We start from the raw sequence: 114182 nt of genomic DNA, 5'->3' as shown, positions 1-114182 counted from the left end.
GGCTGGTCGTTCCCTGTTTAGGACCGCTACTTAACAGGCACCACCGAACAAATGTGGGAGCGGGCTTGCTCGCGAATGCAGGGTGTCAGTCGGTACATGTGTAACTGACCCACCGCATTCGCGAGCAAGCCCGCTCCCACATTTTGATCTTCATTCGGCTCGAATCCAGTATTTGCTGATTGATCGTTTCCTATACCCAACCGCTTAAACTTGATCGTTCCCAAAAAGGGACCTATCGTTCCCTTTTTGGGACTCTTTGGCCGCCGCCATGCAAACCTTGCCGCTCAGCACTGCGCTCTTCACCGTCACCCAGCAAAAAGTGCTGGGCCTGCTTTTTGGCAAGCCCGATCAAAGTTTTTTCACCAACGAAATAGCCCGCTGGGCCCAAGTGGGCAAGGGCAGCCTCACCCGCGAACTTGAGCGGTTGCAGTTGGCGGGCATCTTGAGCATGACGCGCCAAGGCAACCAGACCCACTACCAAGCCAATCCCCAGTGCCCGATTTACTCGGAGTTGTTGGCCATCGTGCGCAAGACGCTGAGCCTGGACGAACCCTTGCGCAATGCATTGGCGCCTTTCGCCGAGCAACTGACGTGGGCGTTCATCTACGGCTCCATCGCCAAGGGCGAGGCGCACTCATCCAGTGACATAGATCTGATGCTGATAGGTGAAAGCCTCAACTACAGTGAAGTCATGGAGCAGCTCATGCCGCTGGAAGAGCAACTGGGCCGCACCATCAACCCGACGCTTTACACCCTCGAAGACTGGATCGGCAAATGGAATGCCGGGAACAGTTTTGTGCAGCGGGTCGTGCAGCAGGACAAGATCAATCTGATGGGGGGCAACCCCCTGGAATCCACGGATGGACAGCAAGCCAAACCTGGAGAACCTGCAACGTAGCGGTGGCTTGAAGGCAGAGCCGCCGGATCGCAAGGAGTGTGATGGACTGATGCGCTCGGCCCGGGACCGATTAAGGGATGCGGGCAACCCACTGTTGTCGTTCGCCAGTCGTTTCGACCTGGCATACAACGCTGCCCACGCCATCGCGCTCACGGCCTTGCGTTTGCAAGGCTATCGTTCTGACAAACGCTATTTGGTCTTTCAATGTCTGATTCACTCCGCCGACGCGAACAAGGTGCAGGTGAGGTTATTGGCGCTGTGTCATGAGCGCCGAAACCTGGCGGAGTACGAAGGGTATATGGATGAGGATGAGGCGCTGCTGGGGCAGTTGATGGATGGCGCGATAACACTGCTGAATAAAGTGGAAGACGTGTTGGCTGTCCATCAGTGGCAATGACGTGACTCTTCTGAACACCACCGAACAAATGTGGGAGCGGGCTTGCTCGCGAATGCAGGGTGTCAGTCGGTACATGTATAACTGACCCACCGCATTCGCGAGCAAGCCCGCTCCCACATTTTTAATCTTCAGTCGGCTCGAACTCAGCGTTTGCTGATTATCCGTTACTCCAGCCGTAACGATCTGCCGTTGGGCTTGATTGATGCCCCCCGGATTCACTCCTAAGGTAAGCCCACGACAGCAAACCCCGTGGAGCGACCATGACAACAACCATCACCCCCGACTCGCGCTGGACGCGGCGGCGCGACGAGAAGCAGCGGCGCCTCGGGTTGGTCAAAAAATACGCAGACGGGGCGGTGCTGCCCAGCGACAAGATCGTCGAGGCTCTCGAAGCGCTGATCCTGCCTGGCGACCGCGTGGTGCTGGAGGGCAACAACCAGAAGCAAGCCGATTTCCTCTCGCGTTCCCTGGCCAAGGCCGACCCGGCCAAGCTCCACGATTTGCATATGATCATGCCCAGCGTCGGCCGCTCCGAGCACCTCGACCTGTTTGAAAAGGGCATCGCGCGCAAGCTCGACTTCTCCTTCGCCGGCACCCAATCCCTGCGCATCAGCCAGTTGCTCGAAGACGGCCTGCTGGAAATCGGCGCGATCCACACGTATATCGAACTCTACGCACGGCTGGTGGTGGACCTGATCCCCAACGTCGTGCTCTCGGCCGGTTTCATGGCCGACCGCGCCGGCAATATCTACACCGGCGCCAGCACCGAAGACACCCCGGCGCTGATCGAACCCGCCGCGTTCAGTGATGGCATCGTCATCGTGCAGGTCAACCAGTTGGTGGACGACGTGACCGACTTGCCGCGCGTCGACATCCCCGCCAGCTGGGTGGATTTTGTGGTGGTGGCCGACAAGCCGTTCTACATAGAGCCGCTGTTCACCCGCGACCCGCGCCACATTAAGCCGGTGCATGTGCTGATGGCGATGATGGCGATCCGTGGCATCTACGAAAAACACAATGTGCAGTCGCTCAACCATGGCATCGGTTTCAACACGGCCGCCATCGAGCTGATCCTGCCCACCTACGGCGAGTCCCTCGGTCTTAAGGGCAAAATCTGCCGCAACTGGACCCTCAACCCACACCCAACCCTGATCCCCGCCATCGAAAGCGGCTGGGTCGAAAGCGTGCATTGCTTCGGCACCGAGTTGGGCATGGAAAACTACATCGCCGCACGGCCGGATGTGTTCTTCACCGGCCGCGACGGCTCGATGCGCTCCAACCGTATGTTCTGCCAACTGGCCGGCCAGTACGCGGTGGACCTGTTTATCGGCGCCACCCTGCAAGTGGACGGCGACGGGCATTCCTCCACCGTGACCCGTGGCCGCCTGGCGGGTTTTGGTGGCGCGCCGAACATGGGCCACGACCCGCGTGGTCGTCGCCATGGCACCCCGGCCTGGCTGGATATGCGCCACGACGACGCGCCGGAGGCTTTGCTCGAACGCGGCAAAAAACTCGTGGTGCAAATGGTCGAGACCTTCCAGGAAGGCGGCAAACCTACCTTCGTCGAAACCCTCGACGCGGTGGAAGTCGCGCGCAAAAGCGGCATGCCCCTGGCGCCGATCATGATCTACGGCGACGACGTCACCCACCTGCTCACCGAAGAAGGCATCGCCTACCTGTACAAGGCGCGCTCCCTGGAAGAGCGTCAGGCGATGATCGCCGCTGTCGCCGGCGTCACCGCTATCGGCATGCGCCACAACCCCAAGGACACCGCGCGCATGCGCCGCGAAGGCTTGATCGCGTTGCCCGAAGACCTCGGCATCCGCCGCACCGACGCCACCCGCGAACTGTTGGCCGCCAAGAGCGTGGCCGACCTGGTGGAATGGTCCGGTGGCTTGTACAACCCGCCCGCCAAGTTCAGGAGCTGGTAAATGCGCGCCCTCAAACTGCATGAACTGAGCCTCGCCGATCGCCTGGCGGACATGGCCGTCGACGCGCTGATCGATGAGGCGGACTTGTCGCCAAAACCCGCTTTGGTCGACCGCCGCGGCAATGGCGCCCATGCCGATTTACACCTGGGCCTGATGCACGCGTCGGCGCTGTCGCTGTGGCCGATGTTCAAGGCGATGGCTGAAGCCGCGCTTGAATTCGGTGAAGTCGGTTTGCCGCTGCGCGAAGCCCTCGGGCGGATTGGTCGCGAAGGTGAGCAAGCCATGCTCACCACCACCAACGGCGTGAACACCCATCGCGGCGCGATCTGGGCACTCGGTTTGCTTACCGCAGCGGCGGCTCTGGAACCACGCGCCATCACGCTGAATGCGGCCAGGCTGGCCTTGCTCAACGACCGCTACGCGCCCCACCCAATGAGCCATGGCGCCCAAGTCGCCCAGCGTTACGGCGCACGAGGTGCCCGTGAAGAAGCACAACTGGGCTTCCCTTCGGTTGTACAACGCGGCCTGCCGCAATTGCACAAAAGCCGTCAGCAAAATGTCGGCGAACAGAACGCCCGCCTGGACGCCTTGCTCGCAATCATGACCGACCTGGCCGATACCTGCGTGCTCTACCGCGCAGGCATCGAGGGCCGCAACGCCATGCAACACGGCGCCCAGGCTGTGCTGGACGCTGGCGGCAGTGCAACCCTCGCCGGCCGCCGCCAACTGCACGAACTCGACCAGCAATTACTGGCCCTGAATGCGTCCCCCGGCGGCGCCGCCGACCTGTTGGCCGCCTGCCTGTTTATCGACCGCCTCGACGGAGCGTTGTGATGGAAACCTTATCCTTTGAATTCCCCGCCGGGCAGCCGCCAACAGGCCGTGCGCTGGTGGGTTGCGTCGGCTCCGGTGACCTTGAAGTGCTGCTGGAACCGGGCACCCCGGGCACGCTGACTATTCAGGTGCAGACCTCGGTAAATGGCGCCGAACAACGCTGGCAGCATCTGTTTGAGCGGATCTTCCAGGAACGGACGCCCCCAGCCTTGAAGATTGATATCCACGATTTCGGCGCCACCCCCGGCGTGGTGCGCTTGCGCCTGGAGCAGGGTTTCGAGGAGGTCGGCCATGACTGAGTTGCTCAGCAAACACAGCTTTGTCGAACTCGGTGCACGGCAGCGGGCCAAGGCCTTGTTGGACACCGGCACTTACCGCGAGCTGATCGATCCGTTCCAGCGCGTGATGTCTCCGTGGCTCAGCCGCCAAGGCGTGGTGCCCCAGGCCGATGACGGTGTGGTGATCGCCAAGGGCAGCATTGCCGGATTGCCGGTGGTGGTTGCGGCTATCGAAGGCAACTTCCAGGGCGGCAGCCTCGGTGAGGTTGGCGGTGCGAAAATCGCTGGCGCCCTGGAACTGGCGGCTGAAGACAACCGCAAGGGCCTCCCGACCCGCGCCGTGCTGCTGCTGGAAACCGGCGGCGTACGCCTGCAGGAAGCCAACCTCGGGCTTGCTGCAATTGCCGATATCCACGCGGCGATTGTCGACTTGCGCCAGTACCAGCCGGTGATCGGCGTGGTGGCGGGCAGCGTCGGTTGCTTTGGCGGCATGTCCATTGCTGCCGGGTTGTGCAGCTACCTCGTCGTCACCCGTGAAGCACGCCTGGGCCTGAATGGCCCGCAGGTGATCGAGCAGGAAGCAGGCCTGGAAGAATACGACTCCCGCGACCGCCCCTTTATCTGGAGCCTGACCGGCGGCGAGCAACGCTTTAACAGCGGTTTGGCCGACCGTTATGTGGCGGACGATGTGGCGCAGATTCAACAGACCGTCACCGCGCTGCTGCAACAAGGCTTGCCTGCACAACAACGCAGCCGCCGTGCCGATTTCTACCTGACACGCCTGGCCGAACTGGACGCCGCGCCGCAAATCGACGCGGCCACGGTGCGCGACCTGTATCAAGGAGAACGCTCATGAGAGGGTTGCAGTGGTTCAACGCATTGAGCAACGGCGCCACGCCCGTGGAAGGTTTACCGGCCTCGCTGAAAGTCGCCGACGGCGTGTTGGGTGAATACGCGGTGCGTTTCATCGCCGTGGTCACCGATGCACAAAACCGCTTCCCGCGCGCGCGCAACGGCGAAGTCGGCCTGCTCGAAGGCTGGGGCCTGGCCAAGGCCGTGGACGACGCCATCGCCCGTGGCGACAAGCGCCCCATCATCGCCATCGTCGATGTGCCCAGCCAAGCTTACGGCCGTCGCGAAGAATCCCTCGGCATCCATCAAGCGCTGGCCGCCGCCGCCGACAGCTACGCCCGCGCCCGGCTGGCCGGGCACCCGGTGATTGCACTGCTGGTGGGTAAGGCCATGTCCGGCGCGTTCCTCGCCCACGGCTACCAGGCCAACCGCCTGATCGCCTTGCGTGACCCCGGCGTGATGGTGCACGCCATGGGCAAAGCCTCGGCGGCGCGGGTGACCCTGCGCAGCGTCGAAGAATTGGAAGCCCTGGCCGCCAGCGTGGCGCCGATGGCCTATGACATCGACAGTTATGCCAGCCTCGGTTTGCTCTGGGAGACCTTGTCGGTCAGCCAGATTGAACAGCCCACGGCGGACGATGTGGTGCGGGTCAGCGATTGCCTGCTGCACGCGATCCACGATATCGAAGGCCCTGATTTAAAAGGGCGGCTGGGCGCCACTAATCGCGCCGCCTCCAGCCACGTGCGCCAACTGCTGCGGGAGCAATGGTGAACGCCCACGATTTGCTCTGGGGCATGACCCCGGCGCATTTGCCCGCCGATGCGCCGGCGTGGGCGGTGGACGCCGTTGGCGCCGGCCATCCGGTGGTGGTGCGTCGCGCCATCGCTGAGCCGGGCTATGTGGCGGTCGGCGTGCGCGGGCAACGGCGCGAGCAGCGTTTTGCGACCGTGATGCCTCTCGCAGCCGTGCAACGGCGAGTGACGCCCCAAGCCCTGCGCGATGTGAGCTCGCCACGGGATTTACCGGCGTTGCGCGCACTTGATCAACTGCGGCCGTTGTTGGCACAGCAAGATTGGGGCGTGAGCGGCAGTGCCGGCTTTGAATTGGCAAGCGGTATCGAGGCGTTGCATGCCCTGAGCGATCTGGATTTGATTCTGCGCACGCCCCAGCCGCTTGATCGCAAGGACGCCCAAACGTTGCTGGCGCAATTGGACACGGCGCCGTGTGCCGTGGACCTGCAACTGCAAACCCCGTTTGGCGCCGTCGCCTTGCGCGAATGGGCCGGTGGTTCACGCCGTGTGCTGCTGAAAACCACCGGCGGCGCGCATCTGGTGATTGACCCGTGGCAGGCCGTGGCATGAGCAGCCTTCTGGTGTTTCCGGGGCAGGGCGCCCAACGCACGGGCATGCTCCAGGCGCTGCCGGCCGCCGTGCTGGAAGAAGCCAGTGACGCCTTGGGTGAAGACGTTCGCCTGCTCGACTCGGCGCAAGCCTTGGCGAACACGCGCGCCGTTCAGTTATGCCTGCTGATCACCGGTGTTGCCCATGCCCGCCAGTTGCACCACACACCCGACTACGTGGCGGGCCTGTCCATCGGCGCCTACCCTGCGGCGGTGATCGCAGGTGCCCTGGACTTCGCCGACGCGGTAAAACTGGTCAGCCTGCGCGGCGAACTGATGCAAAACGCTTATCCACAGGGCTACGGCATGACCGCGCTGATCGGCCCGGAGTTATCCACCGTCGAAACCTTGCTGGCCGATATCCACAGCGCAAAAACGCCGGTGTATTTGGCCAACATCAACGCCGATAACCAAACCGTCATCGCTGGCAGCGAGGCGGCGATGAAGCGGGTTGCCGAACGCATCAAAGGCAACGGCGTCGCCAAGCGCCTGGCGGTCAGCGTGCCGTCCCATTGCGCGCTGCTGGAAGAACCTGCCCAGGCACTGGCCCAAGCCTTCGTCACGCTCAAGGCCCCGCGCATTACCTACCTGAGCAGCACTCGCGCGCGGCCAATCCATAACCCGGAACAACTGCGCGACGACCTCGCCTTCAACATGTGCCGCGTCGTCGACTGGCGCGGCACCGTGCAAAGCGCCTACGAGCGCGGCGTGCGCCTGCAAATCGAACTGCCCCCGGGCGCCGTGCTCACCGGCCTGTCACGCCGTGTGTTTGAACAAGGCACGGTGATCGCCTGTGAAGGCGCACGCCTGGACACCTTGCAGGCCCTGCTGCAAGAGGAGGAGCGCCGCCACCGATAAAGCACCACCCAAGGCTTTCGAAGCACAAAAACAACAATTTCGATCGAGCACTTTGAGGACAACAATGATGATTATCTACGGTGTGGCATTGCTGGCGATCTGCACGCTCGCGGGCGTGATCATGGGTGACATGCTGGGCGTGTTGCTCGGCGTCAAATCCAACGTGGGCGGGGTGGGCATCGCGATGATCCTGCTGATCTGCGCGCGGTTGTGGATGCAAAAACGCGGCGGCATGACCAAGGATTGTGAGATGGGCGTCGGCTTCTGGGGTGCCATGTACATCCCCGTGGTTGTCGCGATGGCCGCGCAACAAAACGTCGTCACCGCCCTGCACGGCGGCCCGGTCGCGGTGCTCGCGGCGATTGGCTCTGTGGTCGTTTGTGGCTGCACCATCGCGCTGATCAGCCGCACCCACAAGGGCGAACCCTTGCCCGATGAAGATCCGCTGATTACGCCGACACCTGTCGTGGGAGGCCGCTGATATGTGGGCACTTATCGAAAAAGGCTTGGAGAATAACGGCCTGGTCACCGCCTTTGCGTTCGTCGGCGTGGTGATGTGGATTTCCGTGGTGCTGTCCAAGCGCCTGACCTTCGGGCGCATTCATGGCTCGGCGATTGCCATTGTTATCGGCCTTGTATTGGCCTGGGTGGGCGGCACGCTTACCGGCGGGCAAAAAGGCCTGGCCGACGTGGCGCTGTTCTCCGGTATCGGTTTGATGGGCGGCGCGATGCTGCGCGACTTTGCGATTGTCGCCACGGCCTTTGAAGTACAAGCCACTGAGGCGCGCAAAGCCGGGTTGATCGGTGTGATTGCCTTGCTGCTTGGCACGATCCTGCCGTTTATCGTCGGAGCAAGCATGGCGTGGGCGTTTGGGTATCGCGATGCGATCAGCATGACCACCATTGGCGCGGGTGCCGTGACTTACATCGTTGGGCCTGTGACCGGTGCGGCAATTGGCGCGACGTCGGATGTGATGGCGTTGTCGATTGCCACCGGCTTGATCAAGGCGATCCTGGTGATGGTCGGCACGCCCGTCGCGGCGCGTTGGATGGGCCTGGACAACCCGCGCTCGGCGATGGTGTTTGGTGGGTTGGCCGGGACGGTCAGCGGCGTGACCGCAGGCTTGGCGGCGACGGATCGGCGGTTGGTGCCGTATGGCGCGTTGACGGCCACGTTCCATACCGGGCTTGGGTGCTTGCTTGGGCCTTCGTTGCTCTACTTCATCGTGCGTGGGTTGGTCGGCTGATTTTGGTGGCTGTAAGGGCCTCATCGCGGGCAAGCCCGCTCCCACATTTTGCTCTGTGAATACATTCAAATGTGGGAGCTGGCTTGCCTGCGATGGCGGTCTCAAGCCTGCCGATTGGCATACATCCGGCACTCCGCCAACAAGGCCAGCAAGTTCGGGTCGCGCTCCTTGGCCTTCAGAAACATCACACCAATATGCTGCTGCATTCGATACCTGGGTTGCAGCGGTATGAGCTTCACACGGTTCTCATACACCGCCGCAATCCGCCCCGGCAGCAGTGCATAACCCACGCCTGAGCTGACCATGCTCAACAGGGTGAAGATGTCATTCACCTGCATGGCCACCTTCGGCTCAAATCCCGCCTGCTTGAACACTCGGTTGCCATCCTGATGCGTGGCGAAGCCTTGGGTGAGGGTGATGAACGTGGCGTCGCGCACGTCGGCGAGGTCGATTTCCTGCTCGCGGTCGAACGGTGAATCGGCCGGGGTGGCGAGGAAGATGTCATCGGAGAACAGTGCGATCTGCGCGCAGTCAGGGTCGTTGGCGTGTTCGTCGAGGGAGATGAGGATCGCGTCCACTTCCATGTTTTTAAGCTTGTAGAGCAGGTCGAAGTTGGAGCCCAGGATCAGGTCGATATTCAGTTCACTGCGGCGGATTTTCAGGCCCATGATCAACTGCGGCACGGTCTTGACCGTCAGCGAATACAGCGAGCCGAGCTTGAAGCGTTCGGCGGAGAAGCCGGCGGCTTCGCGGGTCAGGCGCACGCTGTCGACCACGTCGGCCACCAGTTTTTGCGCGCGCTCTTCCAGCACATAGGCGCTTTCCAGCGGGGTGAGGTTGCGCCCTTCGTGTTTGAACAGCGGGCAGCGCAGGGCGTTTTCCAGCGAGTGGATGGCGCGGTGCACGCTGACGTTGCTGGTTTGCAGCTCGGCGGCGGCGCGGGCCAGGTTGCCGGTGCGCATGAACGCCAGGAAGATTTCCAACTTCTTGAGGGTGAATTCTTCGTCGATCAGCATGGCCGTGGCTCGGGTTCGAATGCCGTCGATTGTGCCCCTAAAACCAGTCCGCTCCCAGCCATGAACTGCACAGTCCCAACACCACGCCGAGGATGATCAGCCAGATCGCGTTCAGCCGCGTGTAATACACCACGGCGGCGCTGGCCAGGGTCAGCACCAGGCTGGTCGCGTTGTTTTCCAGGCTGTTCATCAGGATGTAGGTGGAAGCGAGGATCAGGCCAATGGAGAGCGGTAGCAGGCTGCGTTTGACGCGCTGCACCCACGGCGTCCGGGTGTGCCGCTCCAGCCAGCCGGCGCCGACGTAGGTCAGCACCGAGCAAGGCACCAGTTTGGCGGTCAACGCCACCAGTGCGCCGGGCAGGCCCGCCGCCTGTTGGCCGATAAACACCAGGAACATGCCGTTTGGCCCCGGCAGTGCCTGGGAGAGGGCGAAGAACGCGACGAATTGCGCATCGGTGATCCAGCGCATATCAGTGACGGTATAGCGGTGGATATCACTGATGGCTACGGTATTGCCGCCAATCGACATCAGCGACCACAGCGCGCATTGAATCATCAGGTGCAGCAGGACGGTTTGCATCAGCCGGCCCCCGTGTTCGAGCGGATAAAGCTCAAGGCCAGGGAGCTGGGGATGCCAATCAGCAACACCATCCACAGCGGCAATACGAAGATCGCCATCAAGACGAAGGTCAACACAAAGGCGCTGTAGTTGGCGATCGTCCTGGGCATGGCCTTGAGCAGGCGCAGGGTGGTGCCGAGCATCAGGCCGGTGGCAATCGGCATGACGGCGCCGAAGATCTGCTGCACCACGTCATTGCTCCACCACTTGGCATAGGCGAAACCGGCGAGCACGGTGATCAACGAGGGGAACAGGTACAGCCCGCACACGGTCACAATTGCACCCGGCAAGCCATGCAGGCGCCGGCCGTAGATGATGCCGACGTTGGCGATATTGGGCCCGGGGAAGAATTGCCCGGTAGTCAGCAGCTCATTGAAGCCTTGCTCGCTGACCCAGCGGCGCTGGTCAACCATCATCTGCCGTGCCCAGGGCATTACGCCGCCAAAGCCGAACAGGCCGACCATGGCAAAGTTGTAAAACAACTGCCATAGGCTGGGATGAGGCGGCGCGGGTTCAAGCTCGGGCACGGGGATTACCGATAGGGTGCTTTTATGTGGGCGCTGGCTTGTCGGATCGCCGCATCGCTGCGACAGCGATGTGTCAGCCAATACTCAGTGGCTGACAGGTCCTCATCGCAGGCGAGCCAGCTCCCACAGGATGAAGCGAATCATCTATCGGCGGGTGCGTTTGGGCAAATGAAGAAAGGTTGTTACCTGCCAAGCCGCCCGGAGCGTCAGAGTGCATAGTGTAAAACCATGCGGTAACGGTTATTCGAGGTAAGTGACACATGTATCACGGGGAACGATTCAACGCGTGGAGCCATTTGGTCGGGGCGGTTGCAGCTTTTGTCGGCGCAGTATGGATGTTGGTGGTGGCGAGCCTGGACGGCAGCCCCTGGAAGATCGTCAGCGTAGCGATTTATGGCTTTACGTTGCTGGTGCTGTACAGCGCCTCTACCGTGTATCACAGCGTGCAGGGGCGACGAAAAGCGATCATGCAGAAGGTCGACCACTTTTCGATCTACCTGCTGATCGCCGGCAGTTACACGCCGTTCTGCCTGGTGACGCTACGCGGGCCGTGGGGTTGGACGCTGTTTGGGATCGTGTGGGGGCTGGCCGTGATCGGCATCCTGCAAGAGATCAAGCCACGCTCCGAGGCGCGGATTCTATCGATTGTGATCTACGCGGTGATGGGCTGGATCGTGCTGGTGGCCGTCAAGCCGTTGATGGCTGCGCTGGGCACGGCGGGGTTTGTCTGGCTGGCCTCGGGCGGGGTGTTGTACACCGTCGGCATCATCTTTTTTGCCCTGGAGGATCGCCTGCGCCATTCCCATGGGATCTGGCATTTGTTTGTGATCGGCGGCAGCCTGCTGCACTTCGTGGCGATCATGCACTACGTGCTGTAACCGGCGACGCGGTTAAAAAATGGGGGAGCGGGCTTGCTCGCGAAGGCAGTGTGGCAGTTGATAAATAGGCTAACTGATCCACCGCATTCGCGAGCAAGCCCGCTCCCACATTAGATTGGTAGTGTTTTCACAAGCGTTCGAGCAGTTCACGCGCGCGTTTGCCGAAGATCTGCAGCAGGTTCGCCAGCATATGCGGCGGCGGCTCGTCAGCACGGGTCAGGGCGTACAGGGTGATCGGCAGCGGCGGGGTGAGCGTGCGGATGCAGGTGGTGGCCGTTGAGGCGCCCAAGGCTGTGAACGGGTCGATTACCGTCAACCCGGCGCCTGACTCGACCATGGCGCGCGCCAGGGAGTAGGTTTGTACGGCGATCGTCACCCGAGGCGCTGGGTCGATGTTTTCCAGGTAGCTGTCGAGTTTTGCCGCCAACGGATCAGCACTGGACAGCCCAATCAGCGGCGCACCCGCGAGCGCTGCCAGCGGCAATGGCTTGCTCATCTCGGCGTCTGGCCAATAACCCTTGGAGGCCAATGCCACCAACACCCCATTGGCCAGCACTTGCGTGGTCAAACCGGGATGGCCGGAGAAGTTGAGCGTCAGCGCCAGGTCGATCTCGCGCATCAACAGCTTCTGAACCAATTCGCGGCTATGGTCGCTGGACAGCTCGCAGGCGATGGTCGGGTAGTCGCGCGTCCATTCCAGAATCGCTGGCGGCAGCAGCGACAAGGCCAACGCCGGAATGGCACCAATGCGCACGCTTTGCCCAGGCTCACGGCGCAAGCTCTTGGCCAGGCGTCACACACCTTGCAGGCTCTCGGTGACTTTCTCGACTTCGCTTTCCAGCGCCAGGGCTTCCGGGGTGGGCAGCAATTTGCCGCGCACCCGCAGAAACAGCGGGAAGCCCAGCTGCAACTCGGCGTGCTGCAGCACCTTGGTCACCGCCGGTTGCGAGACGTGCAGCAACTGCGCAGCGGCGCTGACAGAGCCGGTCTGGCGGATGGCCTGGAAAATTTCGATGTGACGCAAGCGCATGGCACGTCCATAACCTTTGTTTATAGGTGGCCCATCTTTATTCATTGTCGGTGGCCTGTCACCTGGCCCTACGCTTGAGCCCAAGTTAATTCAAGAGCGGGTGGCGGGAATGGCCAAGCGGGTTTGCATCATTGGCGGTGGCGTCATCGGGTTAGCGAGTGCTTACGCCCTGGTGCGTGCAGGCCATGAGGTGACGGTGATTGAAGCGCGCGACACCTTGGGCAGCGAGACCAGTTTCGCCAACGGTGGGCAACTGTCCTACCGCTATGTGGCGCCACTGGCCGACGCCGGCGTACCGCTGCAAGCCATTGGCTGGCTGTTGCGCAGTGACTCGCCGCTAACGCTGCGCCCCCGGCTCGACCCCCAGCAATGGCGCTGGATGGCGGCCTTTATCGGCGCCTGCCGTGGCTCGGTGAATAAACGCAATGCCGCCCACCTGCTGCGCCTGGCGTCCTTGAGCCAGACCACCCTGGAGCAATGGCGAGAAGCTGACCGCCTCGACGGCTTCGACTGGCGGCGCAACGGCAAACTGGTGACCTTTCGCAGCGCGGGCACCTTTGAGCATGCGCGCAGCAAGGTCACCGATACCTTGCAACAGCAAGTGTTGTCGGCCGCCGATTGCGCACGCCTGGACCCGGCGTTGGCGAGCGGTGGTTTTGTCGGTGGCATCTATACGCCCAGCGAAGAGGTTGCTGATTGCCATGCCTTTTGCCGGCGGCTCGCGGCGCGGCTTGAGGCCTCGGGACGCTGCACTTTTTTGCTCGGGAAGAAAGTCACTGGCCTGCGTCACGCCGACGGCGTGGTGCAGGCCGTCGTGCTGGGCGATGACGTGATGCCGGTCGAGCAGCTGGTGCTGGCGGCCGGGCATCGCAGTGCTGAATTGGCATTGCCTGGGTTGTCGCTGCCGCTTTACCCGCTAAAGGGCTACAGCCTGAGCGTGCCAATTGGCGCGCAGCATCAGGCGCCGAATGTGAGCATCACCGACTATGACCGCAAGATCGTCTACGCGCGCATCGGCCAGCAGCTGCGGGTGGCGGCCATGGTCGATATCGTCGGCTTTGATGCGCGCCTTGAGCCAAAGCGCCTGGCACTGATGAAGCGCCAGGCACTCGAGACGTTTCCCCGTGCTGGCGATTACACCCGCGCCGTCGAGTGGGCCGGTATGCGCCCCGCCACGCCGACCGGGGTGCCGCTGATCGGCGCCAGTGCGTACCGCAACCTGTGGCTGAACCTGGGCCACGGCGCGCTCGGTTTTACCCTGGCCTGCGGCAGCGGCCAACTGATCGCCGAGTTGATCGGCCAGCGGGTTCCTTCCATTGATATGCAGGGCCTGGCGCCCAGCGCCGCTTGAGGATAAAGCCATGACCATCAACCGAATCAACAGCAACGAACGCCTCTCGGGTGCCGTCACCTTCAAGGACCTGGTGTTCCTTTCGGGCCAGGTGCCGGGTGAAGGCCAGGAGGTAGCCACGCAAACCCGCGAGGTGTTGGCCAGGATCGATGCATTACTGGCGCAGGCGGGCAGCGACAAGGACCACCTGCTCAACGCAACGATTTACCTGAAAGACATCGGCGCCGGTTTTGCACCGATGAATCAAGTGTGGGCGGCGTGGCTGTCACCGGGCATGGCGCCGACGCGCACCACCGTGCAGGCGGAACTGGCGCGCCCGACTGTGCTGGTGGAAATCAGCGTGATTGCTGTACGTAAATAACCGCAAGACCAACGGAGAATAACAATGAAAAAAATCCTGTTGACCGGCTGCACCCTGGGGCTTTTGTTTGGCGCTCAGGTTCAGGCGAATGACGCGCCGCTGGACGGCACGTTGAGCAAGATCGCCAGTGCCAAGTCCATCACGTTGGGTTATCGCGATGCGTCGGTGCCGTTTTCCTACGTGGGCGATAACAGCGGCAAGCCCATGGGCTATTCGGTGGAGTTGGCGAACAAGATCGTTGAGCGCATCCAGCAGAAAACCGGGGTGGCGAACCTCAATGTGAAGTACAACCTGGTGACCTCCCAAACCCGTATCCCGTTGGTGCAGAACGGCACCGTGGACCTGGAATGCGGCTCCACCGGCGTCACCGCCGAGCGGCAGAAGCAGGTGGCGTTTTCCTACGGGTTTATCTATGTGAAAGGCCAGTTGCTGACCGCCAAGGACAGCGGCATCCAAGGCTTCGATGACCTCAAGGGCAAGAACGTGGTCACGACTGCGGGCACCACCAACGAGCGTTTTCTAAAGAGCTACAACGCCGAACACAAAGCCAACATGTTTGTGATCAGCGCCAAAGACCACGGTGAAGCGTTCAAGATGCTCGAGACCGGCCGTGCGGTGGCGTTCTACATGGATGACGCGCTGCTCTACGGCGAGCGTGCCAAGGCCAAGGACCCGCACCACTGGGCGGTGGTGGGTAAGGAGCAATCGCGGGAAATCTACAGCTGCATGGTGCGCAAGGACGACCCGCAGTTTCTCGCAGTGGTCAACGAAACACTCGGCGACCTGTACCGCTCGGGGGAAATCAACGGGATTTACCAGCGCTGGTTTGAACAGCCGATTCCACCCAAGGGCTTGAACCTGGAGTTTCCGATGACAGCCGAGTTAAAGGCGATTATTGCCAAGCCGGTCAGTGATCCGGTGGAGTAAGGCACTGGTACCCCGACCACTGTGGGAGCTGGCTTGCCTGCGATAGCGGTGTACCAGGCAACAGCGAGGTTGAATGTGCCGACGTCATCGCAGGCAAGCCAGCTCCCACATTCGATTGGGTTTGCAGGGCTGGGTTAGAAGTCGCCCCATAATTGCTGGGCCACGGCCAGTGCCACCACGGGCGCGGTCTCGGTGCGCAGCACGCGCGGGCCGAGGCGGGCGGCGTGGTAGCCGGCGCTTTGGGCGGCTTCGACTTCTGCGTCGGTCAACCCACCTTCAGGCCCGATCAGGAAGGCCAGGCTGGCAGGCCTGGCATGGCTGATCATCGGCTCGGCCACCGGGTGCAGCACCAGTTTCAACTCCGCCTCGGCCTGCTTTAACCAGTCCGCCAGCAGCAGCGGTGGGTGAATCACCGGCACCGTCGACCGCCCGCATTGCTCGCAGGCGCTGATCGCCACTTGGCGCCAGTGCAGCAGGCGTTTGTCGGCACGCTCGTCCTTGAGTCGTACTTCGCAGCGGTCGCTGAAAATCGGCGTGATTTCATTCACCCCCAGTTCGGTGGCTTTCTGAATCGCCCAATCCATGCGCTCGCCCCGGGACAGGCCCTGGCCGAGGTGGATGTGCAGCGGGGACTCGGTCTGGCCCGCGAAGCGTTCCGTGAGTTGCACGGTGACGCGTTTTTTACCGACCTCCAGCAACGTGCCCAGAAACTCATGGCCGGAGCCGTCGAAGAGTTGCACGGCATCACCATCGCCCATGCGCAACACGCGGCTGATGTAGTGCGCCTGGGCTTCGGGCAATTCGTGCTCGCCGAGGCTCAGCGGGGTGTCGGTAAAAAAGCGGGACAGTCTCATTTCTGTTCTCTGGAAAAATACAAAACCTGTGGGCGCCGGGCTTGCCCGCGATGACGGTAGCCCTGACACCCGATCAGTTGAGTGAATTCAATCAACCTGGATCTCGGAAGCCTGGGTGGAAGTCCTTTGGCACTGCCACGCTGACTTTACTGTTGGTCGCAATATCGATGCCTTCACTGGCCACTTCAGCCAAAAAGTCGATTTGCTCCGGCGTAATCACGTACGGCGGCAGGAAATACACCACGCTGCCCAGCGGCCGCAATAGAGCACCGCGTTCCAGGGCGTGTTCGAACACTTTCAACCCACGGCGCTCCTGCCACGGGTAGGCGGTTTTGGTGGCTTTGTCCTGGACCATCTCGATGGCCAGCACCATGCCGGTCTGGCGCACTTCCGACACATGCGGGTGGTCGACCAGGTGCGCGGTGGCCGTGGCCATGCGCTGGGCCAGGGCCTTGTTGTTTTCGATGACGTTGTCTTCTTCGAAAATATCCAGCGTCGCCAGGGCCGCCGCGCACGCCAGCGGGTTGCCGGTGTAGCTGTGGGAGTGCAGGAAGGCGCGCAGGGTCGGGTAGTCGTCGTAGAAAGCGTCGTAGACGTCGTCGGTGGTGACCACGGCCGCCAGCGGCAGGTAGCCGCCGGTGAGGGCCTTGGACAGGCACAGGAAGTCCGGGCGGATGCCGGCCTGTTCACAGGCGAACATGCTGCCGGTACGGCCGAAGCCGACGGCGATTTCGTCGTGGATCAAGTGCACGCCGTAGCGGTCGCAGGCTTCGCGCAACAGCTGGAGGTACACCGGGTGGTACATGCGCATGCCGCCGGCACCCTGGATCAGCGGCTCGACGATCACGGCGGCGACCGTGTCGTGGTGCTCGGCCAGGGTCTGTTCCATGGCCAGGAACATCGTGCGCGAGTGTTCCTCCCAGCTCATGCCTTCGGGGCGCAGGTAGCAATCCGGGCTCGGCACTTTGATCGTGTCCAGCAGCAGCGCCTTGTAGGTTTCGGTAAACAGCGGCACGTCGCCGACCGACATCGCAGCGATGGTTTCGCCGTGGTAGCTGTTGGTCAGGGTGACGAAGCGCTTTTTGTTCGGCAGGCCGCGGTTGAGCCAGTAGTGAAAGCTCATCTTCAGTGCGACTTCGATGCACGACGAGCCGTTATCGGCATAAAAGCAGCGGGTCAGGCCGTCGGGCGTCATCGCCACCAGGCGCTCGGACAGCTCAATCACCGGCTGGTGGCTGAAACCGGCGAGGATCACGTGTTCCAGCTGGTCCACCTGGTCCTTGATGCGCTGGTTGATACGCGGGTTGGCATGGCCGAACACATTGACCCACCAGGAGCTGACGGCGTCGAGGTAGCGCTTGCCTTCGAAGTCTTCCAGCCAGACGCCTTCACCGCGCTTGATCGGGATCAGCGGCAGTTGCTGGTGGTCTTTCATCTGGGTGCAGGGATGCCACAGCACCGCGAGGTCGCGTTGCATCCACTGGTTATTCAAGCCCATCGTCTATCTCCTCGAAGCGGACCTGCGGCCGGCGCAGGCGAAACAATCGCGCAAGCCTATGCAATGCCAGACGGTGTCACAACCCATTACGGATGAATTGGCAGTAAACGCGGGACGGACTGTCACGTTTCTTAGGAATAGTCCTTAATCCATTGTTAACGTACTGTGCATAACCTCTTGATCGTATTTCTCGATATTTCAAAGCGAAATTTTCCGCTTTAATTCGATAGGTAAATCGCTAGTCTTGGGCACAGCTCTTACGGGATTTGGGACATGCAACTACGTAACTCACCGGCCCGCTATGGCTGGGTCAGCATTGTTTTGCACTGGGGCGTGGCCCTGGTGGTGTTCGGTTTGTTCGCCCTGGGCCTGTGGATGGTCGGTCTCGACTATTACAGCACCTGGCGCAAAGACGCGCCTGACCTGCACAAGAGCATTGGCATTACGCTGTTCGCCATCATGCTGGTGCGCATTGTCTGGCGCCTGATCAGTCCGCCGCCGCCTCCACTGGCCAGCTATAGCCGCTTGACCCGTATCGGGGCTGCGTTTGGCCATGCTTTCCTTTATCTCGGGCTGTTTGCCGTGATGATTGCCGGTTACCTGATTTCCACCGCAGACGGTGTCGGTATCCCGGTGTTTGGCCTGTTTGAGATTCCTGTCGTGGTTTCCGGGCTACCGGACCAGGCAGACACCGCCGGTGTGGTGCATCTGTACCTCGCCTGGGTGTTGGTGGTCTTCGCCGGCTTGCACGGCGTGGCTGCGTTTAAACACCATTTTATCGATCGTGATGCGACCCTGACGCGAATGCTGGGGCGCAAAGCCTGATGTTCAACCTCGACTCACAAGGAATAGAAAGCATGTTGAAAAAGACGCTCGCCGCTCTGGCAATCGGTTCTGCTCTGATGTCCGCAGGTTCGGTGATGGCCGCTGATTATGTTGTCGACAAAGAAGGCCAGCACGCCTTCGTTGACTTCAAGATCAGCCACTTGGGCTATAGCTTCATCACCGGTACTTTCAAGGACCTGGACGGCAAGTTCAGCTTCGACGCTGCCAAGCCTGAAGACAGCAAGATCGAGTTCAACGTACGTACTGCCAGCGTGTTCACCAACCACGCCGAACGTGACAAGCACATCTCCAGCAAAGACTTCCTGGACGTTGGCAAGTTTGCCGATGCCAAGTTCGTCTCCACCAGTGTTAAAACCACCGGTAAAAATGCTGCAGGCCAAGTCACTGCCGACGTGACCGGCGACCTGACTTTCCACGGCGTGACCAAGCCGATCGTCGTCAAGGCCACCTTCCTGGGTGAAGGCAAAGATCCATGGGGCGGCTACCGTGCCGGCTTTGAAGGCACCACCAGCTTCAACCGCCAGGACTTCGGCAAGCAGATGGACCTGGGCCCAGCGTCCAACACTGTTGAGCTGTACGTGACGTTTGAAGGTGTGAAAGCGAAGTAATTATTTCGCTGTTTTAAATGCAAAGCGCCGACCTCCGGGTCGGCGTTTTGCTGTGCGTGGGTTACAGGCTGTCTTGATACGTCGCGACTTGGTCGTTGAGCCACGTGTGCAGGGCTAGCAGTTGCGCCGAACGTTTGGTCCCCATCGGCCAGACCAGGTAATAGCGTGAAGAATGCGCCGGTTCAATATCGGTGAGCTTGACCAGATCCCCGCGTTGAATCAGTGAATGGGCAATCGAACGTCGGGTCAATGCGACGCCATGCCCGAGCCTGACCGCTTCGAGCAACAAAGTTGAGTCGGTGAATTCCAGCGCAGCATGAGGGCGTTGCCCCTCCACGCCTGCGGCACCCAGCCAGGTCGGCCAGCTTTCACTGGCGTGCAGCAGTGGCTGCTCCAGGATGGCTTGCGGTGTATCGGGCAGTACGCCGTGGTTGAAGTCGCGCGCGGCGACCACCAGCAATGAGTCGGTCATCAGCGTTTCGCAATGCATATCGGGCCATTGGCCGTGGCCGAAGCGGATGGCGCAATCGATCAGGCCCTGCTCGAAGCTGGCGAACTCCATGGACGATTCCAGTTTCAGGCGCAGGCCGGGATGGGCGCTCATGAAATCGTGCAACCGTGGCAGTAACCAATGCATGGCGTAGGAGGGCAGCACCGACAGGGTCAGTAGCGGGTGCTTGTTTTTTGCCAGAAGCTTATCGGTGACCCCGGCTATTTCGCCCAGCGCCTGCCTGATCTGGTAGGCATAAACACGGCCTTCATCCGTCAGCACCAGGGAACGCCCGCTGCGCGCCACCAACGCGATGTCCAAATACTCTTCCAGTGAACGAATCTGGTGGCTGACGGCGCTGTGGGTGACGTGCAGCTCAATGGCCGCCAGGTTCACCTTGCCCAGCCGGGCGACCGCCTCGAAGGCACGCAACGCGGCGAGTGGAGGGAGCTTCAATAGGTGAATTCCTTTCACGGGAAAGCCCAATAATAGCCGCTATACGTGAAATGAGTGAGCTACCGATAATGGCGACAAGTTATTTATTTAAATAACGCCGTGCAGAAGAATCGGGAGTTGTTAGGCATGATTAATGAAATCCAAGCGTTTCTGAAAGACTACTTTAATGTGTTGCAAACTCAGGACTTGAATGCGTTCGATCAAGTGTTTCATCGAGGCTGCGTGTTGTATAGCGCGCAAAATTCGGCCGTGGTGGTTCGGCCTTTTGATGAGTACAGGGCGATGGTTCAGGGCCGTAAGTCGCCCCGGGAAGGCGGTTTTCCGCAACTTGACGAAGTGCTGATGATTGATGTGATGTCGGCAGAAATGGCCATCGTTAAAGTACGCTTGCGCCTGTTCAATAACGTGATGGTCGACTACTTGAATCTGATGAAAGTGGATGGCCGCTGGATGATCTTCGCCAAGCTGTTTCACAAGGCCGGTGAAGTGACGGATTAATGCGCTGACCGCCAGATACAAAAACGCCCCGAACAGTCGGGGCGTTTTTATTTACCGTCGAACACTCAGCGGTTGCGGGTCAGCAGCGCTGGTTTTTCACCACGAGGACGGCCTGGCAGTTGATCCAACTGCTCGGGTGTCGGGAAGCGATCAGCTTTCGACTCCTTGTGGATGATTTTCGGCGCCGGGCCACCGCGCGGGTTCTGCACGGCAGGTTCGGACGCGCGTGGCTGATCGTCACGGGCCGGGCGGCGGTTGTTGCTGCTGCGCGAGTCTTCGCGACGGGCTTGACCGTCACGCGGCGCGCCATTACGCGGGCCACTGCGCTTGGCAGGTGGGGTGCCAGTGGTGCCGCCGCTGCTGTTGCGTGGACCGTTCTGACGACCGCCCTGTGGCTGGCCGCCACGTGGAGCGCCTGCACCTGCACCTGCAGCCGGTGCCGGAGCACCCGGACGGCGGCCACGGCCTTGAGCCGGTTTGGCCTGAGGCACGTAGTCAACGCGGTTACCGAAGTTATCCACGTCATCGTCGAGGAATTCGTCCGGGGCACGATCAGCTGTGGCGCGTGGTGGTTGGCTCGGCTGGCGCTGTTCGCGGGCCGGGGTGCCTTCACGTGGCTTCTGCTCGCGGGCTGGGCGTTCGCCACGGCCATTGGTAGGCGCTTTTTCTTTGCCGCCCTTGTCTTTGCCCTTGTCGCGACGACCACCGCCACCACCGCCGCCGTTCGGGCCATCGCCCTTCGGACCGCGTGGGTTGCGTGGGTTACGCACGTCCGGACGCTCACGCGCTTCAGGCTTCTCGGCCTCCACGGTGCTGGAATCGAAGCCCATCAGGTCGCCGTCGGCGATTTTCTGCTTGGTCATGCGTTCGATGCTTTTCAGCAGTTTTTCTTCGTCCGGTGCGACCAGGGAAATGGCTTCACCCGAGCGACCGGCACGGCCGGTACGGCCGATACGGTGCACGTAGTCTTCGTCGACGTTTGGCAGCTCGAAGTTGACCACGTGTGGCAGTTGGTCGATATCCAGGCCGCGTGCGGCGATGTCGGTGGCGACCAGGATGCGCACTTCACCGGCCTTGAAGTCGGCCAGGGCTTTGGTGCGCGCGTTCTGGCTCTTGTTACCGTGGATGGCGACAGCGGTGAGGCCGTGCTTGTCCAGGTACTCGGCCAGGCGGTTGGCGCCGTGCTTGGTACGGGTGAACACCAGCACTTGTTCCCAGGCGCCGGCGGTGATCAGGTGCGCCAGCAGGGAACGCTTGTGGCTGGCGGCCAGGCGGAATACGCGTTGCTCGATACGCTCGACCGTGGTGTTCGGCGGCGTGACTTCGATGCGCTCCGGGTTGTGCAGCAGCTTGCCGGCCAAGGCGGTGATGTCGTTGGAGAACGTTGCCGAGAACAGCAGGTTCTGACGTTTGGCCGGTAGGCGGGCGAGGACCTTTTTCACGTCATGGACAAAGCCCATGTCGAGCATGCGGTCGGCTTCGTCCAGCACGAGGATTTCCACGTGGGACAAATCAACGCTGCCTTGGCCGCACAGGTCGAGCAAACGACCCGGGCAGGCGACCAGCACGTCAACACCGCGGGACATGGCCTGAACCTGTGGGTTCATGCCGACGCCGCCGAAGATGCAGGCGCTGACGAACTTCAAGTCGCGGGCATACAGCTTGAAGCTGTCGTGCACTTGGGCGGCGAGTTCGCGGGTAGGGGTCAGGACCAGTACGCGCGGTTGGCGCGGGCCGTGACGCTGGGATTTGTCCGGGTGACCGTTGGGGAACAACCGCTCCAGAATCGGGAGGGCGAAACCACCGGTTTTACCAGTACCTGTCTGAGCCGCAACCATCAGGTCGCGACCTTGCAACACGGCGGGAATGGCCCGCTGTTGCACCGGAGTAGGCTCGGTATAGCCCGCTGCCTCGATGGCGCGGACTAAAGCCTCGGAGAGACCGAGGGAAGCAAAGGACATGAGTAATCCTGTTTTAGTTAGGGCTTGGCCCAAAGGGATAATCTTGCCGGGCGTGAATGGCGCTTAGGGGAGCGCAACCCCGTCCGGTCCTGCTGCGTCTGGCGGGCACTCCACCGGCTCGCGCGGGCTGAAAGCTGCGCAGTAGCGGGGTTAGGTGCCTTTTTCAAGACCTCAGCGGCCGGGCGTGAGCCTGGCGGAAAGGCCGGAGTATAACAGAGCAATCACTGCGCGCTGCTTTCCTGCTGCTCAACGGTGTGTTCGGAGGCCGTAATGGCTTGGATTCCGCCATATTTGGCGCTCAAGGCTGCGTAGGCCGGTTCTTGCTTGAAGCGCTTGAGCTCGGCCGCAAAGCGTTGCACCAGCAGGTCCATGCCCGCGCCACGGCGTACGGCGAGAAATTGCTGCTGGCGGCTGACCACGAAGGGCGCCTGGCTGACCTTGCCTTCCAGGCCCATGGCCTTGATCACATGCTGGCCCACCCGGCGATCCGTGATGACCAGGTCGATACGTCCCAATGACAGCTTACCGAAGTTGGCCTCGTGGCTGGCGGCCGGCTCGCGGTTGAACAGGGTCGATTCGCTGAAGGCGTCGCCATAGAGGTAGCCCGGCGAAATGCCGACGGTCAGCCCCTGCAGGTCATCGATGCTTTCGGCGGAGTGTGGTCGCGCATTGGCGTAGAACAGCACGAACTCGACTTCCGACAGCGGCTCACTGGGGTAAAGCAGCTGGGCGTCGCGGTCATGGCTGTGGAAAATATCCAGCGCACCGTCGGCATGGCCCTGGTCGAGCATGGCCAGGCAGCGTTTCCAGGGCAGGAATTGCCACTCCACATCGACACCCAGGCGCTGGAACACGGTCACCGTGGTTTCATAGTCCAGGCCGCGCATGCTGCCGTTTTCGTCGTAGACATAAGGCGCCCAGGGCTCAGTGACAATGCGTAGTTTCTCGCCGTAGGCGGTGAGGCTCAGGCAAGTAAAAAGCGCAGCGGTCAACAACTTGAGAATGACGGGCATACCCTGAGATTACGATGCTCCTTCGCTAAAGAGAAGCTCTGGGACAAGCATTCGCGGGCAAGTTGATGTGGACACAGCGACAAAAAAAGTCCGCATCGCTGCGGGCTTTTCTTAACGCTTGAGGCTTAGTTTACCCTGGCGTTCTGCTCACATTTTGAAGAATGCTGGTACATCGTTCCCTGAAAAATCGGCCGGATTTTTGAAGAATCACCCTCAGTACAGAACGCTTCATAACGCGTAATACACAGTACGCATGGCGTTCACAGCCGCAAGGGTAAACCCCAGATGCAGGTCAATATCAACGTAGACCTTCCATGCGCCGCACTGGGTGTCTCCAACTAAACTCTCTAAATTGAGCATCCGCGAAGAAAAATATGCGTGCCACAACGACAACTGAACTTTGGCGTATATGCAACTGGATATTACAGTCTTGTGTATTAATCAGTATTTTTATAAGTCGACGGTGGAGCGAAATGTAGGAAATACCAATCAGAACAATCCGATAAGCTCCTACAAAAATACACTAAAATCCAACTGAAAAACAATACAATTCAAGAAAATGAAATTGACAATCATAATAGGCCCTCATACGGTTTGAGTGCATCGCACATCTGCGAATGCAATAATCCTGAGGAGCTATATATGAAACGTGTAATTATAGAGCCGACGCTTAACAATCAGTCAAACGACGCGTACCAGACCCCTCACTTCTCAATTAAGACGGTGACTGTACCCCGCTATAAATTCATCCCCAACTATGGGGGTAGCGCTGTCGAAGCTTCTGATAGTAGAAAACTAGCCATGAAATAATGATGTACCGCCTGGGCTTCGGCTCAGGCAGCCACTAAAATGAACCTCACTAATGGGTGGTCAGGCGGCTATGTGTACTGCGAAAAAAAAGTGGCTCTCAATAGATATATTTTTTGTGCTTAAAGATGGTGCGGCTTACTTGTGGGACTATAGAAATCACGTCCAATATCAAATAAGCACGAGAGAGTTTGAGCGGCTAGTGAATTTTTCCGCAGGCGATTTCGTATCGGATACAACCGATGACATATCCATAGACTCCTGCGGGGTACTGTCTGAAGTGAAACCAACCGATGAATGGGGCTGGGACGTGCTATCAAAAATATTCCATATTGGGACATCTCACCCGAATTCGCCAACCCCAGACAAGCCTGATATGTACATCGAATATGCTAAAAGCTACTTAGATTTTTGCAAGTCAATTCATAATAACGAACCAAATATTTCTTTAATAAAAGGAGGCAAAAAAACATTACTGCCACCTCCAAATATCTCAGCGATTAAAGAAGCAAGCCTTTGGGAGACTCTTCTGTCGCGCCATACTTGTCGAGAGTTTTTTGATACTTCGGTACCAATATTATCACTGGCGACCATACTGTATGGAACGCTAGCCGATAAAAAGGAGACCGATTACGACGCTCCACTTGGCGCTCAAAAATTCGGTTTCAGAAGAACGTCGCCTTCAGCTGGAGGCTTACAGGCGACGGAGGGTTATGTATGGGTGCGAAATGTCGAGGATCTTGCACCTGGCATTTATCATTATATAAGCGAACAGCATATTCTGGAGAAGGTACGTGACCTTCCGTCCGAAGTAATATCTACTTATTTATGCGGCCAGCACTGGGCAAATAATTTAGCATTCGCTATTTTTTTACCTCTCGTTTTGACAAGCTTTGGTGGAAATACCCCCACTCTCGTGCCTATCGCCCAATGCTGCTGGACGTCGGACATTTATCACAAACTGCGAATTTATTAATCACCGCGCTTGGCTTACATCCTTGGTTGACCGGCTACTTTCATGACAAAGAAATAAATGAACTCTTAGAGGTCAACCTTCCCTCGGAACAAGTCATTTTTTTGGTGGGTGCGGGACATGGTACGGGTAGTTCGTACACCACAGAAGTTAGAGAGCTACTAGACGGAATCTGACGAGGGGGCTGAGCATGATTAATGTAAAAAATGATGACTCTGTAATTCTTGGTCTTAAAGATGGACATGACGGGGCGGTAGCCCTAATTGTTGGTGATCACTTAGCGTTTTCTATAGAAGCAGAAAAGGATAATGGCCTTCGTTTTTCAAGCGTGACGCCTGACGCACTGTTGAAAATTTTTCAAATGGTCAGCAAACCCGTAGACATAGTGGCTCAGAGTGGGTGGAGTAGAGGATTGAACTCAGAAGGTGATGCCATTGGTGCAGGTTATTCTGGATTGAATAAGATCATCAGCCAAACACGCTCAATGTTTGGTCAGGATATTACTTATTTTTCATCCTCCCATGAGCGCTCTCACCTTTTATGTGGATACGGGCTTTCACCTTTTCCACAGGGACAGCCTTGCTACGCGTTACTCTGGGAGGGCTATTTCGGCGCATTCTATCGAATCGATGAAAACGTGAATATTACCAACTTAGGCGTTGTACTTGAAAACCCTGGTGACAGATTTGCTTTTTTATACGCGCTCGCAGATCCTACTTTTAATCTTGGAGCAGGACAAATTCGCTTAAGTGATGCGGGCAAACTCATGGCACTGGCTGCTTATGGAGAAAATAGTGATATTGATGAGGACGCCAGGCAGATAATAGCGACACTGATCGACAAAAACACGGACTTTAGGAAGTATCATAAGCACCAATTCCAAAACAGCATATATTACAATATTGGACTTAATGACCCTCGACTTGCATCACTTGCACATCACCTTTCAAACGCAATTTTTAATCTGTTTCGTAATTTTGCACAGCAAATAGTTTTTGATGATGCCCCTTTATTAATTGTTGGCGGATGCGGATTGAATTGTGACTGGAACTCCAAATGGAAGGATACAAAACTATTCTCTGATGTGTTTATTCCTCCGTGTACAAACGACAGTGGATGTGCAATTGGAACTGCGATTGATGCATTATTACATACTAAGGGACTTGCCAAGATAACGTGGTCACCCTATGCAGGTGAGCCCTCGCACACTGACACAGATAACACAGGTATCTTCATTGGCGAGCCTTATGATATTCGACGTGTAGCGAGATTGCTTAATGAAGGCTGCATATTAGGTTGGGTGCACGGCAGATATGAAATGGGTCCTAGAGCCCTGGGAAATCGCTCTATATTAGCGGCGCCCTACCCTAGAGAAAATCTCATTAGGTTGAATAAAATTAAGAAGCGCGAAGGGTTTCGACCTATTGCTCCGATATGTTTAGAAGAATGTATGGCCGAATACTTCTGCCCGTCTAACTCCTCACCTTTCATGCTGGAATTCCGCAAAGTTATTTCAGCCCGCATTCCTGCGGTGACGCATATTGATAACTCAGCGCGTCCTCAATCAATCAATAAATCGCAGAATCTTCGTATGCATCAGTTGCTAAGCGCCTATCGTGATGTGTCAGGAATCGGCGTACTTTGTAACACCTCCCTAAATTTTAACGGGCGCGGGTTTATAAATAGGTTGAGCGACCTGTATCGATTTGCCAGTGAACATGAGCTCGACGGATTCGTATTTGAAGACAAACTTTTTCTAAATTCAGATCGGCATAATGAAAACGTCAAGTAAGCTTATTTGCGTGCAAGCGCTATCCAGTCTTTCACTATGGCTTGATATATTTTTGATTTTCACGGTTCCCGTTTATCTATGGCATGCCTCTCCTTCATCAATAGCGTTCCTGGCTTTTTGCCTAGGTGCCCCTATGTTGTTGCTAGGTCCTATTGTAGGAACCCTGATAGATCGATATGACGTAAGAAAAACGCTAGTATTTGGCGCCTTACTCCGCACACTGTCTACCGTAGCGCTAGCAGTGTCTCCAGACCTTCAGAGCTTTTTGTTTTTCGTCATCTTCAAAGGCGTGTCAAACTTATTTTACTTCCCTTCGATAACCATTATGGTTCGGCAACTGATACTTGCTGAAGAGCGCAAATCTTTTTTCAGCCACGTCAGTGTATTTGATCAGTCTTCAAAAATTTTTGCACCGTTACTAGCAGGCGTGTTAACGGCTGTCTTATCACCTAAGGATTTGTTCTTTTTGTCGGCTGCCGCCGTTTTATTAACCTTTCCACTTTTAAGGTCTATTTGCCTGGCGTTCCGAACGCAAATGGCTGACACCTCTACGAAAGCCCTTCCACTCTATCGCGACATCACAAGAGGACTCTCTATATTCAATGCCTTGCCCTTTCAACTACGCATAGGCTTTTTTACTCCCTACTGACATCGCTGGCTTTAGGGATTTACGACCCGCATTTGGCGTCCTTTCTAGCCTATGAAGGTTTACCTGCAGTTAATTTTTCAGTAATCGTCTCCGCAACAGCCGGAGGCGCGATAGGTGCCGCACTGCTGATGAAGTTCAAGTGGAGCAATATCGATGAGATTCTACTTCGTTCAAGCGCATTAGTTATTTTCTCTGCAGCACTAATCCTGACAGCAGCTTTAGTGTTTTTCCAAGTGCCTGGAAGAGCCCATCTTTATCCGCTGGTTTGGTTTTTGAATGGCTTCGGCTATGAGGCGTTAATAATATCTTCAAATATAATCCTTCAGCAATTATGCCCTTCTGACAATATCGGAAGAGTATCCATGTCTTTCAGGAGCCTCCAAATACTATGCGTTATAATGGGGCCTTCTTTAGGATCAGTGCTAATCATCGCAGGTGGTCGCCCAGCACCTTTTGTTGTGGCTGCATGCATGGCATTTTTAACGGCATCAGTGTCAATTGCGGTCTATTTATATGTGTACAGAAAACAAGCGCACGCACCTGTCAGTTAGTGCAAAGTCAAACGATCACCCGGCGAATCTCCTGTCATTCAAAGTTGCCTGATCAAATTTAAAACAAAAAGGCCCTCGTCAATGCGAGGGCCTTTTGTTTTAAATGCACCGCAATCGGGCAAGTCTCAGCGTGGCAGCTTGAGGTTGTTCCAGATGGCCAGGCTAGGTTCAGCCTGGTTCAGGGTGTAGAAGTGCAGCCCTGGTGCGCCACCTTGCAGCAATTGTTCACACATCTCGCTGATGACCTGCTCGCCGAACGCCTGGATGCTCTTGACGTCGTCGCCATAGGCTTCCAGTTGCTTGCGCACCCAGCGTGGGATTTCAGCACCGCAAGCGTCAGAGAAGCGCGCCAGCTTGCTGTAGTTGGTGATCGGCATGATGCCCGGCACGATCGGGATGTTTACACCCATGGCCCGTACACGCTCGACAAAGTAGAAGTAGCTGTCGGCGTTGAAGAAGTACTGGGTGATCGCACTGTTGGCGCCGGCGTTGGCCTTGCGCACGAAGTTCTGCAGATCGTCTTCGAAATTGCGCGCCTGGGGGTGCATCTCCGGGTAAGCCGCCACTTCGATGTGGAAGTGATCGCCGCTTTCTTCACGGATAAAGCTCACCAGGTCATTGGCGTAACGCAGCTCGCCGCTGGCCATGCCCATGCCGGACGGCAGGTCGCCACGCAGGGCGACGATGCGCTTGATGCCGGCTTGCTGGTACTGGGTCAGCAGGCTGCGCAGGTCGGCCTTGCTGTCGCCCACGCACGATAAGTGCGGAGCGGCGGGAACTTTGACTTCGCTTTCCAGCTGCAGCACTGTGTTGATCGTGCGGTCACGGGTCGAGCCGCCGGCCCCGTAGGTGCAGGAGAAGAAGTCGGGGTTGTAGCTGGCCAACTGCTTAGCAGTCGCCATCAGTTTTTCATGCCCAGCATCGGTCTTGGTCGGGAAGAACTCGAAGCTGTAGCGACGGTCTTGGGACATGGGGGAGGTCTCCAGCTGCAAGTTGCAAGCTTCAAGCTGCAAGAGGGCGGCGTGCCGTTCTTGTAGCTTGAAGCTCACAGCCAATAGCTGCTTAAAGAGCGAGGAAGTGACAAGCCCTCAGCACAAACGCTTTTTCTTGCCGCTTGTAGCTGAAAGCTTGCAGCTGCTTAGTACCGATAAGCGTGCGGCTTGAACGGACCTTCGACGGTCACGCCGATGTAGTCGGCCTGGGTCTTGGTCAGTTGAGTCACTACGCCGCCGAAGCCGCGGACCATTTCCAGGGCCACTTCTTCGTCGAGTTTCTTCGGCAGCACTTCCACGGTCAGGCGCTCGGCTTTCTGGGCTGGCGACAGGTCGGCGTACTTCTGGCCGAACAGGAAGATTTGCGCCAGTACCTGGTTGGCGAACGAGCCGTCCATGATGCGGCTTGGGTGGCCGGTAGCGTTGCCCAGGTTCACCAAGCGGCCTTCAGCCAGCAGGATCAGGTAGTCGTCGTTCTGCGGGTCGAAATCACCAGCACCGGTGCGGTGAACCTTGTGCACCTGTGGCTTCACTTCTTCCCATGCCCAGTTCTTGCGCATGAAAGCGGTGTCGATTTCGTTGTCGAAGTGACCGATGTTGCAGACAACGGCACGCTTTTTCAGGGCTTTGAGCATGTTCTCGTCGCAAACATTCACGTTACCGGTGGTGGTCACGATCAGGTCGATCTTGCCCAGCAGCGCTTTGTCGATGCTTGCTTCGGTGCCGTCATTGACGCCATCGATGAACGGCGAAACCACTTCGAAGCCGTCCATGCAGGCTTGCATGGCGCAGATCGGGTCAACTTCGGAGACTTTAACGATCATGCCTTCCTGACGCAGGGACTGGGACGAACCCTTGCCCACGTCACCGTAGCCGATCACCAGGGCTTGCTTGCCCGACAGCAGGTGGTCGGTACCGCGCTTGATGGCATCGTTCAGGCTGTGACGGCAGCCGTACTTGTTGTCGTTCTTGCTCTTGGTCACCGAGTCGTTGACGTTGATGGCCGGGATTTTCAGCTCGCCCTTGGCCAGCATGTCCAGCAGGCGGTGTACGCCCGTGGTGGTTTCTTCGGTCACGCCGTGGACGCGGTCGAGGATCTGCGGGTACTTCTTGTGCAGCAGCTCGGTCAGGTCGCCGCCGTCGTCGAGGATCATGTTGGCGTCCCATGGCTTGCCATCCTTGAGGATGGTTTGCTCCAGGCACCACTCGTACTCTTCTTCGGTCTCGCCTTTCCAGGCATAAACCGCGATACCGGCAGCAGCGATAGCAGCAGCAGCCTGGTCTTGAGTCGAGAAAATGTTGCAGGACGACCAACGTACTTCGGCACCCAGGGCAACCAGGGTTTCGATCAACACGGCAGTCTGGATGGTCATGTGGATGCAGCCGAGGATCTTCGCGCCTTTGAGCGGCTGCTCAGCGGCGTACTTGCGGCGCAGACCCATCAGGGCAGGCATTTCGGATTCGGCGATAAAGGTTTCGCGACGGCCCCAGGCAGCGAGGGACATATCGGCGACTTTGTAGTCGGTAAAACCTGCAGGCGTGATTACAGCGCTCATGAAGAGCCTCCATTCGTAGTGTGCGAATGGGCGCCGTTGTGCGTTTAGTATCAGGCCAGGTGAACCAGGCCCAACAACGCCCCATCCGAGCCTGACAGGTCGAGCCTGCTGCAGCGCCCCTCGGACAGGTGGCGGGAGAACGGTAGTAGCCGTTCTGAAATCGGGGGCGATTATAGCTTTCTTTAACCGGCTAGTGGCAAGCTTCGAGCGGTAAGCGGTAAGTAAGAGCGAATCGGCTTTTAACTTGAAGCTTACCGCTTGAAACTTGAAGCTGGGAGGGCAACTCTATCGTTCACCCCCCCGGAGCCCTCCCACCATGAACTTTCACACCCGCAAATGGGTAAAACCCGAAGACCTCAACCCCAACGGCACCCTGTTCGGCGGCAGCCTGCTGCGCTGGATCGACGAAGAGGCGGCCATCTACGCCATTGTCCAGTTGGGCAACCAGCGTGTGGTGACCAAGTACATCTCCGAAATCAACTTCGTCAGCGCCTCGCGCCAGGGCGACATTATCGAGCTGGGCATCACTGCTACCGAGTTCGGCCGCACCTCCATTACCCTGACCTGTGAAGTGCGCAACAAGATCACCCGCAAAAGCATCCTGACCGTGGAAAAAATGGTCTTCGTCAACCTCGGTGAAGACGGTTTGCCGGCGCCCCACGGGCGTACCGAGATCAAGTACGTGAAGGATCAGTTCCAGGAAGACGGCATCAAGGATTAATACTGCCGCTGGCCAGTGAACGCTATTGATGGGCGACAGGTCGTACCTGAATAACACCCCCCTGTTCAGGTACGCCCATGGCCACGCAAGAAGACGGCAAGACCCCCAACTTGTCGCAGGAAGAGCAACACGACGTCGACAAGAACCAACCGCCCCGCGCGGCGGTTCTGCATGAAATCATTCGCACCCAGGGCGATCAGGAGCTGGAGCGCACGGTAGCGGCGCTGTGGTGGTCGGCGCTGGCGGCCGGCCTGACCATGGGCCTGTCGTTGATGGGCATGGGGCTGCTCAACTCGCGCCTGCCCGAGGGTGAAGCATTCAAGGTGATTGCCAGTTTCGGCTATTGCGCGGGTTTTCTCGCCGTCATCCTGGCGCGCCAGCAACTGTTCACCGAAAACACCCTGACGGCCGTGCTACCGGTGATGAGCAAACCGACGCTGGCCAATGCCGGGCGCCTGTTGCGGCTGTGGACAGTGGTGTTGGTGGGCAACCTGTGTGGCACCTTGCTGGTGGCGTATGTGATGCTGCACTTGCCGATTTTCGACACCAAGACCGATATGGCCTTCCTTGAGATTGGCCGCAAGGTCATGGAAAACGACCCTGGCCAGATGTTCGCCAAAGGCATCATTTCCGGCTGGATGATCGCCACCATGGTGTGGATGATCCCGTCCATGGAAAGCGCGAAGATGTTCATCATCATCCTGATCACCTACCTGATGGCGCTGGGGGATTTCACCCACATCGTGGTTGGCTCGGCCGAGGTGTCGTACCTGGTGTTTGCCGGCGAACTGCCCTGGAAGGACTTCTGGCTGATATTTGCCGGGCCGACCCTGGCGGGCAATATCATCGGTGGCAGTTTTATCTTTGCGCTGATCAGCCATGCGCAGATTCGCAGCGAAAGCAGCCTGCCGGGCAAGAACGCAGACCCGCGCCACCCCCAACAGGTCAACAAGGAGCAGTAAGCCGGTTCGTCATAAATGAATGGCAAAGTCGCTGCTCGGTTTTCCATTCATTTAAAGAAGGATCTTTATGCGGGCTTTCCCTTTTTTGCGCGTGCACAGGTGGTGCGCGCTGGTTGTGGCGGTGGGTGTGTTCGCTACGGCGCAGGCCAAGGATGATGCGGCGGATCGCTCCGTCACCATCGAGAAGAACACTCAGCATTATGTAATCAACGCCGACGGCAGTTACGTGCTGGAGGCCGATAAGGTCGTGCTGATCAACGAAGAACGTGCCATCCGGCGCACTTCCCAGCAGGGCTTCGGTTACAACCGCTCCCTGGACACGCTGGAGATTGTCGAGGCATTCACCCAGAAGCCGGACGGGCGCAAGGTGGTGGTCAGCGCGCAGCAGATCAAGGAGCAACAGGAACGGGCTTCGGCGGGCGCGCCGATGTTTCAGGATTCGCGGGTTAAGGTCGTGATTTTCCCTGAGGTCGCTGTCGGCGATCGCTTGAGCCTGCGCTACAAACGAACACGCAAAACCGCATTGTTTCCTGATGAGTTTACCGACTTCGCTACCACGAGCTTGAACCCGACCGAGGGTTACAGCCTGACCTACGACCTGCCGGCAGACAAACCCTTATACGCCGATACGCGCGGTTTCAAGACCTCCGCGCCGGCCGCCGCACCAGGGCGCAAGGTGTATCGTTGGGACTATGTGCCAACGGACAAAGCCCGACCTGAACAAAGTGCAGTGGCCTACACCGACTATGGCCAGTTTCTCGCTGTCTCGACCTTCGCGAACTACAGCGCGCTGGCCAAGGCCTATGAGGCACGTGCCACGGTCGAGGTAACACCGCCAATCATTGAGCTGGCGCGGGAACTCACTGCCGGTTTGTCGACGCCGCGGGCCAAGGCCTTGGCGCTCAGTGATTGGGTGCGCAAGAACATTCGTTACGTGGCGGTGTACATCGAAGCCGGTGGCGTGGTGCCGCACTCGGCGCAGTCGGTGCTGGACAATCGCTACGGCGACTGCAAGGACCATGTGGCGTTGCTGGAGGCCATGCTCAAGGCGGTCGCTATCGAAAGCTCGCCGGCGCTGATCAACCTGGGCAATGCCTACACCTTGCCCGCGGTGGCGGCGTTAGGGGTGATAAACCATGCAATTACCTATGTGCCCAGCCTGGATCTGTACCTGGACTCCACCGCCAGTTCCATCGCGCCGGGTTACTTGCCGCCGCCGGATTTGGACAAGCCGGTGCTGTTGACCCGTACCGGCGAGTTGGGGCGCACCCCGGCGACCCAGCTTGGCAGGCTGTCCACCGAGCTGGTGTTTAAAATTGATGACAAAGGCGCGGCTGACTTTACCCAGACCTCACTCGCCGAAGGGTGGCGTACGGAATCGATGCGCTTTGGGATCAAGTCTTTCGAGCCTGGGGAGCGTGAGCAGCTCATCCAGAAAACCCTGCGTGCCCATGGGCAGTCGGGCAGCGGCACGCTGCAAACCGATGCTCTGGACAGTAATGCGCCCAGCTTCAAGACCACGTTGGCCGGGCATACCGAAAACCTTGTCAACCTGCCGGGGCCGATTGGCGTGCAGGCCCTCAGCCGCCTGGGAAGCCTCATCTCCCAAGATGTACAGGCGCTGTCCGCAGAAAAGGTACGGGCACAGAACTTCACCTGTTTCACCAGTCAGAGCATCGAAAACGCCCGCTTCGAGTTTCCCGCATCGGTGAACATTCTGGCATTGCCCAAGGCCGTTTCGCTCAAGGGCGCGGATGTTAGCTACGACTCCAGTTATGAGCGCAGCGGCAATACCGTGCTGGTTTCCCGCACCCTGGCGTTCAGCCACCCGCAAGCCGTGTGCAGTCCTGAATGGTTCAAGACGATGCAGCCGATGATCGATGCGATGTTCAACGACCTCAAAAGCCAGATCATTGTGCAGACCCTCTAGGCGCAAGCGCGGGCGGCGAAATGAGTTCGCCGCCCGTGTCTATCAGTGGGCGTCGGCTTGCGGGGCCGGTTCATCTTTGGTCACGTGTTTGACCAGCTTACCGATGCTCAAGCCCTGCAACAGGATCGACGACAGCACCACGATGTAGGTGATGCTCAGCAACAGGTCGCGCTCCGGGCCCAGCGGCAGGGCCAGGGCCAGTGCCACCGAAACCCCGCCACGCAAGCCACCCCAGGTGAGAATGCGGATGGTGCCGCGTGGCACCGTGCGCCAGCGGCGCAGCAACAGAATCGCCGGGGCCACGGTCAGCAGGCGTGACAGCAGGATCGCTACGGCGAGCAAGCTGGCGGCGAATACGTGCAGCCAGTTGAACGGCAACAGCAGCAGCTCCATGCCGATCAGCGCAAACAGCAGAGCGTTGAGCATGTCATCGAGCAGTTCCCAGAAACCATCCAGGTAGCGCCGGGTCATGTCGTTCATCGCCAGTTTGCGGCCCAGGTTGCCGATGATCAGCCCGGCCACCACCATCGCAATCGGTGCGGAAACGTGCAGTTCGCTGGCCATCGCCGAGCCGCCAATGACCAAGGCCAGGGTCAGCATCACTTCGATCTGGTGCTGCTCGATGCTCTTGATCATCAGGTACACCAGGTAGCCGATGAGCCCGCCAAATGCCACGCCGCCAATGGCTTCATGGGCAAACAGCATGGCGGTGGCGCCGACGGTTGGCGTTTCGCCCAACTGTGCGATGCCGAGCAGCACGGTGAACACCACAACCGCCGTGCCGTCGTTGAACAGCGACTCGCCGACGATGGTGGTTTTCAGGGGTTTCGAGGCGTTCGCGGTTCGCAGCACACCCAGCACTGCAATCGGGTCGGTAGGCGAGATCAACGCGCCGAACAACAGGCAGTAAAGGAAGCTCACGTGCCAGCCAAACAGGGCAAAGATGTAGTACGCCAGGCTGCCGATCACCACGGTGGCGATTAATACGCCGAAGGTTGCGAGTAAGCCGATGGGCCAGCGATAACTGCGCAGGTCATTCAGGTTGACGTGCAAAGCGCCGGCGAACAGCAGGAATGACAGCATCCAGTTCATCAGCAAGTCGCCGAAGTCGATCTGGCCGATCAACTGCTGGATACGCGCTTCCAGGCCGGGGTAGCCGATAACGCTCAGGCCTTGCAGGATCAGGGAAAACAGCAGGGCCGTGACCATCACACCGATGGTGGGCGGCAGGCCGATAAAACGGAAGTTCACGTAGGTGAGCAGGGTGGTGAGGCAGATGAAGGCGGCGACAAGTTCAAGCATCCGGGGTCCTTGGAGGAGAGTGACAGGTTGTTAATGGGGGGATGGACCGCAGCCGTGGCGGGATGTTGCAAACCACGCAGCAAAAGGCGGGTAGAACCTTTCGGTACGGCACGGCTCATAGCGGGTAAGTGCGGCTTCGCATTTTTAGTGCTAAAACTCTAACCGCTGACTAAAACGACAAAAGGAATCTGTGATGACGGTGGCATTCTGGTGTGTGTTGATTGCAATGTTTCTGCCTTACCTGTGCACGGGTTTGGCCAAGTTCAGCGGCGGCAAGTTTGGGCCGCGCCAGAACCATGACCCGCGCGCTTTCCTGGACACCCTCGAAGGGTTCGCCAAACGCGCCCACAGCGCACAGCTCAACAGCTTTGAAGTGACGCCTGCGTTTGCGGCGGCGGTGATCATTGCGCACCTGGCCGGTACAGCGTCGCTGGTGACCATTAATGTGCTGGCAGTGCTGTTTATCACCAGCCGCCTGCTGTACATCATTTGCTACCTGGCGGACTGGGCGATGCTGCGTTCGCTGGTGTGGTTCGTGGGCATGGCGTTGATTGCGAGTTTCTTCTTTGTCTCGATCTAAAGGCTGACGCGGTTTCATTGTGGGAGCGGGCTTGCTCGCGAAGGCGGCGGGTCAGTCATCAGTTGTGCTGGCTGATACACCGCCTTCGCGAGCAAGCCCGCTCCCACATTTGATCTTCAGTGGTCTTCAGGTCCCGGCGGGTGCGTCGGGCACCTGCGGCAACACTGCACCCTTGGGCCACAACATCCAGATCTGTCCCTGTTGCTTCATGTTCCCGGCCAATTCACCCGCTGCATCACCTGTGCCCCAGAACAAGTCCGCACGCACCTCGCCGGTGATGGCGCCGCCCGTGTCCTGCGCGGCGACAGGGCGTGCGATGGGTGAACCATCGGGTTGGGTGGTCGACAGCCACAGCAGGCTGCCCAGCGGAATCACCTTGCGATCCACTGCCACGCTGTAGCCCGCCGTCAGCGGCACATTCAGCGAACCACGCGGGCCTTCATTGCTGTCCGGGCGGGCGCTGAAAAACACGTAGCTGGGGTTGCTCGCCAACAGTTCCGGGATGCGTTGCGGGTGCGCCTTGGCCCAGGCGCTGATGGCGCCCATGGTCACGTCTTCTTTTTTCAGCTCGCCTTGCTCGACCAGCCAGCGGCCGATCGGTCGGTAAGGGTAGCCGTTCTGGTCGCCATAACCGACGCGCAGTTGACGCCCGCCCGCCAGTTGAATGCGCCCCGATCCCTGGATCTGCAGGAATTGCAGGTCCATCGGGTTAGTCAGCCAGGCAATCGGCTTGGCCGTGGAGCCCTGGCCGTTGATGGTACTGGCATCGTCATAGGGCTTGAGTACACGGCCTTCGAGACGGCCGCGCAGGCGCTTGCCTTTGAGTTCCGGGTAGATGCTTTCCAGGTTGACGATGATCAGGTCATCCGGCACACCGTAAACCGGCACATGGGCCGTGGCGGTTTCGGTCAGGCTGCCGGGGTAGACCGGTTCGTAGTAGCCGGTGATCAGACCGTTCGGCGTGTTGTCGGCCGAGCGCAAGCCGAATACATCCAGGCGTTCCTTGAGAAAACTGCGAACCGCCACGGCATCACCCGGCACGGTGGCTGCTGCTGCGCAGGTGGCGCCCCATACCGGGTCGGCCTTGAGGCGTTGGCAAGCGCTGCGCCAGGATTCAAACCCGGCCAGCAGATCGCTGTCGGAGACGGCTGGCAGGGCTTCCCACGGTGCGCTCACATAAGTGGCGACCGCATGGGGTTTGGCCGCTTCATCTTTTTTGTGGGCCTCTTTACCGCCATCGCATCCGGCCAACAACGCCAGCATCGGCAGAGCCAGCGCCAGGCGGCGGCTCCAGGGTTTCAACGTGATAGTCATACAAGCAATTCCTGAAGCGGTTGCCCGCGCCGTGGCGCATTCAGGCAACCCTTATTATTAATAGGGCTATTGGTCTTTACGGGCGGGGCGAGGATACTGGCCGCCGTTTCCCGTGACCTTGAAGCCATCATGACTTTTAAAAAACTGACCGTGGTATTGCTGGCCTGCCTGACCTTGTCCGCTTGCGGCGGTGTCGATCCGAATTCGCCCCTGGGCCAACGCAAGGCAATCTTTAAGCAGATGCTCAAAACCGGCGAAGACCTGGGCGGCATGTTGCGTGGGCGTATCCCGTTCGACGGCGCCAAGTTCGCCGAAGGCGCAGTCAAGCTCGATGCCTTGTCCCACGAACCGTGGAAGCATTTCCCGAGCGTGCGTGAAGAAGATCACACCAGCGCCAAGGACAACGTGTGGCAACAGCAGGCACGCTTCCAGGAGTTGGCCCGAAACCTTGAAGCGGCCACCGGTGAATTGGTGATCGCAAGCCAAGTGCAACCTTACAAGGCCGGCAACCTGGGGCCGGCGGTGCAGAAGGTCGAAGATGCCTGCACAGCCTGCCATAAACAGTTTCGGGATCACTGACCGGTCTTACTTGTCGAGTTCTTCTACGGCGTCCTGCAGTTCCTTGCGGGACTGGGCGAGCTTGTCTTTGCGTTTGTTGATCTTGTCCGCATCGCCCTTTTTCATTGCCTTGTCGAGGTCGGCCTGGCGGCGGCTGACTTCATGTTTGGCGTCGAGCACCTTGTTCTCGCGCTCTTTCCTCAAGGACGCGTCGGTGCAGTGGGCGGTGACTTCGCTCAGGGCTTTTTCCAGACCGGCTTGCTGCTCACTGTTGCCATGGGTCCTGGCCTGTTCGATCTGGGCGCTGATGGCTTGGCGTTTGGCGGCGCAGCCGGTAAGTTCCGGGACTTCTTCGGCGGCCAGCAGCGGCGTGGTCATGAAGCTTGCGACGGTCAACAAGGCTAGTGGGGCTAGAAATTTCATGTAAGGCTCCAAGGTCGCAATCGGTTGGCAGGGTGAATTCTGCCGGGGTTAAAAGTGGCCGGGCGGGGCTTAAAACCCGTCAATCCCGGCCACACGTAATGTTTCAGCTAATGCTTGTACTTGCGGGTCGCGAAAAAAAGCGCTCAATTGCGCCGCGCGGCCCGGGCCAATACCGTCGGTAGCCAGCCAGGCCTGGACATCTCTGGCGGCCAGGGCCTGCCAGCCGCCCTCCAGATCGTTGCGTGCCGAAGGCGGTACACCCAGCGCTTTGAGCCATTGCGCAAAGGGCCGTTGCCGAGCGCTTTGAAGGCTGTCGAGCACACGGGCACGGCTGCGTTCACCGAAGCCGTCAATGTTAGCAAGCTCTGCCGCATCCAGGGTCAACCAATCGAGAAAGCCTGCGATTAGACCGGCCTGAATCAATGCGTTCCAGGTTTCGCGCCCTATATTCGGTAAGGACAGGCCTTGATTGCTGCTCAGCCAGGTCAGCCGGGCGAGCAACTGTTCCTCGCAACCGGGGTCCAGTTGCCAACAGCTCAACGCGTGGAAGTCCCGCGCATCCGGTACCTGCACCGCCACCCTTGTCTTGTTGCGCAGGATCACTTGGTCCAACCGGGGAATCACTTGGCCGGCAAGGCTGATGGAGACCTGATCGCCAGGACGGATATCCAGCGCATGCCACTGTTTCAGGGAGCCGACGTTGACGCGGCGAATTTGCCGATCGTCCAGCCGTACCGGCTCCAGCTCCAGAATGGGGGTAATGCGCCCGGTGCGGCCGATCTTGAAGTGCACCTTGCGCACCAGCGCCAGCGCCTTGGTGACCGGGTACTTCCAGGCGATCGCCCAGTAAGGCGTTCCGGCCTGCCAGCGTTTGGCGGGCGGGTGCAACGCCTGGTGCAACACCACGCCATCGCTGGCGAAGGGCAGCGGATGGTTGTACCAGTAGCTGCGCCAGTGCGCGGCCTCAGTCATGTTCTGGATGGGCTGGCTGTAGCGACGGCTGTCGGCAAAACCCCAGCGCGCCAAGGTGGCCAGGCGCGTGGTGAAGTCTGCCGGGCCGTCGGGCCAGGCCCAGACGAACAAGCCGATTCCAGCGGCGTCGGCGTCACTCAGCTGGCGACGATTCATTAGCCCTGCCACCTTGCTTCGGGCACTTACCCCGCCGTGTGCTGACTGCACATGATCGTCAAGGCGCCAATAGAGTTCGCCTTGCAACACCAGATCGGTCGGCTCCGGCAGTTGCTGGACAATGCCGGGGAGCTTGCGTGCGGCGGCTGACCAATCCTGGCCGAGCAGGCCGTCACCTCGGCTGATGAGTTGGCTCAACCGACCCCGGTGATACACCAGCGTCACTGCAACGCCGTCGACCTTGGGTTGAATCCATACGTCTTGTCGGGTTCGGAGCCACTCATCGACAGCCTTTTCATCGACCAGCTTTTCCAGGCCGGTATGCGCGACCGGGTGAGCCCGCGTGCCCCGTGAACTGGCCAATGGGTTGTCGGTGGCTTTGGTTAATTGAGTAAAACACGTTCTCCACTGAGCCAGGCGGTGGCGAGCCTGATCATAGAGTTCATCACTGACCGGGGATTGGCCAAGCCGGTGGTAGCTGTCATCCCATAGTTTTATCTGTTCAGCCAAGGTGTCGACCTGTGATCGCGCTTCCTCGGGGCAATCGTCTGCCCAGGCCAAAAAAGGCAGGGCGCTGAGTAAAAGAGCAATCAGTAAACGCATCATGAGCATCCTTGCTCGGAAGGGGCGCCCAGCCTAAGTGATCCATGCGGCCACAAAAAAGCCCCGACGCTGCGGGGCTTTTTACCGGGTGTTTCGAGTTACTTGAACAGACCGCCCAAGGCCTTCACCGTGTCGTTCTTATCCACCCTGGCTTCCTGTGTTTGCTGCTTGGCGTCGACTTTGGCCTGGGACTCAGCCAGTTTGTTACAGCCTTTGTTGACCTGCTCTTGTGCCGCTTTAAAAGCCTTCACGCTCAGCATGTCGTTCTTGGCCTCGGCCGTATCGATCTTGGTTTGCAGGTCTTTGGCTTGTTGCTGGCAATCACCGGACTTGCTGCCCAGTTGGGTGCTCAGGGCGCCACCCAGTGCGCTCAGGTCGGCAGCCTGGGCCGGCAGGGTGAACAGGCTGAGCAGAAGGGCGGCAGGGACGAGCGTGGAGATGCGCATGAAAAACCTCAATGTTCGATTGCCTGCGCGCTTATCGGCCCCGGGCTGGCGCAGTGCAATATCCAAATAAGGTGAAGCGCCCGAGAGGGCGCGGATTCTAGAGGGCCATTATTTGGCCTGCAAGGTTTTGGATCCAAAAACGTGAATATCAGCCGGTTAATCACCCGGCCAATAAAAAGCCCCGCAGGTTTTACCCTGCGGGGCTTTGTGTACCGCGGGTGATTACAAGCCTGCAGCGGTACGCAGGTCGTTGGCGCGGTCGGTTTTTTCCCAGGTGAACGTGGTGAAGGTGTCGTCGCCGACAGTCTTCTGCGCAGGGGTACGACCGAAGTGGCCGTAGGCTGCGGTTTCCTGGTACATCGGGTGCAGCAGGTCGAGCATGGTGGTGATCGCGTAAGGGCGCAGGTCGAAGATCTCACGCACCAGCTTGACGATCTTTTCATCGCTGATCTTGCCGGTGCCGAAGGTATTCAGCGAGATCGACGTAGGCTGAGCCACACCGATAGCGTAGGAAACCTGAATTTCGCAACGCTCGGCCAGGCCGGCCGCAACGATGTTCTTGGCCACGTAACGACCGGCGTAGGCGGCGGAACGGTCAACCTTGGAGGGGTCTTTACCCGAGAACGCGCCACCGCCGTGACGGGCCATGCCGCCGTAGCTGTCGACGATGATCTTGCGGCCGGTCAGGCCGCAGTCGCCCACCGGGCCACCGATGATGAACTGGCCGGTCGGGTTGATGTGGAACTGGGTGTCCTTGGTCAGCAGCTCGGCAGGCAGCACGTGCTTGACGATCAGCTCCATCACGCCTTCGCGCAGGTCGGCGTAGGACACATCCGGGTTGTGTTGGGTCGACAGTACAACGGCGTCGATGCCCACGACTTTGCCGCCTTCGTAACGGCAGGTCACCTGGGACTTGGCGTCCGGGCGCAGCCATGGCAGTACGCCGGATTTACGTGCTTCGGCCTGGCGCTGCACCAGTTGGTGCGAGAAGGTGATCGGTGCCGGCATCAGCACGTCGGTTTCGTTGCTGGCGTAGCCGAACATCAGGCCCTGGTCGCCGGCGCCCTGATCTTCAGGCTTGGCGCGGTCCACACCCTGGTTGATGTCGGGGGACTGCTTGCCGATGATGTTCATCACGCCACAGGTCGCGCCATCGAAGCCGACGTCGGAGCTGTTGTAGCCAATCTTGGTGATGACGTCACGGACGATCTGTTCCAGATCGACCCAGGCCGTGGTGGTGACTTCACCGGCGATGATCGCCACGCCCGTTTTCACCAGAGTCTCGCACGCCACACGGGCGAACTTGTCTTCAGCAATGATGGCGTCCAGCACCGCGTCAGAAATCTGGTCGGCGATTTTGTCCGGATGCCCTTCAGACACGGACTCGGAGGTGAAAAGGGAGTATTCGCTCATCTCGATGATTTCCTGATATTTACCGATGGTGAGTGTCGCCAGCCGGCCGCTGAAAATGGCGGACCTGGATCTGGAAACCATTACGTAAACCTACATAGAGGCTTTCCCCGGGAACGAGTCCCGCAGCGGTGGCCCAACGGGCCAGATCGTCCTGTTCAAAACCCAACCAGAGATCACCGCAGGCCTCCTTGGCCCAATTCTGGTTGTGGCTGCATAAATCTGTGACCAGCAGGCTACCGCCGGGTTGCAGCAAGTTTGCCATCTGCTTGAGGGCGTCGGCGGGGGCGGCGAAATGGTGCAGGACCATGTTCAGCACCACGCAATCGGCCCGCAGGCTGGTGTCATTCAACGCGTCTGCCAACTGCAGGCTGACATTGCCCAGGGCTTCGCGCTCACACAGCTGGCGCGCCAGTTCGAGCATCGCCGGGCTGTTGTCCAGCGCCGTCACCTGCTGAAAGCGGCGCGCCAGTTCCGGCAGGAAACCGCCGTCGCCAGGTCCGACTTCCAGCGCCGTCGCCTCATGACTGAAGCTCAGCTTGTCCAACAGCGCCAGTACGCTTTCGCGGTATTGCGGCAAACCGGCGATGAGGTCCTGCTGGGCGCGAAACTTTTCGGCAACCCGAGAGAAAAAGTCCTGGCTGGCGGCGGCCCGTTGTCCGTGGACCTGGCCGATGCGCGACTGCACATCCGCCGGCAGGCTCAAGTTGTCGACTTCTTCGAGCAAAGCGCTGTGCAGCTTGCCGCCGAGCAGCTCGGTGTGGGGCAGGGCACGGCGGTAAAAAATCGCATTGCCTTCGCGGCGGGTGGCTACCAGCTCGGCCTGGGCCAGTACCTTGAGGTGGTGGCTCATGCCGGACTGGCCAATGGCAAAGATTTGCGCCAGTTCCAGTACCCCGAAGGAGTCGTTGGCCAGTGCGCGCAGTACGTTCAGGCGTAACGGATCACCAGCGGCCTTGCATAAGGCAGCCAGCTCATCGCCGTCGTCGGGACGCAGGGAGGGCACGGGTAGGTTCATAAGGCCAGCAGTCTAGTGATGGGTGTAAATCCCTGCAAGGCCAATATCAAAAAGTTTTGATATTGGTCGATAAGTGGCGGTTATAAGCAGCCGCTATTACCTCTAGACGAAGCCGTGGGGCGTTTCTGCAAGCGATTGCCGTGCAATGCGCAGGAAAAACACCGTCAAGTGACTATCTGTCATTGCCCGCAGGCGGTGGCTGAGGGAAAATGCCGGTCCTTTTTTCGGTTTCTATATTCAAACCCCAGGAGATCAGCGATGCCCAGCCGTCGTGAGCGTGCCAACGCCATTCGTGCCCTCAGCATGGATGCCGTGCAAAAAGCCAACAGCGGCCATCCCGGTGCCCCGATGGGCATGGCGGATATCGCCGAGGTACTTTGGCGTGACTACCTGAAACACAACCCGAGCAACCCGTCGTTCGCCGACCGTGACCGCTTCGTGCTGTCCAACGGCCACGGCTCGATGCTGATTTATTCGCTGCTGCACCTGACCGGCTACGACGTCACCATTGATGACCTCAAGAGCTTCCGCCAGCTGCACAGCCGCACCCCGGGCCACCCGGAATTCGGCTACACCCCAGGCGTCGAGACCACCACCGGTCCCCTGGGCCAAGGCCTGGCCAATGCGGTTGGCTTTGCGCTGGCTGAAAAAGTGCTGGGCGCGCAGTTCAACCGCCCTGGCCACAACATCGTCGACCACCACACCTATGTGTTCCTCGGTGATGGCTGCATGATGGAAGGCATTTCCCACGAAGTCGCTTCCCTGGCCGGTACCCTGGGCCTGGGCAAGCTGATTGCCTTCTACGATGACAACGGCATCTCCATCGACGGCGAAGTCGAAGGCTGGTTCACCGATGACACCCCGAAGCGTTTCGAAGCCTACAACTGGCAAGTGATCCGCAACGTTGACGGCCACGATCCGGAAGAAATCAAGACCGCCATCGACACCGCGCGCAAAAGCGAGCAGCCGACCCTGATCTGCTGCAAGACCACCATCGGTTTCGGCTCGCCGAACAAGCAAGGTAAAGAAGACTGCCACGGCGCCCCACTGGGTGACGCGGAAATCGCCCTGACCCGCGAAGCGCTGAAGTGGAACCACGTCCCGTTCGAAATCCCGGCCGACATCTACGCCGAGTGGAGCGCCAAGGAAAAAGGCCTGGCGACCGAAGCCGAGTGGGACCAGCGTTTTGCGGCCTACTCTGCCGAATTCCCGGAATTGGCCAACGAATTGGTACGTCGCCTGGCCGGTGACCTGCCTGCCGACTTCTCGGAAAAAGCCTCGGCCTACATCGCCGAAGTCGCGGCCAAGGGCGAGACCATCGCCAGCCGTAAAGCCAGCCAGAACACCCTGAATGCCTTCGGCCCGCTGCTGCCTGAGATCCTCGGCGGTTCGGCTGACCTGGCCGGTTCCAACCTGACCCTGTGGAAAGGTTGCAAAGGTGTTTCGGCAGAAGACGCCAGCGGCAACTACATGTACTACGGCGTGCGCGAGTTCGGCATGAGCGCCATCATGAACGGTGTGTCCCTGCACGGCGGCCTGGTGCCTTACGGCGCGACCTTCCTGATGTTCATGGAATACGCGCGCAACGCCGTGCGTATGGCCGCGCTGATGAAGAAGCGGGTGATCCATGTGTACACCCACGACTCCATCGGCCTGGGCGAAGATGGCCCGACGCACCAGCCGGTTGAGCAACTGACCAGCCTGCGTACCACGCCAAACCTGGATTGCTGGCGCCCAGCCGACGCGGTCGAATCCGCCGTGGCCTGGAAGCACGCCATCGAGCGTAAGGACGGCCCTTCGGCGCTGATCTTCTCGCGTCAGAACCTGCAGCACCAAGTGCGTACCGACGCGCAAATCGCCGACATCAGCCGTGGAGGCTACGTGCTCAAGGACTGCGCTGGCGAGCCGGAGCTGATCCTGATCTCCACCGGTTCCGAAGTCGGCCTGACCGTTCAGGCCTACGACAAGCTGACCGAGCAAGGCCGCAAGGTGCGTGTTGTGTCGATGCCCTGCACCAGCCTGTTCGAAGCCCAGGACGCGGACTACAAGCAATCGGTATTGCCGTTGCAAGTCAGCGCGCGTATCGCCATCGAAGCGGCTCACGCCGACTACTGGTACAAGTACGTGGGCCTGGAAGGCCGCGTGATCGGCATGACCACCTACGGTGAGTCGGCGCCGGCGCCAGCGTTGTTCGAAGAATTCGGTTTCACCCTGGAAAACATCCTGGGTCAGGCTGAAGAGCTGCTGGAAGACTAAGGCTGTAGATTGAGGTGGCTGTACTGACGCCTTCGCGAGCAAGCCCGCTCCCACATTTGATCGGGTTCACACAGTTGCAATTGTGAACCCATTCAAGTGTGGGAGCGGGCTTGCTCGCGAAAGTGATCTAACAGCCACCCTATTACCCAAGGTAATCGAGAACCCCATGCCTCAACCGCGTCGCTACAAAGTTGCACTCAACGGCTACGGCCGCATTGGTCGTTGCGTCTTGCGTGCTCTGTTCGAGCGAGGGGCGGCGGCCGGGTTTGAAATTGTCGCGATCAACGATTTGGCCGACATGGCCAGCATCGAATACCTGACACGCTTTGACTCCACTCACGGCCGGTTCCCCGGCGAAGTGCGGGTCGACGGTGATTGTCTGCATATCAATGGCGACTGCGTAAAAGTCTTACGCAGTGCCACCCCCGAGGGCATCGACTGGGCGGCGCTGGACGTCGACCTGGTGTTGGAATGCTCCGGTGCTTACCACACCCGTGCCGATGGCCAGCGTTTTCTCGACGCCGGTGCACCGCGCGTGCTGTTTTCCCAGCCGATGGCCAGCGAGGCGGATGTCGACGCCACCATCGTCTACGGCATCAACCAGGATTGCCTGACCGGCGATGAGCTGCTGGTGTCCAACGCCTCCTGCACCACCAACTGCAGCGTGCCGCTGTTGCGCCTGCTGGATCAGGCGATTGGCCTGGATTACGTGTCTATCACCACCATCCACTCGGCCATGAATGACCAGCCGGTGATCGACGCCTATCACCACGAAGACCTTCGCCGTACGCGCTCGGCGTTCCAGTCGGTGATTCCGGTGTCCACAGGCTTGGCGCGTGGTATCGAACGGTTGTTACCGGAACTTGCCGGTCGAATCCAGGCCAAAGCTGTACGGGTGCCGACGGTGAACGTGTCCTGCCTGGACATCACCATGCAAACCGTCAGCGATACCGATGCCACTGAGGTCAACCGGATTTTGCGCGACGCCGCCACCCGCGGCCCGCTCAAGGGCCTTTTGGCCTACACCGAGTTGCCGCACGCCAGTTGTGATTTCAACCATGACCCGCATTCGGCGATTGTCGATGCCAGCCAGACCCGTGTTTCCGGCCCCAGGTTGGTGAATATCCTGGCCTGGTTCGACAACGAATGGGGGTTTGCCAACCGAATGCTGGATGTTGCGGACCATTATCTGCACATCGCCTCTGCTAAATCAGCCCTTTAAATCAGCCAATTCAGGAACTGCGACCCATGACCGTGTTGAAGATGACCGACCTCGATCTGCAAGGTAAGCGCGTACTGATTCGCGAAGACCTCAACGTCCCAGTCAAGGACGGTGTTGTCACCAGCGATGCGCGAATCCTGGCCTCGCTGCCGACCATCAAGCTGGCCCTGGAAAAAGGCGCGGCCGTGATGGTCTGCTCCCACCTGGGTCGCCCGACCGAAGGTGAGTTCTCCGCTGAAAACAGCCTCAAGCCTGTAGCCGACTACCTGAGCAAGGCCCTGGGCCGCGACGTGCCACTGGTGGCTGACTACCTGGGTGGCGTTGACGTCAAGCCTGGCGACATCGTGCTGTTCGAGAACGTGCGCTTTAACAAAGGCGAGAAAAAGAACAGCGACGAGCTGGCCCAGCAATACGCGGCCCTGTGCGACGTGTTTGTGATGGACGCCTTCGGCACCGCTCACCGCGCTGAAGGCTCGACCCACGGCGTGGCCAAGTTCGCCAAAGTCGCCGCAGCCGGCCCGCTGCTGGCCGCTGAGCTGGATGCACTGGGCAAGGCCCTGGGCGCTCCGGCGCAACCGATGGCCGCCATCGTGGCCGGTTCCAAAGTGTCCACCAAGCTGGACGTGCTCAACAGCCTGAGCCAGATCTGCAACCAGTTGATCGTTGGCGGCGGCATTGCCAACACCTTCCTGGCGGCAGCCGGGCACCCGGTGGGCAAGTCCCTGTACGAGCCGGACCTGCTCGACACCGCCCGTGCCATCGCGGCAAAAGTGAGCGTGCCGTTGCCGGTGGATGTGGTGGTTGCCAAGGAGTTTGCCGAAAGCGCCGAAGCCACCGTCAAGCTCATCGCGGACGTGGCTGCCGACGACATGATCCTGGACATCGGCCCGCAAACCGCGGCCAACTTCGCTGAACTGCTGAAGTCGTCCAAGACCATTTTGTGGAACGGCCCGGTGGGCGTGTTCGAGTTCGATCAATTCGGTAACGGCACCAAAGTCCTGGCCCAGGCTATTGCTGAAAGCTCGGCATTCTCCATCGCCGGTGGCGGTGACACCCTGGCGGCCATCGATAAATATGGCGTTGCTGACCAGATCTCCTACATTTCTACCGGTGGCGGCGCATTCCTGGAATTCGTCGAAGGCAAAGTCCTGCCGGCCGTTGAAGTGCTGGAAACCCGAGCCAAAGGCTAAGGCTCGTGATCCGGAAAAGGAGTATTCCCATGATCAAGTCGTTGGCACTGGTAATCGCAGCAGGCCTGTTGGCCGGCTGCGGCAGCACGCCAAGCGCTAAGCCTGACCCGGCAGAGCGTGCGCCGGGGCAGAAAAAGAGCTGCTACCAGGCTGACTGGCAAGCCGAGACCATGCCGGTGATCAACAAGCGCATCGGCAACGAGCGGCTGGAGAAATACGACGCTGCGCCCAACGGTCAGGAACAGGGTTGCCCGTGACCGGTCTGATCAATTAACCGACAGCAGTGGCGGCCTTCGGGTCGCCGTTCGAGGATTGGCAATGAAAGGCGTATTCGCCCTGGCTGCATTGGCCTTGTTGGCCGGCTGCAGCAGCATGAACATGTTCAACAAGGCAGAGCCGGCGGACAAGTGGACGACCTGGACTTGCGACAGCAAGGCCGAGATCAACTGGCGCTTTGCCAATCAGGCCCGTTCCGAAGTGGATGTACGCCTCGGTGGTTCGGACCAGGTTTACCGTCTTAAGCAAGACGTTGCCGCCTCGGGCGTGCTGTACAGCAACGACCAGTTGGCGTTTCACACAAAAGGTGAGGAAGGCCTGATTTACTGGGTCGCCACCGATGATTTGATCGGGCGTGGCTGCAAGGCCCAGTGAGAACACGAGCTTAAGATAAATGAGATCTAAATGTGGGAGCTGGCTTGCCTGCGATTGCGGTGGGTCAGCAAAATAAATGTTGTCTGATCTGCCCCCATCGCAGGCAAGCCAGCTCCCACGTTGATCGGCTTTTTCAGTGGTATCAGCACAAGGCCACGCCAGCAATAACGATTCAGCAGGCCAAGCCTTAACCCCTTGATCTGCAATAACTTGAATAGCAGCCGCCGCTACGGCAGGCTTGCACGATTAACGACCCTCGATCGGGAGAGACAACACAATGGCACTTATCAGCATGCGTCAAATGCTGGACCACGCAGCCGAGTTCGGCTACGGCGTCCCAGCCTTTAACGTCAACAACCTTGAGCAGATGCGCGCCATCATGGAAGCCGCTGACAAGACCGACTCCCCAGTGATCGTCCAGGCTTCGGCCGGTGCCCGCAAATACGCCGGCGCCCCGTTCCTGCGCCACCTGATCCTCGCGGCGATCGAAGAATTCCCACACATCCCGGTGTGCATGCACCAGGACCACGGCACCAGCCCTGACGTGTGCCAGCGCTCCATCCAACTGGGCTTCAGCTCGGTGATGATGGACGGCTCCCTGGGTGAAGACGGCAAGACTCCAACCGACTACGAGTACAACGTACGCGTCACCCAACAAACCGTGGCCATGGCTCACGCCTGCGGCGTGTCGGTTGAAGGCGAGCTGGGCTGCCTGGGTTCCCTGGAAACCGGTATGGCCGGCGAAGAAGACGGCATCGGCGCCGAAGGCGTGCTGGACCACAGCCAAATGCTGACCGACCCGGAAGAAGCGGCCGACTTCGTCAAGAAGACCCAAGTGGACGCCCTGGCCATCGCCATCGGTACCAGCCACGGCGCTTACAAATTCACCAAGCCACCTACCGGCGACGTGTTGGCCATCGACCGCATCAAGGAAATCCACAAACGCATCCCTAACACCCACCTGGTGATGCACGGTTCTTCCTCGGTACCGCAAGAGTGGCTGGCGATCATCAACCAGTACGGCGGCGACATCAAAGAAACCTACGGCGTACCGGTTGAAGAAATCGTCGAAGGCATCAAGTACGGCGTGCGCAAGGTCAACATCGACACCGACCTGCGCCTGGCGTCCACCGGCGCAATGCGTCGCCTGATGGCCACCAACCCGAGCGAATTTGACCCACGTAAATTCTTCGGCGCCACCGTAACCGCGATGCGTGATGTGTGTATCGCGCGTTACGAAGCGTTCGGCACTGCCGGCAATGCTTCGAAGATCAAGCCGATCTCGTTGGAAGCGATGTACCAGCGGTATTTGAAAGGTGAGTTGAACGCCAAGGTGAACTAAGCCTTTAGCGTTTAAAAGAAGCCCGCAGTGATGCGGGTTTTTTTGTGGCTTAAATATAATGGGGAGCGCGGGCTATTATTTCGAATTGACCTAGCGGACTGTGATTTCTCACAGTAGCTAGCCAGTGTAAATGGCCGTAGTTTTCTGAGGCAGCTAACTCAATGCACTTGCGAGGAAAACGCCATGGTCACTCCGCAAAAGCTACCCGTTATGAATATTTTTACGAATGTTCGAAACTCCATCAATTTGACCCCGTTGAAGAAGTTAGGGCGAGAGCCGAGTAATACGCTGAGTATCAATCCTTCTTGTGGCGGGCTGGTCGTGGAGATTCCCTTTGATAGGGCGAAGTACACCGTGGGTTCAGTTATTTCCATTACCTATAACTTTTGGTATTTGGACGGGAGTGGGAATGGCGGGTTGCCTCTATACAGTTTTGAGGTGACGAGTACTACGCTTAATAATGTATCGGCGTCCAATATCTACTCTGTGGTGCTCTCTGATGAGATTCTTTCCTTTCTCCGGCCTGGGGTGCGGACCGAGTTAGGCTATAGCGTTAGTGTCTATAAAGACCCAAATGATCGATTTAAAAGTGCTACTTCTCCAGTGGACGCTGTCGCCATCTATAGTTCCACGCCTGCGCCCTTTGATATCGTTGTTCCTTAATGTGTATGGTTATTAAGGGAAGGGTCATGCGCTGGTCATTCTGGAAAGTCAGTTGAGCCCCCGGGTCAGCTAAGCATAATGTGATAATGAAAAGCCCGCAGCGCTGCGGGCTTTTTTGTGGCCGGGATTTGATCAGGCAGCGTCAGGCGTATCGAAACCGCGGTGCTCGATGACCCTGAACACATCGCTCACGTCCTGGACCAGAATGCGCGCAGTGTTGGCCACGTTGTTCAGGTCGCGTTCGGCGAAGTCCGGCAGGCTGGAGCAGGCCATCAGGTTGAGGTGTTCAAGGGCGGCGTTGAGGCGTTCGCGCAGGCAGGCGTGGAGGTCCAGCAGTGGGGCGTCGCTGTCGATTAGCAGCACTGGGTAATCGGTGGCGGTTTCGGTGCACGGGGTGAAACGACGGGGTGGCAGTTTTTGGGTCATGGTGAATCCTTAACTCGAGAGAAGAATGACCACCGTTTGCTGCGAAACAAATTGGGTGGCAGCTGTACGCGGGTTCGCAGACCGAGGAGTTAAGACCCGGCAGACCCGAAGGTCTCCCACGCACAGCCGCCATAACAAGACGGCCATTGGCAGGAGCGCCAGGGCAGTTTTGACGGGTGCGGAATTAACTCTGTAGGGCTGCGAAACCCTATCGCCGGTCAATGCCAGCGACGGGGCGAACTATAAGCGCCGATCTGGCTTGCCGCAACGGTCCTGTAGGCCCCGTCCCGGCGGCCCAGCCAATGAAGGTCAAATGTGGGAGCCGGGCTTGCCCGCGATCGCGGTGTGTCAGCCACCAGACAGGCTGGCTGATAGTCCGCCATCGCGGGCAAGCCCGGCTCCTACAGGGATTTGAGGCGTGTTTAAAAGGTTGGATGAGTCAGCGAATAATCCGTGGCGTCACAGGACGAGGCCTACGCGAGATACGGCACTTACTCGTGATCAATATCCAACTTGGCAAACGTCACGCGTGCACCTTCCTTGCTATTCCCACTGTTGTCCTGCACATACACCCCAGCCTTGAAGTACAGCGGCTTCGCAGCCCACGCGGCGCCAATGCGCTCGTTCCATTGGCCGTCTGCGGCAGATACGCTGAGTAAGCCGGCCTTATTGAGGTTGATCACATAGGTGAAGCTCTTCTCCAATGGCACGTTACTGGCGACGGTGACCACGCGCCCCTCACCATCATCCGGGCGCATGCGCACTTTGGCGACGATGTTGCCGGTCTGGGTCGATTCCTTGAATTGGTATTCCAGCTTGATCAGCGGTTTCTGGCTGTCATACGCGTGAATCTGGCCGATCACCACTTTGCCGCTTGAAGGCACTTGGTTGACGGTCACGGTGGCGCGCAGGAAGTTGTTGGCCTCGTTGTAAGTCCAGTTACGCAGGCGGCCGTCGGCGTAGGTTTCACGCAGTTCGCTGCGCGGGTAGATGGCGTTTTCGGTGCGGGTGCCGGTCACGGGTGTCCAGAATTGCACGTTGCTGCCTTCGGCCTGGAAATATTGGTCCTTGAAGCCGCTCAGCAGTTTCGGGGTGTCGATGGTCGCGGGCGGGGAGCCGACAGGAATGCTCAGGTTCCAGGTGGAAAGGTCGATCATGGTGTTGGCCTTTTACAGAGGTGACGGCTTTGGCCCGGGGGCCTTACAGGTTCTTTATAAGCGCTGATCGTCAGGTTGTTAAACAATTGCTGGCGATTTATTGGCGTCAGAGGAATGCCAAAAAGCCATGTTTCCCATGGTCCGTGGGCTGTAGGGGCTTACCGTTAGTCGGCTTCCTAAGCTTTGGCGCAATGATGGCACCCGCGTCACTTCTGCTTTTTTGGAACCGGGGCTAGAGTGAGACCTCAGTGTTTGTCCGGTTTTTATATCAGAAGTAACCGGTGCAACTCCTCAAGGAAGAGACGTAGCATGGATTGCGCTCCATACCCCGGCGATGGCAGTTCGGTTCTTCTGGTGGTCGACGACTACCCGGAAAACCTCATCAGCATGCGTGCGCTTTTGCAGCGTGAAGATTGGCAAGTGATGACCGCAGCTTCAGGGCTGGAGGCATTGGAATTACTGTTGGCGCACGAAGTCGACCTGGTGTTGCTAGATGTGCGCATGCCCGGCATGGATGGCTTTGAGGTGGCGCGCCTGATGCGTGGCAGCCAGCGTACGTGCATGACGCCGATTATTTTTTTGACCGCGCATGCCCAGTCTTCTGCGGCCGTGCTGGAAGGCTATGCCAGCGGTGCCATCGACTACCTGTTCAAGCCCTTCGACCCGCATATTCTCAAGCCCAAGGTCCAGGCCCTGCTGGAGCACCAGCGCAACCGCCGAGCCTTGCAGCGCCTGAGCCATGACCTGGAATCCGCGCGGGCCTTTAATGCCTCGGTGCTGGACAACGCCGCCGAGGGCATCCTGGTGGTGGGCGAGGCCAGTGTGATCCAGTACGCCAACCCGGCCATTTCGCGGTTGCTGAATGCCACGATGGCCGAGTTGCAGGGCGAGAGCTTTCTGAGTTTCCTGCAAAAGCCCCATGTGCCCACCTGGTTGGGGTTCCCGATGTATGAGGCCTATCGCAAGGGCGAGACCTGGCGCCAGCACGACGCTATTTTGCGCACCGGTCGCGGCCAGCAGGTGCCGGTGGCCTTGTCCTGCGCGCCTCTGCCCGCCGAGCAGAAGGCTATGGTGGTGACGGTGCTGGACATGTCCGAGGTGCGCCACCTGCATCAGCAACTGGAGTTCCAGGCGGTTACCGACCCGTTGACCGGGCTGCTGAATCGGCGTGGCTTTCACCAGGCAGTAGAGAACACATTGCTGCGCAGCGAACGTAATGGGCTGTCGCTGGTGTTGCTCTACCTGGACCTCGACGGCTTCAAGCGGGTCAACGATTCGCTGGGCCACGACGCGGGGGATCGGGTGCTGCGCTGGGTCTCGGAGCAAATGCAGGCGTGTCTGCGGTCCTACGACATTCTCGGGCGTATGGGTGGGGATGAATTCACCGCCTTGCTGGAGCTGGAGTTTCCGGAGCAGGCGGCGAAGATTTCGGAAAAACTGATCGAGCGAGTGTCTGTCTGTCAGCAAGTCGATGGTTTGGACGTGATGCTCGGTGTCAGCATTGGTATTGCGACCTTCCCGGATTGCGGCGCTGACTTGAATGGCCTGCTGCGCGCGGCGGATATCGCCATGTACGAAGCCAAGCGTGCAGGGCGTCAGCAATATCGCTATTACGATCAGGAAATGAACGGCCGTGCCCGTTCGCGCCTGATGCTCGAAGACAGTGTACGTAACGCGATTCAAAACAAGGATTTCGCCCTGGTCTACCAGCCCCAGGTGTCGCTGGAGGATGGCCGTTTGCGAGGCGTCGAGGCGCTATTGCGCTGGCAGCACCCAAGCGTCGGCGATGTGCCGCCGGGCTTGTTTTTACCGTTGCTGGAAGAGGCGCGGCTGATCAGCCAGTTGAGCGCCTGGATCTACCAGCAAGTCGCCGCCCAGCGCCGGGCCTGGCAAGCCACTTTCGATGACGAGTTGGTGCTGAGCGTGAGCCTGAGCAGCAGCCAGTTCAACATGCCAAACCTGGCGAGCCAACTGCAGCAGGTCCTTGAGCGATATGGGTTGCAGGGGCGCCAGTTGGAGGTGGAGATCAGCGAAGACAGCCTGATGAGCAACCTTGAAGAAACCCACAAGCAGCTCAAACTTTTGCGTCAGATCGGCGTGCGTATTGCCCTGGATGACTTTGGTTTGGGCCAGTGTTCGCTGGCCCATTTGCGTGATCTGGAGTTCGACACGCTCAAGCTGGATCCGCAACTGGTGGCACGTCTGCCAGGCTCGGTGCGCGATGCGGCGATGGCCCGCAGTATTATCCAGTTGTGCGGGCACTTTGATGTGTTGGTGATCGCCGAGGGGGTGGAAACCCAGGAGCAATCCCAGTGGCTCAGGGCCAATGGCTGCTCATGTATTCAAGGGCCGTGGGCGGCGCAGCCACTGGTGGCCGAGGAAATGGCGATCTGGTCCCACCCCCGGCCGCTTTGAATTCGCTACACTGGCGCCCATTCGAACCCTGTTGCAGACTCCATGACCGCGCTGAAATACCTCCAGGCCTACCCCGCAGCTCTCCAGGAGCAAGTGCGCCAATTGATCGCCAAGGACCAATTGGGCGCCTACCTGGAGCAGCGCTACCCCGAACGTCATGCGGTGCAGAGTGACAAGGCGCTGTACAGCTATGCCCTGGCCTTGAAGCAGGAGCACCTGCGTAACGCGCCGGCCATCGACAAAGTGCTGTTCGACAACCGCCTGGACCTGACCCACCGCGCTTTAGGCCTGCACACCACGATTTCGCGGGTGCAGGGCGGTAATCTCAAATCCAAGAAAGAGATTCGCATCGCCGCGTTGTTCAAAGAGGCCGCGCCGGAGTTTCTGCGCATGATCGTGGTACACGAGCTGGCGCACTTCAAGGAATCGGACCACAACAAGGCGTTCTACAAACTCTGCGAATACATGATGCCGGGCTACCATCAGGTGGAATTCGACCTGCGGGTTTACCTCACGTATCGCGACTTGCAGGGCAAGCCCTAACCTCATAAGGCTTTCGACCATGGATGTGAGCAAGACCAAAAGCAGTTTTTACCGCCGCCTGTATGTGGCGTACCTGATCGACAGTGGCCAGGCCAGCAGTGTCCCGGCGTTGACTGATGCCACCGGCATGCCACGGCGCACAGCGCAGGACACGATTGCGGCGTTGGCCGACCTGGATATCGTGTGTGAGTTCGAGCAGGCAGACGGCGCGCGCAATCATGCCGGGCACTATCGGATTCGGCGCTGGGGGGCGATTGATCGGGGGTGGATCGAGGCTAATCTGGCGTCGATCAAGCAGGTGTTGGGGTATCCCTGAGACAGGCGGGTGACAGCTCTGGCCTCATCGCAGGCAAGCCAGCTCCCACCTTTAACCGCGTACAACCCTTGGAATGCGGTCTATTGTGGGAGCTGGCTTGCCTGCGATGGCGTCCTTACTGGCGCCGCATGCCTATATGGGGAATATCATCTTCCAGGTATTCCTCACCCGCCACCACAAACCCATACCGCCCGTAATACCCCTGCAAATGCGCCTGGGCTGACAGAAAGATCGGCGTCTCAGGCCAGATATCTTCAATGCGCTTGAGGGTCTCTTCCATCATTTGGTGGCCCAGCCCGGTGCCGCGTGCCACCGGCGCGACGATCACTCGGCCGATCACCACATCACCACCCTGTGATTCCGGGTCGAGCAAGCGCAGGTACGCCACCAACGCGTCATCCTTCCAGGCCATCAAGTGGTGGGTATCACCCGAAAGATCCTGGCCGTCGAGGTCCGGGTAAACGCATTTCTGTTCAACGACAAAGACCTCGCTGCGTAGGCGCAAAATCGCGTAAAGCTGCTCCTTGCCCAAGTCATCGTGATGTTTGCAGACCCATTCAACGGTCATGGCGTGCTCTCTTATTAATGTCTGTTGTCGATAGTAAGCGCCTGCGGCCCCCCTGTCTAAATCGAGCGTTTTTGTGAATGGCGTCAATTCGCCATCATTCAGTGCAATCGCTGCTGGCTTCTTTGTGTAATCTGCAATGCAGGCTCATTGATGAGCTACTGTTATCAGGCCACTGCCTGCCCGCCAAGGACTTTAAGCATGCCGCGATTTTCTCGTGCCGTTGCTTTGATAGGAGTGTTGTTGCTGGCCCAGCCTGCGGTCGCACAACGTCTGCGCCTGGTGGCGGATGCCTGGCCGCCTTTTACGGATGCCACCTTGATCAACGGCGGCTTGGCCACCGATATCGTCAGCACGGCCCTTGCTCGCGCAGGCTACGCCAGTGACTTTGAACAAGTGCCCTGGGCTCGGGCGCTGATGGGCGTGGGCGACGGCCGCTATGACGTGCTGGTCAATGCCTGGTACGACGATGCGCGTACCAAACTGGGACAGTTTTCCGGTGAATACCTGCTTAACCGTGTGCGCTTTATCAAGCGCCGCGATGATCCCATCGACTATCAGAACCTGGAGCAACTGCACGACGAATCCATCGCCGTGGTGCGCGGGTATGCCTATTCGGCGGCGTTCGATCAGGATGCACACCTGCAGAAGGTGCCTGTGCATAACTTCGCCATGGCCGTGCGCATGCTCGTGGCGCAGCGCGTAAGGCTGACGCTGGAAGATGAATATGTTGCCCGCTACTACCTGGCGCGCGAGTCGGCGCGGGTGCGCAATGCGGTGGAGTTTTTACCCAAGCCACTGAGTGAAAACAGCCTGCATATTCTGGTGAGCCTGAAGAACCCCGAGCATGAGGAGATCGTCGCCAGCTTTGACCGGGAGATTGCCAAGATGAAGGTCGATGGCAGTTACGAGCGGTTGATGAAGGCGCATGGGATGTAGTGTTCTTGCGGGCGCCATCGCGGGCAAGCCCGGCTCCTACAGGTAAGCGCATTCCAACGTGGGCGCTGGCTTGCCTGCGATGGCGATTTAAGCTTCGGCAGTATCTTTGATCAGATGCGCCGCCAGCGTTCGCAACGGCCCCAGCTGCCGACAGATCAATGCCAATTGTGTCTGCACCAACCGTTGCCCTTCATCGATCTCATCCGGCATCTGTTCCAGTTCCGCCGCCAAGGCTTCCTCGGCATCGCTCTGAATCGCGACCGGCTGCTTGTTGGCCAGCCCGGTGGCGATCTCATCGATGCTCGCTGCCAGGCTGTTGCCGGCGCCGTCGATCAGATGCTCACGCACTTCGGCCGGCAGTTGGGTCTCGCGGTGTGCGCCCAGCCCCGACAGGTAGCTGAGCAGGGTGTGCGAGAGCACCAGGAAGCGGAAGCCTACGTCGGCCTCTTTGCGAAAATGCCCCGGCTCCATCAACATATTGGCCAGTGTCGTGGACAGCGCCGCATCCGCGTTGTGGGCGTTACGCCGCGCCAGCCGATAAGCCAGGTCGTCGCTCTTGCCCGCCGCGTATTGCTGCATGATCTGGCGCAGGTAGATGCTGTTGCAGGTCAGGGTGTTGGCCAGCACCTTGTTCAGGCGGCGACCTTGCCAGTCCGGCAGGAACAGGAAGACCGCCAGGCCGGCGATCAGGCTGCCGAGCAAGGTATCGAACAGCCGTGGCAGGAACAGCCCGTAGCCATCGCCCACCTGGTTGAAGCAGAACAACACCATCAGCGTGATCGCCGCCGTAGCCAGGGTGTAGCGGGTGGTGCGGTTGATAAAGAACACCAGGCCTGCGGCAATGGCGAACAGCGATTGCACCAGCGGGCTTGGGAACAGGTCGAACAGCGCCCAGGCCACGGTCAAACCGATGGCAGTGCCGATGATCCGTTGGCCGAGCTTGCGCCGGGTGGCGCCGTAGTTGGGCTGGCAGACGAACAGGGTGGTGAGGATGATCCAGTAGCCCTGGGAGGCGTGAATGGCATGCAAGGTGCCGTAACCGATGGTCAGCGCCAGGGCGAGGCGCAAGGCATGGCGGAACAGCAGTGACGTCGGCGTCAGCTGCGTGCGCAGGCGCGTCCACATTTCCTTCAGGTTGCGCGGGGCGCGGTCCAGCAGGTTGCTGTCGGTGGCATCCGCGAGGGAGTCGGGGTTGCTGGCGTCGCCAAGCAGGCGGTCGAGGGTGGACAGGTTGGCGGCCAGGGCGCGCAACGAGCGCAGCAAGCCGCGCCACGCGGGGTTGCTCTGGATGCGCAGGTGTTCCAGCGAGGCATTCAGGTCGCCCAGGGCTTCGGCGAAGCTGTCGTCATAAATGAAGGGCTGGCGCAGCTGGATCGACTCGCCCAGGGTCTGGCAGGCCTTGGCTTGCTGGCGCAGCAGGCGCTGGCAGCGGAACAGCACATCGCTGTGGAAGAAGGCTTCGGCCAGGGCGTTGTAAGGGTAGTGGGACGAACTGGCGCGCTCGTGGATGTCCTGGGCCAGGAAGTACAGCTTCAGGTAGCGGCTGACCTTCGAGCCCGGTCGACCATTGCCCACGCGGTGCAGGATGATTTCCTTCGCCGCATTCAGCGCCGCAACGACACGGCCATTTTGCTGGGCCAGTTCCAGCCGCCGTGCTTCCACATCCAGTTGGCGGATCGGTTCGAACAGCGACGATTTGAGCTTGAGGTAGCGCCCCAACTCGCGAAACAACCGCGCCAGGCTCTGTTGCACCGGTTGGTTGGAGAACAGCGCCTGCCACAGCACCGACAGCACGCCGTACCACGCGGCACCGGCCACCAGCAGCAGCGGCTCATGCCAGAAATCGGTGACGGCCCCCCCGCGCTGGTCCACGCCGATCATGGTGTACACCGACAGAATCAATGTGGCCGACGCAATCGCGCCATAGCGTTCGCCGAGGGCGCCGAGCATGGTCAGGCAGAAACTGGCCAGGGCCAGGGCGATGGCGAAAATCCAGGGATAAGGGAACAGCAGCTCCACCGACAGCGCAGCGATGCTGAAACATACCAGCGTTACCGCCAGGGCATTGAGGCGGCCTTGCCAGCTGTCATCGGTCTCGGCCAGGGCGCTGGCGATAATCCCCAGGAACAGCGGGATCAGCAGGGTCATTTCATCCTGATACCAGCACAGCGCCATGCTGCCGGTGAGGGCGATGAATACCCGTACGCTGTAACTGAATTTATCCAGGGCCCACAGGCGCCGCATGGACTGCTTGAACGAGGTCGATGACATGAAGTCTGGAGTCTTCCGGGACGATGCCGCTAAATTGAGCCAGTAATGACGCCACGGCAAGCGTAGCGATCACATCCAACAGCAAAATATATTCCAGCCATTGCATTCCAAATGTGGAATGCAATCAATGTGGGAGGGGGCTTGCCCCCGATAGCGGTGCAACAGTCACTCATGAATTGACTGATACACCGCCATCGGGAGCAAGCCCCCTCCCACATTTGTTACCGCGTAGCGTCAGGCGTATTGCGCTGCGGCGTAGCCCGAGGCCCACGCCCACTGGAAGTTGAACCCGCCCAGGTGACCGGTCACATCCAGCACTTCGCCGATGAAGTACAACCCCGGGCTTTTCAGCGATTCCATGGTCTTGGACGACACTTCACGCGTATCCACACCGCCCAGTGTCACCTCGGCGGTGCGATAGCCCTCGGTGCCGGCCGGTACCAGTTGCCAGCTCGAGAGTTTTTGCGCGATGTCGGCCACTTCAGCGTGGGTGTACTGCTTCATCGGCTTGGAAACGAACCAGGTTTCCGCCAGCAGGTTGGCCATTTTCTTGGTGAAGATCTCACCCAGCAGGGTTTTCAACTCGCTGTTGGGGCGCTCGACCTGTTGCTGTTGCAGCCAGGCGTGGGCGTCGTGGTCGGGTAGCAGGTTGATTTCCACCGTGTCGCCGGATTCCCAGTACGAGGAAATCTGCAAAATCGCCGGGCCGCTGAGGCCACGGTGAGTGAACAGAATATTCTCGCGAAAGCTCTGGTCATTGCAGCTGACCAGGCAATCCACAGAGGTGCCCGACAACTCGCCACACAACTCCTTGAGCTGGTCGGTGATGGTGAACGGCACCAGGCCGGCGCGGGTCGGCAGCAGTTCATGGCCGAACTGCTTGGCCACTTGGTAACCAAACCCGGTCGCGCCCAAGGTCGGAATCGACAGGCCGCCCGTCGCGATCACCAGGGATTCGCAGCGCAGCTCACCCAAGGTGGTTTGCAACTGATAACCGGCTTCCAGCTTGGCAATCTCTTCGACCGACGTGTCCAGGTGGATGCTCACGCCGACTTGAATACATTCATCGAGCAGCATGCCGAGGATGTCGCTGGACTTGTTATCGCAGAACAACTGGCCGAGCTTCTTCTCGTGGTACGGCACGCCATGCTTGGCCACCAGCCCGATAAAGTCCCACTGGGTATAGCGGGCCAGGGCGGACTTGCAGAAGTGCGCGTTGTGCGAGAGGAAGTTGGCAGGCTCGGTGTACATATTGGTGAAATTGCAGCGGCCACCGCCGGACATCAGGATCTTCTTGCCGGCCTTGTTCGCGTGGTCGATCAACATCACTTTGCGCCCACGCCCGGCGGCGGTCAGCGCACACATCAAGCCTGCGGCGCCGGCGCCAATGATCACAACTTCGGTCGAGCGCACAGCAATGTCCTCATACAAATTCTGAATTGGAATACAGTCAAATGTGGGAGGGGGCTTGTGTGGGAGCTGGCTTGCCTGCGATAGCATCACTTCGGTGTAACTGACATACCGAGGTGTCTGCATCGCGGGCAAGCCCGACTTCCACACAAGCCCCCTCCCACATTAGATCTCCATTGGAGGGGAGGTCTTTACAGGATGCGCACGCGCAACGAACGGCCTTTGATCTTGCCGTCGTTCAAACGCTGCAACGCCTGCTTGGCGATCCCGCGCTCCACGGCCACGAAGGCCTGGAAGTCAAAGATCGCGATCTTGCCGACCTGGGCACCCGGGATGCCGGCATCGCCGGTCAGTGCACCGAGGATGTCGCCCGGGCGAACTTTGTCTTTACGGCCGGCGGCGATGCACAGGGTGCTCATCTGTGGCAGCAGCGGGCCACCGCTTTGTGGCTTGAGGTTGTCCAGTTGGTCCCAGTTCAACGGCGATTTCTGCAACTGCTCGATGGCCTGGGCGCGGTGCGCTTCGGACGGCGCCACCAGGCTGATCGCAATCCCCGTCTCACCGGCACGGCCAGTACGGCCTACGCGGTGGATGTGGATTTCCGAATCGCGGGCCAGCTCGACGTTGATCACCATGTCCAGCGAGTCAATGTCCAGACCACGGGCGGCCACGTCGGTTGCCACCAGCACCGAGGTGCTGCGGTTGGCGAACATCGCCAGCACCTGGTCACGGTCACGCTGTTCCAGGTCGCCATGCAGGCCGACGGCGGAAATGCCCTTGGCCGTGAGGTGATCCACGGTTTCCTGCACTTGCTGCTTGGTGAAGCAGAACGCTACGCACGACGCCGGGCGGAAATGCGCGAGCACCTTGGTCACGGCGTCCATGCGCTCTTCCGGCGAGATCTCGTAGAAACGCTGCTCGATCTGGTCATCGGAGTGGAAAGCTTCGGCTTTCACTTGCTGCGGCGCGCGCATGAATTTCGAGGCCAGCTGCTTGATGCTCACCGGGTAGGTGGCCGAGAACAGCAGGGTCTGGCGGCGTGCCGGGGTCTTGCTGATGATGTCTTCGATGGCGTCGTAGAAACCCATGTCGAGCATGCGGTCGGCTTCGTCGAGGATCAGCGTGTTCAAGCCGTCCAGTACCAGCGAACCTTTGCGCAGGTGCTGCTGGATGCGGCCCGGGGTGCCGACGATGACGTGGGCGCCGTGTTCCAGGGAAGCGATCTGCGGGCCGAGGGACACGCCGCCGCACAGGGTCAGCACCTTGATGTTGTCTTCGGCGCGGGCCAGACGGCGGATCTCCTTGGCGACCTGGTCGGCCAGCTCACGCGTCGGGCACATCACCAGGGCCTGGCAGCCGAAGTAGCGCGGGTTGATCGGGTTCAACAAGCCGATACCGAAGGCGGCGGTCTTGCCGCTGCCGGTCTTGGCCTGGGCAATCAGGTCCAGCCCTTTGAGGATCACCGGCAAGCTTTGCGCCTGGATCTGCGTCATCTCGACATAACCCAGCGAGTCGAGGTTAGCCAGCATGGCGGCGGAGAGCGGCAAAGTATTAAAAGCGGTGGCGATGGTAGTCACGGGACTGGCTCTGCAAAACAAAATGTTGCGCAGTGTAGCAGCCCGCCGGGGATTTTCTCGCAAGTTCTAGACGAGGGGAGGCGGGCAGCGGCAAGTTCTCAGCGTCAAGCGTCAAGCTTGAGGCTTACAACTTGAGGCCTGCCGCTGCTTCAATGCTCGATGTCGTGCTCGCGGCTGACCACGCGCTTGCCGTCGGTGGGCGACAGTTGCAGAAAGATCGCCGCCGCCAGCATGGCCATGATGCCCACGGTGAGGAAGGTCAGTTGGAAGGCGCCGAGCACGGTGCTGACGCCATCGTTGCCTTGCTCTGCGGTAAAGCCGCCAAGCAAGGCACCGGCGCACGCCACGCCGAGGCTCAGAGACAATTGCGCCACCACCGACAGCAAACTGTTGCCGCTGCTGGCCTGTTCATCGTCGAGGTCGATCAGGGTGACGGTATTCATTGCGGTAAATTGCAGGGAGTTGATCGCCCCGAGGATCGCCAGCATGCACAGCAGCAACCAGTAGGGCGTCTGTTCACTGACCAGACCCATGCTCGCCAGCATGATGCCAAGCGCCAAGGTATTGCCGGTCAGCACCACGCGGTAACCCAGGCGTTCGATCAAGGTGCGGGCAATCGACTTGGCAAACATCGCCGCTGCCGCAAGGGGCAGCATGCTCATCCCGGCTTCCGATGGCGAGTAGCCCAGCGCCACCTGCAACAGCAGCGGTACCAGGAACGGCAAGGCGCCACTGCCCAGTCGCGCAAACAGGTTGCCGAGAATGCCCACTGCAAAAGTCCGGGTCTTGAACAGCACCGGCGAAAACAGCGGGTTATCGATATGGCCTGCGCGCAGCCAGTAAGCCGCGAGGCATGCCAGCCCGCCGAACAGCAGCAACATCACGCGCAGATGCGGCAGGTGCAGTTCGCCCAGGCCTTCCATGGCGATGGTGATCAGCACCATCGCCGCGCCAAACAGCACAAACCCCATGCTGTCGAAACGCGTGCGCTCACTGCCGCGCAGGTCGGGGATCAGTTTCCACACGGCGTAACAGCCGATCATGCCCACCGGCAGGTTGATCAAAAAAATCCAGTGCCACGTCAGGTATTGCACCATCCAGCCGCCCATGGTCGGGCCAAGCAACGGGCCGAGCAGGCCGGGGATGGTAATGAAGCCCATGATCCGCACCAGCTCGGAGCGCGGGTAAGCGCGTAGCACCACGAGGCGCCCGACCGGCAGCATCAGCGCCCCGCCCAAGCCCTGGATGACCCGCGCGCCAACCAGCATGGTCAAGCTGCTGGACAGGGCGCACAGCAGCGAACCAACGCTGAACAGCATGATCGCGCCGAAGAAGATTTTCTTGGTGCCAAAGCGGTCGGCGATCCAGCCCGAGGCCGGGATGAGCAAGGCGACGGTGAGCATGTAGGCGATCACCACCCCTTGCATGCGCAGCGGGTTTTCTGCGAGGTCCCGGGCCATGGCCGGCAGGGCTGTGTTGAGAATCGTCCCATCCAGCGACTGCATGAAGAAGGCAATCGCGACCACCCAGGGGAGCCAGCGGGCGGTCTTGGCATCGAGAGGGGCGCGATTCGGCATGGGCTACCTTTTGGTTAGCAGGCTATGTGTCGGCGATTATGCGCCATCCATTGCTCCTTTTCCCACTGGCGGTTCGTCTAAATCTGGCAATGGCGCGTGCTCCCCGACCAGGAAATCCAACAGCGCCCGGTGCACCGCCAACGCTGCCTCGCGGGACTCAAGGTCGAGCAAGTGGCCGGTGTGCTCGGCGACGGCGAACGTGCTGCGACCCACGTATTTTTTGAACAGCCGGGCCTCGGTCGCCGGGGTGTATTCATCCAGCGCGCCGTTGATGAAATGCACCGGGGTTTCGATTTGAGTGAGTGTTGGCAGGTAGTTGCCGTCGCCCAGGCCGAGCACCTGATGGATATGAAAACGTGCCTGGCGGTACTCGGTGGTCGCCATGCCTGACAGGTGCCGATGGTTATTGCGCTTGAGCCGGGGGCAGAGGTATTTGCCGACTGTCTCGTTGAGCAAGTGGCCGACGGCGGACTTGTCATCGGCTTCGATCAGCACCCGCACGCGTTCCACATAATCGAGCATTGCCTGGTTGAGGTTGGGCGCCAGGGCCATCACCACCGAGCTTTCGATGGAGGGCGGGTTGTGGGCCAGGGTCAGCAATGTAGAGATGCCGCCCCAGGAGGCCGACACCAGATGGTTGACCTGAAACCGTTCAACCAGCGCGCGCAGGATTTGTACCTCGTCGTCCTTGGTCACAAGGTCCAGGTCCGTGTTGTGCTCGCGCGAATGGCCGGAGAACGGCAGGTCGAACAGCAGCACATTGAAGTGCTCGGCCAGGCATTTGCTGGTGCGCGCAAACGAACGGGTGGTGGACAGGGCCCCATTGACCATCAGGACGGTTTTTCTTTGCGGATTGTTACCTAGCTGCTCTACGTGAACGTTGTAGTGTTTGAACAGCTTTTCTATGACAAAACTTCCATGGTCCATGTCAACGCTCCAGCTTGCCCTTTCCCGGGCAAGGTCATGCATCACGTGCGGGCACGTGGGTGGTGGCGGGGTGCCACTAACCGTTATAACGAGGTTTTTTACGGGCGACAACAGGCCGCACAGGGAGAAGTGTGAGATGGGATTTTGCGGTAGGAATGGGTTAAACGGGGGTGTCAGAAACGAACACAGAATATTGTGGGAGCTGGCTTGCCTGCGATGGCATCACTGCGGTCCTGCTGACACACCGAGTTGTCAGCATCGCAGGCAAGCCAGCTCCCACATAAGCCAGCTCCCACATAAGCCAGCTCCCACATAAGCCAGCTCCCACATAAGCCAGTTGCCACATTGGGTTTTGTATTTACAGGGTCAATGTCAGGCGTTTGACCAACGCCCCCGGCAACAGGTTGGACGCAGTATTGCGCTGGCTGTACGTACTGGCCGACAACAGCAGCTCCCGCTCAGCGGTCAGTGCTTCGAGTTGTGAACCTAGCAGGCTGTAGACGCTGTCATCAAAGCGCATGGTGCTGACCGGCGCCTTGATCTCGCCGTCTTCCACCCAGAACGTGGCGAAGCGCGTCATGCCGGTCAGGCGTGCGGCCGGCAGGTCGGAGTAGTTCAGGTACCACAGGTTGCTGATATACAACCCGGTGCCCAACTGCTTGAGGATATCGGCCTGGGCCAGGCTGCCCGCCGCCATCTGCAAGGCGCTGGGCGACTCGTCGCTGCTCGCCCCGTTGGTGCTCAGGCCGTATTCGGCGGCGCTGCGCGAGTTGATCAACTGGCCTTCTGCTGTGCCCGCGTTGATCAGCGTGACATCCGCGCGCGGGTAGCCTTCAGTGGAAAACGCCTGGCTCAGCGAGCCGCTGATCTGCTCATCGATTTTTACCAAGGGGCTCAACGACTGTTCACCCGCATACAGCTTTTGCAACGAGCTGCCTTTGCTGGCGATGGCCTGGGCGGAAAACCCGCCCCAGGTAATGATGCTGATGATTTCTTCCAGCGCCGCCGGGGCGAGGTAAGCGCGGTATTGGCCCGGGGCCAGGCTGTGCAAAGGTCGACCCAGAAACTCCAACTGCTCGCGCGCTTGCAGGAACCGCGCGGCGAACTCGGCGCTGTCCCAGGTGTGCCCGGCGTAGCTGGCTTTTACCGCTTCGCCATTGGCGTGAAACAGGCTGAAATCGAAGTTGAAGCTGTTGGCCTGATGCCAGCCGAACGCGCCGTCTGAACTGGCGAAACCACGGCTGATGGGGCCTGCGGCATAGAAACCGACCAGGTCCACGCCTTCTGCAGCCTGGCTGATGTCTTCCAGTACCTGGGCCAGTTCCGGTAGCGGGCGCAGTTGTTCGTTGTGGTTTTGCCAGGCGTTGTGATTGAGCAGCAGGTACGGGTCCTGCGGCAATAGGGGCAAGGTCTCGCGCAACTGTTGCAGGCCATTGGCGAGGCGTTGGCGGTCCAGCGCCGGCTCACCGGCCAGGGTGATAGCGAGGTCGGCATGACGGCCGTCGTGGATCAGCTTGAGGTTCAGGCTGGCCTGTTGCACCTGCCCGGCCTGGCGCACTTGCGCGTGGTTAAACCGCACGAACTCGGAGGATTCGGCAGCAAAGCCGAGGTGAAATTGTTCCTTGTCGGTGATGGCCTGCTTGAGCCAGTCCACCAGTGCCTTGAAGTTGTTCATCAGGCATCTCCCCCAAAAACGTCGACATCACTGAACACGCACGCAGGTGACGCATGGCCCACGCGGATCACTTGGTTGGGTTCGCCTTTGCCGCAGTTCGGCGTGCCCAGGACCTTGAAGGTACTGGCGTCGCCGACGGCGCTGAGCTTGCGCCAGAACTGCGCGGAAATGGCGCGGTAGTTGGGGTTCTTCACCACGCCCTTGAGTTCGCCGTTTTCGATCAACTGGCCCCACTCGCAGCCGAACTGGAATTTATTGCGCGCATCGTCGATGGACCAGGAGCGGTTGGTGCTCATCAGGATGCCGTGCTCGATACCGCTGATCAGCTCGGCCTGGGTCTTGTCGCCAGCTTCGATATTCAAGTTGGCCATGCGGTCGATCGGCGCGCGGTTCCAGCTGCAGGCGCGGCTGTTGGCGACGCCGCCCAGTCCTGAGCGAAATTGCGACAACGCGCCGCCCAATGGCTTGAGCAGCAGGCCGTCACGGATCAGGAACTGCTTGGTGGCGCGGTTGCCGTCGTCGTCATGGCTGTAGCTGGCGAGTTGTTCGGGGATGTCCGGGTCGAACGTCACGTTGAGCAAGGTCGAACCGTATTGCAGGTGGCCGAAGTCATCGGCCTTCACAAAGCTGGTGCCGGCGTAATTGCGCTCATCGCCCAGGATGCGGTCCAGTTCCAGCGGGTGGCCGATGGACTCGTGGATCTGCAGGATCATTTGGTCGGGCATCAGCAGCAGGTCGCGCGGGCCGTGGGGCGTGTTTGGCGCGAGCAGCAGTTGCAGGGCTTCGTCGGCGACCGTGCGCGCGGCGCCGACCAGGCCGAAGCGGCGAATCACGTTCGCACTGCCTTGCTGGCCAAAGTTGGTACCGCCCAGGGTGCGGGTCTGGCTGTCGTTGCCATCGAAGGCGGTGATGCTCAGGCCCGGGTAGACGAAACGCTGGGCCTGGCGCAGTTCGGCACCGGCACTGTTGAGGTAGATCTGTTCTACATGGGTGGTGCCCAGGCTGACTTCCCAACTGACCAGGCGCTCATCCTTGGGCACGGCGGCAGACTCGTCACCGAGCAGTTGGTAGCAGTCGCTTAAGGAAGGGAAGGGCTGGTCGAGGTCGGGCGACAGGTAGTCGGCGACGTCGCTGGAGACCTGCTGTGTGTGCAGGTCGAGCAGAGCGTGGGGCAAGATCCGCCGGGCTTGCTGTTCAGCACGCTCAAGGGCGGCTTGCAGGCCGGCAAGGGAGAGATCGTTGGTGGCGGCATAGGCTTCCACGCCGTTGAGACGCACGGTGAGCATGGCGCCCTCGTCGTGGTTCAGGTGTGGCGGCTCGGCGACGTTCTTGCGTACCGACAGGTATTGGCCGGATTCGCGCACGTAACGCAGCGAGAAAAATTCAGCAGTAGTGCGCAGGGCACTGAAGTGCTTTTTGAGTGTGGCGTGGTGGTCGAACATGGGGCCTTCCTTGTGGGCGGCTCATCGCGGGCAGGCAACAGAGTAGGCCTGGGGCGGGGAGCTGATCAAGGAAAGTGTAGGCGGGGGATTTGCGGAGTCGGGACGGGCCTCATCGCGGGCAAGCCCGGCTCCCACAGTTGACCGAGTTGTTCAGATGAACTCGGTCAAGTGTGGGAGCTGGCTTGCCTGCGATACAGGCACCGCGGTGTATCAGTTACTGCGCCATCGGGCCCACTTCACGCAGTGGCTTGCCACGCACCGGCGCGTCGCCTGCTACGTAGTAATCGGCAGTGCTGCGCGGCAATGGCTTGCGGCCACGGATCTTGTCGGCGATTTTCTCTGCGATCATGATCGTCGGCGCGTTCAGGTTGCCGGTGGTGATGATCGGCATGATCGACGCATCGACCACACGCAGCCCCTGCATGCCATGCACACGGCCTTCGCCGTCCACTACCGCCATCTCGTCGGTGCCCATCTTGCACGAGCAGGACGGGTGGAATGCCGTTTCGGCGTGCTCGCGGATGAACGTGTCGAGCTGCTCATCGGTTTGCACTTCAATACCCGGGCTGATTTCGCGGCCACGGTATTGGTCGAGAGCCGGTTGCTGCATGATTTCCCGGGTCAGGCGGATGCCGTCGCGGAATTCCTGCCAGTCCTGCTCGGTGGCCATGTAGTTGAAGAGGATGCTCGGGTAGTCCCGTGGGTTCTTCGACTTCAATTGCACGCGGCCACGGCTTGGCGAACGCATGGAGCCCATGTGCGCCTGGAAACCGTGCTCTTTCACACCGTTGCTGCCGTTGTAGTTAATCGCGACCGGCAGGAAGTGGTACTGGATGTTCGGCCAATCGAATTCTTCACGGGTACGGATAAAACCGCCCGCTTCGAACTGGTTGCTGGCGCCGATGCCAGTGCCGTTGAACAGCCACTCGGCACCGATGGCCGGTTGGTTGTACCAGAGCAGCGACGGGTACAGCGACACCGGTTGGGTGCACGCATATTGCAGGTAGAGCTCAAGGTGGTCCTGCAGGTTTTCGCCGACGCCTGGCAGGTCGTGGACCACCGGGATGTCGAGGCTTTCCAGCAGTTTGGCCGGGCCCACACCGGAGCGTTGCAGCAATTGCGGCGACGCGATCGCACCGCTGCACACCAGCACTTCTTTGCGCGCGCGGGCTTCAACGCGCTCTTCAGCGGCGCCGATCAAGTAACGCACGCCAACGGCGCGCTTGCCTTCGAACAAGACTTTGTCGGTGAGGGCGTGGGTGACGATGGTCAGGGTCGAACGCTTTTTAGCCGTGTCCAGGTAACCGCGCGCGGTGCTGGCGCGACGGCCGTTTGGCGTGACGGTACGGTCCATCGGGCCGAAGCCTTCTTGCTGGTAGCCGTTCAAGTCTTCAGTGCGCGGGTAACCAGCCTGTACGCCTGCTTCAACCATCGCGTGGAACAGCGGGTTGTTGCCGGCTTTTGGCGTGGTCACGCTGACCGGACCGTCGCCACCGTGGTAGTCGTTGGGGCCGATGTCCCGAGTTTCAGCTTTTCTGAAATAGGGCAGGCAGTCCAGGTACGTCCAGTTTTCAAGCCCTGGAAGTTTTGCCCAGTTGTCGTAGTCCATGGCGTTACCACGGATGTAGCACATGCCGTTGATCAGGGAAGAGCCACCCAGGCCCTTGCCGCGCCCGCATTCCATCCGGCGACCGTCCATGTGTGGCTCTGGATCGGTTTCGTAGGCCCAGTTGTAGCGACGGCCTTGCAGCGGGAACGCCAGGGCGGCCGGCATTTGGGTGCGGAAGTCGAAGCGGTAGTCAGGGCCGCCGGCTTCCAGCAGCAAAACGGTGACGCCTTCGTCTTCGGTCAGACGGGTGGCAAGGGTGTTGCCTGCTGATCCTGCGCCAACAATGATGTAGTCGTATTCTTGAGTCATGGGGTCTCCTTGAGAGCGGCAAGCTCCAAGCTTCAAGCTGCAAGAGAAAGCAGCGAGCGGTTATCTGGGAGGCGCGGCAAACCAAGCTGCTTTTACTTGCAGCTTGATGCTTGCCGCTAGTGGCTCATCAGAACACTGAGGCGTAGTCGCCCAGCTCAACCTGTACCGATTTGATGCGGGTGAAGTTGTTCAGCGAGCTGATGCCGTTCTCACGGCCAACACCCGACTGCTTGTAGCCACCGACTGGCATCTTGGCGTCGGACTCGCCCCAGGCGTTGATCCAGCAGATACCGGCTTCCAGTTGATGAATCACGCGGTGAGCGCGGTTCAGGTCTTTGGTGACCAGGCCGGCAGCCAGGCCGAAGTCGGTGTCGTTGGCGCGGCGGATCACTTCTTCTTCGGTCTCGTAAGTGAGAATGCTCATCACCGGGCCGAAGATTTCTTCACGGACGATGGTCATTTCGTCGGTGCAGTCGGTGAACACGGTCGGAGCCACGAAGGCGCCTTTGGCGAATTCGCCAGCGGTCAGACGGTCGCCGCCGCACAGTACGCGGGCGCCTTCTTCCTTACCTTTGGCGATGTAGCCGAGCACGCTTTCCATGTGGGCGAAGCTGACCAGCGGGCCGAAGTTGGTGTTCTCGTCTTGCGGGTTGCCGACGCGAATGCGCGCCACACGCTCAACGATCTTGGCTTCGAAGGCTGCTTGCAGGTGCTTGGGCACGAATACGCGAGTGCCGTTGGTGCAGACCTGACCGGAGCTGTAGAAGTTGGCCATCATCGCGATGTCGGCCGCGCGATCCAGGTCGGCGTCTTCGAACACGATCAGCGGGGACTTGCCACCCAGTTCCATGGTCACTTCTTTCAGCGAGGAGCTGGAAGCGCTGGCCATGACTTTTTTGCCGGTGTCGGTGCCGCCGGTGAACGAGACTTTCTCGATGCGTGGGTGCTCGGTCAGCCAGGTGCCGACTTCACGGCCGCTGCCGGTCAACACGTTGAACACGCCTGCAGGAACGCCTGCTTCGGTGTAGATCTCGGCCAGTTTCAGGGTGGTCAGCGAGGTGACTTCGCTTGGCTTGAAGATCATCGCGTTACCCGCGGCCAGGGCCGGTGCGGATTTCCACAGGGCGATCTGGATCGGGTAGTTCCACGCGCCGATACCAGCGACCACGCCCAGCGGCTCGCGGCGGGTATAGACGAAGGAGGTATCGCGCAGCGGGATCTGCTCGCCTTCGATGGCCGGCACCAGGCCTGCGTAGTATTCCAGCACGTCAGCGCCGGTGACGATGTCGACGTATTGGGTTTCGGAGAAGGCTTTACCGGTGTCCAGGGTTTCCAGGGCGGCCAGCTCATCGTTGCGCTCGCGCAGGATGTCGACGGCACGGCGCAGGATGCGCGAACGCTCCATGGCGGTCATGGCGGCCCAGATTTTCTGGCCTTTTTCAGCGCTGACCACGGCACGTTCAACGTCGTCTTTGGTAGCACGTTGCACTTGGGCGAGAACTTCACCGTTAGCCGGGTTGATGGCTTCGAAAGTGGCATCGCTGCCAGCGTCGCTGTAGCCGCCGTCAATGTAGAGTTTTTGCAGTTCGAAACGGGCCATAAAGTCCTCGCAAGTGCATAAGTGGTTGGCGTTACCCGCCGAAAGTGGGCCATGGGGTTCTGGCAACACTGAGTGGCGGACGTTCAGGGGTTGAGCGGTTATGTGTGCTCTAACTCACCTGCTTGGCCAATTGGAAATCCATGTATTCGTAAGCGATCCGTTGCGCCTGCTCCGTGTCGAAAGCGTCTCCCGACAGGGCGCCGCGCAGCCACAAACCGTCGATCAGGGCCGCCAGGCCTCTGGCTGCTTTGCGTGCGTGCGGCAGCGGTAGCACTCGGCGGAACTGGCAGCACAGGTTGGAATACAGACGTTGATCGTTGATCCGCTGCAACCTGTGCAATGACGGGTGATGCATGCTGGTGGCCCAGAAGGCCAGCCAGGTTTTCATTGCCGGGCCGTTGACCTGGCTGGCGTCGAAGTTGCCCTCGATGATCACCCGAAGGTGCGCCCGTGGGCTGTCGTCCTTCAGCGCAAGCCTGCGTTCGTGGACGTTCTCGATCAGCACATTCATCAAGTACCGCATCGTTGCGGCGATCAGGCCGTTCTTGTCCTGAAAGTAGTGACTGATGATGCCGTTCGAGACGCCGGCCAAACGGGCGATCAGCGCAATGCTGGCATCTCCCATCCCGACCTGATCGATGGCCGTCAAGGTGGCTTCGATCAACTGCTGGCGGCGTATGGGTTGCATACCGACCTTGGGCATGTAGCACCTCTCCTTAGGCCTGCCGGTGGGCGATAAACGTCCGTCGGCTTGAAGGCCAGTCTATTTTGTTTTGATTGAACGTTCAATCAACAAAGAATAAGATCTGCGACAAATGGTCGCTCCCTACAGATATTTCCTACCTGTGAGCAGCAGCCTCTGACACCTGCAAAAATCCTTGAAACCGGCCATATCAGGGCCTGCCACCGCTTCGGCGGGGCTCAAGAATTTTCGGGGTGTCTTTATAACACCCGTCCGTCGACTGCCGAAAAATCGATGTCCCGGGATAACCGTTGCCTTGTGTTTCTCTCTCGCACTGCCTGGAGCATCTGCGCCATGAGTTCTGCCTCTCTTATAAAGACCCCGCCGGAAAAGGTACGGGTCAACGGTTGGGTGTTCTACACCTCCACCGCGCTGATTCTGTTGTTGACCGCCATTCTGATCATCGCCCCGCAGGAGGCCGGGCGCATGCTTGGCGTAGCGCAAGCCTGGCTTTCGAAAAGCTTCGGCTGGTACTACATGGTGGTCATCGCCGCTTACCTGGTGTTTGTGGTCGGCCTGGCGTTTTCGTCCTACGGCAAGTTGAAACTGGGCAGCAAGGATGACACCCCGGACTTCAGCTACGGCGCCTGGGCCGGCATGTTGTTCTCGTCGGGTATCGGCATCTCGCTGCTGTACTTCGGCGCCTCGGAGCCGTTGGACCACTACTTCAACCCGCCCGAAGGCGCGGCCGCCAGCAATGGCGCGGCACGCCAGGCGCTGCAACTGACGTTCCTGCACTGGGGCCTGCACGGCTGGGCGATCTATGCGTTGGTCGGCCTGGCCGTGGCGTATTTCGCCTACCGTCATAACCAGCCGCTGGCCTTGCGTTCGGCGCTGTACCCGCTGGTGGGCGAGCGCTGGGTGAAGGGCGCAGCCGGCCACGCGGTGGACGGTTTTGGTATGTTCGTGACCCTGTTGGGCCTGGTGACGAACCTGGGGATTGGTGCGATGCAAGTGTCGTCCGGGTTGGAAAACCTGTTCGGCATGGCGCACAGCAACACCAACCTGCTGATCGTGATTATTGTGATGAGCACCGTGGCGACCATCGCTGCCGTGTCGGGTGTGGAAAACGGCATTCGCCGCCTGTCCAACCTCAACATCGTACTGTTCAGTGGTTTGCTGATTTTTGTGCTGCTGTTCGGCCCGACCCTGCATTTGCTCAACGGCTTGGTGCAGAACACCGGTGACTACCTCAACGGTATCGTGCTGAAAACCTTCGACCTCTATGTGTACGAAGGCGATGCCGACAAAACCGAACGCTGGATGGGCCTGTGGACCCTGTTCTACTGGGCCTGGTGGATTTCCTGGGCGCCATTCGTGGGCATGTTCATCGCGCGTATTTCCCGTGGTCGCACGGTGCGTGAACTGGTGGCCGGCGTGCTGCTGATCCCGCTGGGCTTCACCCTGGCGTGGTTGTCGATTTTCGGTAACTCGGCGCTGGACCTGGTGCTGAACCACGGTGCGGTGGAGTTGGGCAAGACGGCGCTGGAACAACCGTCGATGGCCATCTACCAATTGCTGGAGCATTACCCGGCGTCGAAAATCGTCATCGGTGTGTCGATCTTTGTTGGCTTTGTGCTGTTCCTGACCCCGGCGGACTCCGGCGCGGTGATGATGGCCAACCTTTCCTGCAAAGGCGGCAATGTGGATGAAGATGCGCCGCACTGGCTGCGGATTTTCTGGTCGGCGGTGATTACGCTGGTGACCATCGGCCTGCTGTTTGCTGGCAACTTCGAAGCCATGCAGACCATGGTCGTGCTGGCGGGGCTGCCGTTCTCGGTGGTGCTGATTTTGTTTATGTTCGGTTTGCACAAGGCGATGCGCCAGGACGTGGCGATGGAGCAGGAGCAGGCACAGTTGGCTGAGCGTGGTCGTCGTGGTTTCAGCGAGCGCCTGACCGCACTGGACCTGCAGCCGAGCCAGGGCACTGTGCAGCGTTTTATGGACAAACATGTGACGCCGGCGCTGGAAGAAGCGGCGACTGCGTTGCGTGATCAAGGGCTGGAAGTGCAGACCCTGCTGGGCAAGTCCAAGCGCTGCATTGGTGTGCGCATCGAGATGGAGGAGGGCAACCCGTTTGTCTACGAAGTGAGCCTGGATGCTTATTCGTCGGCACCGAGCGACTTGCCCGAGGAAGAGCGTACGCGTTACTACCGGGCCGAGGTTTACCTGCACAATGGGCCTCAGGAATACGACCTGATGGGCTTTGCCCAGGAACAAATCACCCGGGACGTGCTCGATCAGTTTGAAAGCCATCGGCAGCTCCTTGGCCGTGTCTATAGCTGATGGTTGAGCGCAGCGGCGCCTTCACTGGTGCCGCTTTTTTTATGTGTAAACACAGACCAATGTGGGAGCTGGCTTGCCTGCGATAGCGGTAGTGAATTCACCATCGGCATCGCAGGCAAGCCAGCTCCCACATTGACCCAGTTTCTCCAGTAGGGTTTATGGTGTTGCCTCAGCCTCAGCCCAGGTTCTTGCCGAGCAGGGCGTGATACAGCTCGCTGTCCCCCAAGATCCCCACCACCTGGTTGTTGTTGTGCAACACCAGCTTGTTCCCGGTGTGGTAACGAATCTGCAACGCATCGCGCATGCCGATATTCGAATCCACCAGCGTTGGCACCCGGCCCAACCCTTCAACCGCTTGCCCCGGTACCCAGTTCTGCAAGTTCAGCACCGCGCCATTCTGGCGTGCGCCCTTGATGGTGTTGCCTTCCGCCAAGTCCAGCCACGAGTCGCCGCCCGGGTCCAAACACACCGAACCGTTGATGCGTTTGCAGTTGTCCAGGGTGCGCATCAGGCTGCGACCGCACAGTACGTTCAGCGGGTTGGTATGGGCGACGAAGGTGCGCACATAGTCGTCCGCCGGGTTCAGCACGATCTCTTCCGGCACGCTGTACTGGATGATCTTGCCGTCTTTCATGATGGCGATGCGGCTGCCCAGCTTAAGTGCTTCATCCAGGTCGTGACTCACGAACACGATGGTCTTGCTCAGCTTGCGTTGCAGCTCCAGCAGTTCATCTTGCAGGCCTTGGCGAATCAGTGGGTCGAGGGCGGAGAAGGGTTCGTCCATCAGCAGGATATCGGCGTCCATCGCCAACGCGCGGGCCAGGCCGACACGCTGCTGCATGCCGCCGGACAACTCGTCAGGCTTCTTGTTGCGCCATTGGGCCAGGCCCACCAGTTCCAGCTTGTCATCCACCAGCTTGCGCCGTTCCTTCTCTGGGCGGCCCTGCATTTCCAGACCGAAGCTGATGTTCTCGCGCACCGTCAGCCACGGCATCAGGGCGAACTTCTGGAACACCATGGCGATGCGCTTGGTGCGCATCATTTTGAGCTCGGCAGGTGTGCACGAAGCGATGTCGATCTGGCGGCCTTCATGTTCGACAAACAGCTTGCCGCGGCTCACGGTGTTGAGGCCGTTGATGCAGCGCAGCAAGCTCGACTTGCCTGAGCCCGACAGGCCCATCAGCACGCAGATCTCGCCTTTCTCAATGTCCAGGCTGGCTTTTTCAACGCCGACAATCTGCCCGGTTTTTTTCAGGATCTCGTTGCGGTGCATGCCCTGGTCGAGCAGCTTGAGGGCTTCGCGCGGGTCTTTGGAGAAGATCACATCGACATTGTCGAATCGGATAATGCTCATGCATCACCCCCTACTTTGGCGTCGGGTTGTTTGCAGATGCGGTCGAGCATGATGGCCAGCAATACGATTGCCAGGCCGGCTTCAAAGCCCAGGGCAATGTCGGCGGTGTTCAGTGCGTTGACCACCGGCTTGCCGAGGCCGTCGGCGCCCACCAGGGCCGCGATCACCACCATCGACAACGACAGCATGATGCATTGGGTAATGCCGGCGGCAATGCTCGGCATGGCGTGGGGCAGTTCAATGCGTGAGAGCAACTGACGGCGCGAGCAGCCAAAGGCTTTACCGGCGTCCATCAACTCTTGTGGCACATCGCGGATACCCAGGTAAGTCAGGCGGATAGGCGCGGCAATCGCGAACACCACCGTGGAAATCAGACCGGGCACCACACCCAGCCCGAAGAGGGTCAGGGTAGGGATGAGGTAGACGAAGGTCGGCACGGTCTGCATCAGATCGAGTACCGGCCGCATCATGGTGTAGAACAGCGGTTTGTGCGCGGCAACAATGCCCAGCGGCACACCGATGACCACGCAGACCAGGGTGGCGAACAGCACCTGCGCGAGGGTTTCCATGGTTTCCTGCCAGTACCCGAGGTTCAGGATCAGCAGGAAGGAGGCGATGACAAAAACCGTCAGGCCCCATTTGCGTTGAATAAAGTGAGCGAGTAGCGCAATCAGACCGATCAATGCCAGCGGATTGAACCAGGTCAGCGCAAACGTCACGCCGTGGATCATCGTTTCCAGTGTCGATGCGATTGCGTCGAAGTAGTTGGCACCATGTTTGGTCAACCATTCGACGAAGGCAGCGATGTACTGGCCTAGTGGGATTTTCTGTTCAGTCAGCATGGTAGTGAATGTCCACATGCGAAGGGGAAAAACATCCCGGGCCAGCGTACCGGCCCGGGGTCAGCACTTACTTGGCGAGATACGCTTTTACTGCCTCCAGACCTGGTTTGCCATCGACGGTGGTCACACCGGCGAGCCAGGTGTCGAGTACGGCGGGGTTCTTCTTCAGCCAGGCCTTGGCCGCGGCGTCAGGCTTCATTTTGTCGTCCAGGACGTTACCCATCAGCGAGCTTTCCATGTCCAGGGTGAACGACAGGTTTTTCAGCAATTGGCCAACGTTGCTGCATTCCTGGGTGTAGCCCTTGCGAACGTTGGTGTAGATGGTGGCCTGGCCGTAGTTGGGGCCGAACGAATCGTCACCCCCGGTCAGGTACTTGATCTTGAAGCGGGTGTTCATCGGGTGCGGTTCCCAGCCGAGGAACACAATGGCCTGGCCACGTTTGGTGGCGCGTTCCACCTGGGAGAGCATCCCGGCTTCGCTGGATTCCACGACCTTGAAGCCTGCGTCTTTCAAGCCGAACTGGTTCTTGTCGATGACGGTCTGGATGGTGCGGTTGCCGTCGTTACCCGGTTCGATACCGTAGATCTTGCCGCCCAGCTCGTCCTTGAATTTGGCGATATCGGCGAAGTCTTTCAGGCCTTTGTTGTACAGCTCCTCGGGCACCGCCAGGGTGTACTTGGCGTTCTCAAGGTTGGCGCGCACGGTTTCCACGGTGCCGGCATCACGGTACTGCTTGATGTCGTTTTCCATGGTCGGCATCCAGTTGCCGAGGAAGATGTCCATGTTCTTGCCGTCGGCCAGGGACTTGTAGGTCACCGGCACCGAAATCATCGTGGTGCGTGGCTTGTAGCCCAGGCCCTTGAGGATTTCGCTGGTGGTCGCGGTAGTGACGGTGATGTCGGTCCAGCCGACATCGGAGAAGTTGACGGTCTGACATTGTGCCGGTTCTGCAGCGTTCGCCAGGACTGGCAGACTCAGCATGGCGGCCAACAACAACGAGGGTGAACCTTTCATCGGGGTAGACTCCTGTGTCTTTTTTCTGGCGGCATTCGCCGCGCTTTATAAGTGTTGCGGTTGGGGCGTGCGATGAAGCGCAGGCACGGTGCCTTGCAAACGAGTCGAGACTGATCATGTACCAGTGAAAATCTGACGCCTACAGGGGGCGTCGTATCCAGTACAGGGATGGTCGTATCCAGTGTCGGTGACGTCGCTTACAGATTTTTCCAAAGGCAAAACTGCAGTTTTTACCGATCTGCACCGCTAAAAACGGCCAAAACGCCTGATCGCACGGGTGCGACGCTAGTGAGCATGGGTGCGTCGGTGTGAGACGCCGTGAGGACCGCCAAAAGCTTGATGATGCGGCCATCTGGGCGATCTGAGCGTAGCACCTCGTTCAAGCCTGGCCGTGCTTATCGAGGAGTTCTACCGCAATGGCTATCAGCGTTTTCGACCTGTTCAAGATCGGCATTGGGCCTTCCAGTTCTCACACCGTCGGCCCCATGCGTGCCGCGGCGTTGTTCGTCCAGGCATTACGTGAACGTGAATTGTTGGAACAAGTCAGGCGCGTCGAAGTTCAGCTGTATGGCTCGTTGTCGGCCACCGGCATCGGCCACGGCAGCGACACCGCCACCCTCATGGGCCTGATGGGCGAGTGGCCGGACGCAATCGACCCGTCGCAAATCGGCCTGCGCATTCACACCCTGCGCGAGACCGACACGCTCTTGCTCGATGGGCATTTGCCAGTGCCTTTCATGTGGGCGCGGGACATGCGCCTGCTCGACGAAAACCTCCCGTTCCATCCCAACGGCATGACGCTGGTGGTGTTCGGTGAAGACGGCGAACTGCACCGCGATACTTACTATTCAGTCGGTGGCGGTTTTGTGGTGGACGAAGCCCAGGCGCAAAGCGGTGTGGCCGACATGGACCGCACCGAACTGCCCTATGATTTTTCCAGTGCGGTGGAACTGTTGCAGCTGTGCAAAACCCATAACCTGCGCGTGGCCGAGTTGATGCTGGCTAACGAAAAGGTCTGGCGCTCCGAAGAAGAAATCCGCAGTGGCCTGATGAAACTCTGGCGGGCCATGCAGGATTGCGTGGAGCAGGGCCTCAAGCACGAAGGCATCTTGCCCGGTGGCCTGAATGTGCGTCGTCGCGCCGCCAAATTGCACCGCAGCCTGCAGGAGCTGGGCAAGCCGAATGTGATTGGCTCGACCTTGAGCGCCATGGAGTGGGTCAATCTGTTCGCCCTGGCGGTCAATGAAGAAAACGCAGCGGGTGGGCGCATGGTCACCGCGCCGACTAATGGTGCGGCGGGGATTATTCCGGCGGTGCTGCACTACTTTATGAAGTTCAGCGAAGAGGTAACGGAAGCCAACGTCGTCGACTACCTGCTGGGTGCGGCGGCGGTGGGTATTTTGTGCAAGAAAAACGCTTCGATCTCGGGGGCTGAAGTCGGCTGCCAGGGCGAAGTCGGTTCGGCGTGCGCCATGGCCGCCGCCGGGCTGGCCGAGATCCTCGGCGCCACGCCGGAGCAGGTGTGCAATGCCGCCGAAATCGGCCTGGAACACAACCTCGGCCTGACGTGCGACCCAGTGGGCGGGCTGGTGCAAGTGCCGTGCATCGAGCGTAATGCGATTGCGGCGGTGAAAGCGATCAACGCGGCGCAAATGGCGCTGCGCGGAGATGGCCAGCACTTTATCTCCCTGGACCGCGTGATCCGCACCATGCGCGATACCGGGGCGGATATGCATGACAAGTACAAGGAAACCTCGCGCGGTGGGTTGGCGGTGAGTGCGGTGGAGTGTTGAGACCGAGTCGCCTGCATCGCAGGCAAGCCAGCTCCCACCTTTGAATGTATTCACAGATCAAAATGTGGGAGCGGGCTTGCCCGCGATGGCGGTAGCTCAGGCAACACTGCTCAAAAAGTGAACACCCGGATACAAAAGCGCCACCTTTTAGCGCGTCGCAAACAGATAAGTAGCTCCCAAACGATTTCCCGCCCCGCCACCCGTCACCTGTGCGTGCGGTGACAGACTTTTCCCACGCCCTCAAAGCGCCTTCCCACAAGTGCTACCGAACTGCTCACACCCCTTGAGCAAGGCTGCTCCTGCGTCCTTTTCGGGGCATATCCCGCACTTCCTGCGCGGGCTTATATAGACACGTCATCAGGTCGTTTTCAGGAGTTATTGAATGCCCATTCAATTTTAGGCATGGCATTTGCTCTATCAAATCAAAGCCTCTCTCTGCACAAGAGCAGAGCGCAATAACAAGAGCCTCGCCTGAGGCCATCACCCGCTTTGTGTGAGGAGATACCGCGATGACGTCGTTCAACTCCGGGGCTCAACCCCAGAACCGTGCGCCTCAATCCATCGGCTTTTTGCTGCTGGACAATTTCACGCTGATTTCCCTGGCGTCGGCTGTGGAACCACTGCGCATGGCCAACCAGTTGTCCGGCCGCGAGCTGTATCGCTGGACAACCCTGAGTGTCGACGGCAACCAGGTCTGGGCCAGCGACGGTCTGCAAATCACCCCCGATGCCTCCATGCACAAAGCCCCGGCCCTGGACACTGTCATTGTGTGCGGCGGCGTGGGTATCCAGCGCACCGTCACCCGTGAGCACGTGTCGTGGCTGCAAAGCCAGGCGCGCCAGTCGCGTCGTCTCGGCGCCGTGTGCACGGGCAGTTGGGCCCTGGCTTGCGCCGGTTTGCTCGACGGTTTTGATTGCAGCGTGCACTGGGAATGCCTGGCGTCGATGCAGGAAGCTTTCCCCCGCGTGGCCATGAGCACACGCCTGTTTACCCTCGACCGCAACCGTTTCACCAGCTCGGGCGGCACCGCGCCGCTGGACATGATGCTGCACCTGATCAGCCGCGACCACGGCCGTGAATTGTCGGCCGCCATCTCCGAGATGTTTGTGTACGAACGCATCCGCAACGAACAGGATCACCAGCGCGTGCCGCTCAAGCACATGCTCGGCACCAACCAGCCAAAGCTTCAGGAAATTGTTGCGCTGATGGAAGCTAACCTGGAAGAGCCGATCGACCTGGACGAGCTGGCGGTGTACGTCGCTGTGTCCCGTCGGCAGCTGGAGCGGCTGTTCCAGAAATACCTGCATTGCTCGCCATCACGCTACTACCTCAAGTTGCGCCTGATCCGTGCGCGGCAATTGCTCAAGCAAACGCCGATGTCGATCATCGAAGTGGCCTCGGTGTGCGGGTTTGTGTCCACGCCGCACTTCTCCAAGTGCTACCGCGAATACTTCGGCATCCCGCCACGGGATGAGCGCGTAGGTTCCAACACCGCCCAGCAAGTGGCGATGATGCCGATTCCGCAGGCGCTGGTGTTGTCACCGTTGTCGGGGCCGATGTCGGCGTTGAGTCAGGCGCGTAATGAGTCGACGTTTGCCAGTGTAAGGCTCTAGACCGAGTCGCCTGCGATAGCGATCTATCAGGCGCCAGAGCTCTGTTTGAACTGCACCAAAGCCGGCAATAACTGCTTGTCGATTGCTTGCCTCACTGCCGGCAAAATCGTCGCGCTGCCGGTGTACATCTGTTCCACCATGCCCTTGAGCGCTTTGGCCCGTGCGGCACTCAAACCGCGTACCGCACACTCGCAGGCCTGCTCGGCGGTGGCACCGCTGGACACTTCAAAACCCAGCGAGCGCAGCTGGCTCAGCAGGTCATGCTGGTCAATCAAATCCGCGTGCATCATGACGTTTATCCTGGTGTAGGGAACGGGGATTGACCTGGATTCTGGTAGGCCCTCGGCCGGTCGGCAAGGGCAGAATCAACGAATGGCTCAGATGGCTATGAACAGGTCGTTTTCGGGTCATTTACCGACGCAAGTAATAGGCACACTGACTGCCAGGCAAGCAGCTTGAAGGTTTGGTCACCCTCGGGATGTCACGCTCACGCATTGCACTCTGCCCCGATCCAGTCACGGCTGGTTCGGGGCTTTTTTTACCTGGGATTTGCAGTGACTGCACTGGCCTCTTCGCGAGCAAGCCCGCTCCCACACTTGACCGAGTTTTATCTTTGAAATGCCGGCACGTGTGGGCGCTGGCTTGCCTGCGATGGCCGCGCTGTGGTCTACCGCTGCAACACCAGAATCCGCGAGAGCAACTCATCCCGGTCGACATAGCAACCCTGGAAATGCCGCGCGCCGGAGGCCGGGTCGAACGCGTTGCGCGCATGCAACGTGCGGCGGTTATCAAAGCACCACAACTCACCCGGATTCAAACGTTTGACCAAACGAAAACGCTCTTCCCGCGTCATCGCAATAAAGCGCCGATACGCGCGATACAGCAACGGCATCTGCTCCACCGGCGCCTCAAACGGCCCCCGTAGAAAGTTAGCCATGCGAATCTCCGCGACATCCCCCAAGGCATCCAGCGCAATGATCGGCGCCAGGCGGCGATAGTCGCTGTGACGGTCTTTATTGCGAAACTCCACCGGGATTTCACACAGGGCACGAAACGCCTCGGGGTCTTCCGTGCGCAGCGCCGTGGCGATAGCAAACCCGTCCACAAAAATACTCTCGCCACCGGTGGCATCGTTCACCAGGCAATGCAGGAATTGCAGCCCCGGTTGCAGCTCCCGCGTCGGTAAGTCGCTGTGCAGCGGCAGGTTGAACGCGGTATAGGCATTGCTGTCGGCATCGGCCTTGGATTGCACGTTGAACAGCACGCCGAAGTTGCTCTCGCGAATAAAGGAAATGCGCTTGGCGACCAGCGCCAGAGAGCCGGGTTCGGTAGGCACACCACGGATTTGCGTAAGGCCTGAATCACGCAAGGCCAGCAACCATTGCAGCAAGACCTTGGGGTCTTCCATCACTGCGGCGTAGTCGAACACCGGCAGCGTAAACCGCTGATCCCACAGCGTGGATTGGGGTTTTGCCGCACGGCGTTCAGCGCGCGACTCATCGTCATAGGCGTGCGCCCGCAGCCAGCCGGGAGCGTACCGGCTGAGATGGCCGCCGCTCCATTCCACCTGCAGAAAACCTTCGTCAATGCAGGCACTGACAGCGCTGAGGTGTTCATCCACATCGACAATTTCCAGCACCTGCTCGCGGGTCACGCTGTACACGCATTCGGCGCAGGGGCAGTTGTCCCGCAGCCACTGATGATGAAACGGGCTCAGCCGCCCATCGGCCCATTGCACACGAATCTGATCGTCCAGCACTTGCGCCTCGGCGAGGTCACTGATCAGCGGGTAAGTACGAAAATCGGCAACAGCGGCGGCGGTTTGCATGGTGGCTCCTTATTGTTTTCCGGGTGGCAGTCCAATCACCCGACCGAGGAGGGCAGGCCGTGGCAAGTCGGCCTGCTCAGCGCTGATGGCGATGATTTTTTCCAGGGTGGCCTCGGTGAACGGCGCCGAATGCGGGCCGGCGAGATCGACGTGCAGCAACATCTGTTCATTGCCCGCCAGTTCCTTCTCACCGCCCACCAGGTGCAGGCTGTGATAGAGGTGCAGGCGCTTGGCATCGTGGGCGATGAGCTGGGTGTGCACCTCCACTTCGGCACCGAGTTTTACCTCGTGCAGATAGTTGAGGTGCAGCTCCAGGGTGAACAGCGAGTGGCCGCTGGCTTCGCGGTTTTCGCTGTCCAGACCCAAGGTGTCCATCAGTGCGTCGGTGGCGTAACTGAAAATCAGCAGGTAGAACGCGTCGCGCAGGTGGCCGTTGTAGTCCACCCAGTCGGGGAGGATTTTCGTGGTGTAGGTAGTCAGTGCAGGCATGGCGTGTAATCCGAAAATGTACTCGGTCAAAAATGTGGGAGCTGGCTTGCCTGCGATAGCGGTTGTGAGCCCTACACCGCTATCGCAGGCAAGCCAGCTCCCACAGAGAATCAACAGCGGTTACTCAGCGAAGCTCATACCGTGTTTGGCTTTGGTGGTTTTTACCGCTTCAAGCACCGCCAACAGGCAATCATCACGATAGCGCTCCAGCGCCGAAATGCTGTGCTTGCCCAACTGTTCACTGGTGCCATCCACCACATCGTCAATCAACTTGTCGGTCAATTCCGGCGCGGGCAAGTACGTCCACGGCAACTGCAGCGCCGGGCCGAACTGTGCCATGAAGTGCCGCATGCCGGCATCGCCACCTGCGAGGGTGTAAGTCAGGAAGGTGCCCATGAACGACCAGCGCAAACCGGCGCCAAAACGGATCGCGTCGTCGATCTCGCCCGTCGTCGCCACGCCGTCATTCACCAGGTGCAACGCTTCACGCCACAGCGCTTCGAGCAGGCGGTCAGCGATAAAACCCGGGACTTCCTTGCGCACATGCAAAGGGCGCATGCCGAGGGATTCGTACACCTTGATCGCCGCTTGAACAGCCTCCGGTGCCGTGTGCTTGCCACCCACCACTTCTACCAGCGGCAGCAGGTAAACCGGGTTGAACGGGTGACCGACCACGCAGCGTTCCGGGTGGGTCGAGCCCTCGTAGAACTCACTCGGCAACAGGCCTGAAGTGCTCGAGCCAATCAACGCATTCGGCTTGGCCGCCGCGCTGATCTTGCTGTGCAGTTCCAGTTTCAGCTCCAGTCGCTCCGGGGCGCTTTCCTGGATGAAGTCCGCGTCTTTTACGCATGCTTCGATGGTCGCGACGAAACGCAAGCGGTCCTGGGATGCACCCGGTGCCAGGCCTTGTTTCTCCAGCGCGCCCCAGGCATTGGCGACACGCTTGCGCAGGGCTGCCTCAGCGCCGGGCGCCGGGTCCCAGGCGACCACGTCCAGGCCGTGGGCCAGGGCGCGGGACACCCAACCGCTGCCGATAACGCCGCTGCCGAGGGCGGCGAAGGTTTTGATCTCAGTGATAAAGCGCATGGCAATTTCCTAAAGTATTCGCACATTCTGTTTTGGCAACCCGTTCAAAGTGTGGGAGCGGGCTTGCTCGCGAATGCGCTGTGTCAGTTGAGGCATTCGGTGGCTGATTCGCCGCCTTCGCGAGCAAGCCCGCTCCCACATTTGATTCGGTTTCGGCAGGGGAGCCTGTTGCGTGTCTAGCCGCGTTTGGTCAGGCCCATCTTCACGCGGCCTTCCGCCGGGGTCATGACCCGTGCGCCGAGGCGGCTGAGGATTTCACTGGCGCGTTCCACCAGTTGGCCATTGGTGGCGAGCACGCCTTTGTCCAGCCACAGGTTGTCTTCCAGGCCGACCCGCACGTTGCCGCCCAGCAGCACGGCTTGCGCCGCCATCGGCATTTGCATGCGGCCGATCCCGAAGCCAGCCCACACCGCATCGGCGGGCAGGTTGTCGACCATGGCTTTCATGGTGGTGGTGTCGGCCGGCGCGCCCCATGGGATGCCCAGGCACAGCTGGAACAACGGGTTGTCGAGCAGGCCTTCCTTGATCATCTGCTTGGCGAACCACAGGTGCCCGGTGTCGAAAATTTCCAGCTCGGCTTTTACGCCCAGCGCTTGAATACGCTTGGCGCCGGCACGCAGTTGCGCGGGGGTGGACACGTAAATGGTGTCGCCATCGCCGAAGTTCAGGGTGCCGCAGTCCAGGGTGCAGATTTCCGGCAGCAGCGCCTCGACGTGCGCCAGGCGGGTCAGCGGGCCGACCAGGTCGGTGGTGGGGCCGAATTCCATCGGGTTCTCGCCGCCGCCGATTTCCAGGTCGCCGCCCATGCCGGCGGTGAGGTTGACGATGATGTCGATGTCGGCCTCACGAATGCGCTCCATCACTTCGCGGTACAGGGCGACGTCGCGGCTGAACTTGCCGGTCTGCGGGTCACGCACGTGGCAATGCACGACAGTCGCACCGGCCTTGGCGGCTTCCACGGCGGCGGCGGCGATTTGTTTGGGGGTGACCGGCACATGTGGGCTTCTGGCGGTCGTGTCGCCAGCACCGGTGAGTGCGCAGGTGATGATGACGTCGTGGTTCATGAGGCAGGTTCCTTACAGGCGGGCGTAGTAATGCCGTTCGCAGCCAGGCGCGGCTGCGACACGGTGATTCGAATCAGGTTATTGGCTGCTCAATTGCAGGTTGGCGGCGGCCGGTTTGCCGTCGAAGGTCGTCACCCCTTCGAGCCAGCGCTGCTGGTCTTGCGGGTGATCCTTGAGCCACTGCCTGGCGGACTCGAGAGCGTCCTTGTGATCCAGCAACGGCTGCATCATTCGGCTCTCGTCGGCGGCGGTGAAGGTCAGGTTGGTCAGCAGCTTGTGGATGTTGGGGCACTGTTCGGCGTAGGTCGGCGAAGTGACGCTCCACACGGTGGCCATGCCTTCGTTCGGGCCCAGGGCGTCGTCGCTGCCGGTGAGGTAAGTCATCGCGACGTTGACGTTCATCGGGTGCGGTGCCCAGCCGAAGAACACCACGGCTTCCTTGCGGCGCACGGCGCGGTCCACGGCGGCGAGCATGCCGGCTTCACTGGACTCCACCAGCTGGAACTTGCCCAGGCCGAACTGGTTCTTGGCAATCATCGCCTTGATCTGGGTGTTGGCACCCGAGCCCGGCTCGATGCCGTAGATCTTGCCGCCCAGTTCTTTCTCGAACTTGGCGATGTCGGCGAAGGTTTTCAGGCCCTTGTCTGCCAGGTAGGTTGGCACCGCCAGGGTCGCGCGGGCGTCTTGCAGGCTCGGTTTTTCAAGGACCTTGACCTGCTTGGCGTCGACGAACGGGGTGATGGTCTGGGTCATCAGCGGGTTCCAGTAACCCAGGAACAAGTCCAGGCGCTGGTCGCGGATGCCGGCGAAGATGATTTGCTGGGAGGCGCTGGTTTGTTTGGTCTTGTAGCCGAGGCTGTCGAGCAACACTTGGGTCATGGCGCTGGTGGCGATTACGTCGGTCCAGTTCACCACGCCCATGCGCACGTTCTGGCAAGAAGCCGCATCGGCTGCCATGACGTTGGTGCTAAAAATGGCGCTGGCGCTGAGTGCGAGCACGCAGCGGCTGATCAGTCGGTTCATGGTGGTTCCCTCGGCAGGTTGTTATTGTGGGTTCCGGCGTCTTTGTGCGCCGTGGGGGTCACGTTACGCAGCTTGCGGGGCGACAAAACGCACGGCGGCGACCAGCTCTTGCACTGCAGCGACCTGCCCCCTTGAATGGCCGATTGAACTGGCGTATCACAGTGACCACGCTGTCCGTCCTACGAGAGCGCTCCATGTCCCAGGATTTCTACTTTCTGCTGATGCCGGGCTTCTCTGCCATCGGCTTTATTTCTGCGATCGAACCGCTGCGGGTGGCCAATCGTTTTCGCGGCGAGCTGTATCGCTGGCACGTATTGAGCGCCGACGGCGGCGCGGTGCTGGCGAGCAATGGCATGTCGGTCAACGCCGACGCTGCGCTGGAACCGTTGAAAAAGGGCGCGACCCTGCTGGTGGTGGCCGGGTTCGAGCCACTGCAGTTCGCCACGCCGGCACTGGAACACTGGCTGCGCCGCCTCGATCACGATGGCGTCACGCTCGGCGCCATCGACACCGGCGCCTGCGTGCTCGCCGAAGCAGGCCTGCTCGACGGCCACCGGCTCACCTTGCACTGGGAAGCCATCGACGCCTTCAAGGAATCTTACCCACAGCTCACCGTGACCCAGGAGCTGTTCGAGATCGACCGTCGCCGCATCACCTGCGCTGGCGGCACAGCGTCCATCGACTTGATGCTCGACCTGATCGCCCAGGCTCACGGGCCGGACCTGGCGATCCAGGTGTCCGAGCAATTCGTGCTCGGCCGCATCCGCCCACGCAAAGACCACCAACGCATGCAGATCGCCACGCGCTACGGCATCAACAACAAGAAGTTGGTGCAGGTGATTGGCGAGATGGAACAACACACCGAACCGCCGCTGAGCACCTTGGCGCTGGCGGAGGCAATCAAAGTGACGCGGCGGCAGCTGGAGCGGCTGTTTCGCCTGCACTTGAACGACACACCGAGCAACTTCTATTTGGGCTTACGCCTGGAAAAAGCCCGGCAACTGCTGCGCCAGAGCGATATGAGCGTGCTGGAGGTGAGTATTGCGTGCGGGTTTGAGTCGCCGTCCTATTTCACGCGTAGCTATCGGGCGCGGTTTGCCAAGTGTCCGAGGGAGGATCGGCGACGGGAGGTGGTTTGACAGGCAATTATAGTTAATTATACTCACGACTATAATTTATAGTTGCTTGAATAATTGGGTATAAAACCATGTCGAAGAACAGCGGCTTCGTGTTCCGCCGCCCCACGCTGGCAAGTAGCATTGCCGACGGTTTGGTGGGGGCCGGGATTCAGGATTTCACGTCGGGCCTGTTCCTGGCGGCGCCTCGGCGCACCGGTAAAAGCACCTTTTTGCGCGAAGACCTGATCCCGGAGTGCCAGCTCCGGGGTTGGCTGACGGTGTATGTCGATCTCTGGGCCGATAAAGAGAAAGATCCGGCAGAGTTGATCGACAGCGCGATTGCCGCTGCTCTGGTGCCCTATGAAAAGGGCATTCGCAAACTGGCCAAGAACATGGGAATCGAGAAGCTCAGCTTTCTGCGTACCCTGTCCTGGGACTTTACCAAGCCACAGTTGCCGGTCGGTGCGACGCTGACCCAAGCCTTGGAATTGCTCCACAGTGCTGCGGAAAAACCCGTCGTACTGGTGATTGACGAAGCGCAGCACGCCTTAACCAGCGAGTCAGGGATCAACGCGATGTTTGCGTTGAAGGCTGCCCGGGATCAGCTCAACCAAGGCCGTGACGAGGAGGGCAGCGGTTTGCACCTCGTGTTCACCGGTTCCAATCGCGACAAGCTTGCGCATCTGGTGTTGGGCAAAAGTCAGCCGTTTTTCGGCTCCAGCATCACGCCGTTCCCCTTGCTCGGCAAAGCGTTCACCCAGGCTTATACCGCACACCTCAACGCGCACCTGGCCGAAACCAATCAATTCAGCGCTGCCGACATTGATGAGGCGTTTGAGTTGGCAGGTCATCGTCCCGAGATGCTGCGCACCATCATCGGTGAAGTGGCGCTGGAACTGGGCGAGGCCAGCAATTTGGGCCAACTGCTGCACAGTCGTGCCGAACTATTGCGTGCGGGTATATGGACTGAGTTCGAAAGCGCCTGGAACAATCTCACCATTCCCCAACGCGCCGTGCTGGAAGTGATGGTGGAGCGATCGCGCGCCAACGAGCCCTTCGCGCCGTTCACGGACAGCACCCTCACGGCCGTCAGCAAAGCGCTGGAGGACATGGGCAGCGACGTGGTGCCGGGCACCCAGACGATTCAGGCCTGTATCGATGCCCTGCGCGACAAAGAGCTGGTGTGGAAGTCGAGCCGGGGCGGCTATGCCCTGGAAGACAAATCCTTTGGTGATTGGCTGCTGTACAAAAGCCGTACAAGGATTTAAAGGCAACAAGGTTCAAAGGTGGGAGCTGGCTTGCCTGCGATGCGGGCACCTCGGTGTATCAGTGACACACAGTTGATGCCATCGCAGGCAAGCCAGCTCCCACATTGATCTTTGGTGTGGCTTATTTCTTTACCAAGGCCGAACACGCCGCCTTGTAGGCCTCATGCTGATACTTGTTCAGCGAGGCCGGCAGATCAAAGTTGTGTTTCTTGTTCTGCGCATTAATGGTCTGTGGTGACAGCAACGTCACCTCAACCCCATCCAACAACTGAAACACCCCTTCAATCTTGAAGGTAGTCGGGCCGCCTGCGAACTCGCCTTTCTTGCTGCGCTTCTTGATCGCGATGCGGGTGATGGCGTTTGCCTGCACAAACGCCTTCACCTGGGCGGCGAAGGCTTTGACGTTGGCGGCTTCATCATCGTCTTCAAGGGCGATTTTTTTGGTAGCCAGGGCGACGTGGGTCAGCGCCTGGTTGTCCAGGAAGGCGACGGCGATGATGGCTTCGCTGCCTTTGATTTCGATGCCGCAAATAGTCATGAATGGCCTATTAAATAAAGTGGAGGCTGAGTGGCGAGTATCAGTAATGCCGGTCTTCTTCTTGATGTTGATAGATCTGATGTGCCGTCCAGAACATCAGTATCGCGAACACCATCATCAAGCCGACGCTTACGCTCATGATGTAGAAGTTAGGCGAACTCGATTTAAGGTTCGCCTTGATGTTATGCACCGTTGGAAACCATTTTGAGTACACCACGGGGACCGGGCTGCCCACTTCGTAGCCAGGGTCGTCGATGTAGCTGCTGTTGTTCACCATGCCTTCGATGCGTTGGCCTTCATGGTCGAAGGCGTAATACACGTTGGTGCTTGAGGCCCAGGCGCTGAGGCTTTCCAGTTGGGTGATGTGCCCGATGGTTTCGATGGGCGCCGCCTTTATCAGTGCAAAAGGAGCACCCCGGCTCACTGACAAGCTCAGCATCAGCGACAGTATCAGCATGGCCAAAAACAGCAGGGCGGCGCGCGTGTAGAGGAAATCCCTCTGCGCTTCGCGTGGGTAATACATGTGAATTCCTTTTCAATAATCCTGGAAGCTTTGAATCTGGCTTATTCCTGGCCAATCGACTCCAAAAACTCCGACCGCTCATCACTCATCCGCGCCAGGCAGTCATTTTGCTGAATCGCGTAGTCCTTGCTGCCGTTCACCGCCGGGAAGGTGTCCACGGCGCAATCGGCATCACGCAATTTTTCCCACTTCTGCTGGGCATCCTTCAGACGAGCGGTAATGTCGGCCAGTTGTGACTTGTTGCTGCCATAGGTCGAACCCATGCGTTCCAGCAGGCCTTGGTAGTTATCCTTGAGCAATTGCTCGGCGGTGGTTTTGTTGAAAGTGGCGCATTCCAGGGTTTGCTTGTCGTTCTCGATGCCATCGCACGGCGTGTTGTCGGTGTCTTCGGCCGCGTGCACGCCGGTTGCGATGAGTGCCAAAGCCAGGAAAATCGATTTCATTGCGCCGTCTCATATAGGTGATGAAGCAAATTCTGGCTCAAGCGTGGGACAAAGAACAGCTACCAGTCAGAGATGTCATGTAGGCCTTTGTCGTGGATTGACGCTTTCGGCAATTCCCCTGTCGTTTTTGCACCCGGCTCAGGTTGCCCCTGGGCATATGCTGGCCCCAAAGCGCCGGCAGACGATTCGGCGCATGAATCGCCAATAAGGGGACGCCTGATGAGCCCAGCCGAATTGCACGCCGACAGCATCGTTATCGACGGGCTGATCATTGCCAAGTGGAACCGCGACCTGTTCGAGGACATGCGCAAAGGTGGCCTGACCGCCGCCAACTGCACCGTGTCGGTGTGGGAAGGGTTCCAGGCCACGATCAATAACATTGTGGCCAGCCAGACCCTGATCCGTGAGAACAGCGACCTGGTGATCCCGGTGAAAACCACCGCCGACATCCGCAAAGCCAAGGAACTGGGCAAGACCGGCATCATCTTCGGCTTCCAGAACGCCCATGCATTTGAAGACCAACTGGGCTACGTCGAGATTTTCAAGCAGCTCGGCGTCGGTGTGGTGCAGATGTGCTACAACACCCAGAACCTCGTCGGCACTGGCTGCTACGAGCGCGACGGCGGCCTGTCGGGTTTCGGCCGTGAGATCGTTGCCGAAATGAACCGCGTCGGCATCATGTGCGACCTGTCCCACGTCGGCTCCAAGACTTCCGAAGAAGTCATCCTCGAATCGAAAAAGCCGGTGTGCTACTCCCACTGTCTGCCGTCGGGCCTCAAAGAGCACCCGCGCAACAAGTCCGATGAAGAGCTGAAGTTCATTGCCGACCACGGCGGTTTTGTCGGCGTGACCATGTTCGCGCCGTTCCTGGCCAAGGGCATTGATTCGACCATCGACGACTACGCCGAAGCCATTGAATACACCATGAACATCGTTGGCGAAGACGCCATCGGCATCGGCACCGACTTCACCCAGGGCCATGGCCAGGATTTCTTCGAAATGCTGACCCACGACAAGGGTTATGCCCGCCGCCTGACCAGCTTCGGCAAGATCATCAACCCGCTGGGCATCCGCACCGTGGGCGAGTTCCCCAACCTCACCGAGACCCTGCTCAAGCGCGGCCACAGTGAGCGCGTGGTGCGCAAGATCATGGGCGAGAACTGGGTCAATGTCTTGAAAGACGTCTGGGGCGAGTGAATAACTCTGGAGCCTACTCCGCTCGCCGATAGCTGCGTCAGGTCCTCGCGCCAAACTCGCCGTACGTACCGTACTGTCTCGCTTGTCGCTCCGGTCCTTCCTTGCTCTCGACGTGCTCGCTACGGCTCCAAAGTCATTCACACGGCTTGTTTATAAGAGCAAGGCAAAAGCTTTGCTAAGCACTGAAACCGAATTGTTTGGAGTTAAGTTTCCATGGCCAAGATCGCCCCGCAATTGCCAATCGAAGTCGACAGCGAAACCGGTGTCTGGACCTCCGATGCCCTGCCGATGCTGTATGTGCCGCGCCATTTCTTCGTCAACAACCACATGGGTATCGAAGAAGTGCTGGGCGCGGACGCCTATGCCGAAATCCTCTACAAGGCCGGCTACAAATCCGCCTGGCACTGGTGTGAAAAAGAAGCCGAATGCCACGGCCTGGAAGGCGTTGCGGTGTTCGAACACTACATGAAACGCCTGTCGCAACGCGGCTGGGGCCTGTTCAAGATCCAGGACATCGACCTCGACAAAGGCACCGCCAGCGTCAAGCTCGAACACTCGGCATTCGTCTATGTGTACGGCAAGGTCGGGCGCAAGGTCGACTACATGTTCACCGGGTGGTTTGCCGGCGCCATGGACCAGATTCTGCAAGCGCGCGGCAGCAACATCCGCACGGTGGCCGAACAAGTCTACGGTGGCTCCGAAGAAGGCCACGACGACGGGCTGTTCACCGTCAAGCCGTTGTAAGTCGAGGACCCTGCCATGGCTTTCGAAGCAATGTTTGCGCCGATCCAGATCGGCAAACTGACCATCCGCAACCGCGTGCTCAGTACCGCCCACGCCGAGGTGTATGCCACCGACGGCGGCATGACCACCGACCGCTATGTGAAGTATTACGAAGAGAAAGCCAAGGGCGGGATCGGCCTGGCCATCTGCGGCGGTTCTTCCAGCGTGGCCATCGACAGCCCGCAAGGCTGGTGGAAATCGGTGAACCTGGCCGACGACCGGATCATCCCGCACTTTCAGAACCTGGCCGATGCCATGCACAAGCATGGCGCCAAGATCATGATCCAGATTACCCACATGGGCCGCCGCTCGCGTTGGGACGGCGAACACTGGCCGACCTTGCTGTCGCCATCGGGCATCCGCGAGCCGGTGCACCGCGCCACCTGCAAGACCATCGAGCCGGAAGAAATCTGGCGCGTGATCGGCAACTACGCCACGGCTGCGGCGCGGGCGAAAGCTGGGGGCCTGGACGGCGTGGAGCTGTCGGCGGTGCACCAGCACATGATCGACCAGTTCTGGAGCCCACGGGTCAACAAACGCACCGACGAATGGGGCGGCAGCTTTGAAAACCGCATGCGTTTCGGCCTGGAAGTCTTGAAGGCGGTACGCAAGGAAGTCGGCCCGGATTTCTGTGTGGGCATCCGCCTGTGCGGCGATGAGTTCCATCCGGACGGCTTGTCCCACGAGGACATGAAACAGATCGCCAAGTATTACGACGACACCGGCATGCTCGATTTTATCGGCGTCGTGGGTTCAGGTTGCGACACCCACAACACCCTGGCCAACGTGATCCCGAACATGAGTTATCCACCGGAGCCGTTTTTGCACTTGGCCGCCGGTATCAAGGAAGTGGTCAAGGCCCCGGTGCTGCACGCGCAGAACATCAAGGACCCGAACCAGGCCACGCGGATTCTGGAAGGCGGCTATGTAGACATGGTCGGCATGACCCGTGCCCACATCGCCGACCCGCACCTGATCGCCAAGATCAAGATGGGCCAGATCGACCAGATCAAGCAGTGCGTCGGCGCCAACTACTGCATCGACCGCCAGTACCAGGGGCTGGACGTGTTGTGCATCCAGAACGCCGCGACGTCCCGTGAATACATGGGTGTGCCGCACATCATCGAGAAATCCACCGGGCCCAAACGCAAAGTCGTGGTGGTGGGGGCCGGTCCTGCCGGGATGGAAGCGGCGCGCGTTGCCGCCGAGCGTGGCCACGATGTAACCCTGTTCGAGAAAAAAGAATTTATCGGCGGGCAAATCACCACCGCGTCCAAAGCCCCGCAGCGTGACCAGATTGCCGGCATCACCCGCTGGTTCCAGCTGGAACTGGCACGCCTGAACGTCGACCTGCGCCTGGGCGTGGCGGCGGACGCGGCGACCATCCTGGACCTGCGTCCGGACGTGGTCGTGCTGGCGGTGGGCGGTCATCCGTTCCTGGAGCAGAACGAACACTGGGGCGCGGCCGAAGGCCTGGTGGTCAGCAGTTGGGACGTGCTCGACGGCAAAGTCGCGCCGGGCAAGAACGTGCTGGTGTACGACACCATTTGCGAATTCACCGGCATGTCGGTGGCGGACTTCCTGGCGGACAAAGGCAGCCAGGTCGAGATCGTCACTGACGATATCAAACCGGGTGTGGCCATTGGCGGTACGTCGTTCCCGACGTACTACCGCAGCATGTACCCCAAGGAAGTGATCATGACCGGCGACATGATGCTGGAAAAGGTCTACCGCGAAGGCGACAAGCTGGTGGCGGTGCTGGAGAACGAATACACCGGCGCCAAAGAAGAGCGGGTGGTCGATCAGGTGGTCGTCGAGAACGGCGTGCGCCCGGATGAAGAAATCTATTACGGGCTCAAGGAAGGTTCGCGCAACAAGGGCCAGATGGACATCGAAGCCCTGTTCGCGATCAAGCCGCAGCCGTGCCTGAGCGAAACGGGTGACGGGTACTTGCTGTTCCGCATCGGTGATTGTGTGGCCCAGCGCAATACCCACGCCGCCATCTATGACGCCCTGCGCCTTTGCAAGGATTTCTGACCCGACACTGAGCCACTGTGTACTCGGTCAAGTGTGGGAGGGGGCTTGCTCCCGATAGCGGTGGGTCAGCGACAGATACAGGAACTGACAGTCCGCCATCGGGAGCAAGCCCCCTCCCACATTAAGGTCCGGTTTCACAGTAGACCTGTGTGGTCTTTGGGAGCTTCACCATGTTGAACACCTTGCTGCCTATTCTCTTGTTTGCCGCCCTGGGCCTTGCCGCCCTCGGCGCATTGCGCCGGGTGAACATGTGGCGCCGGGGCCGCGCCTCCAGGGTCGACTTGCTCGGCGGCCTGCTGGCCATGCCCAAGCGCTACATGGTCGACCTGCACCACGTCGTCGCCCGCGACAAATACATCGCCAACACCCACGTCGCCACGGCCCTGGGCTTTGTGCTGTCGGCGCTGTTGGCGATTCTGGTCCACGGCTTCGGCCTGCATAACCGCATCCTCGGCTACGCCTTGCTGCTCGCCTCGGTGCTGATGTTTGTCGGCGCCACGTTCGTCTACCTGCGCCGGCGTAACCCGCCGTCACGTCTGTCGAAAGGCCCGTGGATGCGCCTGCCGAAAAGCCTGATGGCGTTCTCGGTGAGCTTCTTCCTGGTGACCTTGCCGGTGGCCGGGGTTCTGCCGGCTGACTTTGGCGGCTGGCTGCTCGCCGCACTGCTCGGTGTCGGTGTGTTGTGGGGCGTGTCCGAGATGTTCTTCGGCATGACCTGGGGCGGCCCGATGAAGCATGCCTTCGCCGGTGCCCTGCACCTGGCCTGGCACCGCCGCGCCGAGCGCTTTGGTGGCGGCCGCTCCACCGGTTTGAAACCGCTGGACTTGAGCGATAAAACTGCGCCACTGGGCGTGGAAAAACCCAAGGATTTCACCTGGAACCAACTGCTTGGTTTCGACGCCTGCGTGCAGTGCGGCAAGTGTGAAGCCGCGTGCCCGGCCTTTGCGGCCGGCCAGCCATTGAACCCGAAGAAGCTGATCCAGGACATGGTGGTTGGCCTGGCCGGCGGCACCGATGCCAACTTTGCCGGCAGCCCGTATCCAGGCAAGCCGATTGGCGAACACAGCGGCAACCCGCACCAGCCAATCGTCAACGGTCTGGTGGACGCCGACACCCTGTGGTCGTGCACCACCTGCCGTGCCTGTGTGGAAGAGTGCCCAATGATGATCGAGCACGTGGACGCCATCGTCGACATGCGCCGCCATCTCACCCTGGAAAAAGGTGCCACGCCGAACAAGGGCGCCGAAGTCCTCGAGAACCTGATCGCCACCGACAACCCCGGCGGCTTCGCCCCCGGCGGTCGACTGAACTGGGCGGCGGATTTGAACCTGCCGCTGCTCAGCGAAAAAGGCAGCGCCGATGTGTTGTTCTGGGTGGGCGACGGTGCCTTCGACATGCGCAATCAACGCACCTTGCGCGCCTTCGTCAAGGTGCTGAAAGCGGCCAGCGTCGACTTTGCGGTGCTGGGCCTGGAGGAGCGCGACAGCGGTGATGTGGCGCGGCGTCTGGGGGACGAAGCCACGTTCCAGCTGCTGGCTGCGCGCAATATCCAGACCCTGGCCAAGTACAGCTTCAAGCGCATCGTCACCTGCGACCCGCACAGTTTCCATGTGCTGAAAAACGAATACGGCGCCTTCAACGGTAACTACCTCGTGCAGCACCACAGCACGTTCATGGCCGAGCTGATCGGCGAGGGTGCGCTGAACCTGGGTCAGCACAAGGGCAGTAGCGTGACCTATCACGACCCGTGCTACCTCGGCCGCTACAACGGCGAATACGAGGCGCCGCGCCAAGTGCTGCGGGCGCTGGGTATCGAGGTTAAGGAAATGCAACGTTCCGGTTTCCGCTCGCGCTGCTGCGGCGGTGGCGGTGGTGCGCCCATCACCGATATTCCCGGCAAGCAACGTATCCCGGATATGCGTATGGAAGACATCCGCGAAACCGGCGCCGATCTGGTGGCCGTGGGCTGCCCGCAATGCACGGCGATGCTCGAAGGCGTCGTCGAGCCGCGCCCATTGATCAAGGACATCGCCGAACTGGTCGCTGACGCCTTGCTCGAAGACGCCGCCCCGGTGAAAGCCCCTATCAAGCGTGAACCTGCGGAGGTGCATTGATGAGCGACATTATCCGCCGCGATCCACGGGCCGAATGGATCGCCCGTAACCGCCTGCACCCCTTGCATGCGGCGATGCAGCCGCTGCAACACAGTTGGATGGGGCCTAACGGTGTCATCCGCAAAAACCTGCATGGCATCGGTTTTATCGGCCCCAACGGCCTCAAGCGTATTGACCGCAGCGGCACCCAACAGGGCGGCGCGGCGAAGCGTACGGCGGCGGTGGAGGTGCAATTGCCGCTGCATCAGGTGCCGGCGCCCGCGTTCTACATCAACGTGGTGCCGGACATGGTCGGCGGCCGCCTGAGCAGCCACGACCGCGACGTGCTCGGCCTGGCCCGGCAACTCGCCGGCAGCGACGGCGCCGTGCTGGCGGTGGTGTTCGGCGAACACAAGGAGAGCGCCTTTGCGACGGCGGGTGTTGATCGCCTGCTGGTGCTCGAAGGCCACGCGTTCGACGGTTATTCACCGGAGCAACGTGTCCAGTGCCTGCGGGCTGTGGATAACCAGTTCAACCCGCGCCATTGGTTGCTGCCGGACAGTCGCAGTGGCGGCGGCGAGTTGGGCCGGCGTTTTGCTGCGAGCCTCAAGGAACGCCCGGCCACGCGGGTTTGGCAAATCAAAGGTGAGGAGTGCATCGGCCGTGCCGGTGCGGGCCAGGAGGATATGGCTCGCCCGTTGCCACGCTTGATTCTGGCCGCAGTCGAATGTGCCGATCCGGTCAGCGACACGCGCCATGAAGTGTTGCCCGTGGAGTTATCCACACCCCTGGCGCGCAGCTTGTCGCGGATCGAAGACCTCGGCGCCGTGGCAGTCGACCCGGCGGCGATTCCCATGGCCGAAGCGGAGTTTATTTTCTCTGGCGGTAACGGCGTGAAGGACTGGGCACTGTTCCACCAGACTGCAGCCGCCCTCGGTGCGACCGAAGGCGCCTCGCGGGTGGCGGTGGACGACGGCTTTATGGCGCGTGATCGCCAGGTCGGCGCCAGCGGCACCTGGGTCACGGCGCGGGTGTATGTGGCCGTGGGGATTTCCGGGGCAATCCAGCACCTGCAAGGCATCGGTGCCTGCGACAAGGTGGTGGCGATCAACCTGGACCCTGGCTGCGACATGATCAAGCGTGCCGACTTGTCGGTGATCGGCGAAAGCGCCGCGATTCTGCAAGCCTTGATCGATGCGGTGCAGGTTTACCGCAACGGCGCCAAGCGCGATGCAGCTTAGGGACATGACCATGACGACGACTGTAATCAGCCTGGTTTCCATCGGCGCCCACCCCACGTCCGGTCGCCCGCGCCGTGCCGAGCAAGACGCACGTGCCGTCGAGCTGGGCCTGCAAATGGCTGGGGATAAGTTGCAGGTGCTGCACGCCGGCAGCCTCCACGAACCGACCTTGCGCAGCTACCTGGGCATGGGCTTGCCGCAGTTGCACGTGTTGGAACAGCCGGCAGGCGCTGATGCGTTGCCGGTGCTCAGTGAGTATTTGCGCGACGCAGGCGCCCAGGTGGTGCTTACCGGTACCCAGGCCGAAACCGGCGAGGGCTCGGGCATGTTGCCGTTCCTGCTGGCCGAGCAATTGGGCTGGCCGTTGATTGTCGGGCTGGCGCAGGTGGAGTCCATCGACGGCGGCGTGGCCCATGTGCTGCAAGCTTTGCCGCGCGGTCAACGGCGGCGTTTGAAAGTGCGTCTGCCGTTTCTGGCCACTGTGGATAACGCCGCGCCCAAACCACGGCAAAGCGCCTACGGGCCTGCACAACGCGGGGAGTTGGCAGCCCATGAGGTCGAAATTGAGCAAGACGAGTTATTCACAGGTGCGGTGTTGCAACCCGCCAAGCCCCGGCCCAAGCGCCTCAAGGTGATCAAGGCCAAAAGCGGCGCGGACCGCATGAAGGCTGCCACGGCCAAAGCCAGCGGCGGCGGTGGGCAAGTGCTCAAGGGGCTTAGCCCTGAAGCGGGCGCAGACGCGATCCTCAAGTTACTCATAGAAGAAGGCGTGGTGCGCTGATTCCCTGTGGGAGCGGGCTTGTGTGGGAGCTGGCTTGCCTGCGATGGCATCACCGCGGTCTAACTGATAGACCGCGGCGCTACTATCGCGGGCAAACCCGACTCCCACAGAAAGTAGGATTACCCACAATCCCTGTTGACCCACCTGTGGATAACCTGTTCGCGGCTGTCCACACCCCCGGTATATCAAGCCCTGCAGCCCGCTGTATGAAAAACAACCAGGCTAACCAGCGGTTTTTCCTGGGGTTTTCCCATGAATAACTTTATTTGCCGGTACCGACTTGCCCCCAAAGTCTGTTGGCGCTTCTGTGGATAAGATGTTCGCTATCGGCTACAGGCCACGTGGATTAAGGCTTCCACTGGGTTGATCAATAATTGATCAATTCGGCCTGTTTGGTGAATTAAAACCCTGAAACCCCCGTTTTATGAAGGTTTGACGCGGTTTTCCACAGTGCCGGCAAAGTTGCCCCCAAAGTCTGTTGGTGCTTCTGTGGATAAGGTGTTCGCGCACTGCTACAGGGCACGTCATTCGTGGCTTTCAAAGATTTGATCAATAAATGATCAGGTGGGGTTTAAACCGGCCTACTTGAATAAGTCACGGATTTTCTTCATTTATTTACAGGTGGGAAGCGCACTTGCCCACAATTGCTGTGGGTGGCTTTGTGGATAAGTTGTTGGGCAAAGGCTGGAGGGCAGGCGCCAGCGGTCTGTCAGGGTGTTGGATGAATTATGTACAGCTACAAACTACTGTGGGAGCCGGGCTTGCCGGCGATGACGGAGTAACAGCCAACATAAGGGTTGAATGTTAAATCGCTATCGCGGGCAAGCCCGCTCCCACATTTTGATCGGCAGTGTGTCAGCCCATTACTCGTGTACGGCAACGCCTTTCAGATAAGGCGCCGGCGCAGCCCCCAGGTTGCTCAGCAACCGCTCGCTGTACCAATCCACAAAGTTCACCACGCCGAACTCATACGTCTTGGAGTACGGCCCTGGTTGGTAAGCGGTGGAGTTGATCCCACGCTGGTTCTCTTCGGCCAGGCGACGGTCCTGATCGTTGGTGGCGTCCCAGACCTGGCGCATGCGGTCCACGTCGTAGTCCACGCCTTCCACGGCGTCCTTGTGCACGATCCACTTGGTGGTGACCATGGTTTCCTGGGCGCTGATCGGCCACACGGTGAACACGATGATGTGGTCGCCCATGCAGTGGTTCCACGAGTGCGGCAGGTGCAGGATGCGCATCGAGCCCAGGTCCGGGTTCTTGATGCGGCCCATCAACTTCTTGCAGCCTTGCTTGCCGTCGAGGGTCATCGATACGGTGCCCTTGAGCAGCGGCATGCGCACGATACGGTTACGCAGGCCGAAGCTGGCGTGGGCGTAAGGGATTTTCTCGGCGTCCCAGGCAGCGGCCGAAGCGGCGACGTGGTCCTTGAAGGCCTGGTCGGCGCGCGGGTCGGTAACGTCGTCCCATTCCAGCAGGGTTTTCAGCAGTTCCGGGTGCGACGCGTTGCAGTGGTAGCACTCGCGGTTGTTTTCCAGCACCAGCTTCCAGTTGGCTTTTTCAAACAAGGTGGTGGTAATCGCCACCTTGGTGTTCTCCATGTCGTACGGTTCCATGTAATGGTTCAGCGTCGACAGGAAGTCATCAATAGCCGGTGGATTCTCTGCCAGGCTGATGAAGATATAGCCGCCGGCGGTCTTCACGTTCACCGGTTTGAGGCCGTACTGCTTCATGTCGAAGTCGGCGCCCATCTCGGTACCGGCGAACAACAGACGGCCGTCCAGCTCGTAGGTCCACTGGTGGTAGTGGCAGACCAGTTTGGCGACCTTGCCTTTTTCGCTGGTGCACAAGCGCGAGCCACGGTGGCGGCACACGTTGTGGAGCGCATGCACCACGCCTTCGGCGCCACGGATCACGATGATCGGGTTCTTGCCCACTTGCAGGGTCAGGTAGTTGCCCTTGGTGGGGATCTCGCAGGTCATGCCGGCGATCAACCACTCTTTATGGAAGATCTCCTGCATGTCGATATCAAACAACCGCTCATCAGAGTAAAACGGCTGCGGCAGCGAAAAGGTGCGCTCACGCTCTTGCAGCATTTGCGCGGTGGCCTTGCGTGCGGGTTCCAGCGGATCGCCCAAGCTTAAGGTTGCGGTGACGTCCATCGTGTGTGTCCTCATGGCCATTCTGTGTGGCCGGCGAAAGTGGCTACGGTTATTGCAGTGCAAGGCGTAAAGAAAGCGTCTTTGTTGGGAGCGAGTGTGGGGCCGGTGAATACCAGAACCTTATCCATGAGCGACATGGCCCACTCTGATCCCGACGCGCAAGCCCCGTGGTATGGGGGCTGGTCGCGATAAGTATGTGAATGTCGCAGATAGGTAAATGGGTGGTTCTCGCGTTACGCAGAATCGCCACCATAAGGCCGAATATCGGCGGTGGAGAACAGCATGTCCAACAACTTCCTGAATCCGGTAACGACCCAGACCTGGGCCAATGGTCGGCACATCGTCCGTTGCGTCAAAGTCATCCAGGAAACCTGGGACGTGCGCACGTTCTGCTTCATGGCCGACCAGCCGATCCTGTTCTTCTTCAAGCCTGGGCAATTCGTCACCCTGGAGCTGGAAATCGAAGGCCAGCCGATCATGCGCTCCTACACCATTTCCAGTTCACCGTCGGTGCCTTACAGCTTCTCGGTGACGATCAAGCGCGTGCCGGGCGGGCGTGTCTCCAACTGGTTGCACGACACGCTGCATGAAGGCCAGGAGTTGGCGGTGCACGGGCCGGTCGGGCTGTTCAATGCCATCGACTTCCCGAGCCCGAAAGTGTTGTACCTCAGCGGTGGCGTCGGCATCACGCCGGTGATGTCCATGGCCCGTTGGTTCTACGACACCAACGCCAATGTCGACATGACCTTTGTTCACAGTGCCCGCTCGCCCAAAGACATCATCTACCACCGCGAGCTGGAGCACATGGCGTCGCGGATCGACAACTTCAGCCTGCACCTGATCTGCGAAAAGCACGGCCTGGGCGAACCCTGGGCCGGTTATCGCGGCTACCTGAACCACAAAATGCTCGAGTTGATGGTGCCGGACTTCCTGGAGCGCGAAGTCTTTTGCTGCGGCCCTACGCCGTACATGAGTGCGGTGAAACGCTTGCTGGAAGCGGCGGGCTTTGACATGGCGCGTTATCACGAGGAGTCCTTTGGTGCCACGCCGCCGGAAGCCCGTGCCGACGCAGTGGAACAAGCCGAACAGGCTGCCGATGCACCGGAAGTCGACTTGGCGGATCTGCACCAGGTGGAGTTCATTGCCTCAGGCAAAAGCATTCGTGTGGCGCCGGGCGAAACCGTCCACGCCGCTGCGGCCAAACTTGGGCTGCTGATTCCCAAGGCTTGCGGCATGGGTATCTGCGGGACGTGCAAGGTGATGAAGCTGGGCGGTGAGGTCGAGATGGACCACAACGGCGGGATTACCGAGGAAGACGAAGCCGAAGGCTACATTTTGTCGTGCTGCAGCGTGCCGAAGGGCGATGTGCGTATTGAGTTCTGATTAGCCGCGCGCTCACCACTGATCAACAGGTGAGTCAGTCCCGCGTCGGATGTCATGAGTCTCCGACGCAGTCCTTAGTGCTTAGCGGGCGTAGAGCTGAATGGCGAACTGATCACCGGAGGCTGTCAGTTCATAGACTTTTTCATAGATAGTCAGGGTTCTCGAAGGCTCCCTGATGGTGTCACCGACTTTCGCAAGCTTCCTGAACTCGTCCCAGCTTACGAATGTGTTGCTGAGACTGCCTTCTTGGCGTGCGTTCATGGCGTAGCATTGAACTTCCATGGTTTAACCCTCTGCTGGATTTCCGTTTCCGGCCGATTATTCGGCAGGCAGGTATTCCCGAAAGGAGGCCGCTGCTGCGGCTTTTTCCTTTCGGGTTCCAAGAGGCTAGTCGATGAAAATGCAGTCGTATGCTGTCGGAAACACCAGATAACAGTCTCGGCAATCCGCCAGTATTCGTCGCGCTTAGGCGCCCATCACTTGGCGAATATCCGCGGCTAATTCTCTTACACGTTCTTCCTCGGTATCCCACGCACACATGAACCGTGCGCCACCTTTGCCGATGAAGGTGTAGAAGCGCCAGCCCTTGGCCGTCAAGGCTTCGATGGCCGCTTCCGAGAGTTGCAGGAACACGCCGTTGGCCTGCACCGGGAACATCAATTCCACGCCGGGAATATCCGCCACCAGGCTGCTCAGCAGTTGTGCGCAGTGGTTGGCGTGGCGTGCGTGTTTGAGCCAGGCGTCGTTTTCCAGCAGGCCCACCCAGGGTGCCGAGAGGAAGCGCATTTTCGACGCCAGCTGGCCGGCCTGTTTGCAGCGGTAATCGAAGTCTTCGGCCAGCTTGTGGTTGAAGAACAGGATCGCTTCACCCACCGCCATGCCGTTTTTCGTACCGCCAAAGCACAGCACATCCACACCGGCTTTCCAGGTCAGGTCGGCCGGGGAGCAACCGAGGAACGCGCAGGCATTGGCGAAGCGCGCGCCGTCCATGTGCAGGTTCAGGCCCAGTTCCTTGCAGGTGACGCTGATCGCGCGGATTTCTTCCGGGGTGTACACGCTGCCGACTTCAGTGGCCTGGGTCAGGGTCACCACGCGGGGCTTGGGGTAGTGGATGTCCTGGCGCTTGAGGGCGATTTCGCGGATCGATTCGGGGGTCAGCTTGCCGTTTTCGGTGCGAGCGGTGAGGAGCTTGGAACCATTGGAGAAAAACTCCGGCGCGCCGCATTCGTCGGTTTCAACGTGGGCGGTTTCCGAGCAAATCACGCTATGGTAGCTCTGGCACAGCGAGGACAGTGCCAGGGAGTTGGCGGCTGTGCCGTTGAAAGCGAAGAATACCTCGCAGTCGGTTTCGAACAAGTGACGGAATCCGTCGGCGGCGCGGTGGGTCCATTCATCATCGCCGTAGGCGCGTTGATGGCCCTGGTTGGCTTGTTCCATGGCGGCCCAGGCTTCCGGGCAGATGCCGGAATAGTTGTCGCTGGCGAATTGTTGGCTCTTGTCGGTCATGGCCCATTCCTGTGGTCGATGTTGGTGCGCACTGTAACCAAGATTGTCCAGGGTGCGCACGCACTGTAAATGCAAAGTCACTGGGGAATTATGCACGGTACTGAAACGATTCCTGTCGGACGCGTCCGGGATGGCGCCCTGGATTTGCTCAAGTGGCTGGCGCTGCTGAGCATGGTGCTGGATCACTTGCGTTATGTCGGTTTGAGCCTCGATGGCCTGTATGTGCCAGGCAGGCTGGCGTTTCCCTGGTTTTGCCTGGCGATTGCGGCCAATGTGAACCGGGTCCGGCATGCGCCTGTAACCGGCCAGTGGCGCTACCTGGGCTGGCTGTTGCTGTTCAGTGTGATCAGCGAAGTGCCGTACCGAATGTTTATCGACGATGCCGATACATTAAACGTCTTGCCGACCCTGGCGCTGGGCCTGCTCGTTGCCCGAGGATGGCAGCAGAAGACGCTTTTTGATCGAGGTTTGGCGCTGATCGCCGTCGCGATGGGCGCGGTGTTTTCCACACACCTGATGTTCGGCTTTTTCGGTGTCTTGCTGCCGTTGGCAATGCTGCTGGTGTTCAGCCGCCCATGGTATTTCAGCTTGTTACCGGGTTTGGTCTGTGTGGCTGCCAACCAATGGCAGATCTTGCTCAACAGCGGCACGCCCGTGGCGCTTTTGGGATTGGCCACTTGCCTGATCGCGCCATTGGCGGGGTTGGTCTTAGTGCGTCATGCCAGGCATGTGTCTCCACCCGCCATGCGGCGCTGGGCATATAGCTTGTATCCACTGCATTTTTTGATGCTGCTAATCGTCCGACAGATTATCGCCTAACCCCTGTGGGCTGGCTTGCCTGCGATTGCATCACCCCAATGCAACTGATACACCGAGGTGTCTGCATCGCAGGCAAGCCAGCTCCCACACAAGCCTGCTTCCACATTTATTCGGTGTTGTTCCGGCAATGTCGTAAACGCACCTTTGCGTGGCGTCCGTAGGCATTTGATCTACCGGCGCCAGCCCTACCATCGCATCAAAGGGCCCTGCACGGGCCTTAACAATACGAAAGGCTGGGAGAGACGCGATGTTCAGCAAAAAAGACCAGATCCAGGGATATGACGACGCACTGCTGGCGGCGATGAATGCCGAGGAGCAGCGTCAGGAAGATCATATCGAGCTGATCGCGTCAGAGAACTACACCAGCAAACGTGTGATGGAAGCGCAAGGCAGCGGCCTCACCAACAAATACGCCGAAGGTTACCCGGGCAAGCGCTACTACGGTGGCTGCGAGCACGTGGACAAGGTTGAAGCCCTGGCCATCGAGCGCGCCAAGCAACTGTTCGGTGCCGATTACGCCAACGTGCAGCCACACTCCGGTTCGTCCGCCAACAGCGCGGTGTACCTGGCGCTGATCAATGCCGGCGACACCATCCTCGGCATGAGCCTGGCCCACGGTGGCCACCTGACCCACGGCGCCAAAGTGTCGTCGTCGGGCAAGCTGTACAACGCGGTGCAATACGGCATCAACACCGACACCGGCCTGATCGACTACGACGAAGTTGAGCGCCTGGCGGTCGAGCACAAGCCGAAGATGGTGGTGGCCGGTTTCTCCGCCTACTCCAAAACCCTGGATTTCCCACGCTTTCGTGCGATTGCCGACAAGGTCGGCGCGCTGCTGTTCGTCGACATGGCCCACGTCGCCGGCCTGGTGGCCGCTGGTTTGTACCCGAACCCGCTGCCTTACGCCGACGTGGTCACCACCACCACCCACAAGACCCTGCGCGGTCCACGTGGCGGTTTGATCCTGGCCAAGGCCAACGAAGAAATTGAAAAGAAACTCAACTCTGCGGTGTTCCCCGGCGCTCAGGGCGGCCCGCTGATGCATGTCATCGCCGGCAAGGCGGTGTGCTTCAAGGAAGCGGCGGAGCCAGGTTTCAAGGTGTACCAGCAACAAGTGATCGACAACGCCCAGGCCATGGCCGGCGTGTTTATCAAACGTGGCTACGATGTTGTCTCCGGCGGTACCGATAACCACCTGTTCCTGGTCAGCCTGATTCGCCAGGGCCTCACCGGCAAAGAGGCGGACGCTGCCCTCGGTCGCGCCCACATCACCGTCAACAAGAACGCCGTGCCGAATGACCCGCAGTCGCCGTTCGTGACCTCGGGCCTGCGTATCGGCACCCCGGCGGTGACCACACGTGGCTTCAAAGTACCGCAGTGCATCGAGTTGGCCGGCTGGATCTGCGACATCCTCGACAACCTCGGCGACGCCGATGTCGAGGCCAACGTGGCCAAGCACGTGTCTGCCCTGTGCGCTGATTTCCCGGTTTATCGCTGAGCGCGGTTTTGGAGTAATGACTATGCAACGCTACTCGGGCTTCGGCCTCTTCAAGCACTCACTCAGCCACCACGAAAACTGGCAGAAGATGTGGCGCACGCCGACCCCTAAAAAGGTCTACGACGTGGTCATCGTCGGCGGCGGCGGGCATGGTCTGGCGACCGCCTATTACCTGGCCAAAGAGCACGGCATCACCAACGTGGCCGTGGTCGAAAAAGGCTGGCTGGGCGGCGGTAACACCGCGCGCAACACCACCATCGTGCGTTCCAACTACCTGTGGGATGAGTCGGCGCACCTGTACGAACACGCGATGAAACTGTGGGAAGGCCTGTCCCAGGACCTGAACTACAACGTGATGTTCTCCCAGCGTGGCGTTTACAACCTGTGCCATACCCTGCAAGACATTCGTGATTCCGAGCGCCGCGTCAGCGCCAACCGCCTCAACGGCGTGGACGGCGAACTGCTCAACGCCAAACAAGTGGCCGACGAGATCCCGTACCTCGATTGCTCAAAAAACACCCGCTACCCGGTACTCGGCGCCACCGTGCAACGGCGCGGCGGCGTGGCCCGTCACGACGCCGTGGCCTGGGGCTTTGCCCGCGCCGCTGATGCACTTGGTGTGGACTTGATCCAGCAGACCGAAGTGATCGGTTTCCGCAAGGAAAACGGCGTGTGCATCGGCGTGGAAACCAATAAAGGCTTTATCGGCGCCAAGCGCGTCGGTGTGGTGACGGCCGGTAACTCCGGGCACATGGCTTCGCTGGCGGGCTTTCGCTTGCCGATTGAATCCCACCCGCTGCAAGCCCTGGTGTCGGAGCCGATCAAGCCGATTATCGACAGCGTGATCATGTCCAACGCCGTGCACGGCTACATCAGCCAGTCCGACAAGGGCGACCTGGTGATTGGCGCCGGTATCGACGGCTACAACGGCTACGGCCAGCGCGGCTCGTACCCGGTGATCGAACACACCATCCAGGCCATCGTCGAGATGTTCCCGGTGCTGTCGCGTGTGCGCATGAACCGTCAATGGGGCGGCATCGTCGACACCACGCCGGATGCCTGCCCGATCATCTCCAAAACCCCGGTGCCGAACATGTTCTTCAACTGCGGTTGGGGCACCGGTGGCTTCAAGGCTACGCCGGGCTCAGGCAACGTGTTTGCCGCCAGCCTCGCCAAGGGTGAAATGCACCCGTTGGCTGCACCTTTCTCCATCGACCGTTTCCACAACGGTGCGTTGATCGATGAACACGGCGCTGCGGCCGTCGCCCACTAACAGGAGAAATCCCCTATGTTGCATATCTTCTGTCCTCACTGTGGCGAACTGCGCTCCGAAGAGGAATTCCACGCGTCCGGCCAAGCGCACATCCCGCGCCCACTGGACCCGAACGCCTGCACCGACGAACAGTGGGGCGACTACATGTTCTTTCGCGATAACCCGCGTGGCCTGCACCACGAGCTGTGGATTCACGCCGCCGGTTGCCGCCAGTATTTCAACGCCACGCGCGACACCGTGACCTACGAAATTCTTGAAACCTACAAGATCGGCGAGAAGCCGCAATTCACCGCCAAGGCCTCTGGAGAGAAGGTATGAGCCAGATCAATCGCCTGTCCAACGGTGGCCGCATCGACCGTGATAAAGTCCTGACGTTTACCTTCAACGGCCAAAGCTACAAAGGCTTTGAAGGCGACACTCTGGCCGCTGCCCTGTTGGCCAACGGCGTCGACATCATCGGTCGCAGCTTCAAATACTCGCGCCCACGCGGCATCTTTGCCGCCGGCGCCGAAGAGCCGAACGCGGTGTTGCAGATCGGCGCCACCGAAGCCACCCAGATTCCCAACGTGCGCGCCACGCAACAGGCGCTGTACCAAGGCCTTGTCGCCACCAGCACCAATGGCTGGCCAAGCGTGAACAACGACATGATGGGTATTCTCGGCAAGGTCGGCGGCAAGCTGATGCCGCCGGGCTTCTACTACAAAACCTTCATGTACCCGCAATCGTTCTGGATGACCTACGAGAAGTACATCCGCAAGGCCGCAGGCCTTGGTCGCTCGCCGACCGAGAACGACCCGGACACCTACGACAACATGAACCGTCACTGCGACGTGCTGATTGTCGGCGCCGGCCCTGCCGGTCTGTCGGCCGCCCTGGCGGCTGCGCGCAGCGGTGCGCGAGTGATCATCGCGGACGAGCAGGAAGAGTTTGGTGGTTCGCTGCTTGATTCCCGCGAAAGCCTCGACGGCAAACCGGCCACCGAGTGGGTCGCCAGTGTGATCGCCGAGCTCAACTCCCTGCCGGACGTGCTGCTGTTGCCTCGCGCCACCGTCAACGGTTACCACGACCATAACTTCCTGACCATTCACGAACGCCTCACCGACCACCTCGGTGACCGCGCGCCGATTGGTGTGGTGCGTCAGCGTATCCACCGTGTGCGCGCCAAGCGTGTGGTGCTGGCGACCGGTGCGTGCGAGCGCCCGCTGGTGTACGGCAACAACGACGTGCCGGGCAACATGCTCGCGGGTGCAGTCTCCACTTACGTGCGCCGCTATGGCGTGGCACCCGGCAAAAAACTGGTGCTGTCGACCAACAACGACCACGCCTACCGCGTGGCACTGGACTGGTTTGATGCAGGCCTTGCGGTTGTAGCGGTGGCCGATGCTCGCCATAACCCACGCGGTGCATTGGTTGAAGAAGCCCGTGCCAAAGGCATTCGCATCCTCACCGGCAGCGCCGTGATCGAGGCCCGTGGCAGTAAGCATGTGACGGGTGCTCGTGTCGCAGCCATCGATGTGAAAGCGCATAAAGTCACCAGCCCCGGCGAGTGGCTGGAGTGCGACCTGGTTGCCAGCTCCGGCGGCTACAGCCCGGTTGTTCACTTGGCCTCGCACTTGGGCGGCAAGCCGACCTGGCGTGAAGATATCCTCGGTTTTGTACCGGGCGAAGCACCACAAAAACGCGTGTGCGTCGGTGGTATCAACGGCGTGTACGGCCTTGGCGATTCCCTGGCGGATGGTTTTGAAGGCGGCGTGCGCGCAGCCAGCGAAGCCGGTTTCGCGCCTGTGCAAGGCACGCTGCCAAAAGCCTTGAGCCGTCTGGAAGAGCCGACGCTGGCGCTGTTCCAGGTGCCTCACGAAAAAGCCACTGCACGGGCGCCGAAGCAATTTGTCGACCTGCAAAACGACGTGACCGCTGCCGCCATCGAACTCGCCACCCGTGAAGGTTTCGAGTCGGTCGAGCACGTCAAACGCTACACCGCGCTGGGTTTTGGCACCGACCAGGGCAAGCTGGGTAACGTCAACGGCCTGGCGATTGCCGCGCGCTCGTTGAACGTGACCATCCCGCAGATGGGCACCACCATGTTCCGCCCGAACTACACGCCGGTCACCTTCGGCGCTGTGGCGGGCCGCCACTGTGGGCACATCTTTGAACCGGTGCGCTACACCGCGCTGCAAGCCTGGCACGTGAAAAACGGCGCCGAGTTTGAAGACGTCGGCCAGTGGAAACGCCCCTGGTACTTCCCGCGCAACGGTGAAGACCTGCACGCTGCGGTGAAACGCGAATGCCTGGCCGTGCGCGACAGCGTCGGCCTGCTGGATGCGTCCACCCTCGGCAAGATCGACATTCAGGGCCCGGATGCCCGTGAATTCCTCAACCGCATCTACAGCAACGCCTGGACCAAGCTCGACGTAGGCAAGGCGCGCTACGGCCTGATGTGCAAGGAAGACGGCATGGTCTTCGATGACGGCGTCACCGCCTGCATCGCCGACAACCACTTCCTGATGACCACCACCACCGGCGGCGCAGCGCGCGTGCTGCAGTGGCTGGAAATCTACCAACAGACCGAATGGCCGGACCTCAAGGTGTACTTCACCTCGGTCACCGACCACTGGGCAACCATGACCCTGTCCGGCCCCAACAGCCGCAAGCTGCTGAGCGAAGTGACCGACATCGACCTGGACAAGGACGGTTTCCCGTTCATGACCTGGAAAGAAGGCTTGGTCGGCGGCGTGCCGGCACGGGTGTTCCGTATCTCGTTTACCGGTGAGCTGTCGTACGAAGTCAACGTGCAGGCCGACTACGCCATGGGCGTGCTGGAACAGATTGTCGAAGCCGGAAAGAAGTACAACCTGACCCCGTACGGCACCGAAACCATGCACGTACTGCGCGCCGAGAAGGGCTTCATCATCGTCGGCCAGGACACCGACGGCTCGATGACCCCGGACGACCTGAACATGGGTTGGTGTGTAGGCCGCACCAAGCCGTTCTCGTGGATCGGCTGGCGCGGGATGAACCGTGAAGACTGCGTGCGCGAAGAGCGTAAGCAGCTGGTCGGGCTCAAGCCGATTGATCCGAACGTATGGCTGCCGGAAGGCGCGCAGCTGGTGTTCGATCCGAAGCAGACGATTCCGATGAGGATGGTCGGCCACGTCACCTCAAGCTATGCCCACAACTCCCTCGGCTATTCGTTTGCGATGGCGGTGGTCAAGGGCGGCTTGAAGCGCATCGGCGAGCGGGTGTTCTCACCGCAAGCGGATGGCAGCGTGATCGAGGCGGAGATTGTGTCTTCGGTGTTCTTCGACCCGAAAGGCGAGCGGCAGAACATCTGATAGACCGAGGCGCCTGCAGCGCAGGCAAGCCCCCTCTCACATTTTGAAATGCATTCCCCTGTGGGAGGGGGCTTGCCCCCGATGAGGCCAGTAGCCGCACAACAGAATTCAGACAGGTGCTTTATGACAGCAGCCAACGTATACCAACAACGCCCCACCACCGGCGCCAAGGCCGAGTCGTCGCTGCACCATGCCGACCTCGCCAGCCTGGTCGGCAAGGGCCGCAAGAACGCCGGCGTGACCGTGCGCGAAAAGAAACTCCTCGGCCACCTGACGATTCGTGGCGATGGCCATGACGCGGCCTTCGCTGCCGGCGTGCACAAAGCCCTCGGCATCGAGCTTCCAGCCGCCCTGCAGGTGATCGTCAAAGGCGAAACCAGCCTGCAATGGCTTGGCCCGGATGAATGGCTGCTGGTTGTGCCGAGCGGTGAAGAGTTCGCTGCCGAGCAAAACCTGCGGGCTGCCCTGGGCGATCTGCATATCCAGATCGTCAACGTCAGCGGCGGCCAGCAGATCCTCGAACTCAGCGGCCCGAATGTGCGCGACGTGCTGATGAAGTCCACCAGCTACGACGTGCACCCGAACAATTTCCCGGTGGGCAAGGCGGTGGGCACGGTGTTCGCCAAGTCGCAACTGGTGATCCGCCATACCGCCGAAGACACCTGGGAACTGCTGATTCGTCGCAGCTTCTCGGATTACTGGTGGTTGTGGCTGCAGGATGCGTCAGCCGAATTTGGCCTGAACGTTCAAGCCTGAGGAGTGACCGATGAGCCGTGCACCCGATACATGGATTTTGACTGCCGACTGCCCCAGCGTGCTCGGCACGGTGGACGCGGTCACCCGCTACCTGTTCGAGCAGGGCTGCTACGTCACCGAACACCATTCGTTCGATGACCGCCTCTCGGGTCGGTTTTTTATTCGTGTGGAATTCCGCCAGCCCGACGGTTTCGACGAGCAGGCTTTCCGCGATGGCCTGGCCACTCGCGGCGAAGCCTTTGGCATGATCTTCGAGCTGACGGCGCCGAACTACCGGCCAAAAGTGGTGATCATGGTTTCCAAGGCCGATCACTGCCTGAACGACCTGCTGTACCGCCAGCGTATCGGCCAACTGTCCATGGACGTGGTCGCGGTGGTGTCCAACCATCCCGATCTCAAGCCGTTGGCCGACTGGCACCAGATTCCCTACTACCATTTCCCCCTCGACCCCAACGACAAACCGTCCCAGGAGCGTCAGGTGTGGCAAGTGATTGAAGAGACCGGTGCGGAACTGGTGATTCTTGCGCGCTACATGCAAGTGCTGTCGCCGGAGCTGTGCCGCAAGCTCGATGGCAAGGCGATCAACATCCACCACTCGTTGTTGCCGGGGTTCAAGGGCGCCAAGCCGTATCACCAGGCCTACAACAAGGGCGTGAAACTGGTCGGCGCCACGGCGCATTACATCAACAACGACCTGGATGAAGGCCCGATCATCGCCCAGGGCGTGGAGGTGGTGGACCACAGCCATTATCCCGAGGACCTGATTGCCAAGGGGCGGGATATCGAAGGGCTGACACTGGCCCGGGCCGTTGGGTATCACATAGAGCGGCGGGTGTTCTTGAACGCCAATCGCACCGTCGTTCTTTAGATCGCTATCGCAGGCAAGCCAGCTCCCACATTTGAATGTGTTCACAAATCAAAAGGTGGGAGCGGGCTTGCCCGCGATGAGGCCATCAGCAACAACGCACAAACAGCATCTGTACCCGAGCACTTTACGCGCTGCCTGCCTGGGCAACGCGGTTCCATAAAAACAACAGCGAGGTGAAAGCATGTCTGGTAATCGTGGTGTCGTGTATCTCGGCAACGGCAAGGTCGAAGTACAGAAAATCGACTATCCCAAAATGCAGGACCCCCGTGGCAGGAAGATTGAACACGGCGTCATCCTGCGCGTGGTCTCCACCAACATCTGCGGCTCCGACCAACACATGGTGCGCGGCCGCACCACTGCCCAGACCGGCCTGGTACTGGGGCATGAAATCACCGGCGAAGTGATCGAAAAGGGCAGCGATGTCGAGAACCTGAAAATCGGCGACCTGGTCTCGGTGCCGTTCAACGTGGCGTGCGGCCGCTGCCGCTCCTGCAAAGAGCAACACACCGGCGTGTGCCTGACCGTCAACCCGGCCCGTGCCGGTGGCGCCTACGGCTACGTCGACATGGGCGACTGGACCGGCGGCCAAGCCGAATACGTGCTGGTGCCGTACGCCGACTTCAACCTGCTGAAACTGCCGGACCGCGACAAGGCCATGGAGAAAATCCGCGACCTGACCTGCCTTTCCGACATTCTCCCGACGGGTTACCACGGTGCCGTCACTGCTGGCGTCGGCCCGGGCAGTACCGTTTACATTGCGGGTGCCGGCCCGGTCGGCCTGGCCGCTGCGGCGTCCGCACGCCTGCTCGGCGCGGCGGTCGTGATCATCGGCGACGTCAACTCTATCCGCCTGGCCCATGCCAAGGCGCAAGGGTTTGAAGTGGTTGACCTGTCCACCGACACCCCGCTGCACGAACAGATCGCCGCCCTGCTGGGCGAGCCGGAAGTGGACTGCGCCGTTGACTGCGTGGGCTTCGAAGCGCGTGGCCACGGGCATGACGGCGCCAAGGCCGAAGCCCCGGCCACCGTGCTCAACTCGCTGATGGGCGTGGTGCGTGTGGCAGGCAAAATCGGCATTCCAGGCTTGTACGTGACCGAAGACCCGGGCGCCGTCGACGCCGCCGCGAAAATGGGCAGCCTGAGCATTCGCTTCGGTCTGGGCTGGGCTAAATCCCACAGCTTCCACACCGGCCAAACCCCGGTGATGAAGTACAACCGCCAGCTGATGCAGGCGATCATGTGGGACCGCATTCATATTGCCGATATCGTCGGCGTCGAAGTCATCAGCCTGGATGACGCGCCGCGTGGGTACGGCGAGTTTGATGCGGGCGTGCCGAAGAAGTTTGTGATTGATCCGCACAAACTGTTCAGCGCGGCATAAGCATTGGCAAAATCAAAAGGGCGACCCTAGGGTCGCCCTTTTTGCGTCGGGTGCTTAAGCCTGCAAGCGTCGACTGATGACATCGAGCAAGTCGCAGCCATCTCGCAGCGGAATGGCGCAGAGCAGAGCAAAGTCCTGCAGGACAAGGGTGTCGGTTTGCAGGCCTTCGCGAAACGCGAGGTTTTCCATGACTTGAGTGACCGCGCGGATGCGGTAGACGGCGGCGTCGTGGAGCACGTCCAGTGGGACTTGGGTGTCGATGAGCAGGGAAGGGGTGGTGCTGTCGTGGCCGGTGAGCGGCATGTATCGGTTCATGTTTTAACCTTCATTCCAGAGAGTGAAGCTGCTACTCACACGTCGCCAAACGAATGGGTGGCAGCTGTACGCAGGTTGGCGAACCGGGGAATGAAGCAAAGCCGGCAGACCCGAAGGTCTCCCGCGCACAGCCGCCATAAAGCGGCCTTAACGCGTGCAAAAAAACCTGCAAAGGAGCAGGTGCTTTTGCATACTTCATATCCACCGAGTCGCCAAACCCGTGTCGCCATGTGGACGACCGCCGAACTATAAGCGCCATCCCTCGCCATGAGCAAGTCGCCCAGCCGATGAAGATCAAATGTGGGAGC

Annotated in this window: 103 protein-coding genes, 1 pseudogene and 1 riboswitch; of the genes and pseudogenes, 58 read left to right on the top strand and 46 right to left on the bottom strand. The window is 59.9% G+C overall.

Translation table 11 applies throughout. The features are described from left to right. The first annotated feature begins 268 nt into the window (after positions 1-268). The 11 genes from ACI77D_RS07415 to madM all read left to right on the top strand — a co-directional run bounded on the left by ACI77D_RS07415 (position 269) and on the right by madM (position 8694). On the top strand, positions 269-898 hold the full coding sequence (locus ACI77D_RS07415) for a nucleotidyltransferase domain-containing protein (protein ID WP_064454535.1): 630 nt from the start codon (positions 269-271) through the stop codon (positions 896-898). Beyond that, complete coding sequence (locus ACI77D_RS07410) at positions 861-1295, top strand: hypothetical protein (RefSeq protein WP_064454534.1); 435 nt, start codon at positions 861-863, stop codon at positions 1293-1295. The genes ACI77D_RS07415 and ACI77D_RS07410 overlap by 38 nt, the downstream gene beginning before the upstream one ends. 260 nt (positions 1296-1555) lie before the next feature. Further along, the gene (gene mdcA / locus ACI77D_RS07405) at positions 1556-3226 is read left to right on the top strand and encodes a malonate decarboxylase subunit alpha (protein WP_078803987.1); all 1671 of its coding nucleotides are present in this window, start codon (positions 1556-1558) and stop codon (positions 3224-3226) included. Next, the gene (locus ACI77D_RS07400) at positions 3227-4060 is read left to right on the top strand and encodes a triphosphoribosyl-dephospho-CoA synthase (RefSeq protein WP_407016327.1); all 834 of its coding nucleotides are present in this window, start codon (positions 3227-3229) and stop codon (positions 4058-4060) included. Then, positions 4060-4359 (top strand): malonate decarboxylase subunit delta, encoded by a 300-nt coding sequence (locus ACI77D_RS07395; RefSeq protein WP_407016326.1) that lies wholly within the window; start codon positions 4060-4062, stop codon positions 4357-4359. The genes ACI77D_RS07400 and ACI77D_RS07395 overlap by 1 nt, the downstream gene beginning before the upstream one ends. After that, positions 4352-5194 carry a biotin-independent malonate decarboxylase subunit beta gene (locus tag ACI77D_RS07390; protein ID WP_407016325.1) on the top strand — a complete coding sequence of 281 codons (843 nt, stop codon included), beginning with the start codon at positions 4352-4354 and terminating at the stop codon, positions 5192-5194. Before ACI77D_RS07395 ends, ACI77D_RS07390 begins: the two co-directional genes overlap by 8 nt. Further along, entirely contained in the window at positions 5191-5961 is a 771-nt protein-coding gene (mdcE, locus tag ACI77D_RS07385) for a biotin-independent malonate decarboxylase subunit gamma (protein WP_407016324.1), read from the top strand. Before ACI77D_RS07390 ends, mdcE begins: the two co-directional genes overlap by 4 nt. Further along, positions 5955-6551: a malonate decarboxylase holo-ACP synthase gene (locus ACI77D_RS07380; protein WP_407016323.1), complete on the top strand. Its 597-nt coding sequence runs from the start codon at positions 5955-5957 to the stop codon at positions 6549-6551. Before mdcE ends, ACI77D_RS07380 begins: the two co-directional genes overlap by 7 nt. Beyond that, a complete protein-coding gene (gene mdcH / locus ACI77D_RS07375) occupies positions 6548-7447 on the top strand; it encodes a malonate decarboxylase subunit epsilon (RefSeq protein WP_407016322.1) in 900 nt (299 codons plus the stop codon). The genes ACI77D_RS07380 and mdcH overlap by 4 nt, the downstream gene beginning before the upstream one ends. 67 nt (positions 7448-7514) lie before the next feature. Then, positions 7515-7928, top strand: a complete 414-nt coding sequence (madL, locus tag ACI77D_RS07370) for a malonate transporter subunit MadL (RefSeq protein ID WP_407016321.1) — start codon at positions 7515-7517, stop codon at positions 7926-7928. A 1-nt stretch (position 7929) separates the two neighbouring features. Continuing rightward, positions 7930-8694, top strand: coding sequence for a malonate transporter subunit MadM (gene madM, locus ACI77D_RS07365; protein ID WP_064454525.1), 765 nt, complete (start codon positions 7930-7932; stop codon positions 8692-8694). Positions 8695-8795: 101 nt separating this feature from the next. Here the strand turns inward: madM and ACI77D_RS07360 are convergent, their stop codons facing one another. Genes ACI77D_RS07360 through ACI77D_RS07350 form a run of 3 tightly spaced genes read right to left on the bottom strand, consistent with a single transcriptional unit; the run spans position 8796 to position 10856 of the window. After that, positions 8796-9710 carry a LysR substrate-binding domain-containing protein gene (locus ACI77D_RS07360; protein WP_064454524.1) on the bottom strand — a complete coding sequence of 305 codons (915 nt, stop codon included), beginning with the start codon at positions 9708-9710 and terminating at the stop codon, positions 8796-8798. A 37-nt stretch (positions 9711-9747) separates the two neighbouring features. Continuing rightward, positions 9748-10290, bottom strand: a complete 543-nt coding sequence (locus ACI77D_RS07355; RefSeq protein ID WP_407016320.1) for a chromate transporter — start codon at positions 10288-10290, stop codon at positions 9748-9750. Beyond that, positions 10290-10856, bottom strand: coding sequence for a chromate transporter (locus ACI77D_RS07350; protein ID WP_407016319.1), 567 nt, complete (start codon positions 10854-10856; stop codon positions 10290-10292). Before ACI77D_RS07350 ends, ACI77D_RS07355 begins: the two co-directional genes overlap by 1 nt. A 260-nt stretch (positions 10857-11116) precedes the next feature. On the opposite strand from ACI77D_RS07350, the gene ACI77D_RS07345 reads away from it, so the two are divergent. Further along, entirely contained in the window at positions 11117-11734 is a 618-nt protein-coding gene (locus ACI77D_RS07345; RefSeq protein ID WP_064454521.1) for a hemolysin III family protein, read from the top strand. Positions 11735-11861: 127 nt separating this feature from the next. Here ACI77D_RS07345 and ACI77D_RS07340 read toward each other — a convergent pair. Then, a pseudogene (locus ACI77D_RS07340) lies at positions 11862-12764 on the bottom strand (LysR family transcriptional regulator). A gap of 109 nt (positions 12765-12873) precedes the next feature. Here ACI77D_RS07340 and ACI77D_RS07335 point away from each other — a divergent pair. Genes ACI77D_RS07335 through ACI77D_RS07325 form a run of 3 tightly spaced genes read left to right on the top strand, consistent with a single transcriptional unit; the run spans position 12874 to position 15403 of the window. Continuing rightward, positions 12874-14115, top strand: coding sequence for a D-amino acid dehydrogenase (locus ACI77D_RS07335; protein WP_407016318.1), 1242 nt, complete (start codon positions 12874-12876; stop codon positions 14113-14115). A gap of 10 nt (positions 14116-14125) precedes the next feature. Then, on the top strand, positions 14126-14476 hold the full coding sequence (locus ACI77D_RS07330; protein WP_064454518.1) for a RidA family protein: 351 nt from the start codon (positions 14126-14128) through the stop codon (positions 14474-14476). A gap of 24 nt (positions 14477-14500) precedes the next feature. Continuing rightward, positions 14501-15403: a transporter substrate-binding domain-containing protein gene (locus ACI77D_RS07325; RefSeq protein WP_064454517.1), complete on the top strand. Its 903-nt coding sequence runs from the start codon at positions 14501-14503 to the stop codon at positions 15401-15403. 134 nt (positions 15404-15537) lie between these two features. Here the strand turns inward: ACI77D_RS07325 and ACI77D_RS07320 are convergent, their stop codons facing one another. Together ACI77D_RS07320 and ACI77D_RS07315 are read right to left on the bottom strand one after the other, a co-directional pair. After that, positions 15538-16257: a 16S rRNA (uracil(1498)-N(3))-methyltransferase gene (locus ACI77D_RS07320; protein ID WP_407016317.1), complete on the bottom strand. Its 720-nt coding sequence runs from the start codon at positions 16255-16257 to the stop codon at positions 15538-15540. A 91-nt stretch (positions 16258-16348) separates the two neighbouring features. Then, positions 16349-17755 (bottom strand): adenosylmethionine--8-amino-7-oxononanoate transaminase, encoded by a 1407-nt coding sequence (locus ACI77D_RS07315; protein WP_262666449.1) that lies wholly within the window; start codon positions 17753-17755, stop codon positions 16349-16351. Positions 17756-18028: 273 nt separating this feature from the next. On the opposite strand from ACI77D_RS07315, the gene ACI77D_RS07310 reads away from it, so the two are divergent. Together ACI77D_RS07310 and ACI77D_RS07305 are read left to right on the top strand one after the other, a co-directional pair. After that, entirely contained in the window at positions 18029-18580 is a 552-nt protein-coding gene (locus ACI77D_RS07310; protein WP_407016316.1) for a cytochrome b, read from the top strand. A gap of 32 nt (positions 18581-18612) precedes the next feature. Beyond that, positions 18613-19209 (top strand): YceI family protein, encoded by a 597-nt coding sequence (locus ACI77D_RS07305; protein ID WP_064454513.1) that lies wholly within the window; start codon positions 18613-18615, stop codon positions 19207-19209. A 61-nt stretch (positions 19210-19270) separates the two neighbouring features. On the opposite strand, the gene ACI77D_RS07300 is transcribed toward ACI77D_RS07305, so the two are convergent. After that, positions 19271-20155: a LysR substrate-binding domain-containing protein gene (locus ACI77D_RS07300; RefSeq protein ID WP_407016315.1), complete on the bottom strand. Its 885-nt coding sequence runs from the start codon at positions 20153-20155 to the stop codon at positions 19271-19273. 126 nt (positions 20156-20281) lie between these two features. Between ACI77D_RS07300 and ACI77D_RS07295 the strand changes: the two genes are divergently transcribed. Then, positions 20282-20653 (top strand): nuclear transport factor 2 family protein, encoded by a 372-nt coding sequence (locus ACI77D_RS07295; protein WP_064454511.1) that lies wholly within the window; start codon positions 20282-20284, stop codon positions 20651-20653. A gap of 65 nt (positions 20654-20718) precedes the next feature. Here ACI77D_RS07295 and ACI77D_RS07290 read toward each other — a convergent pair whose 3' ends face one another. Together ACI77D_RS07290 and ACI77D_RS07285 are read right to left on the bottom strand one after the other, a co-directional pair. Next, positions 20719-22614 carry a DEAD/DEAH box helicase gene (locus ACI77D_RS07290; protein ID WP_262666448.1) on the bottom strand — a complete coding sequence of 632 codons (1896 nt, stop codon included), beginning with the start codon at positions 22612-22614 and terminating at the stop codon, positions 20719-20721. Positions 22615-22835: 221 nt separating this feature from the next. Continuing rightward, positions 22836-23627 carry an ABC transporter substrate-binding protein gene (locus ACI77D_RS07285; RefSeq protein ID WP_064454509.1) on the bottom strand — a complete coding sequence of 264 codons (792 nt, stop codon included), beginning with the start codon at positions 23625-23627 and terminating at the stop codon, positions 22836-22838. 862 nt (positions 23628-24489) lie between these two features. Between ACI77D_RS07285 and ACI77D_RS07280 the strand changes: the two genes are divergently transcribed. From ACI77D_RS07280 to ACI77D_RS07265, 4 genes are read left to right on the top strand one after another with little or no spacing between them, the layout of a single operon-like run. After that, positions 24490-25410: a hypothetical protein gene (locus ACI77D_RS07280; protein WP_407016314.1), complete on the top strand. Its 921-nt coding sequence runs from the start codon at positions 24490-24492 to the stop codon at positions 25408-25410. Then, positions 25365-25583, top strand: a complete 219-nt coding sequence (locus tag ACI77D_RS07275) for a hypothetical protein (RefSeq protein WP_407016313.1) — start codon at positions 25365-25367, stop codon at positions 25581-25583. Before ACI77D_RS07280 ends, ACI77D_RS07275 begins: the two co-directional genes overlap by 46 nt. A gap of 14 nt (positions 25584-25597) precedes the next feature. Next, on the top strand, positions 25598-27199 hold the full coding sequence (locus tag ACI77D_RS07270; protein WP_221295816.1) for a carbamoyltransferase C-terminal domain-containing protein: 1602 nt from the start codon (positions 25598-25600) through the stop codon (positions 27197-27199). Further along, entirely contained in the window at positions 27183-27848 is a 666-nt protein-coding gene (locus ACI77D_RS07265) for an MFS transporter (RefSeq protein ID WP_407016312.1), read from the top strand. Before ACI77D_RS07270 ends, ACI77D_RS07265 begins: the two co-directional genes overlap by 17 nt. A 676-nt stretch (positions 27849-28524) precedes the next feature. On the opposite strand, the gene metF is transcribed toward ACI77D_RS07265, so the two are convergent. Both metF and ahcY read right to left on the bottom strand, forming a co-directional pair. Further along, on the bottom strand, positions 28525-29370 hold the full coding sequence (metF, locus tag ACI77D_RS07260) for a methylenetetrahydrofolate reductase [NAD(P)H] (RefSeq protein ID WP_064454508.1): 846 nt from the start codon (positions 29368-29370) through the stop codon (positions 28525-28527). A gap of 167 nt (positions 29371-29537) precedes the next feature. Then, complete coding sequence (gene ahcY, locus ACI77D_RS07255; RefSeq protein WP_221295815.1) at positions 29538-30947, bottom strand: adenosylhomocysteinase; 1410 nt, start codon at positions 30945-30947, stop codon at positions 29538-29540. Positions 30948-30968: 21 nt separating this feature from the next. Next, positions 30969-31075: riboswitch (S-adenosyl-L-homocysteine riboswitch) on the bottom strand. 188 nt (positions 31076-31263) lie between these two features. Between ahcY and ACI77D_RS07250 the strand changes: the two genes are divergently transcribed. From ACI77D_RS07250 to ACI77D_RS07240, 3 genes are all read left to right on the top strand, one after another. After that, a complete protein-coding gene (locus ACI77D_RS07250) occupies positions 31264-31668 on the top strand; it encodes an acyl-CoA thioesterase (RefSeq protein WP_064454506.1) in 405 nt (134 codons plus the stop codon). A gap of 77 nt (positions 31669-31745) precedes the next feature. Continuing rightward, positions 31746-32630, top strand: a complete 885-nt coding sequence (locus ACI77D_RS07245; RefSeq protein WP_407016311.1) for a formate/nitrite transporter family protein — start codon at positions 31746-31748, stop codon at positions 32628-32630. Positions 32631-32697: 67 nt separating this feature from the next. Further along, positions 32698-34560 carry a DUF3857 domain-containing transglutaminase family protein gene (locus ACI77D_RS07240; RefSeq protein ID WP_407016310.1) on the top strand — a complete coding sequence of 621 codons (1863 nt, stop codon included), beginning with the start codon at positions 32698-32700 and terminating at the stop codon, positions 34558-34560. Between the two features lie 42 nt (positions 34561-34602). On the opposite strand, the gene ACI77D_RS07235 is transcribed toward ACI77D_RS07240, so the two are convergent. After that, positions 34603-35862: a sodium:proton antiporter gene (locus ACI77D_RS07235; RefSeq protein WP_064454503.1), complete on the bottom strand. Its 1260-nt coding sequence runs from the start codon at positions 35860-35862 to the stop codon at positions 34603-34605. Positions 35863-36055: 193 nt separating this feature from the next. Here ACI77D_RS07235 and ACI77D_RS07230 point away from each other — a divergent pair, with 193 nt between their 5' ends. After that, entirely contained in the window at positions 36056-36442 is a 387-nt protein-coding gene (locus tag ACI77D_RS07230) for an MAPEG family protein (RefSeq protein ID WP_064454502.1), read from the top strand. 126 nt (positions 36443-36568) lie between these two features. Here ACI77D_RS07230 and ACI77D_RS07225 read toward each other — a convergent pair whose 3' ends face one another. Next, positions 36569-37756: a murein transglycosylase A gene (locus tag ACI77D_RS07225; protein ID WP_064454501.1), complete on the bottom strand. Its 1188-nt coding sequence runs from the start codon at positions 37754-37756 to the stop codon at positions 36569-36571. A 129-nt stretch (positions 37757-37885) separates the two neighbouring features. Here ACI77D_RS07225 and ACI77D_RS07220 point away from each other — a divergent pair, with 129 nt between their 5' ends. Further along, positions 37886-38335 carry a c-type cytochrome gene (locus ACI77D_RS07220; protein ID WP_407016309.1) on the top strand — a complete coding sequence of 150 codons (450 nt, stop codon included), beginning with the start codon at positions 37886-37888 and terminating at the stop codon, positions 38333-38335. Positions 38336-38341: 6 nt separating this feature from the next. On the opposite strand, the gene ACI77D_RS07215 is transcribed toward ACI77D_RS07220, so the two are convergent. The 5 genes from ACI77D_RS07215 to ACI77D_RS07195 form a co-directional block, all read right to left on the bottom strand. Continuing rightward, positions 38342-38737: a DUF1090 domain-containing protein gene (locus ACI77D_RS07215; protein WP_064454499.1), complete on the bottom strand. Its 396-nt coding sequence runs from the start codon at positions 38735-38737 to the stop codon at positions 38342-38344. A 69-nt stretch (positions 38738-38806) separates the two neighbouring features. After that, a complete protein-coding gene (gene ligB / locus ACI77D_RS07210; protein WP_407016308.1) occupies positions 38807-40471 on the bottom strand; it encodes an NAD-dependent DNA ligase LigB in 1665 nt (554 codons plus the stop codon). A gap of 95 nt (positions 40472-40566) precedes the next feature. Then, positions 40567-40914 (bottom strand): hypothetical protein, encoded by a 348-nt coding sequence (locus ACI77D_RS07205; protein ID WP_407016307.1) that lies wholly within the window; start codon positions 40912-40914, stop codon positions 40567-40569. A 222-nt stretch (positions 40915-41136) separates the two neighbouring features. Further along, on the bottom strand, positions 41137-42327 hold the full coding sequence (metK, locus tag ACI77D_RS07200; RefSeq protein WP_064454496.1) for a methionine adenosyltransferase: 1191 nt from the start codon (positions 42325-42327) through the stop codon (positions 41137-41139). A 19-nt stretch (positions 42328-42346) separates the two neighbouring features. Then, positions 42347-43342 carry a metalloregulator ArsR/SmtB family transcription factor gene (locus ACI77D_RS07195; protein WP_064454495.1) on the bottom strand — a complete coding sequence of 332 codons (996 nt, stop codon included), beginning with the start codon at positions 43340-43342 and terminating at the stop codon, positions 42347-42349. A 258-nt stretch (positions 43343-43600) separates the two neighbouring features. Here ACI77D_RS07195 and tkt point away from each other — a divergent pair, with 258 nt between their 5' ends. The 7 genes from tkt (at position 43601) to ACI77D_RS07160 (ending at position 50666) form a co-directional block, all read left to right on the top strand. After that, positions 43601-45598 carry a transketolase gene (gene tkt, locus ACI77D_RS07190; RefSeq protein ID WP_407016306.1) on the top strand — a complete coding sequence of 666 codons (1998 nt, stop codon included), beginning with the start codon at positions 43601-43603 and terminating at the stop codon, positions 45596-45598. Between the two features lie 166 nt (positions 45599-45764). Then, positions 45765-46820, top strand: coding sequence for an erythrose-4-phosphate dehydrogenase (gene epd / locus ACI77D_RS07185; RefSeq protein WP_064454493.1), 1056 nt, complete (start codon positions 45765-45767; stop codon positions 46818-46820). A 26-nt stretch (positions 46821-46846) separates the two neighbouring features. Next, complete coding sequence (locus ACI77D_RS07180; protein ID WP_259763350.1) at positions 46847-48010, top strand: phosphoglycerate kinase; 1164 nt, start codon at positions 46847-46849, stop codon at positions 48008-48010. Between the two features lie 29 nt (positions 48011-48039). After that, entirely contained in the window at positions 48040-48267 is a 228-nt protein-coding gene (locus ACI77D_RS07175) for a hypothetical protein (protein ID WP_064454491.1), read from the top strand. A 61-nt stretch (positions 48268-48328) separates the two neighbouring features. Further along, positions 48329-48661 carry an MliC family protein gene (locus ACI77D_RS07170; RefSeq protein WP_064454490.1) on the top strand — a complete coding sequence of 111 codons (333 nt, stop codon included), beginning with the start codon at positions 48329-48331 and terminating at the stop codon, positions 48659-48661. A gap of 277 nt (positions 48662-48938) precedes the next feature. Next, entirely contained in the window at positions 48939-50003 is a 1065-nt protein-coding gene (gene fba / locus ACI77D_RS07165; RefSeq protein ID WP_003177554.1) for a class II fructose-bisphosphate aldolase, read from the top strand. Positions 50004-50186: 183 nt separating this feature from the next. After that, entirely contained in the window at positions 50187-50666 is a 480-nt protein-coding gene (locus ACI77D_RS07160) for a hypothetical protein (RefSeq protein WP_221295809.1), read from the top strand. Between the two features lie 132 nt (positions 50667-50798). Here the strand turns inward: ACI77D_RS07160 and ACI77D_RS07155 are convergent, their stop codons facing one another. Further along, the gene (locus ACI77D_RS07155) at positions 50799-51092 is read right to left on the bottom strand and encodes a fructose-bisphosphate aldolase (RefSeq protein WP_221295808.1); all 294 of its coding nucleotides are present in this window, start codon (positions 51090-51092) and stop codon (positions 50799-50801) included. Between the two features lie 491 nt (positions 51093-51583). Continuing rightward, positions 51584-52249, bottom strand: coding sequence for a polysaccharide lyase family 7 protein (locus tag ACI77D_RS07150; protein WP_064454487.1), 666 nt, complete (start codon positions 52247-52249; stop codon positions 51584-51586). Positions 52250-52558: 309 nt separating this feature from the next. Here ACI77D_RS07150 and ACI77D_RS07145 point away from each other — a divergent pair, with 309 nt between their 5' ends. Genes ACI77D_RS07145 through ACI77D_RS07135 form a run of 3 tightly spaced genes read left to right on the top strand, consistent with a single transcriptional unit; the run spans position 52559 to position 55523 of the window. Further along, positions 52559-54664 (top strand): bifunctional diguanylate cyclase/phosphodiesterase, encoded by a 2106-nt coding sequence (locus ACI77D_RS07145; RefSeq protein WP_064454486.1) that lies wholly within the window; start codon positions 52559-52561, stop codon positions 54662-54664. A 42-nt stretch (positions 54665-54706) separates the two neighbouring features. Continuing rightward, the gene (locus tag ACI77D_RS07140) at positions 54707-55207 is read left to right on the top strand and encodes a M48 family metallopeptidase (RefSeq protein WP_064454485.1); all 501 of its coding nucleotides are present in this window, start codon (positions 54707-54709) and stop codon (positions 55205-55207) included. A gap of 19 nt (positions 55208-55226) precedes the next feature. After that, positions 55227-55523, top strand: coding sequence for a helix-turn-helix domain-containing protein (locus ACI77D_RS07135; RefSeq protein WP_064454484.1), 297 nt, complete (start codon positions 55227-55229; stop codon positions 55521-55523). A 115-nt stretch (positions 55524-55638) separates the two neighbouring features. Here the strand turns inward: ACI77D_RS07135 and ACI77D_RS07130 are convergent, their stop codons facing one another. Then, entirely contained in the window at positions 55639-56091 is a 453-nt protein-coding gene (locus tag ACI77D_RS07130; RefSeq protein ID WP_064454483.1) for a GNAT family N-acetyltransferase, read from the bottom strand. 198 nt (positions 56092-56289) lie between these two features. Here ACI77D_RS07130 and ACI77D_RS07125 point away from each other — a divergent pair, with 198 nt between their 5' ends. After that, positions 56290-57027, top strand: coding sequence for a substrate-binding periplasmic protein (locus tag ACI77D_RS07125; protein ID WP_407016305.1), 738 nt, complete (start codon positions 56290-56292; stop codon positions 57025-57027). 87 nt (positions 57028-57114) lie between these two features. Here ACI77D_RS07125 and yccS read toward each other — a convergent pair whose 3' ends face one another. From yccS to betI, 10 genes are all read right to left on the bottom strand, one after another. Further along, a complete protein-coding gene (yccS, locus tag ACI77D_RS07120) occupies positions 57115-59298 on the bottom strand; it encodes a YccS family putative transporter (RefSeq protein WP_262666439.1) in 2184 nt (727 codons plus the stop codon). Positions 59299-59532: 234 nt separating this feature from the next. Further along, the gene (locus tag ACI77D_RS07115; protein ID WP_262666438.1) at positions 59533-60711 is read right to left on the bottom strand and encodes an NAD(P)/FAD-dependent oxidoreductase; all 1179 of its coding nucleotides are present in this window, start codon (positions 60709-60711) and stop codon (positions 59533-59535) included. Between the two features lie 188 nt (positions 60712-60899). Then, positions 60900-62237 carry an ATP-dependent RNA helicase DbpA gene (gene dbpA, locus ACI77D_RS07110; protein WP_237140927.1) on the bottom strand — a complete coding sequence of 446 codons (1338 nt, stop codon included), beginning with the start codon at positions 62235-62237 and terminating at the stop codon, positions 60900-60902. Positions 62238-62434: 197 nt separating this feature from the next. Further along, on the bottom strand, positions 62435-63862 hold the full coding sequence (mdtD, locus tag ACI77D_RS07105) for a multidrug transporter subunit MdtD (RefSeq protein WP_064454478.1): 1428 nt from the start codon (positions 63860-63862) through the stop codon (positions 62435-62437). Positions 63863-63898: 36 nt separating this feature from the next. Further along, entirely contained in the window at positions 63899-64789 is an 891-nt protein-coding gene (locus ACI77D_RS07100; RefSeq protein WP_221295806.1) for an alpha/beta fold hydrolase, read from the bottom strand. Between the two features lie 358 nt (positions 64790-65147). Continuing rightward, positions 65148-66464 carry a TldD/PmbA family protein gene (locus ACI77D_RS07095; protein ID WP_407016304.1) on the bottom strand — a complete coding sequence of 439 codons (1317 nt, stop codon included), beginning with the start codon at positions 66462-66464 and terminating at the stop codon, positions 65148-65150. Next, positions 66464-67906, bottom strand: a complete 1443-nt coding sequence (locus tag ACI77D_RS07090; protein ID WP_407016303.1) for a TldD/PmbA family protein — start codon at positions 67904-67906, stop codon at positions 66464-66466. The genes ACI77D_RS07095 and ACI77D_RS07090 overlap by 1 nt, the downstream gene beginning before the upstream one ends. Positions 67907-68120: 214 nt before the next feature. Continuing rightward, complete coding sequence (gene betA, locus ACI77D_RS07085; protein ID WP_407016302.1) at positions 68121-69824, bottom strand: choline dehydrogenase; 1704 nt, start codon at positions 69822-69824, stop codon at positions 68121-68123. Between the two features lie 127 nt (positions 69825-69951). Continuing rightward, positions 69952-71424, bottom strand: coding sequence for a betaine-aldehyde dehydrogenase (gene betB, locus ACI77D_RS07080; RefSeq protein ID WP_064454473.1), 1473 nt, complete (start codon positions 71422-71424; stop codon positions 69952-69954). A 109-nt stretch (positions 71425-71533) separates the two neighbouring features. Next, a complete protein-coding gene (gene betI, locus ACI77D_RS07075; protein WP_010207128.1) occupies positions 71534-72127 on the bottom strand; it encodes a transcriptional regulator BetI in 594 nt (197 codons plus the stop codon). A 390-nt stretch (positions 72128-72517) separates the two neighbouring features. Between betI and ACI77D_RS07070 the strand changes: the two genes are divergently transcribed. After that, positions 72518-74452, top strand: coding sequence for a BCCT family transporter (locus ACI77D_RS07070; protein ID WP_407016407.1), 1935 nt, complete (start codon positions 72518-72520; stop codon positions 74450-74452). A 175-nt stretch (positions 74453-74627) separates the two neighbouring features. Here the strand turns inward: ACI77D_RS07070 and choV are convergent, their stop codons facing one another. The 3 genes from choV to ACI77D_RS07055 all read right to left on the bottom strand — a co-directional run bounded on the left by choV (position 74628) and on the right by ACI77D_RS07055 (position 77663). Then, positions 74628-75806 carry a choline ABC transporter ATP-binding protein gene (gene choV, locus ACI77D_RS07065; RefSeq protein WP_064454471.1) on the bottom strand — a complete coding sequence of 393 codons (1179 nt, stop codon included), beginning with the start codon at positions 75804-75806 and terminating at the stop codon, positions 74628-74630. Next, on the bottom strand, positions 75803-76648 hold the full coding sequence (gene choW, locus ACI77D_RS07060) for a choline ABC transporter permease subunit (protein ID WP_017139374.1): 846 nt from the start codon (positions 76646-76648) through the stop codon (positions 75803-75805). Before choW ends, choV begins: the two co-directional genes overlap by 4 nt. Before the next feature lie 67 nt (positions 76649-76715). Next, positions 76716-77663 carry a choline ABC transporter substrate-binding protein gene (locus ACI77D_RS07055; RefSeq protein ID WP_064454470.1) on the bottom strand — a complete coding sequence of 316 codons (948 nt, stop codon included), beginning with the start codon at positions 77661-77663 and terminating at the stop codon, positions 76716-76718. Positions 77664-78079: 416 nt separating this feature from the next. On the opposite strand from ACI77D_RS07055, the gene ACI77D_RS07050 reads away from it, so the two are divergent. After that, the gene (locus tag ACI77D_RS07050; RefSeq protein WP_064454469.1) at positions 78080-79456 is read left to right on the top strand and encodes an L-serine ammonia-lyase; all 1377 of its coding nucleotides are present in this window, start codon (positions 78080-78082) and stop codon (positions 79454-79456) included. Positions 79457-79965: 509 nt separating this feature from the next. Further along, entirely contained in the window at positions 79966-81069 is a 1104-nt protein-coding gene (locus tag ACI77D_RS07045; RefSeq protein ID WP_049711185.1) for a GlxA family transcriptional regulator, read from the top strand. A gap of 26 nt (positions 81070-81095) precedes the next feature. Here the strand turns inward: ACI77D_RS07045 and ACI77D_RS07040 are convergent, their stop codons facing one another. The 6 genes from ACI77D_RS07040 to ACI77D_RS07015 form a co-directional block, all read right to left on the bottom strand. Further along, on the bottom strand, positions 81096-81359 hold the full coding sequence (locus tag ACI77D_RS07040) for a hypothetical protein (protein WP_110620216.1): 264 nt from the start codon (positions 81357-81359) through the stop codon (positions 81096-81098). 377 nt (positions 81360-81736) lie between these two features. Then, entirely contained in the window at positions 81737-82897 is a 1161-nt protein-coding gene (locus ACI77D_RS07035; protein ID WP_407016301.1) for a gamma-butyrobetaine dioxygenase, read from the bottom strand. Between the two features lie 9 nt (positions 82898-82906). Then, positions 82907-83386: a thioesterase family protein gene (locus tag ACI77D_RS07030; protein WP_407016300.1), complete on the bottom strand. Its 480-nt coding sequence runs from the start codon at positions 83384-83386 to the stop codon at positions 82907-82909. Positions 83387-83506: 120 nt separating this feature from the next. Then, positions 83507-84472 (bottom strand): L-carnitine dehydrogenase, encoded by a 966-nt coding sequence (locus ACI77D_RS07025; RefSeq protein ID WP_064454466.1) that lies wholly within the window; start codon positions 84470-84472, stop codon positions 83507-83509. A 176-nt stretch (positions 84473-84648) separates the two neighbouring features. Further along, the gene (locus tag ACI77D_RS07020; RefSeq protein WP_407016299.1) at positions 84649-85536 is read right to left on the bottom strand and encodes a 3-keto-5-aminohexanoate cleavage protein; all 888 of its coding nucleotides are present in this window, start codon (positions 85534-85536) and stop codon (positions 84649-84651) included. Between the two features lie 78 nt (positions 85537-85614). Then, complete coding sequence (locus ACI77D_RS07015) at positions 85615-86559, bottom strand: choline ABC transporter substrate-binding protein (protein ID WP_407016298.1); 945 nt, start codon at positions 86557-86559, stop codon at positions 85615-85617. 194 nt (positions 86560-86753) lie between these two features. Here ACI77D_RS07015 and ACI77D_RS07010 point away from each other — a divergent pair, with 194 nt between their 5' ends. Together ACI77D_RS07010 and ACI77D_RS07005 are read left to right on the top strand one after the other, a co-directional pair. Further along, positions 86754-87698 (top strand): GlxA family transcriptional regulator, encoded by a 945-nt coding sequence (locus ACI77D_RS07010; RefSeq protein WP_221295797.1) that lies wholly within the window; start codon positions 86754-86756, stop codon positions 87696-87698. A 68-nt stretch (positions 87699-87766) separates the two neighbouring features. Next, positions 87767-88945, top strand: coding sequence for an ATP-binding protein (locus ACI77D_RS07005; RefSeq protein WP_221295796.1), 1179 nt, complete (start codon positions 87767-87769; stop codon positions 88943-88945). A gap of 121 nt (positions 88946-89066) precedes the next feature. Here the strand turns inward: ACI77D_RS07005 and ACI77D_RS07000 are convergent, their stop codons facing one another. From ACI77D_RS07000 to ACI77D_RS06990, 3 genes are read right to left on the bottom strand one after another with little or no spacing between them, the layout of a single operon-like run. Continuing rightward, a complete protein-coding gene (locus ACI77D_RS07000) occupies positions 89067-89483 on the bottom strand; it encodes a DUF3010 family protein (RefSeq protein ID WP_064454461.1) in 417 nt (138 codons plus the stop codon). 40 nt (positions 89484-89523) lie between these two features. Then, positions 89524-90006: a hypothetical protein gene (locus ACI77D_RS06995; protein ID WP_064454460.1), complete on the bottom strand. Its 483-nt coding sequence runs from the start codon at positions 90004-90006 to the stop codon at positions 89524-89526. 41 nt (positions 90007-90047) lie between these two features. Further along, positions 90048-90449, bottom strand: coding sequence for a lysozyme inhibitor LprI family protein (locus tag ACI77D_RS06990; RefSeq protein WP_064454459.1), 402 nt, complete (start codon positions 90447-90449; stop codon positions 90048-90050). Between the two features lie 219 nt (positions 90450-90668). Between ACI77D_RS06990 and ACI77D_RS06985 the strand changes: the two genes are divergently transcribed. The 6 genes from ACI77D_RS06985 to ACI77D_RS06960 all read left to right on the top strand — a co-directional run bounded on the left by ACI77D_RS06985 (position 90669) and on the right by ACI77D_RS06960 (position 98581). After that, positions 90669-91646: a dipeptidase gene (locus ACI77D_RS06985; RefSeq protein WP_064454458.1), complete on the top strand. Its 978-nt coding sequence runs from the start codon at positions 90669-90671 to the stop codon at positions 91644-91646. Positions 91647-91859: 213 nt separating this feature from the next. After that, on the top strand, positions 91860-92390 hold the full coding sequence (locus tag ACI77D_RS06980) for a DUF5943 domain-containing protein (protein ID WP_003194877.1): 531 nt from the start codon (positions 91860-91862) through the stop codon (positions 92388-92390). A 15-nt stretch (positions 92391-92405) separates the two neighbouring features. Continuing rightward, a complete protein-coding gene (gene dgcA, locus ACI77D_RS06975; RefSeq protein ID WP_259763351.1) occupies positions 92406-94466 on the top strand; it encodes a dimethylglycine demethylation protein DgcA in 2061 nt (686 codons plus the stop codon). 170 nt (positions 94467-94636) lie between these two features. Further along, complete coding sequence (gene dgcB, locus ACI77D_RS06970; RefSeq protein ID WP_407016297.1) at positions 94637-96580, top strand: dimethylglycine demethylation protein DgcB; 1944 nt, start codon at positions 94637-94639, stop codon at positions 96578-96580. After that, positions 96580-97800 (top strand): electron transfer flavoprotein subunit alpha/FixB family protein, encoded by a 1221-nt coding sequence (locus tag ACI77D_RS06965; protein WP_407016296.1) that lies wholly within the window; start codon positions 96580-96582, stop codon positions 97798-97800. The genes dgcB and ACI77D_RS06965 overlap by 1 nt, the downstream gene beginning before the upstream one ends. A 10-nt stretch (positions 97801-97810) precedes the next feature. After that, a complete protein-coding gene (locus ACI77D_RS06960) occupies positions 97811-98581 on the top strand; it encodes an electron transfer flavoprotein subunit beta (RefSeq protein ID WP_064454453.1) in 771 nt (256 codons plus the stop codon). A gap of 863 nt (positions 98582-99444) precedes the next feature. Here the strand turns inward: ACI77D_RS06960 and gbcA are convergent. After that, positions 99445-100740 (bottom strand): glycine-betaine demethylase subunit GbcA, encoded by a 1296-nt coding sequence (gene gbcA, locus ACI77D_RS06955; RefSeq protein WP_407016295.1) that lies wholly within the window; start codon positions 100738-100740, stop codon positions 99445-99447. A 282-nt stretch (positions 100741-101022) separates the two neighbouring features. Between gbcA and gbcB the strand changes: the two genes are divergently transcribed. Then, entirely contained in the window at positions 101023-102123 is a 1101-nt protein-coding gene (gbcB, locus tag ACI77D_RS06950) for a glycine-betaine demethylase subunit GbcB (RefSeq protein ID WP_064454451.1), read from the top strand. Between the two features lie 465 nt (positions 102124-102588). Here the strand turns inward: gbcB and ACI77D_RS06945 are convergent, their stop codons facing one another. Then, positions 102589-103629: a low specificity L-threonine aldolase gene (locus tag ACI77D_RS06945; RefSeq protein WP_064454449.1), complete on the bottom strand. Its 1041-nt coding sequence runs from the start codon at positions 103627-103629 to the stop codon at positions 102589-102591. Positions 103630-103719: 90 nt separating this feature from the next. Here ACI77D_RS06945 and ACI77D_RS06940 point away from each other — a divergent pair, with 90 nt between their 5' ends. From ACI77D_RS06940 to fdhA, 8 genes are all read left to right on the top strand, one after another. After that, positions 103720-104448 (top strand): TraX family protein, encoded by a 729-nt coding sequence (locus ACI77D_RS06940; protein WP_407016294.1) that lies wholly within the window; start codon positions 103720-103722, stop codon positions 104446-104448. A gap of 247 nt (positions 104449-104695) precedes the next feature. Next, on the top strand, positions 104696-105949 hold the full coding sequence (glyA, locus tag ACI77D_RS06935; protein ID WP_064454447.1) for a serine hydroxymethyltransferase: 1254 nt from the start codon (positions 104696-104698) through the stop codon (positions 105947-105949). A gap of 22 nt (positions 105950-105971) precedes the next feature. Beyond that, positions 105972-107222, top strand: a complete 1251-nt coding sequence (locus ACI77D_RS06930; RefSeq protein WP_010207084.1) for a sarcosine oxidase subunit beta — start codon at positions 105972-105974, stop codon at positions 107220-107222. 15 nt (positions 107223-107237) lie between these two features. Then, a complete protein-coding gene (locus ACI77D_RS06925; RefSeq protein ID WP_003194855.1) occupies positions 107238-107540 on the top strand; it encodes a sarcosine oxidase subunit delta in 303 nt (100 codons plus the stop codon). Then, complete coding sequence (locus ACI77D_RS06920) at positions 107537-110554, top strand: sarcosine oxidase subunit alpha (protein ID WP_407016293.1); 3018 nt, start codon at positions 107537-107539, stop codon at positions 110552-110554. Before ACI77D_RS06925 ends, ACI77D_RS06920 begins: the two co-directional genes overlap by 4 nt. Positions 110555-110677: 123 nt before the next feature. After that, positions 110678-111310 (top strand): sarcosine oxidase subunit gamma, encoded by a 633-nt coding sequence (locus ACI77D_RS06915; RefSeq protein WP_064454445.1) that lies wholly within the window; start codon positions 110678-110680, stop codon positions 111308-111310. Between the two features lie 10 nt (positions 111311-111320). Further along, the gene (gene purU, locus ACI77D_RS06910; RefSeq protein ID WP_032883972.1) at positions 111321-112178 is read left to right on the top strand and encodes a formyltetrahydrofolate deformylase; all 858 of its coding nucleotides are present in this window, start codon (positions 111321-111323) and stop codon (positions 112176-112178) included. A gap of 181 nt (positions 112179-112359) precedes the next feature. Further along, entirely contained in the window at positions 112360-113559 is a 1200-nt protein-coding gene (gene fdhA / locus ACI77D_RS06905) for a formaldehyde dehydrogenase, glutathione-independent (RefSeq protein ID WP_048722231.1), read from the top strand. A 54-nt stretch (positions 113560-113613) separates the two neighbouring features. Here the strand turns inward: fdhA and ACI77D_RS06900 are convergent, their stop codons facing one another. Further along, entirely contained in the window at positions 113614-113874 is a 261-nt protein-coding gene (locus ACI77D_RS06900; RefSeq protein ID WP_232000124.1) for a hypothetical protein, read from the bottom strand. Between the last annotated feature and the right edge of the window lie 308 nt (positions 113875-114182).

The sequence above is a fragment of the Pseudomonas sp. O39 genome (genome assembly GCF_045447295.1).
GTDB lineage: Bacteria > Pseudomonadota > Gammaproteobacteria > Pseudomonadales > Pseudomonadaceae > Aquipseudomonas > Aquipseudomonas antarctica_A.
Note: the sequence above shows the minus strand (reverse complement) of the source record. Positions and strands in the feature narration are given on the sequence as shown.

Bases quoted from the DNA above. Each gene is read 5' to 3' on its own strand.
- ACI77D_RS07415 (WP_064454535.1), top strand. From the start codon at position 269: ATGCAAACCTTGCCGCTCAGCACTGCGCTCTTCACCGTCACCCAGCAA.
- ACI77D_RS07410 (WP_064454534.1), top strand. From the start codon at position 861: ATGGACAGCAAGCCAAACCTGGAGAACCTGCAACGTAGCGGTGGCTTG.
- mdcA (WP_078803987.1), top strand. From the start codon at position 1,556: ATGACAACAACCATCACCCCCGACTCGCGCTGGACGCGGCGGCGCGAC.
- ACI77D_RS07400 (WP_407016327.1), top strand. From the start codon at position 3,227: ATGCGCGCCCTCAAACTGCATGAACTGAGCCTCGCCGATCGCCTGGCG.
- ACI77D_RS07395 (WP_407016326.1), top strand. From the start codon at position 4,060: ATGGAAACCTTATCCTTTGAATTCCCCGCCGGGCAGCCGCCAACAGGC.
- ACI77D_RS07390 (WP_407016325.1), top strand. From the start codon at position 4,352: ATGACTGAGTTGCTCAGCAAACACAGCTTTGTCGAACTCGGTGCACGG.
- mdcE (WP_407016324.1), top strand. From the start codon at position 5,191: ATGAGAGGGTTGCAGTGGTTCAACGCATTGAGCAACGGCGCCACGCCC.
- ACI77D_RS07380 (WP_407016323.1), top strand. From the start codon at position 5,955: ATGGTGAACGCCCACGATTTGCTCTGGGGCATGACCCCGGCGCATTTG.
- mdcH (WP_407016322.1), top strand. From the start codon at position 6,548: ATGAGCAGCCTTCTGGTGTTTCCGGGGCAGGGCGCCCAACGCACGGGC.
- madL (WP_407016321.1), top strand. From the start codon at position 7,515: ATGATTATCTACGGTGTGGCATTGCTGGCGATCTGCACGCTCGCGGGC.
- madM (WP_064454525.1), top strand. From the start codon at position 7,930: ATGTGGGCACTTATCGAAAAAGGCTTGGAGAATAACGGCCTGGTCACC.
- ACI77D_RS07360 (WP_064454524.1), bottom strand. From the start codon at position 9,710: ATGCTGATCGACGAAGAATTCACCCTCAAGAAGTTGGAAATCTTCCTG.
- ACI77D_RS07355 (WP_407016320.1), bottom strand. From the start codon at position 10,290: ATGCAAACCGTCCTGCTGCACCTGATGATTCAATGCGCGCTGTGGTCG.
- ACI77D_RS07345 (WP_064454521.1), top strand. From the start codon at position 11,117: ATGTATCACGGGGAACGATTCAACGCGTGGAGCCATTTGGTCGGGGCG.
- ACI77D_RS07335 (WP_407016318.1), top strand. From the start codon at position 12,874: ATGGCCAAGCGGGTTTGCATCATTGGCGGTGGCGTCATCGGGTTAGCG.
- ACI77D_RS07330 (WP_064454518.1), top strand. From the start codon at position 14,126: ATGACCATCAACCGAATCAACAGCAACGAACGCCTCTCGGGTGCCGTC.
- ACI77D_RS07325 (WP_064454517.1), top strand. From the start codon at position 14,501: ATGAAAAAAATCCTGTTGACCGGCTGCACCCTGGGGCTTTTGTTTGGC.
- ACI77D_RS07320 (WP_407016317.1), bottom strand. From the start codon at position 16,257: ATGAGACTGTCCCGCTTTTTTACCGACACCCCGCTGAGCCTCGGCGAG.
- ACI77D_RS07315 (WP_262666449.1), bottom strand. From the start codon at position 17,755: ATGGGCTTGAATAACCAGTGGATGCAACGCGACCTCGCGGTGCTGTGG.
- ACI77D_RS07310 (WP_407016316.1), top strand. From the start codon at position 18,029: ATGCAACTACGTAACTCACCGGCCCGCTATGGCTGGGTCAGCATTGTT.
- ACI77D_RS07305 (WP_064454513.1), top strand. From the start codon at position 18,613: ATGTTGAAAAAGACGCTCGCCGCTCTGGCAATCGGTTCTGCTCTGATG.
- ACI77D_RS07295 (WP_064454511.1), top strand. From the start codon at position 20,282: ATGATTAATGAAATCCAAGCGTTTCTGAAAGACTACTTTAATGTGTTG.
- ACI77D_RS07290 (WP_262666448.1), bottom strand. From the start codon at position 22,614: ATGTCCTTTGCTTCCCTCGGTCTCTCCGAGGCTTTAGTCCGCGCCATC.
- ACI77D_RS07285 (WP_064454509.1), bottom strand. From the start codon at position 23,627: ATGCCCGTCATTCTCAAGTTGTTGACCGCTGCGCTTTTTACTTGCCTG.
- ACI77D_RS07280 (WP_407016314.1), top strand. From the start codon at position 24,490: ATGGGTGGTCAGGCGGCTATGTGTACTGCGAAAAAAAAGTGGCTCTCA.
- ACI77D_RS07275 (WP_407016313.1), top strand. From the start codon at position 25,365: ATGCTGCTGGACGTCGGACATTTATCACAAACTGCGAATTTATTAATC.
- ACI77D_RS07270 (WP_221295816.1), top strand. From the start codon at position 25,598: ATGATTAATGTAAAAAATGATGACTCTGTAATTCTTGGTCTTAAAGAT.
- ACI77D_RS07265 (WP_407016312.1), top strand. From the start codon at position 27,183: ATGAAAACGTCAAGTAAGCTTATTTGCGTGCAAGCGCTATCCAGTCTT.
- metF (WP_064454508.1), bottom strand. From the start codon at position 29,370: ATGTCCCAAGACCGTCGCTACAGCTTCGAGTTCTTCCCGACCAAGACC.
- ahcY (WP_221295815.1), bottom strand. From the start codon at position 30,947: ATGAGCGCTGTAATCACGCCTGCAGGTTTTACCGACTACAAAGTCGCC.
- ACI77D_RS07250 (WP_064454506.1), top strand. From the start codon at position 31,264: ATGAACTTTCACACCCGCAAATGGGTAAAACCCGAAGACCTCAACCCC.
- ACI77D_RS07245 (WP_407016311.1), top strand. From the start codon at position 31,746: ATGGCCACGCAAGAAGACGGCAAGACCCCCAACTTGTCGCAGGAAGAG.
- ACI77D_RS07240 (WP_407016310.1), top strand. From the start codon at position 32,698: ATGCGGGCTTTCCCTTTTTTGCGCGTGCACAGGTGGTGCGCGCTGGTT.
- ACI77D_RS07235 (WP_064454503.1), bottom strand. From the start codon at position 35,862: ATGCTTGAACTTGTCGCCGCCTTCATCTGCCTCACCACCCTGCTCACC.
- ACI77D_RS07230 (WP_064454502.1), top strand. From the start codon at position 36,056: ATGACGGTGGCATTCTGGTGTGTGTTGATTGCAATGTTTCTGCCTTAC.
- ACI77D_RS07225 (WP_064454501.1), bottom strand. From the start codon at position 37,756: ATGACTATCACGTTGAAACCCTGGAGCCGCCGCCTGGCGCTGGCTCTG.
- ACI77D_RS07220 (WP_407016309.1), top strand. From the start codon at position 37,886: ATGACTTTTAAAAAACTGACCGTGGTATTGCTGGCCTGCCTGACCTTG.
- ACI77D_RS07215 (WP_064454499.1), bottom strand. From the start codon at position 38,737: ATGAAATTTCTAGCCCCACTAGCCTTGTTGACCGTCGCAAGCTTCATG.
- ligB (WP_407016308.1), bottom strand. From the start codon at position 40,471: ATGATGCGTTTACTGATTGCTCTTTTACTCAGCGCCCTGCCTTTTTTG.
- ACI77D_RS07205 (WP_407016307.1), bottom strand. From the start codon at position 40,914: ATGCGCATCTCCACGCTCGTCCCTGCCGCCCTTCTGCTCAGCCTGTTC.
- metK (WP_064454496.1), bottom strand. From the start codon at position 42,327: ATGAGCGAATACTCCCTTTTCACCTCCGAGTCCGTGTCTGAAGGGCAT.
- ACI77D_RS07195 (WP_064454495.1), bottom strand. From the start codon at position 43,342: ATGAACCTACCCGTGCCCTCCCTGCGTCCCGACGACGGCGATGAGCTG.
- tkt (WP_407016306.1), top strand. From the start codon at position 43,601: ATGCCCAGCCGTCGTGAGCGTGCCAACGCCATTCGTGCCCTCAGCATG.
- epd (WP_064454493.1), top strand. From the start codon at position 45,765: ATGCCTCAACCGCGTCGCTACAAAGTTGCACTCAACGGCTACGGCCGC.
- ACI77D_RS07180 (WP_259763350.1), top strand. From the start codon at position 46,847: ATGACCGTGTTGAAGATGACCGACCTCGATCTGCAAGGTAAGCGCGTA.
- ACI77D_RS07175 (WP_064454491.1), top strand. From the start codon at position 48,040: ATGATCAAGTCGTTGGCACTGGTAATCGCAGCAGGCCTGTTGGCCGGC.
- ACI77D_RS07170 (WP_064454490.1), top strand. From the start codon at position 48,329: ATGAAAGGCGTATTCGCCCTGGCTGCATTGGCCTTGTTGGCCGGCTGC.
- fba (WP_003177554.1), top strand. From the start codon at position 48,939: ATGGCACTTATCAGCATGCGTCAAATGCTGGACCACGCAGCCGAGTTC.
- ACI77D_RS07160 (WP_221295809.1), top strand. From the start codon at position 50,187: ATGGTCACTCCGCAAAAGCTACCCGTTATGAATATTTTTACGAATGTT.
- ACI77D_RS07155 (WP_221295808.1), bottom strand. From the start codon at position 51,092: ATGACCCAAAAACTGCCACCCCGTCGTTTCACCCCGTGCACCGAAACC.
- ACI77D_RS07150 (WP_064454487.1), bottom strand. From the start codon at position 52,249: ATGATCGACCTTTCCACCTGGAACCTGAGCATTCCTGTCGGCTCCCCG.
- ACI77D_RS07145 (WP_064454486.1), top strand. From the start codon at position 52,559: ATGGATTGCGCTCCATACCCCGGCGATGGCAGTTCGGTTCTTCTGGTG.
- ACI77D_RS07140 (WP_064454485.1), top strand. From the start codon at position 54,707: ATGACCGCGCTGAAATACCTCCAGGCCTACCCCGCAGCTCTCCAGGAG.
- ACI77D_RS07135 (WP_064454484.1), top strand. From the start codon at position 55,227: ATGGATGTGAGCAAGACCAAAAGCAGTTTTTACCGCCGCCTGTATGTG.
- ACI77D_RS07130 (WP_064454483.1), bottom strand. From the start codon at position 56,091: ATGACCGTTGAATGGGTCTGCAAACATCACGATGACTTGGGCAAGGAG.
- ACI77D_RS07125 (WP_407016305.1), top strand. From the start codon at position 56,290: ATGCCGCGATTTTCTCGTGCCGTTGCTTTGATAGGAGTGTTGTTGCTG.
- yccS (WP_262666439.1), bottom strand. From the start codon at position 59,298: ATGTCATCGACCTCGTTCAAGCAGTCCATGCGGCGCCTGTGGGCCCTG.
- dbpA (WP_237140927.1), bottom strand. From the start codon at position 62,237: ATGCTGGCTAACCTCGACTCGCTGGGTTATGTCGAGATGACGCAGATC.
- mdtD (WP_064454478.1), bottom strand. From the start codon at position 63,862: ATGCCGAATCGCGCCCCTCTCGATGCCAAGACCGCCCGCTGGCTCCCC.
- ACI77D_RS07100 (WP_221295806.1), bottom strand. From the start codon at position 64,789: ATGGACCATGGAAGTTTTGTCATAGAAAAGCTGTTCAAACACTACAAC.
- ACI77D_RS07095 (WP_407016304.1), bottom strand. From the start codon at position 66,464: ATGAACAACTTCAAGGCACTGGTGGACTGGCTCAAGCAGGCCATCACC.
- ACI77D_RS07090 (WP_407016303.1), bottom strand. From the start codon at position 67,906: ATGTTCGACCACCACGCCACACTCAAAAAGCACTTCAGTGCCCTGCGC.
- betA (WP_407016302.1), bottom strand. From the start codon at position 69,824: ATGACTCAAGAATACGACTACATCATTGTTGGCGCAGGATCAGCAGGC.
- betB (WP_064454473.1), bottom strand. From the start codon at position 71,424: ATGGCCCGTTTCGAACTGCAAAAACTCTACATTGACGGCGGCTACAGC.
- betI (WP_010207128.1), bottom strand. From the start codon at position 72,127: ATGCCCAAGGTCGGTATGCAACCCATACGCCGCCAGCAGTTGATCGAA.
- choV (WP_064454471.1), bottom strand. From the start codon at position 75,806: ATGAGCATTATCCGATTCGACAATGTCGATGTGATCTTCTCCAAAGAC.
- choW (WP_017139374.1), bottom strand. From the start codon at position 76,648: ATGCTGACTGAACAGAAAATCCCACTAGGCCAGTACATCGCTGCCTTC.
- ACI77D_RS07055 (WP_064454470.1), bottom strand. From the start codon at position 77,663: ATGAAAGGTTCACCCTCGTTGTTGTTGGCCGCCATGCTGAGTCTGCCA.
- ACI77D_RS07050 (WP_064454469.1), top strand. From the start codon at position 78,080: ATGGCTATCAGCGTTTTCGACCTGTTCAAGATCGGCATTGGGCCTTCC.
- ACI77D_RS07045 (WP_049711185.1), top strand. From the start codon at position 79,966: ATGACGTCGTTCAACTCCGGGGCTCAACCCCAGAACCGTGCGCCTCAA.
- ACI77D_RS07040 (WP_110620216.1), bottom strand. From the start codon at position 81,359: ATGATGCACGCGGATTTGATTGACCAGCATGACCTGCTGAGCCAGCTG.
- ACI77D_RS07035 (WP_407016301.1), bottom strand. From the start codon at position 82,897: ATGCAAACCGCCGCCGCTGTTGCCGATTTTCGTACTTACCCGCTGATC.
- ACI77D_RS07030 (WP_407016300.1), bottom strand. From the start codon at position 83,386: ATGCCTGCACTGACTACCTACACCACGAAAATCCTCCCCGACTGGGTG.
- ACI77D_RS07025 (WP_064454466.1), bottom strand. From the start codon at position 84,472: ATGCGCTTTATCACTGAGATCAAAACCTTCGCCGCCCTCGGCAGCGGC.
- ACI77D_RS07020 (WP_407016299.1), bottom strand. From the start codon at position 85,536: ATGAACCACGACGTCATCATCACCTGCGCACTCACCGGTGCTGGCGAC.
- ACI77D_RS07015 (WP_407016298.1), bottom strand. From the start codon at position 86,559: ATGAACCGACTGATCAGCCGCTGCGTGCTCGCACTCAGCGCCAGCGCC.
- ACI77D_RS07010 (WP_221295797.1), top strand. From the start codon at position 86,754: ATGTCCCAGGATTTCTACTTTCTGCTGATGCCGGGCTTCTCTGCCATC.
- ACI77D_RS07005 (WP_221295796.1), top strand. From the start codon at position 87,767: ATGTCGAAGAACAGCGGCTTCGTGTTCCGCCGCCCCACGCTGGCAAGT.
- ACI77D_RS07000 (WP_064454461.1), bottom strand. From the start codon at position 89,483: ATGACTATTTGCGGCATCGAAATCAAAGGCAGCGAAGCCATCATCGCC.
- ACI77D_RS06995 (WP_064454460.1), bottom strand. From the start codon at position 90,006: ATGTATTACCCACGCGAAGCGCAGAGGGATTTCCTCTACACGCGCGCC.
- ACI77D_RS06990 (WP_064454459.1), bottom strand. From the start codon at position 90,449: ATGAAATCGATTTTCCTGGCTTTGGCACTCATCGCAACCGGCGTGCAC.
- ACI77D_RS06985 (WP_064454458.1), top strand. From the start codon at position 90,669: ATGAGCCCAGCCGAATTGCACGCCGACAGCATCGTTATCGACGGGCTG.
- ACI77D_RS06980 (WP_003194877.1), top strand. From the start codon at position 91,860: ATGGCCAAGATCGCCCCGCAATTGCCAATCGAAGTCGACAGCGAAACC.
- dgcA (WP_259763351.1), top strand. From the start codon at position 92,406: ATGGCTTTCGAAGCAATGTTTGCGCCGATCCAGATCGGCAAACTGACC.
- dgcB (WP_407016297.1), top strand. From the start codon at position 94,637: ATGTTGAACACCTTGCTGCCTATTCTCTTGTTTGCCGCCCTGGGCCTT.
- ACI77D_RS06965 (WP_407016296.1), top strand. From the start codon at position 96,580: ATGAGCGACATTATCCGCCGCGATCCACGGGCCGAATGGATCGCCCGT.
- ACI77D_RS06960 (WP_064454453.1), top strand. From the start codon at position 97,811: ATGACGACGACTGTAATCAGCCTGGTTTCCATCGGCGCCCACCCCACG.
- gbcA (WP_407016295.1), bottom strand. From the start codon at position 100,740: ATGGACGTCACCGCAACCTTAAGCTTGGGCGATCCGCTGGAACCCGCA.
- gbcB (WP_064454451.1), top strand. From the start codon at position 101,023: ATGTCCAACAACTTCCTGAATCCGGTAACGACCCAGACCTGGGCCAAT.
- ACI77D_RS06945 (WP_064454449.1), bottom strand. From the start codon at position 103,629: ATGACCGACAAGAGCCAACAATTCGCCAGCGACAACTATTCCGGCATC.
- ACI77D_RS06940 (WP_407016294.1), top strand. From the start codon at position 103,720: ATGCACGGTACTGAAACGATTCCTGTCGGACGCGTCCGGGATGGCGCC.
- glyA (WP_064454447.1), top strand. From the start codon at position 104,696: ATGTTCAGCAAAAAAGACCAGATCCAGGGATATGACGACGCACTGCTG.
- ACI77D_RS06930 (WP_010207084.1), top strand. From the start codon at position 105,972: ATGCAACGCTACTCGGGCTTCGGCCTCTTCAAGCACTCACTCAGCCAC.
- ACI77D_RS06925 (WP_003194855.1), top strand. From the start codon at position 107,238: ATGTTGCATATCTTCTGTCCTCACTGTGGCGAACTGCGCTCCGAAGAG.
- ACI77D_RS06920 (WP_407016293.1), top strand. From the start codon at position 107,537: ATGAGCCAGATCAATCGCCTGTCCAACGGTGGCCGCATCGACCGTGAT.
- ACI77D_RS06915 (WP_064454445.1), top strand. From the start codon at position 110,678: ATGACAGCAGCCAACGTATACCAACAACGCCCCACCACCGGCGCCAAG.
- purU (WP_032883972.1), top strand. From the start codon at position 111,321: ATGAGCCGTGCACCCGATACATGGATTTTGACTGCCGACTGCCCCAGC.
- fdhA (WP_048722231.1), top strand. From the start codon at position 112,360: ATGTCTGGTAATCGTGGTGTCGTGTATCTCGGCAACGGCAAGGTCGAA.
- ACI77D_RS06900 (WP_232000124.1), bottom strand. From the start codon at position 113,874: ATGAACCGATACATGCCGCTCACCGGCCACGACAGCACCACCCCTTCC.